The following is a 113,012-nucleotide window of genomic DNA, read 5'->3' as shown; positions in this document are numbered from 1 at the left end:
CGCTACTGTACTTTTGGCTGAGAAGATCGCAGGCAGTGAGCCAGCTTTTGTTGAACTGATGAACAAAAAGGCAGCAGAGCTTGGTATGAAAAATACGTCGTTCGTCACTTCTACTGGTTTGCCAGCAGATGAGTTGGGTCCATACTCAGTTCAGACCGATCAAAAAGAAAACCTGATGTCTGCTCGTGATTCAGCGATCCTTGCCCGTGCACTGATTCACGATTTCCCGGATGCGTTGGAGACCTCTAAAAAACCAATCTTCACCTTCCGTACAGGTACACCAAAAGAGTGGAGCAAGAAAAACTATAACTGGATGCTGCCTAGTCTGATTAGCTATTACCCAGGTGTAGACGGATTAAAAACGGGGCATACAAATGCAGCAGGTTATTGTTTTACAGGTACGGCTGTTCGCGACAACATGCGTTTGATTAGCGTTGTAATGAATGCAAGCACCGAGACAAAGCGTTTTGCTGAGACGAGAAAACTGTTTGACTACGGTTTTGGCAATTTCAAACTCACAAAACAAATGGACAAGAATGTACCAGTCAAAGGATTTGAAACAGCTCCTGTGAAAAACGGTGTAGAAGTAACTGTACCAGTTGTTACAGGCAGTGAAGTAAATATGATCACCAAAACCGGTACGGAAGCAAAATACACGCCAACGGTTACCTTCCAGGAGCTAACCGCACCGATTCAGCAAGGACAAGTTGTCGGTAAGATCGTTTTGAAAGAAGAAGGTATGAAGGAATCGGATTACTTGCAGCCTGAAGACGCAGCAAAAGCAGGCGTGGATATCGTAGCAGGACAGGCAGTAGAAGAAGCGAGCTGGATTCGTCTGTTCTTCCGCAGCATCATAGAGTTTTTCAGCAATTTGTTTAGCAGTGGAACCGGAAATTAAATAACTATTGTTTTCCCCTACATCTATCGTTTACAATGACGGTAACAGGAACCATAACACCGCATAACAGTTTCGGTTCTGACTCATGATGTAGGGGGTATTTGTAATGGTACAAGTAGGAACGTCCCGCGTTAAAAGAGGTATGGCTGAAATGCAAAAAGGCGGCGTCATTATGGACGTCGTGAATGCTGAACAAGCGAAAATTGCAGAAGCAGCGGGTGCTGTTGCTGTAATGGCTTTGGAGCGTGTACCGTCTGACATTCGTGCAGCTGGTGGAGTTGCGCGTATGGCTGACCTTAGCATTGTAGAGGAAGTACTGAATGCTGTTTCGATCCCTGTTATGGCAAAAGCTCGTATCGGTCATTTTGTTGAAGCGCGTGTTCTTGAGTCTCTAGGTGTAGATTATCTCGATGAGAGTGAAGTGCTCACTCCGGCAGATGACTTGTACCATATCAATAAAAAAGAGTTCACTGTACCGTTTGTATGTGGCGCCCGTGATCTGGGTGAAGCCCTCCGCCGTATTGGGGAAGGTGCATCCATGATCCGCACAAAAGGAGAGCCAGGTACCGGAAACATTGTAGAGGCTGTTCGTCACATGCGCACGATGATGTCCCAAATCCGTAAAGTGCAAGCCATGTCCTACGATGAACTGATGGCGGAAGCCAAGAACCTGGGTGCCCCATACGAACTGCTTGAAGAGGTACACAAAACAGGTAAGCTGCCAGTCGTAAACTTCGCAGCAGGTGGAGTAGCAACACCAGCAGATGCTGCCCTGATGATGCAACTCGGTTCCGATGGCGTGTTTGTTGGCTCTGGTATCTTTAAATCAGAGAATCCGGAGAAGTTTGCTCGCGCGATTGTGGAAGCGACTACTCACTACACGGATTACGAACTGATTGCTCGCGTATCCAAAGGCTTGGGGACGGCAATGCCAGGAATCGAAATCTCCAAAATTCGTGAAGCTGATCGCATGCAAGAGCGCGGCTGGTAAGGTGAGTAGCATGAAAATCGGCGTACTCGCTCTACAAGGAGCTGTAGCAGAACATCTGCGAATGCTAGAAGAGGTTGGTGCCACAGCTATCCCGGTCAAACGAGTAGAAGAACTGGATGACCTAGATGGACTGGTCATTCCTGGCGGAGAAAGCACCACGATTAGCAAGCTGATGCACAAGTACGGATTCATGGAGGCGGTTCAAGAGTTCGGTAAAGCGAACAAGCCGATCTTCGGAACTTGCGCAGGAGCGATTCTTCTGGCGAAACGGATTCAAGGGCAAGACGATCACCATTTAGGCTTGATGGATATAAAAGTGGAACGGAATGCTTTTGGTCGCCAAAAGGAGAGCTTTGAAGTGTTGATGCCTGTTGCCGATGTGGGGGCAGATTACCCGGCAGTGTTCATCCGGGCACCGTATATCATGGAAGTGGGAGAGAACGGTCAAGTCTTGGCTAAGCACGAAGACAAGATTGTTGTCGCCCGAAGCGGTCACTATTTGGCAGCAGCCTTTCACCCGGAATTGACCGAAGATACAAGACTGCACAAATACTTTCTCGACATGGTTAAGGAATACAGAAGCTAGCTGTCATACCGGAAGATCGGCCGTAAAAAGGCGCCGATCTTTTTTTCTGAAAAGATCGAGGTTGGGTACTCTTTACATACGTATAGAACCTGTAGTACAGTTAACAATAATAGTATTCATGAATGAGAATGCGATGATGAGAACAAGTACTTCACAAGAGCCAGGCCTAGAGAGTCGGTGGTAGGTGCGAACCGATCCGGTTATGTGAGGGAATCCATCTCGGAGTGGCAAAGGAACAACAACTTTGCCCGGAACCGTCCCGTTATGACGGAAGAGTGGACATATGCATGAAGGAATGCTGCATGTGTCAACGAGGGTGGCAACGCGGGTATACAACACTCGTCCCTTACCAGGGGACGGGTGTTTTTTGTTTTTTTTCAATACGATTCGGAGGGATTTACACATGTTGGACGTAAAAGTATTACGCCAGGATCTAGAAGAAGTAAAGCGCCGTTTGGCTCACCGTAATGAGGATATTTCTGCGTTGGATCAATTCGTAGAAGTAGATGAAAAGCGTCGTCAAGTCATCCAAGAAGCAGAAGCGCTGAAAAATAAGCGTAACACGGTTTCCGAGCAAGTAGCGGTTATGAAACGCAATAAGGAAAATGCAGACCATCTGATCGCGGAAATGAAAGAAGTAAATGAGCGCATCAAGGCTTTGGATGAAGAGCTGCGTCAACTGGATGAACAGCTGGAGTTCATTTTGCTGAGCCTCCCAAACCTTCCGCATGAAAGCACGCCGATCGGTACAACAGAAGACGATAACGTGATCGCCTGGACATGGGGAGATCCACGTGCGTTTGACTTCGAGATTAAGCCTCACTGGGAGCTGGCTAGCCAAGCAGGCATCCTCGATTTTGAAACCGCGGCAAAAGTAACAGGAAGCCGTTTTGTTTTCTATAAAGGCTTGGGCGCACGTCTGGAGCGCGCACTGATGAACTTCATGATGGATTTGCACTCGAATGAGCATGGCTATGAAGAAGTGATCCCACCGTATATCGTCAACCGTACGAGCATGACGGGAACGGGTCAATTGCCTAAGTTCGAAGAGGATGCATTCAAAATCGAAGGACCAGATTACTTCCTGATTCCAACGGCAGAGGTGCCAGTCACAAATATGCATCGTGATGAGATCATGGATGGAGCGGATCTTCCTCGCTACTACACTGCTTTCAGCGCATGTTTCCGCTCGGAAGCGGGTTCTGCTGGCCGTGATACGCGTGGGTTGATTCGTCAGCATCAATTCAACAAAGTTGAGCTGGTGAAATTCGTGAAACCAGAAGAGTCTTATGACGAACTCGACAAGCTGGTGAAAAACGCTGAGAAGGTGCTTCAACTGCTTGGATTGCCATACCGTGTCCTGAGCATGTGCACAGGCGATCTTGGTTTTACGGCTGCGAAGAAATTCGACATCGAGGTTTGGATTCCGAGCGGCGACACATACCGTGAGATTTCTTCTTGCTCGAACTTTGAAGATTTCCAAGCACGCCGTGCGAATATCCGTTTCCGTCGCGATACGAAATCGAAGCCGGAATTTGTGCATACCTTGAATGGTTCTGGTTTGGCGATTGGACGTACAGTAGCAGCGATCTTGGAGAACTACCAAGAGGCAGACGGAGCAATCGTGATTCCAGAAGTTCTTCGTCCATACATGGGCGGAGTAGACAAGATCGCACCGAAGTAATAACCGAGAGAGTTAAAAAGCAGCTCTTGATCCATAACGGGTCAAGGGCTGTTTTATATTGTGTACTAATACAGGTGGAAATTTTTAAAAAACGTGTTGCACTGTACTAATCTCTGTTATATAATAAAAACAAATTTTAAGAATATTGTTTTAATACAGAAATGGAGGAATGGAGAATGGACTGCTATCGGTGTGAAGGAAACGGAGAACAAAATTGCCCAAAATGTGGAGGCGTTGGTCGTGATGCCAACGGAGCGGCTTGCCACAAGTGCTTGGGAGACGGCCATGTATGCTGCAGTCATTGTAGTGGCAGTGGGTATCAGGAGTAGGATATTTTTTTGTCACTACTGTTATATAATAAAAATAATTTTATAAGTCTGTACCATAATAACTTTGAATTGAGGGAGGAGGAGCTGTTTTGACTACCGTACCAACGAATCCATATCCGCTGGAGGTGCAGATTTCCGGTGAGATGCACCCTGGTTATCAAGATATCCTGACACCAGAAGCGATTCAATTCGTGATGAAGCTGGAGCAAAGGTTTGGCGACAGACGACAACAATTGTTGGCTAAACGTGTGGAGCGTCAATTGCAAATCGATGCAGGTCAACTACCGGATTTTCTACAGGAAACAGCGGACATTCGTAAAGGAGATTGGACTGTTGCTCCATTGCCCAAAGATTTGCAGGACAGACGTGTGGAGATTACGGGACCTTCGGGTGACCGGAAAATGGTCATCAATGCACTGAACTCGGGTGCTCGGCTTTTCATGGCTGACTTTGAGGACGCGAATTCACCGACCTGGGAGAACACCATCCAAGGCCAAATCAACATGAAGGATGCAGTACGCCGCAATATCTCTTACATCAGTCCACAAGGCAAATCATACACCCTCAATGAAAAGACAGCGGTTTTGATCGTGCGTCCTCGTGGCTGGCATCTTGAAGAAAAGCACGTCCTCCTTGATCAAAAACCGATCTCCGGCAGCCTGCTTGACTTCGGACTTTACTTTTACCACAACGTAGATGCTCTTATCGCGAATCAGACAGCACCGTATTTCTACTTACCGAAACTGGAAAGCCACTTGGAGGCTCGCCTCTGGAACGACGTCTTCCTTTTCGCGCAGGATGAATTAAATATTCCTCGCGGCACGATTCGCGCGACAGTACTGATCGAAACCATTCTCGCAGCTTTTGAGATGGATGAGATTCTGTATGAGCTGCGCGAGCATAGTGCAGGACTGAATTGCGGACGTTGGGATTACATTTTCAGCTATATCAAAAAGCTGCGGAATCAGCCTGATGTGATTACACCGGATCGTGCCCAAGTAACCATGACCGTTCCGTTCATGAAAGCATACACAACGCTGGCCGTGAAGACTTGCCATAAACGGATGGCACCCTGCATCGGCGGAATGGCTGCACAAATTCCGGTGAAAAATGACCCGGTACAAAACGCAGAAGCCATTGCCAAAGTGCGCGCTGACAAAGAGCGGGAAGCGTACGATGGACATGATGGGACTTGGGTTGCTCACCCGGGGCTAGTGCCGGTAGCCATGGAAGTGTTCGATCGCCTGATGAGAGAGCCGAACCAAATTTGGTACAAACGTGAAGACGTAGACGTATCTGCTAGTCACCTGCTGGCAGTCCCAGAGGGCACGATTACAGAAGCGGGCGTCCGTACGAACATAAGCGTAGGTTTGCAGTACATCGAGGCTTGGTTGCGAGGCTCTGGGGCTGTGCCGATCAACAATCTGATGGAGGATGCGGCTACAGCAGAAATTTCCCGGGCACAGGTCTGGCAATGGATGCGCCATCGTCACGGAGTCTTGCAGGATGGGAGAAAGGTGACGGAAGGCTTGGTGAAGCAGTGGCTGAGTGAGGAGCTGCAAGCGATCAAGCAAGCAATTGGCCAAGAGAGGTACGACAACAGCAAGTATCCGATTGCTGGAGATCTGTTCTTGCAATTGGTAACGACAGAAGATTTTGAAGACTTCCTAACAGTACCGGGTTATCGCTATTTGTAAAAATAATAAGAGTGGGGGAAATGAAAATGAAAAAAGTAAACAATCAGGAAGCGATTCAACAGGTGGAGCAAAGCTGGCAGGGTGAGCGATTTAAAGGAATTACACGTCCGTATACGGCAGAAGATGTCGTTCGTCTGCGCGGTTCCGTACAAATTGAGCATACACTGGCTCGTCTGGGAGCAGAGCGTCTATGGGAGCTGTTGCATACCGAGCATCATATTAAAGCGTTGGGGGCTTTGACCGGGAATCAAGCGATTCAGCAGGTAAAGGCAGGATTAAAAGCGATTTATTTGAGTGGCTGGCAGGTAGCGGCCGATGCCAATCTGTCTGGTCAGATGTATCCTGATCAAAGCCTCTACCCGGCAAACAGTGTGCCACAAGTCGTAAAAAGAATTAATCAGGCATTGCAACGGGCTGATCAAATCGATCAATCAGAAGGTGGTACCGATACGAATTGGTTTGCTCCGATCGTGGCAGACGCAGAAGCGGGCTTTGGTGGGCCACTGAACGTCTTTGAATTGATGAAGGGCATGATTGAAGCGGGCGCAGCAGGTGTGCATTTTGAAGACCAGCTGGCTTCCGAGAAAAAATGCGGCCATATGGGCGGAAAGGTACTGATTCCGACGCAGGCGGCTGTACGTAATCTGATTTCCGCCCGCTTTGCGGCAGATGTGATGGGAGTTCCAACAATTATCGTAGCGCGTACAGACGCCAATGGCGCTTTCCTGATCACTAGCGACATCGACGAGCAGGATAAACCATTCCTGACGGGTGAACGAACGGCAGAAGGATTCTTCCGTCTACGCGGCGGATTGGATGCAGCAATTGCGCGTGGCCTTGCGTACGCTCCCTATGCAGATTTGATCTGGTGCGAGACTTCTGAGCCGAATCTGGAGGAAGCACGCCGTTTTGCAGAGGCGATTCATGCCAAATATCCGGGAAAACTGTTAGCGTACAATTGCTCTCCTTCTTTCAACTGGAAAAAGAAGCTGGATGAACAGACCATTGCTCGCTTCCAGGAAGAGATTGGCGAGATGGGCTACAAGTTCCAATTTGTCACGCTCGCTGGCTTCCACTCCCTGAATTACAGCATGTTTGAATTGGCGCGCGGCTATCGTGACCGCGGAATGGCTGCCTACTCTGAATTGCAGCAGTCTGAGTTCGATAGCGAAGTCCATGGCTATACGGCCACTCGTCATCAGCGTGAAGTGGGTACCGGGTATTTCGATGAGGTTGCGCAGGTCATCTCTGGCGGCAATTCCTCTACGACTGCCCTCAGCGGGTCAACGGAAGAGGAGCAATTTGCTCATAATTAAAGAGGAAAAACGAAGGCCTAGGTGGTTCTCTGGTATTCAGAGGGCCACTTTTTGCGTTCACTTCTATTTTTCATAGAGTCTTAATAGCTTTTTAACAACGCATTTATATCAGTTTCATTTTGATTGTTTACGATTGGGTTAGAAAAAGCCAAAAGACCAAACACAAATAAAAACGAAAAGGGGCCTTAAAGATGAGAGGGAACCAGTTAAGCTGGAAACGAACCATTGTTGTCATGACATCCGTTTTTCTGCTTGCGGGATGTGCCACCGAGACGAAATCAGGCACTTCTCTGGATACGTCGCAATTGACCCTGGATCAAATTGTAGAAAAAGCGAAGCAGGAGGGAGAAGTTAACTCCGTGGGAATGCCGGACACGTGGGCAAACTGGGGGGAAACCTGGAGCAATCTTGGAAAAGAATACGGCTTGAAGCATACCGACACAGACATGTCGAGCGCAGAAGAATTGGCTAAGTTTGAAGCAGAAAAAGAAGACGCTACTGCAGATATCGGTGATGTAGGTATTGCTTTTGGACCGTTAGCCAAACAAAAAGGGCTGACGCTGCCTTACAAAACCTCTTACTGGAACGACATTCCCGATTGGGCAAAAGATGATGAAGGACATTGGTTGCTAGGCTATACCGGAACGTTGGCCTTTATCACTGACAAGACAAAGGTGCAAAATCCCCCGAAATCCTGGGCAGATTTGAAAAACGGTAGCTACAAGGTCGCGATCGGCGATGTCATGAAAGCGAACCAGGCGCAATTTGCCGTTCTGGCCGCCGCTTATGCTAATGGGGGAGATGAGAAAAATATTCAGCCCGGCATTGACTTTTTCGCTGAGTTGGCCAAAAACAAGCGGCTCAGTACGAGCGATCCAAGCCTTGCCAATCTAGAAAAGGGTGAGGTAGAGGTCGCAATCTTGTGGGACTTCAATGCGCTTGGGTATCGGGACAAAATCGATAAGAACCGCTTTGATGTCCTCATCCCGGAGGAAGCATCAGTCAGCAGCGGGTACGCTACAGTAATCAACAAGTACGCCAAGCACCCACACGCTGCCATGCTGGCTCGTGAATACATTCTCTCCGACGCTGGACAGTCCAATTTGGCTCGCGGCTATGCACGACCGATTCGCGCCAACGCCAAGCTGGATGAATCCGCTAAAGCCATGCTGCTCCCCGATGATATGTATAAAAACGCACGTCCGGTGGGCGATTTGACTGCTTGGGAAGAGACGGCTAAAAAGTTGCCGCAGTTATGGCAAGAGAAGGTGTTAATCCATGTGCGCTAGCAAGCTCGCCATGATTGTGCTCGACGGATTGAGATTTGACACAGCCGTCTCGCACATGGGGTATCTGCATCACTTGGTCGAATACGGCATTGCGGCCCGTTTTCAGGTGAGATCGGAATTACCCAGTCTATCTCGTCCTTTGTACGAGGTTCTTTTAACAGGAACTCCTGTGTGGAAGAATGGTATTTCTAGCAATCAGACGGTTCGGCTTTCGCATCAGGAGAGTCTCTTTCACCTGACGCAAAAAAACGGGATGTCCAACGCTGCTGCCGCTTATGGCTGGGTAAGCGAGCTATATAACAAGGCTCCATTCAACCCGTTTTACGACCGAATCCAATTGAACTCCGACAAACCGATACAAAACGGGATGTTCTACTGGGAAGATCACTATCCGGATACACACTTGTTTGCTGACGCCAACTTTTTGTTGAATGGATACAATCCAGATTTTCTTTACGTCCACTCCATGAATATCGACGATGATGGCCATAAGTATACGGCTGATTCCGCGCAATATCGAAATCGCGTTCTGGCGGCAGATTCGATACTGGCAAATGTGCTTCCTGCGTGGATCGATGCGGGTTATCAAATCATCGTGACAGCCGATCACGGGATGACAGCCGATGGAAATCATGGTGGCACTTCTAGCGCTGACCGGGACGTTCCCTTGTTTGTCATCAGCAACCTGATATCTCCGGGGATTCGCGAGGAGGCAATTCCGCAATTGCAGGTGGCTCCGCTTGCCTGCCATTTGCTTGGCATCTCCCCCTCGAAGGAGATGCAGCCATTGAACGTATGAGGGCTGAGCAAGACGTCTCCCTAAGGGGGCGTCTTTTCCTCTAAGAAAGGAGCTTTTGCGATGAAACGATTTGTCAGTATGTTTTGGGTCACGACGATTCCGTTCTTTGCAATGATCGCTCTGTTTCTTCTCGTCCCGTTGCTTTCCATGATTGGAGGGAGCTTTCAGGCCGAGGGGGGCGGCGGTTTTACCATAAGTAACTATCGTGAGATTTTTTCAAATCCGTATTACCTGCAGGCTTTTGAGAACAGTGTGCTGATCTCGTTCCTGTCTGCTCTCATTGGAATCGTCGTTGCTGTTTTTGCCACTTATGCGATTACCCGTTTCCCACAGGCTCTGCAACAGCGAGTGCTTGTCATTACCAATCTAACCTCAAATTTTGCGGGGATTCCACTCGCTTTTGCCTTCATTGTCCTGTTGGGAAACAGTGGATTGTTTGTTTTGCTTGCGAGGCAACTGGGGATTGATTTTAGTCAGTCCTTTACTCTGTATTCGTGGAGCGGCTTGACGCTTGTTTATATTTATTTTCAACTGCCCCTGGCAGTAATGCTTTTGTATCCCCTGTACAACGCCATTCAGAAGCAATGGATGGAAGCAGCCGAGCTGCTTGGGGCAAGTCCATGGGAGTTTTGGCTGAGAATCGGGTTTCCGGTACTCCTTCCGGGTATCGTCGGCACATTCAGCATTCTGTTTGCCAATGCAATGGGTGCTTATGCTTCTGCCTACGCGCTCACCGGGAGCAACTACAATCTAGTGCCCATTCGGATTGGTGCGCTAGTATCTGGCGACATTTTTGCAAGACCCGAGCTAGGTAGCGCACTCGGAGTACTGCTTGGCCTGACGCTTGCCGCCGCCCTGCTCGTGAACGAGTGGCTGACGCGGAAGATTCGGAGGGATTTATCTTGAAGCGGATCAGTTTGCCATCCTTGTCGTTTGCGTTGGTCATGTTGTATTTGTTTTTGCCAGTAGTTGCTACCATTCTTTACTCACTGGCAACCGAGTGGAATAGCACGGTTTTGCCGGAAGGACTCACAGGAAAATGGTTTGCGGAGCTGTATGCCGATCCGCGATTCTTACAGGCATTCGGGCGTTCTTTTCTGCTCAGCTTTCTGACGACAGTCGTTGCCGTCGTCATTATTGTTCCTGCTGTATTCTCCATTATCGTCTACGCTCCCCGGATGGAGAGGCTGGTTCAGATTTTGGTGATGCTCACCTATGCCGTTCCCGGTGTTATTATGGCAGTCGGTTTGATCCGTACTTATTCAGGAAACGGAATTCCCATGGTGATCATCACAGCGGGGGCGTATTTGGTCGGTTTGCTTCCGTATCTTTATCAGGGAACGCGCAACAGCCTGCTTGCCATGCAGGCACGTTCGTTGATGGAGGCAGCCGAGCTATTAGGTGCGAGCCACTGGCAGGCGTTCGTACGAATTATCGTTCCGAATATCATGTCTGGAATTTTCGTGTCCTCACTCTTGTCGTTCTCCATTTTGTTTGGTGAATTCGTTCTGATTAACATTCTGGTGGGAGGAAGGTTTGAAACCCTGCAGATGTATCTGTACGCCAAGCTATCGTCAAGTGGACATGTCGCCAGCGCGATTACAGTCACTTATTTTGTCCTGATGGCTATTATCACTGGTCTGGTTGTAAAATTCACGCGCCGAAGCTTCGCACGCAAGGAGGTCCCCTGATGAGTTACGTCCAAATCAAAAACTTGTCCAAAACCTTTCACGGTCAACACGTGCTGCAGCAACTTGATCTTGCGATTGAAAAAGGCGAGCTGGTTACCTTGCTTGGCCCTAGCGGTTGTGGCAAAAGTACGCTGTTACGCATCCTCAGTGGGTTGACGGCTCCTGATACAGGCATGATCTACATTGACGGCAAAGATGTGACGGACGTGTCGCCCAAAAACAGGCAGATCGGCATGGTGTTCCAATCGTATGCGCTCTTTCCCAATCTTACGGTCAGTCAAAACATTGCCTTTGGCCTGGAAATGAACAAAATCTCGAAAACGGAGATTCGTCTGCGTGTCCAGGAAATGATTGAGCTGGTGGGATTGGTGGGAAAGGAGCAGGCTTACCCACGTGAATTGTCTGGTGGTCAGCAGCAGCGTGTCGCACTCGCCCGTTCTCTGGTCACCCGGCCAAAAGTACTTTTGCTCGATGAGCCGCTTAGTGCGCTTGATGCCCAGATTCGTAAAAATTTGCAAAAGCAGCTACGTACCATTCAACGTGAGTTAAACATGACGACTGTGCTGGTTACTCACGATCAGGAAGAAGCCATGGCTGTCAGTGACCGCATCTACATCATGAATGGCGGACGAATCGTTCAGCACGGCAGTCCTCAAGAGATTTACACGCAACCTCGTTCTGAATTTGTCGCTCGCTTCATTGGCAATTACAACGTGCTGACTGCCGAACAGCTTACCCGAATAACACCTAATTTGCCTCATCCGGCAGTTGAACGTTTTGCAATCCGTCCTGAGACGTTTCATGAGCAGCCTTTGAATGGGGAGGACATCTGTTTGACCGGGAATATCGCTCAGGTAACCATGCTCGGCAACATTACCCGTTACGAGCTGAACATTGGTGATGTTCCTATACTGGTGGACACTCTTCACCTGTCCTTTGAGCAGGAGCAGATCGGCACAACAAAAACATTGTATGTAAGTCCCAAGGATGTGATTCCGCTTTATGACACTATTGCCTGAAGAACGACAGCAAGTGATTCTCGACGAATTGAACCGTCACGGTAAAATTCAGGTGATGAGTCTGGCAAAAACCCTGGCAGTAACACCGGAGACCATACGACGTGATCTGGACCAGTTGGAGCAGCAGCGTTTGTTAAAGCGAGTGTACGGAGGAGCGATTCCTTATCATTTGGCGAAACGCGAGCCGCATTTTGAAAAGAAACAGGCGATCCAACAGACGGCAAAAACGAAAATCGGGCAAATCGCGGCAGAACTTTTGTCTGACGGGGATACCATCGCGCTCGATGTCGGGACGACAACACTGGAATTGGCACGTGCTATCAAGGGCCTCAATCAATTAACGATTGTCACGAATTCACTCCCCGCCGCTTCTTTACTAAATGAGCTGTTGGAAGCCAATCAATTCAACGGTCAGGTCATTATGCTGGGGGGGCTGACCCATCCGGCCCAAAAATCGGTTGCCGGGGCGTTTACCTGCGAGCTGCTCTCTCGTTTTCATTTTGATAAAGCGTTCATTTCTTGTGGAGGGATCACGGCTGATGGCTTCACCGATTATGACATGGAAGAAACGCTGTGCTCGACCATGATGGTACAGCGATCGGAGCAAGTCTATGTATTGGGAGACACATCGAAGATCGGCCAAACGCAATTTTTTCGTATTTGCGGCTGGCAGGATGTCAGCGCGGTTGTTTGTGACCAGCCGATGCCGGATGAATGGCTATCGTCTGGCATGCAAACGACCTGGATAAGCGAACATCCGGGAAGGAGAGATTTCACATGTTGATCGACTATCATCTTCATCTAGAAGAAGGGCCTTTTTCATTGCGTTGGCTCGAACGTACCAATATGGCCCTCGACCATTTTTATCCGTTATCTGAACCTCGACATACCCGTGCCTGGCTGCTGGACAGTCTTGCGCGATTAAATAACCGCATGTCTTTGGGGGCATACGACCCATCCTGGATCGATCTGTATTTACGTGAAGCGTTAAACAAAGGCTTGAAGGAAGTAGGGATCGTCGATCATTTATACCGCTTTCGTGAAGCCCGTCCTTACTTTGAACGGTATATGGAGCTGGGGGACACCGAGTTGGGTCGCTTGCAGCGCACGTGGCTTGATCAAGTATGCACCGAGAGCCTCAGTGACTTTTGTGTCGCCATTGAGGAAGCAAAGCAGCGTTGGTCGGCAAGCGGTGTGGAGTTGCGGTTGGGGCTCGAAGCGGATTACTTTATCGGCGGGGAGGCAGAATTGGAAAGCTTGCTCGCAGGTGCTTCGTGGGATTATGTGATCGGTTCGGTTCATTTTTTGCAAGGATGGGGCTTTGACAATCCCGATACTCGCCATCTGTTTGAGCAGCATGACCTGAAAACGTTATACGCGGACTTTTTCCACACAGTTGAGTCCATGATCAGGAGCAATTTGTTTGATTTTGTTGCCCATCTGGATAATCTGAAAGTGTTCTCCTATCGTCCAGAGGAATCGGAGCTTCTTCCTTATTACCACCGAATTGCAACTGCTTTGAAGGAAACGGATACAGCGACCGAAATCAATGCAGGCTTGTACTACCGCTATCCGGTTCAGGAAATGTGCCCCAGTCCCGCCTTCCTCGACGTTTTGGTGGCGCATGAAGTTCCGCTGACACTCTCGTCCGACGCGCACTTTCCCGATGATATTGGGAGATACGTGGCGGTGAATCTGGAGATCCTCCATTCAATGGGGGTAACGGAGATTGCCACTTTTTCCGGTCGTCAACGGATCATGAAGCCGATCCAATATGCTTGACTGTGAAAAGCAGCGTGTTTTGAACAAAATAGGATTGAGATGCAAAAAACCTTGGGATGCCAAGGTTTTTTTGTTGTCTTTAGATCCGACTTGTATTTGCCGAAAAATGGATAAACACATATAATAAGAATGTAGGTAATCATACTTGTCCCCGTAGCTCAGCAGGATAGAGCAACGGTTTCCTAAACTGTAGGTCGGAGGTTCGAATCCTCTCGGGGACGCCATTGTAGGGAAAACCTTGGTGTATCAAGGTTTTTTCTTTTTTATGCATCCCCCTCATCGTTTATTTGGAAAATACTGAGACGTAGATCTTGTCTCACACGTATACCTTGTAGCAAAAAACGATGGAGATAAGGGGTGTTTCCTTTGAAAAAAGTGATCGTAAGCATGGTCTTGGCTATTTTCTTTAGCGGTTGTAGCTCAGATGCGGTCGTACAAAAACAGACTGCCGCGCCACCTGCAAAAGAGGCAGCGAACGCTGGCGCAGAACAGAAACAATCGGTGGACAGCACTACAAGCTATGACAAAATTGCGGGCTATTTGCAAGAAGAGAGCAACAAAGCTTTCTCCCCTTACTATGAGCTGCTCGAGTTTACCCTAACGGATTATGAAGAGAAGACAGTGGATGGAAAAGTAGAAGCGACATTCGGATATCAAGTGAAATACAAAAATTTTGAAAAAGACCCCGACACCGTGGACTACATCAAGGCTGCAAAAGAAAAAAACGATCCCAACTACCAACAGCTATATGATGAGTATTTGCAGCCCAAGGACATGAATTTTCATTTGAAAGCGGTAATGGAAGATGCGGACTCCATAACGCTTTACACCAATGTGAGTCCAAAAGGAATCGAATGGGAAAAGGCAGTCATGTCTGATTTCATCCTGAAGAAATAAAATAGCGACTTGATTGTAGGCCGCGTAGTCACGCGGTCTTATCCATTTTTCTCGCACCAGTACTCGTACTCATTGTCGATCCAATCTTTAATATGGTCGTAATTCTCCCAAGTATCTTCCACGTGATACACACTTGGCTCGCAATCAAAAGCTTCTAGATAATGATAGCGATACTCCCCAGTTTCGAAATCGAAGTAAAACATCGCGAACTGGTTTCCTTCTTCATTTAGCATGTCTTTTGCCAATACTCCACCCGTCTTCTCATAGACCTCAGGACCAGTCATCTTCCTTTGTTTAAAATCAGCGATTAGGTTTTCGTAACTCTTTTGGAAATCCTCGCTAACCATATCATTTTCAATCAACCAGCCAATGAAAAAGCCTGTATGTACATATGCCTGTTTTCGAGGAAGATCCTCCTCAAAGTTTTCGTAATGATATTTCGCTTTATCGTATACCGTTGTCATTAGCAAATCCTCTCTTTCTATTTGCCCGTTTTTCAAAAATTATACAGCATAGATGTAATCCTAAAAAGTCAAAAGAGGATGATGGAGGAAGGGTGGGTTCCAACAGGATACATATATCAGATGACAGTGAACAATGCCCCGCGACATTTTATCTATTATGGAAGCCGTTCGGTTGGGTTTGTAAAGAACCTGTCGTCTGTTGAAGGAGGATATAAGGTTCGCGATTTTGAACAGGTTGTCCAAAAGATGCGGAAAGAAAAACACGAAGAAGAGAAAAGGCAATCGATCTGGAAGCTGTATTTGATTACAGCCGGAAGAAGCAACCTCCTAACAATGTCATTAAGAAAAATACAACCATACGAGAAAGAAAAAGAATGTAAAGCCTGAAAGAACACCGATTCAACAGCCCCTACCCAAAAAGAAAGAAATAAGAGTAGAAGAAAAAAGTATGATGGCGGACTGTTTGATCAATTTAAAAACAACCATTGATAAGCAAAAACCCGTCCCTAGCCCTAGCTGGAGACGGGTTTTTCATTCTATTCTATAACGTATACTCACTTAAAATAAACTGCGGAGCTAACAAGTACTCAACGGGATATAAATCATTTCTTCTTGTTAGTAACGCCTTCACTAACCCAATTTGATACTCTCCCATAACTTCAATGATCACGAACGCATCCTTCTTCTCATTCAGAGGATAAATCACATTGCTCGAATCAAAGACTTTGTGATCTATATCCAATGTTACCAGGTGAGAGGGTAGACCTTTCCACTCAGTACGATAAACCACAAACGCTTTATTTTCTAACAAGTGAACCAGCTTGTCTTTGGATAAATTAAGTTCAATCCCTGTCATGTAGCCTTGCTCATCGAGATCGTTCTTGTATTCCATATCGATCTCATCGTCAACCGCCTTCTTGTACGTTTTCGTGGATAAACGCATGTCATCCAACAGCTTTCCCCTGTTGAAATCAACGACTAAGGGGATGTGCAACAAGGAAGGTTGGACATAACGGCTAATCTTGTTATCCTTCTCCTTTTGATAATCTATCATTTTCTTATCGGGTTGCTGCAAATAAATATAGCCCATGTTGCAGTAAGCATCACATGTAATAATCATGAGGCTTTCCTCTCTTTCTTTAAAGAACTCGAGCAATGGTCAGAATTTTCCGTGTATGGTAGAATAGTTTACCAACAAATGTGAATCGGAGGAGCATGTCGGATGCAAAATGATAAGCAAATCAAATTCATTAACCCTGAAACAATGCCACCTACATTCGGCTACACCCATGCGGTGGAGGTTCGCAACGCACGGACGATTTATGTATCGGGTCAGGTCGCTCTCAACAAGGAGGGCCAAGTGGTCGGTACAGGTGATTTAGCTGCACAGACAAAACAAGTTTTCGAAAATATCCGATTCGCGTTAGAAGCGGCAGGTGTCAGCTTTGATCATGTAGTGAAATTAACCTTTTTCGTGACTGATATCTCCAAGATGCACATTGTCCGTGAGATTCGAGATCAGTACGTGAATACAGAAACCCCGCCAGCGAGCTCTGCTGTTGAAGTGAGCAAGCTTATTAGGGAAGAGCTATTGATCGAGATTGAGGCCATTGCCGTGGCAGATGTGTAGTTGTCTCGTCCCCCCTTCTGTTCGATTATTCATCGTTCAGAAGGGTTTTTTTATGCTCTTTTGGGAAGATTATGGAGCGAGATATGCGGATCGGAGTTGGTTCCATGAATTATATCATCGCAGGAATAGGTTTGATTACAGTATTTTTGCTTGCTTGGCTGGCAAGTAGTGATAAAAAGCACATTCGGTATCGCCCTCTCCTCATCATGATTCTGATTCAGATCGTACTTGGCTTGCTGCTGTTGCGAACCAGTATTGGACTCATTTTCATATCAGGCATTGCCAGTAGTTTTTCCACACTCCTGAAGTATGCGTACGAAGGGATTAATTTTGTCTTCGGTGGTATTGCGAATCCGGGTGCGACACCGTTTTTCTTGCAAGTTTTGCTGCCCATTGTGTTCATATCGGCACTGATCGGCATTTTGCAGTACACGAGGATCCTCCCTTTATTCATTCAGTACGTAGGGCTCGTATTGAGTAAAGTGAATGGCATGGGAAAATTGGAGTCTTATAATGCGATTGCTTCGGCGATTGTTGGGCAGTCCGAAGTGTTTATTACCGTGAAAAAACAGCTCGGTGCCATTCCCGAAAACAGGTTGTATACGCTGTGCGCCTCTGCGATGTCCACCGTATCTATGTCGATTGTGGGTTCTTTCATGACCATGGTCAAACCGGAGTATGTGGTAGCTGCATTGGTACTCAACTTATTTGGTGGTTTTATTATTGCTTCCATTATTACGCCGTATGAAGTGGAGCCGGAAGATGACTTATTGGATCAAGAGAAGGGAGAGAAACAGGCCTTCTTTGAAATGCTCGGGGAGTACATTCTGGATGGATTTAAAGTAGCCGTGGTCGTTGCCGCGATGTTGCTCGGGTTTATTGCACTGATTGCGATGGTGAACGGGTTATTCAGTGCAGTATTCGGTATCTCGTTCCAAGCTTTGTTAGGGTACGTCTTTGCTCCGCTTGCCTTTCTTATGGGGGTTCCCTGGCACGAAGCTGTACAAGCGGGTAGTATCATGGCCACCAAAATAGTGGCGAACGAGTTTGTCGCCATCCTCGAATTTACGAAGATTCAAGGTCAGTTAAGCGAAAGAACGATCGCCATCGTGTCCGTGTTTTTGATCTCGTTTGCGAACTTTGGCTCCATCGGGACAATTGTTGGCGCGGTAAAAGGCTTGAATGAAAGACAAGGAAATGTCGTTGCCCGGTTTGGATTGAGGCTGTTATACGGGGCAACACTCGTCAGCATTTTATCAGGAATGATCATCAGCATTGTGCTGTGAAGGGGACCCTTTCCGGGGTCTTTTTTTGTTAGGGACAGTTTCGTAACCAAATGATGGGGAGTAGCGTCTATCAATTGAGATATTCGTCTTTATTTCTCGGATTGTATCCTTCATCAAAGGAATGGGAATCACGGTTGTTACGTTCTATGAGGACTCTCTGCTTCCGGCGCTTGGCAATCCAATCGATGATAGCTCCAATCAGCAAGAGACCTCCGAAAATAAGTACGACGAGTAACCAGAGTGGCATTCAACCAACACCTCACTTTTTACTAAAAGATACGTTATACCAGTGAGGAAGTTGTGATGAGACCATTCAAAAAGGAAGAAAAGGAGCGAAGTCGGGTGAGAAAATGGGTGTGTTTGACTGTAGTGGCAGGTTTGATTGTGGGGGGCTGTTCATCTGAAACGAGCGTGCCAACAGATTCTAAACAACAGCCTGTAACCGAGCAGAAGCAAGAGACGGGAAATAGCGAGGGCGACCAAAAGCAAGAAAATCAATCCGCTACTGTGCGCCAAATCACTCTGGATGATCAATTTTTAAAGCTGCTCGCCAAAAACCAAATCAGTGGCTTCGATATCCACATCGGGATGAAGCGGGAGGAGGTTTCTGCGCTATACGGCAAGGTAACCAAACAGGATTATTGGGATGGCGGGCGTTATGAAGTCTTTGAGAAGCTAAAGAGTGCGCTCATTTATTTTGATGGACAAGATCGCGTGTATGGAATTGATTTGGCCGGGCTTCATCTCAATGAAACGAATCTGGACACGATCCGTAAAAATCTGGGGACGCCTGTCAGTGAAGAGAAGAGCATGTCCGATCAGGATTATGTCATGTTTTTTGAAGCGGGAGACAACTCCGTATTTATTAGTGCAAAGGACGAGCAATCACCAGCAGACAAAATAAGAGTCATCAATAAAAAAATGATCGAGGAATCACCGCAAAAGGAATAAAAAAAGCCAAGTCAGAGGGCTCTCAAATGTGCCCTTCGACTTGGCTTTTCTATGTTTCAAAATGGTATTACTCAACCGATCTTTTTCCAAACAGAATAGCGTCGAGTGCGAACTTGGTGCTGCCGCTGATACCAAGAGCAACCAATATCGCAAGCAAAGCCAGATCCAATTCATAACCAGCTCCACCTTCACCGCCCATGAAGCCGGCAGCGAGCTTGGCTTTAAAGATCGCACCAAGCATGACAACAGACAACGCACCTGCGAACACGCGAGTACCCAGTCCCAGAATCAATGCAATACCACCTACTACCTCCAGGAAGGCTACGAGATACGCAATGAATGCAGGGAGTCCCATGGTCCCGAAGAAACCAGCAACATTCTCCAGCCCCATTTGGAATTTAGCCACTCCGTGAATGGCAAAAGTCAGACCAGCAATCACACGTAGAATAAGTGTGCTCCATTCAAAACGATTAGACATGTATGAATCCCTCCGAAAATTTAAATGAGTAATAAAGTTACTTTTCGTTAGTAAGTATACAATAATAATTTCCTAAGTCAAGTGATTCAACAAAATCCCAGTAGTTGGCAAGTGTGATTTTCAAGGTTGATTCACATCATTGCTTTTGATGGATGGAACAAAGAGCGGTATACTGAAAGGAGAATGAGGTGATACCTATGAAACAGTCTACCCTCTGTCCAAAGTTCGAAAAAGGTATGCAGTTGTTGGGGAAGCGATGGACAGGTCTAATTCTATTCCAGTTGTTGTCGGGACCACAGCGATTTTGTGCATTGGAAGGGGCCCTGCCAGTAAGCGGAAGGCTACTTTCTGAGCGTTTGAAGGATTTGGAGAAGGAAGGACTCGTACATCGACAGGTGTTCACTGATTCTGCTCCTGTCCGCGTAGAGTATTCCTTAACGGAAATGGGGAAAGCTTTGACTCCAGTGCTCAAAGGGATTGAGTCTTGGTCGCAGAGCTGGATCGAGTTGAATGCAGACGAAATGGCGAACGACAGCGAAGAATAACACAGCCTATATAAAAAAGCATCAGGAGGGTATGCCTGACGCTTGCCACGATGAAAACCCCTGGAGACAGGGGTTTTTCCGTTATCCGTTAGTTAATCTTCAAGAAGGGTCTTCGTTCTTTTCCTGCAAAGCCTTCCACTTTAAAAATTCAATATGGCGCTTGACCTCAATTAGATCCTTCTCTGTCAGGCCATCGACATCCAAAAAGGTCGCCGGTGTTTCCCGGACAGAACCGCGTTGCCAAGATGGTTCCTCCGTTCGACCGTGGAGAAAATCGGTGGATACTTCAAATAAATCTGCGACTTTGGAAATCAGATGAACATCGACGCCCTTCTTTTCACCTGACTCGATCCGCGAAAGTACCGTATTATGTATGCCAAGCTTTTCAGCTAATTGAAGTTGTGACCATTGTTTTTGTTCGCGCAGCCATTTTATGCGTTGACCAACTATGGACATCGTGAGACCACCTTTATCGTTTTGGCAATTCCATTCTAACAATTTTCCAAAACGGAAAAAACAAGATTGCTAATATGACAAAATCTGTATTGACTTTGCTAAAATTGAAAGGCTATGATGTAACTATAAATATTTGCCATTTTTGCAAATTAGGAGGGGATAACTGGTGGAACGGCTCAACCTCCCGTTTATCGCGCAACGACGTAATGAGTGCAAGCTAACCTTGCAAGAAATGGCGGAAGCACTCGGGTTTCGAAATGCTTCGACATACTTGAAGTACGAGAAGGGAGAATATGACTTCAAGGCTAATCATTTGCCAGTGTTGGCGAAAAAGCTACGATGCAGCATGCTTGATCTTTTTATCAGAATGGTTTGCTGATTTAGCAAAAGGGGTGGGATGGATTGAACGCTTGGGAGGCAAATAAAAGGCAGCTGGAAATATGGAGAAAGACCGTCGCTTACGAAATTGAAATGATGGCGCCACAGAGTATGCCGGCTTGCGAGGGATTTCTCGAGCGCTTAGTCATGTTTGAAAAGGAGTTGGAAAACAACGCGCGATGCCCATATAGTACGACACATGGTGGGAATGATGCCGGGTCGCGTCCGTTACCCATTCAGGAAACAGAAAAAAGCCCGGTACGGATTTCACCGTGACCGGGCATTCTTTATCTTTTACAGCTTGCTGATCTCTTCTTTTAGCAGCTCGGAATGGGTTCCGAAGACGACTTGCACGCTTCCTTGACCCAGTCGCATAACACCTGCTGCACCGAGGTCCTTCAAAGCTTTGTCATTGACCTTCTTGTCGTCCTTTAAGATGAGACGCAAACGAGTGATGCAAGCGTCTACGCTAACGACGTTTTCTTTTCCACCAATGTGGGTGAGCACTTGGATCGCTTTATCCTGCATCGAATTGTTCCTTCCCGTAGCTGTAGTTGTCATTTCTTCGTCGTCCTCACGTCCCGGGGTCTTGAGGTTCAGCTTCACGATTAGGAAACGGAACAGGGCGTAGTAGACCACGGCGAATGCCAGACCAATCGGGATGATCATCCAAGCATTCGTAGAGAGGTGGTAGTTGATACCGTAGTCGATCAGACCCGCTGAGAATCCAAAGCCGTGCTTGATGCCCAAAGAGGTCACGATATACCCGGACACACCCGTCAATATTGCGTGAACAAAATACAAGAGTGGAGCAGCAAACATAAACGCAAACTCAACTACCTCGGTAATACCAGTCAGGAACGAAGCGAGAGCTGCACCAATAAACATAGAAGCAACTACTTTGCGTTTTTCAGGACGGGCTGAGTGAATAATAGCGAAAGCCGCTCCAGGAAGTGCGAACATCATGATCGGATAGAAGCCAGTCATAAACATTCCTGCTGATGGGTCTCCCGCAAAGAAACGATGCAAGTCGCCGTGTACCACTTTTCCGGTCGCATCGGTAAAGTCACCGATTTGGAACCAGGCAATCGCATTGAGTACGTGGTGCAGACCAAATGGAACGAGCAATCGGTTGAAGAATCCGAAGAAGAAGGAACCTGTTGCGCCGAGACCTACGATCCAAGAACCCAATGAGTCAAGGGCAATCTGGATCGGCCCCCAAATGATTCCGAAAATCAAGCCGACGACAACCATGGAAAGGGAAGTGACGATCGGGACGAAGCGTTTTCCACCAAAGAAGCCTAGCCATTCAGGCAGCTTGATCGAATGGTAGCGGTTGTAGAAAAACGCTGCAATCGCACCGGCCAAAATACCGCCAATGACACCCATGTTCAGTTTTACATCATCCGCAATGAAAGGCATGGCAGCAGGAACAGCTGCAAGTACTTTCGTCAATACGACGTAGGCAATGACGGCGGCCAAAGCAGCAACAGCATCTCCAGCCAAGCCAATCGCAACACCGATAGCAAAGATTAATGCCAGGTTGTCAAAAATGGCTGAACCGCCAGCAGCCAAAAGCGGAGCGATGTACGTGTCCATAAATGCACCAAAGGCACCGAGATTGAGATCCTTCTCGAATTTGAGAAGACCAAAGCTTTGCAAAATCGCTGCGGCTGGCAACGTTGCGACCGGGAGCATGAGGGCTCTCCCAATCTTTTGCAGAAAAGCGAGCATAGGATAAAACCTCCTTGGAATGGGATGAATTTATCAGGGAAGCCGCTCTCCGGATGAATGGCAAAATGATGAGGGCACAAGGAATAAGCCGGAGAGAGACCATTCTGATCGATATGTTGGAAGCGCTTTCACTACTCGGGCGACAAAACCTTTTATAAGGCTTTGTCTTTCAGATACTGAACGACCTCGTCTACAGTAGAGAGTGTAAGGACGTGTTCAGCCAATCTTTTCGCTTCCTCTAAGCTGGTGGAGCGGATACGTTCTTTGACTTTTGGCATGACTGAAGCGGCACCGCTGAACTCATCGAGCCCCAATCCGAGCAAGAGCTTGGTTGCCAACGGATCTCCCGCCATTTCCCCACACAGCCCGGTCCAAATACCTGCCCGATGGGAAGCCTCAATGACTTGGGAAATCAGTCGTAATACGGCTGGATGGTAGTAGCTGTACAGCTCAGCGATATTGGCATTCATCCGGTCTACTGCCAGCGTATATTGAACGAGATCATTCGTGCCGATGCTAAAAAAATCTACCTCTTTCGCAAACGCATCTGCTTGCAGGCAGGCACCCGGAATCTCCATCATCATGCCTATTGCGATTTTCTCGTCAAAAGCGACCCCTTCTGCCCGTAGCTCAGCTTTTGCCTGCTCTAGCAATCGCTTGGCTTCACGCAGCTGCTCCATATGGGAAATCATCGGGAACATGATCAGCAGGCGACCGAATGCACTGGCACGCAAGAGCGCGCGTAATTGCACTAGGAACAATTCCGGTCTCGCTAACGAGATGCGCATGGCGCGGAAGCCAAGGAACGGGTTTTCCTCCTGTGGTAGCGCGAGTGCTGGCAAATGCTTGTCGCCGCCAACATCCAAGGTGCGAATGATGACTGGCTTGTCGCCAAAAGCAGCGGCTACATGCTTGTATGCAGCAAATTGTTCGGCCTCATCGGGAAGGGTGCTTCGATCCATGAACAAAAACTCGGAGCGGAACAAACCGATTCCTTCTACACCCGATGCGATCAATGCATCAGATTCTTCTGGCACAGCCATGTTTGCCATCAGGTGAACACGGTGGCCATCGGTGGTTTCGGCAGGCAGTTCCTTAATGGCTTCGTACAATTGGCGTTCTTTTTCTTCTTGTGCGGCTTTTTCCTGATAGGCAGCCAGTGTATCCGCATCAGGCGAAACAATCAGTTTTCCAGAGGTTCCATCGATGATCAGCAAGCTTCCGGAGTCTACTTTTTCCATCAAGGCATCGCCTGCACCCATGACAGCGGGAATCCCGAGAGAGCGTGCCAAGATGGCTGCATGAGAGGTAGCGCCGCCTTTTGCCGTGACAATTCCTCGTACATGCTGGAGTGGAAGCTGAAGCGTCTCGGATGGGGTGACGTCCCAAGCAACCAGAATAAAAGGCTCTTCCGGGTAGGAGATGACGGTGTCACCGCCCGAAATATTTCGAATTAGACGGCGGCTCACATCACGAATATCATCCGCGCGCTCTTTCATGTAGGCATCGTCCATACTCTCAAAGAGAGCGATGAACTGATCGGCTACTTGTGAAACGGCGGTAGATGCCGCGAGTTGTTGATTTTCAATGAGCGCACTCATCTCCCCGACAAATGCCGGGTCATCCAGAAAGGCGATATGAGCAGAGAGGATGGCTGCTTTTTCCGAGCCTAATTGTTCCTCTGTCTGTTCTTTTAGCTTTTCTAGTTGTTCGCGTGCTTGCTCTACGCTCTTGCTAAATAGTCCTAGCTCCTGAGTCGTATCTACCGGAGTGATGGACTCTGCCTGCGTGATGGCTGTTTCGTGTGTGAGGCGTAAAACAGGGGCAATCGAAATGCCAGCGGAAACCGGGATTCCTTTTAACATACATCCTTCACCTTCCTGTCCGTCGTTTACACTATATGTTTGACGAGGATTGCTCCAATAGCTGCTGAATCGCAGTTGCTACGTTTTGTTCATCCGCTCCATCGATCTGAACGGTCAAGGTGTCACCTTGGGAGACACCCAACGTCATGATGCCGAGAATGCTTTTGCCATCTGCGTGTTTTGTCCCTTTGCTCAGCGTAATCTTTGACTGAGATTGCGACGAACAATTCACGAGTAGAGCAGCTGGTCTCGCGTGGAGCCCACCCTCTACATTGACGGTTACTTCAAATTGAACCATGTTGTACCTCCCCCAAACATGCACTTCGCTTATTTTAAGACAACAGTCATGAGTGGCTCTTGACCTGCTTGCACAGTTGCTTTTGCCACTATATTTTTTTCAGCAACACGATCACCGTTTGTAATGACGATGGGTGTCACAATCGGACAGCCCGCATCCTCCAGTACGCTCTTGTCGAATTGAATGAGCTTGTCGCCAGCTTTTACTTGATCGCCAACGGAGACAAATGGGGTAAAGCCCTTCCCGTTTAATTTCACGGTATCAATTCCAATATGCATCAATATCTCAAGACCACTTTCAGTCGACAGCCCGATCGCATGGTGAGTAGGGAAAAGATGCGTTACCTTTCCATCGACAGGGGAGACGAGAGTGTCTGCACTTGGCAGAATCGCTACACCATCACCGACGACTTTACCTGCGAATACAGGATCAGGAACTTCGGACAGAGGGAGTACGGTACCTGTTAATGGTGCTAGAAAGGTTACCTCTTGTTGTTGTTTTTTCCGGGAAAATAGACTGCGTAGCATAATATCCTCCTTTTGCGTCTGAACCAAAAAAGGCATGAGACGGTTGAATTCATACGACGACATACTTACTATGTCCGTATGATCTCACCGCTCATGCCTAGTCGAGCTAGTAACACGCAGGATTATGATTTAATTTTGTTGTAATAAGCGATAAAGGTGCAGAGCCATGTAACCAACCTCGTCTTCCGGTACAGCGATCTCGAGACGGGTGGAGATGTATTGAGCCAGCTCTGTTGCCAATTGATAGGCTTCTGGCATGGTGGTTTTGACTCGGTCCAGAAGCGGGTTCTTGATGAATTTTTGTTGACGGATGCGCTCAACGGCAAAGCGCAAATGGGTAATGAGGCGAACGTAGTCAATCGTACTGCGTTCAATCGTAATGGCTGTTCGCTCTTCAATCAGGCTTACCAACTCCGTGATGATGTTGGTGAATTGGACAGCCTTTTTTACTGGGACGTAGCTGATCGCGGAATGAATGTGCAAGGCCAGAAATCCGATTTCACTGTCGGGAATGTCCAGGTCGAATGCGTTTTTGATCATATCCGCTGCCCGGTTCGCCAGTGCGTACTCCTTCGTGTACAGCGTCTGGATTTCGAACAAGAAGGGATTCACGATCTCCATGCCGTTATTGAGCCGATAGATCGCAAACTGGATATGGTCAGGCAAGGCAACGTGGACGTGTTCGTTCAATTCTGGCGTGATCTCACTCGCAATAAGAGCGATGATTTCTTCCGCAATTCCTACGACAGCAGGATCTACTTGGCTCAGAATGTTCTGATACTGCTTCTGATGATTTTCATTTTCGAGCCTGAAGCGCTTTTCCACTCGCAAGTCATGGGAGGGGATGGTATTCCCGGGTTTTGCGCCAAATCCGATTCCTTTTCCGAACAGAACAATTTCTTGTCCGGAACCGGGTTCTTCCACGAGTACGACATTATGGTTCAACACACGCGTAATTGCGTATGTTTTTTCCTTTTCACGGGACAATCCATTCCACCACCTTTAGATAGACAAAAACGGTCCATGACCGTATTTGCTTACCGCAAGCGGTCACATCCAATTTAATGAAAAACGCCGATGAACCCATGACGTTAATCAGAAAAAAGAGCCGAAAAAACCTTTTTAACAAGAAAAAGATCTTCTCGGCTCATGCCTGCATTACCAGTAACACGCCTTGTGAAAACGCTTCAATTAAAGCTTATAATAGCTCACGTCTCGTACATTGTCAATTACTCCGTTGGCGGGAAAAACGCAGTGGGCAGGAGATGCAGCAGCCTGTCCCGAATTGTTTGAACCAACAGGATAAGGGCAAAACAAAGCCAGGCGGAAGCCCCATTAGCAATCCGCCTGTTTTGTTACTTGGTGTACTTGTCGGCAATCGTAGATGCACAGAAGGAGTTCGGTTTGATCTCGGCACGAAAGTGATTGGTTTCTGCTAAGCTCAACAAAGACTGGATAAACTTACGGGTAGGACCATTCATGCCGATATCAAAATGCAGGCGGATGGGAGTATCTAAGTGGCGGTCCCGCAAATATTGGCGTACTTCTGTGGCAAGTCCGACTGCGTACATCGCTTCCTGGAATATACGCTGCTGCAAGGATGAGTACCGGCGTTCCTGAAATTTGTGATAAAAGAAGGTACCCCCATGGCCGGGACGGATCACTGTGATAACAAGGGCAAAAAAAGTCCCGCGGCTTTTTAATTGAGAGTCGGCTCCCACAATAATTTCAAATGGACCACCTATTGATGAGATGGTATGTTCGATGTGGGAAAACACTTCTTCTTTTGCCAGTAGACCTCTAGTCGGACTGTGAAAGCGATCAAATAACGTATTTGCAGAGGTTAAGCCCACTCACATCCCTCCAGAAAGAGGCTAACAATGATTTGCATACTTCTCCTTACATCATTAATGTATGTAATCTCGCAGATAGTATGTGAACGGGTAGGGACAAAAACTTCTTGAATCAACTTTTTTGTGTAAAAAGGTCCGTTTGTTCGGGACGAAAGAATGTTTTTTGAAGGAGCTTTAGGGAAACGTGATACAAGCAAATGAACATGATTATTATATGAAACAAGCCATGGAAGAGGCCCGGAAAGCCGCTGCGATTGGTGAGGTTCCAATCGGTGCGGTCATCGTGCGCGACGGGGAAATCGTAGGTCGCGGCTACAACTTGCGGGAAACACAAAAAGACCCTACCTTGCACGCGGAATTGATCGCGATACGGGAGGCGAGTGAACGCTTGGGTGGATGGCGCTTGATCGGGTGTACGCTGTACGTGACGTTGGAGCCGTGTCCGATGTGTGCGGGCGCAATCGTTCAAAGCCGCATCGAACAAGTCGTGTATGGCGCTCGCGATCCGAAGGCAGGATGTGCCGGGACATTAATGAACCTGCTCGCGGAGCCGCGCTTCAATCATCAGGTGCCAGTCATCGAGGGTGTGCTTGCAGAGGAATGCGGGCAGATGCTCAAGGACTTCTTTCGTGGATTGCGCAAAAAAAGACAGCCGGTACAGGAATGACCGGGCTGTCTGGAAAAACCGTCTGTCCTAAAATGCAGGCGGTTTTTATTTGTTTACGTTTTGCAGCATGTGAAGCTCTTCTTCAGTCAGTTCGCGATACTCACCAGGGGCAAGGGACGGGTCAAGGTGAAGCGGGCCCATACGAATCCGTTGCAGATAGGCAACATGCAGGTCGAAGGCAGCAAACATCCGCTTTACCTGATGAAACTTTCCTTCCATGATGGTGACACGAATCTCTGACGTTTCTCCCGAAGAGATAATCTCCAGCTTGGCTGGCAGTGTAGTGAAGTCCTCTAATTCCACGCCTTTGGCAAACTCCTGAACATGATGCTCAGTGACCCGGCCCTCGATACGTGCAAAGTACTCCTTGTCCACTTTCTTTTTCGGGGACAAGAGGCTATGGGAGAGATGACCGTCATTGGTCAAGAGCAGGAGACCCTCTGTATCAATATCGAGTCGGCCTACTGGGTGCACTTTGATTGCCCACTCGTACGGGAGAAGGTCCACTACGGTTTCATGGACATTGTCCTCTGTAGCTGAAACCACCCCGGGTGGTTTGTTCAGCAAAACGTATACCCAGCGCTTAAAGTTAAGCGGTTCTCCATCCACAAGGATTTCTTGCTCCTCGGCAATGACATGCATTCCTGGGTCTGTTGCGACAACGCCGTCTACGACGATCAGTCGCTGTTTTACTAATGCTTTCACTTCCTTGCGCGTGCCGATTGCCATATTGGCCAGCACCTTGTCCAAACGTTCACGTTTCATATATGTTCCTCGCTTTTCTTCTGATCGGATACCAATCGTGTGTGCTGTTATTAGTTTGGCCTAATGAGCCGCGCAAATCAAGGGGCATACAGAGGAATGAGTCTTGACATTTTTGACTGTATTTTGCTATAGTAAGTAATGTTTCTGACAAACTAAATATGGAGAGATACCCAAGTGGTCATAAGGGGACGCACTCGAAATGCGTTAGGCGTCGTGAGGCGTGCGTGGGTTCGAATCCCACTCTCTCCGCTTAGAGTTACGTAAATGGAAGCATATTTTTGCCGCTTTGGCAAAGATGTGCTTCCATTTTTTTATTAGCTGTGCCGCCACTAGTAAATGCCGCTGCATCCGCTATTGCGATGGGACTTTCAATTCTGGAAAATCCATTCCCCTCACTCTACATTTCATAACGTTATATGTCGATATATTTAGTGGTTTTATATATTTGCATCTGAGGAGTGGAGAGCATGAGTGGCAAGTTGGGAAAGACAATGGGGAGAACAGGGCTTTCGCTTCGCACCAAATTACTTACGGGGTTTCTTACAGTAGTTGTGTTGCTGGCATTTGTCAGCGTTTTTGCATTAAGCCAGATCAAAGGAGTGACCACGATATCCGGGGACATCAATAAGTCATGGATGCCAGCCGTTACCCTGCTTGGCACGATGAATGGAGACATTTCCGACGTGGAGCGTCTTGCGCTCGATATTATCGTTGAACAGAACGAGGAGGAGCTCACGAAGCAGAAGAAGGTTCTGGATCAACTGCTCGTCAAAATCGAGGATGAACGGAAGCAACTTAAGACGCTTGTGTATGCCAGCAATAAGGAAGGCAGTGAGGCTGCCAATCTTTTTGAAGAGTTTAACAGCAAATACGATGCATACTTGGAAAAAATGCCAGAGTTCGTGAAGTTGGGCAGAGAAAACAAATATGATGAGGCAAGCAAGTTACATAGCGTGGCCTACCCATTGTGGTACGAGGCCAATGATAATATCAAGAACTTGATCGATATATATAATGAGGGGGCCGGACAAGTTAGTCAAAGCGCTTCGGAGCTTTCTGAGCAAGCGTTTGTTATCATTATGGTGTCTATGTTCGCTGCGGCGGCCATTGCGCTGCTCATCGCCTTCTTCATGTCACACATCATCTCAAAACCTGTCCAGAAAATGAATCAAGCCGCTATCCTAATCGCGAGTGGCGATCTAACGGGCGAGACGATTGTACTGCGTAACAAGGACGAGTTGGGCACGCTGGCGGCTTCCTTCAACACGATGACAGCGAATCTGCGCGCCATGATTGAATCGGTGGCTACGACTTCTGAGCAAGTAGCAGCTTCGTCGGAGGAACTGCTAGCGAGCGCCGAGCAAAATGCGCAGGCATCGGAGCAAATTTCCCAAACGGTCGAGGAACTGGCCGTAGGTACCTCTGAACAGGTCAATATTGTCAAGAACTCCTCGCAGGCCATGGGCGAAATGGCTTTGAGTTCGGAACAGATCGCACAGCTGGCACAGAGCGTATCGGTATCGGCCGTTGACGCGGCCAAACAATCTGAGGAAGGTAATATGATTATCAAGTCAGCGGTCGAACAGATGAGTGCTGTCCGGAATTCCATCACGTCCCTTTCCGAGCTGGTTATGGGTCTGGGAGAACGTTCGGCAGAGATTGGAACGATCACCGAGGTCATTAACAATTTGGCGAGTCAGACGAACCTGCTGGCGCTGAATGCGGCGATTGAGGCCGCCAGAGCCGGGGAGCATGGTCGCGGATTCGCTGTCGTTGCCGAAGAGGTTCGGAAGCTGGCCGAAGAATCCTCGTTGTCTGCGCAGCGAATTACTGACCTCGTGCAGCTGATCCAGAATGATACAAGGCAAGCGGTTGAAGCGGTTAAAATGAACAGCGACGAGACGCGAAGCGGCATGGAGATTGTCACAGCAGCCGGACAGGCATTCGAGAATATCTCGAATGCGGTCAACAAGGTGGCAAGTGAGATTCAGGAAGTATCCGCAGGCGCGGAACAGATGGCGGCAAGCGCGGACGAGGTCGTCAATTACGTAGAACAGATTTCGGCGATTGCAGAGGAAGCATCTAGTGGAGTGCATAACGTATCTGCCGCTACGGAGCAGCAGCAGGCTTCCACAGAGGAGATCGCTTCGTCAGCGGATTCCCTCTCCAAGATGGCGGAGGAGCTTCAGGAGCAGATCAACAAGTTCAAAGTATAATTCAAAACCAGACTGCTTCTTCTGTTTGCTTGGGCGGCAGAAGAAGCGTTTTTTTCGGAAAAGCCTCCACTGAATAACGTATTATCGTCAAAAGGTGCTGTCCTCCTAGATAAAAGCTTAGGTGGGACAGCATTTTCTTTTTTCTATCAAAAAAACTGTAAGCAAATCTCATTTTTGCGTCTAATAAGGTACAAACCCATAAAAAGGAGCGTACGAATGGATTCCGATGACCGAATAGAGCGATGGTTCCAGCAATACGGCCATGATATTTACAATTACCTCGCGTATTTTACCGGACGTAGAGATGTCGAGGATTTAGTCCAGGAAGTTTTTACGAAGGCGCTTAGAGCCTTATCAAGCTACGAAGGAAGGGCACAGCCCAAGACATGGCTTCTGACCATCGCACGCCATACAGCGATTGATAATAGGCGAAAGCAAAAAATGATGGACTGGTTCCCCGAAAACGTCCTCCGACTCCTCACTTCCAAAGAGCGTACACCTGAGAAGGCATTGGTGTTAAAGGAACAATTGCAAGAAGTATATGAAGCGATGAATCACTTGAAAAGCACGTATCGAGAAGTTCTCCTCCTGCGGTTGATCGAGGGAGTATCTACAGCAGAGACAGCAGAAATCTTGGGCTGGAGTGAAGCTAAAGTCAGCACGACGCTCCATCGAGCGATCAAGGAATTGCAAAAACAAATGGGCAATAGCGGCAGGGAGGTCAATTTACATGACGCCATCTTTTGAAGAAAAAGAGATAAGCACAGTGCTGCAAGCATTTCCGTCGCTTCAGATGGACGAGGGCAAACGACGTGAAATCGCGAGTCATATCCGGCGAGAAAGGCAGCTGCTCGTACAAATGAAAAAGCGCAAAAAATATGCCAAGGTAATCGGAGGCGCAGTTGCTTCCTTTGCTTTATTGTTTATCGCTTATCAGTGGATGCCTTCGGAGGCTGTGCCGAGCGCACAACAGATGAATACAGATGGGAGTCAAAAGGCACAAGCCGCAGGAACGACATCCCAAACAGATAAGGTTCTGACCCTCGATTCACAAATTCAGGAGTATATAGAAGAAGCGATACATAAGACCAACAAAGCCTATCAGCCTGAAAATATGACGGTAATTGTTACCAATCCAAATAACGGAGAAATTCTTGGGATGGGGAATCTGAAAAGACCAACTGACCGAGTTCCACACATAGTCAGGGCGATGCCAGATCCTGTGGCTGCATTTCCGATCGTGACGTTGGCGGCTGCTATTGAAGAGGGGAAGTATACGGACAACGAAACTTACGATTCCGGAACCTACGAGATTACCACAGGCAAGTTTATAAAAGACAACAATAATGGTGCAGGTTGGGGGAAGATTTCGTATTTAGAAGGTATCCAACGTTCTTCAAATGTCGCTTTTGCCAAGCTCAGTGAACAGATACCCAATGACTCATTACAGCAATATTTTGAGCGGTTCGGTTTTGGAGCGAAAACTGGTACCGAACAAATAAATGAACAGCCTGGAAAGATACCAAACATGGATACTCCCTATGATAAGGCAATGGGAGCTTATGGACTTGGGGGTTCTGCCTCTCCCATTCAACAAGTAGCTGCTGTCGGGGCCATCGCCAACGGGGGGGAATTGATGAAGCCCCATGTCACGAGGGAGGAAACGAATCACATTGATAAAGGAAGTCGAGTCATATCAGAAGAAACAGCCAAACAGGTTCGAGAAATTTTAGAGACGTTAGTAAACAACAAACCTGGCACAGATACAGCCTTTTCCATAAAAGAACATACAGTCGCTGGGCGTACAGGAATAGTGCAGAAACGCGACCAGCAAGGAAATTTCATCGATGGAAAATATACGTATTCTTTTATCGGATTTGCACCAAGCGATGATCCAAAGCTATTGGTTTACATAGCTGTTGATAACCCGAATACAGACCTCTGGGTAAGATTATGGGGTCAAGAAATTGTTGCTCCCCCTTTCAAAGAAATCATGGAAAACAGTTTGCAGTATCTCCAAAAAAGATAATCAACCCATCCATCAAGAAAGGAAGCATACCGGCATACCCCTAAAGGTATCCGAATGCTTCCTCTTTTTGTTTTCCCCACTCTACTTCCTACAAAAATAAGGCCCACACCACTTGGTTTCATGGGTCTTCACATAGGTCCACGTAAAGTCCTTATCCACGACGTACACATCGTATTCCTGTTCCAAGTCCGCGACAGAAAACCTCGCAGCATTTTCCAAGATCAACACTTCGTTGGAAAGCTGGTAAAACACATAGTACGACTCATGGGCCACCTGCTGAAAGGCTTCATCCGCTTCCTCGCGTTCAAGACAATCCCTCAGTTTATAGCTGAATAAATGCCACAGATACCCATGGTAGCTGTCTTTATTTTTGAGAAAAATCCTCTCTTTATCCTCTTCGGTCAGATGGCTCGCAAAATGCTTTTCCCATTCTTCCCGTAAGTATGGTCCCCAAATAGACAGCTCTGTTGTCTTCGTGTTCTTTTCCTTCATCCGGTCAGCTAGTTTCATTGGGCGCCTCCATGTTGACACAAGTTCATTTCTAAGAAAATACGTATGAAAGAGTAGGTCGGTCACGTTTCGACTATTGACAAAGAAAAACGAGGCGCATATCATAATACCTATAGGGGTATATGTATAAAGTTGATTGATCACATTTTCATTCAAAAAGTAGGAGGTAGACAACATGTCCGTACAATCGAATTTTTCTGCTGATAAAACATTAGATTGCAAAGGCTTGGCATGTCCAATGCCTGTCGTACGCACAAAAAAAGCAATGGAAGAGATATTACCGGGTCAAGTGATGGAGGTACAGGCGACGGATAAAGGGTCATTGGCTGACCTGAAGAGCTGGGCAAACAATACGGGGCATGAATATTTGGGCTCGATTCAGGAGGGGGAAGTCTTGAAGCATTTCCTGCGAAAAGCGAGTATCCATGAGGTGAAGGAGGAGACGAATTTCTTGCGGACTATTTCTAATGAAGAACTGCAAAAAAAGCTGGAAGCCAACGAGAAGCTAACGCTCATTGATGTGCGAGAAGCGGCGGAATACGCTTTTCACCGCATTCCTGTAGCCATTTCGATACCCCTGGGAGTATTGGAACAGCGTTTGGATGAGCTACAGCCCGATGACGACATCTATATCATCTGTCGATCCGGCAAACGCAGCGATATGGCATGTCAGTTGCTGGCCAATAAAGGTTTTACCAAAATCACCAATGTGCTACCGGGTATGTCCGGCTGGACTGGCCCGGCAGAAAAACAATAAGGGGGAGAGAAAGATGATGGAACAACAAACAAGTGTGAAGGCGTTGGCAGCAAACGAGCTAACGCAGCTTCTTTTTGCGCAGGAGGAACTGTTTATTCTCGACGTTCGCAATACGAGCGATTACGAGAATTGGCGAATCGAAGGGCATCGAGTCGTGAGCATGAACATCCCTTACTTTGATTTGCTGGATGGGGTGGAGGCTGTTCTGGAGAAAATCCCTGTGAATCAAAAGGTGTTGGTCGTCTGTGCAAAAGAGGGCTCGTCCATTTTTGTCGCAGAGATGCTGGCAGAAGCGGGCATTGCGGATGTTTCTTACCTGCAAGGTGGCATGAAGGCGTGGAGTGAGCATCTGGAGCCAGTGAAGGTAGGAGACCTCGGTGATGGCGGTGCGATTTATCAGTTTGTCCGCATTGGGAAAGGCTGCTTGTCTTACATGATCGTATCAGGAGGGGAAGCGGCTGTCGTCGATACATTGCGGATGACGGATGTGTACGAAGCATTTGCAGCCAAGCATCAATGGACGATTAAGCACACCATCGATACCCATCTGCATGCCGACCATATTTCTGGTGGAAAGAAGCTGGCTGATCGGCTCGATGCATCGTATTGGCTTCCAGAAAAAGATGCGGAAGAAGTTACGTATTCCTATCGTAAGCTAGAGGAAGGGCAGGAAATCCAAGTGGGGGCAACCAAAATCGCGATCCTGCCGATCTACTCTCCCGGACATACCATCGGGAGTACGTCACTGCTTGTCGATGATACGTATTTTCTCACGGGAGACAGTCTGTTTGTAGCTTCGATCGGACGTCCGGATTTGGCTGGGAAAGCAGAAGATTGGGTGGGAGACCTGCGTAACACCTTGTATAATCGATACAAAGAGCTTCCCGAGCATTTAGTTGTGTTGCCTGCACATTTTGGCAGCTACACGGAGCTTGGTCCAATGGGTGTCGTATCTGCCCGGCTAGGAGACTTGTATCGCAACAATCCAGGGCTAACGATTGCGGATGAAGGTGAATTCCGGCATATCGTTACGCATCATTTGCCGCCGCAGCCGAATGCGTACCAAGAGATTCGTCAAGTGAACATGGGGAAATTAAAACCGAGCGAAGAGGAACAACAAGAGATGGAAGTAGGGCCAAATCGCTGCGCCATTCACGATAAATGACGGAAAGGCTGTTCAAAAAATCGTCTTTTGATCACGCATTAATATAACAGGGGGAATAAATGATGGCGGATATTGTTGTAGATACAAAAGGCCTGGCTTGCCCGATGCCAATCGTCAAAGCAAAAAAAGCAATGGACGGAATGCAATCCGGTCAAACCATGGAGGTACTCTCGACGGACAAAGGCTCTCTGAACGACTTCACCGCTTGGGTCAAGCAAACCGGGAATGAGCTGGTTTCCCATGAGGTTGAGAACGGTGTATACAAATTTTTAGTGAAAAAGCTGTAGGGAGACAGAAGCGAGCACTTTTGGATGAAGCCGCTAACGGTTCGTGTCGTGCTCGCTTACTCCTGATTTTCATAAACGATACGTACGCCAAGGTGCGTATAGATTTCTTCTTTGTAATGGCCATTTGGGCATTGCTTTTCACTGAACAAGGCATTATTGTGTGAGCGCAAAGGTTCTTGGCAGGTGGGGCACCGATGCTGAAAAATGGATTTGAAAAAGGGAATCATCGAAATCACCTTATTCACAGTTATTTACTTGGAATTAATTTTACTTGAAGATGGTTCATTTGAAAAGAGTGTTGAGCATTCCGATGTGTTAGGTAGGAATGCAAGGAGGATATATGGACGTTTTGCTGCTTCTGCTCATGGTCTCTATCGGTTTTGTCGGCTCCTTTTTTTCCGGGTTGCTTGGGATTGGCGGAGCGATCATCAGCTATCCGATGCTCCTGTTTATACCACCGGCACTAGGGGTAGCGCAGTTTTCCGCCCAGGAAGTTTCGGTGATATCGATGTTTCAAGTATTTTTCGCGTCGCTGTCTGGCGTACTGGCTTTCCGCAAAAGAAACGGGAAAAACTCGCCCTTGATTCATAAAGGACTCGTTAGAGATATGGGGGTAAGCATCCTGGCGGGAAGCCTGATTGGTGCAGCCCTCTCCCGATACTTGTCGAATGAAAGCATTAATTTGGTGTACGGGATACTGGCAATCATCGCTGTGATTTTGATGCTCGTGAAAAATAGAGGGACAGAAGCGGCAGCAGGGGAGGTCGCATATAATCGCATCATTGCTGCTGGTGCTGCATTTGTTGTGGGAATCGTATCCGGGATTGTCGGTGCAGGGGGAGCGTTCATCCTCATTCCGATTATGCTGACCGTGCTGAAAATACCTACGCGGGTGACGATTGCCTCATCTTTGGCTATTGTATTCATCTCCGCAATAGGTGGTGTGATCGGGAAGCTGTCGGGTGGGCAAATTCCGCTCTTGCCCGTTTTGTATACGGTCATCGGAAGTGTTTTGGGGGCGCCGGTGGGCAGTATGGTCAGCGCCAAGAGCGATGTGAAATATTTGCGTTATGGCCTGATTGTGCTGATCTGTGGAACGGCGATCAAGATTTGGAGTGACATTCTATAAGGAAAGATGCTTTTCGTTGCAAAAGCTTCTTTCGCTTATTTTTATACCTATACAAGTATGAGTATTATGAAGGGGTGTTCTTACATGGAAAAACAAAAAGAAAAAACGACGATCGTGTTGTTTAGCGGTGACTTGGATAAAGCAATTGCAGCCTTTATTATTGCGAACGGAGCTGCTGCCTATGATCATGATGTCACGATTTTCTTCACCTTCTGGGGACTCAATACGATGCGCAAGGACGAGATCGTGAAGGTAGAAAAGGGATGGCTTGAAAAAGCGTTCGGTTGGATGATGCCAAGGGGCGCCAAGAAGCTCGGACTGTCTAAAATGAACATGATGGGCATGGGTCCAGAAATGATCAAGCATGTCATGAAAAAGCACAATGCCCTGACGCTTCCACAACTCATCGAGCTGGCACAAGAGCAGGGAGTGAAGCTGGTCGCTTGTACGATGACGATGGACTTGCTTGGCCTCAAACAGGAGGAATTGCTCGATGGAATGGAGTATGCAGGTGTAGCTGCTTATTTGGGGGATGCGACACAGGCAAAAGTAAACCTGTTTATTTAAAACAGCTCGCGTAGGCGCTTGGCTTGACATTGCCTGTATTTCGCATAAGATACCTGTATACGTATGCCTTGTCGTGAAACAGGAGGAATTCATATGGATTACAATTACAGTGACGATATCAAAAGACGTTTAAAACGAATCCAGGGACAGGTTGGCGGTGTGCTGAAAATGATGGACGAGCAGAAAAACTGCAAAGACGTAGTAGCGCAGCTCTCTGCCGTTCGCAACGCTTCAGACAAGGCGATTGCCCAGATTGTAGCGGAAAACCTGCAACGCTGTTTGCTAGAGGAGCAGGCTGCTGGAGGAGACACGAGCAAGCTGGTGAAAGAAGCCGTAGAGCTTTTGGTCAAGAGCCGTTAAACCGATTTTGGAGAGGAGCTTTCTATGAGTTTCACTACGATTCTTTTGCTGTTCGCCTATGCGGTCATTATTTGGTATATCATCTCTCGCTTCCTTCCTGTAAAGGGATTGGAAAATCTCAAGTCAGATCAGTTCAAGGAACGGGTTAACCAAAAAAGCAGGGTGCTGCTCATCGATGTACGCGAACCGCACGAATATAAAGCGGGTCACATTCCATCAGCAGTGAATATCCCTTTGTCTGCGCTCGACCAACGTGCAAAAGAAATTTCCGGCAAAAACGATATATTGCTATACTGTCGGAGCGGGATGCGTAGCAAGCAGGCAGCAAAAATTTTAAAGAAACACGGCGTTTCGCAGATGGCTCACCTGCAAGGCGGGTTCATCACCTGGAATGGTCCGAAAAAAAAGAAGTAACAGCTAGCACCTGGTGTATGTGTGAATACCCCGGTGCTTTTTTATGTGTGAAAAAAACAGGGTTGACATTTTGTTTTGTTGTAACTAAAATGATTACAACAGGGCGATGCGGTAAAAGCCTATTCTTTTTAAAAGTGTTGTAACTAATACGGTTACATCTACAACATACAAAACGGAGGGAATATCATCATGAAGATTGCAATTGTAGCAGCAAGCGGCAAAGCAGGTAAGGTAATTATGAAAGAGGCGTTGGATCGTGGTCATCAAGTGACAGCGATTGTGCGTGATGCATCCAAAATCGAGCAAAAAGATGTAGCTGTGATTCAGAAAGATGTGTTTGACCTGACAGCGGCAGATTTGAATGGATTTGACGTAGTCGTAAACGCTTTTGGCGCACCAGCAGGTCAAGAACATCTGCATGTCGAGTCTGGGAAGGCTCTGATTGAAGCATTGAAGGGTGCACCTTCTACTCGTCTGCTCGTTGTAGGTGGTGCAGGCAGCTTGTTTGTAGACGAAGCCAAAACACTGCGCCTAGTAGAAACTCCTGATTTCCCTAAGGCTTACTTGGCAACTGCACAAAAGCATGGAGAGTACTTGCGTGTATTGGAAGAGTCAAACGGCATTCAATGGACGTATATCAGTCCATCTGCCTTTTTTGACTCAGCAGGAGAGAGAACAGGCGCGTACCGACTCGGAAAAGACCAACTGTTAGTGAACGCGAACGGACAGAGCTATGTGAGCTATGCTGACTATGCAGTGGCGATGCTCGATGAAATCGAAAATCCGAAGCATCAAAATGAGCGCTTCACAGTAGGCTCCTAATCTCGATTGAAATTAGGCTCTACCTGAACAAAAAGACCAGCTTCCTACCAAAGGATAGCTGGTCTTTGTTGTGTATCGAGATTATCGGCCAATCCCACCAACGAATGGGTAGGAAAACGGGCGTCCATTTAAGGAGTAAAGGATACCTTTAATCGGGTAGTAAATCGCCATCAGTCCAAACACAATCAGGAACGGAATCCCGATCAACAAGAAGGTGAAGAACCAGGAAATCGCGATGAGCACCGTCATAATGATGTGGAAGAACAAAGCTTGCAGCGCCATATTTTTGGCGTCACGATTTTGTACGAGAAGCCAGACCAGAATGGGCACAAGGATCGGTGCAAAAAATGTGCTAGCGTGCGTTATGACTTTTACACCTCTATAATCCATAAATAAGTCCTCCTTGATTCGATGTAAAACTTGATCTAGTGACATTGTAACGTATAGAAATCACTCAAAAAACCATCATAAGCGTGATTATTTACTCCGACTATAGACGGAGGAATTTTTATTTACATTCGTTTACTGTTATAGTAGTAAGAAAATCTTTCGTTTTTGGTAGATAATTCGTAATGTTTTTTGGATATGATATAGGGATAAGCAAGAACTGAGAAGGGAGTATATAAACATGATGATCGATTGTCATCATCCATCCAGCTTGAAGGATCGGATGATGTTCTTCTATAATTTTTTGCGGTCACCTGGCCAAGTAGGCAGTATTACTCCTAGCTCCCGTGCGCTTTGTAAACAAATGGTTGCGCCCATCGACTGGGAGCAAGCACATACAATTGTGGAATTAGGAGCAGGAACGGGGATTTTTACGAAGTGGATCGAGCAAAAGAAAAAACCGGAAGCCGTACTGGTATCCTTTGAAAAGGAGACCAAGATGCGCATGAGGTTGGAACCACAATTTCCCGATGTACGATTCCACGAAGATGCGGTGGATTTGAATCGGGTTCTTACGGAAGCAGGGTTGGGGAAAGCCGACTGTATTTTGTCAGGATTGCCATTTGCCAACTTCCCACAGGAGCTGCGTGATCAAATTATGGATCAGGTATATCATGCTCTAAAACCAGGCGGAGTATTTGTCGCCTTCCAATATTCGCTGCAAATGAAAAAGCAGCTTTCCTCTGTATTTGAACAAGTATCGGTGAAAATGGTTCCATTGAATCTGCCACCTGCCTTTGTCTACATCTGCCGAAAGGATGATGGTGAGGGTGTCGGCTAGGAGGATTTCAAAATGATTGTCGATATGCTGTCCGAGTCTGTGGGTCAGTTTGGCTATTTTGCGCTTTTCTTTATGTTATGGCTAGGGATTGTTGGTATGCCGATTCCTGACGAGGTGATCGTGCTGTCTGCGGGAGTGCTGACCTCGATGGGACTTCTGCATGTCTTTCCTGCATTTATTGCGACCTATTTGGGTGTTGTGTCTGGGCTGTCATTGGGATATGTGCTCGGGAGATGGCTAGGTGCACCTGCACTGAACTGGATTAGTCGCAAAAAAGGAATGAACAAGTACGTAGAGCAAGCGCAGTCGCTGCTCGATCGTTACGGAAGCTACGCTCTGTGTATTAGCTATTTCTTTCCAGTCGTCAGGCATGTGGTTCCTTACTTGGTCGGGATCGGGAAAATGACGTTTCCACGGTACGCTCTGTTTTCGTACACAACCGGTTTTGTATGGACACTGATCTTGTTTTTGCTTGGTCATTTTATGGGCAATAAGGTCGAGCTGCTTACTTCTTATGTGGCCTTGTTAAATAATCGAACTGTGATTTTTTCTGTATTAGGTGTACTGGTTCTCATTGCTGCTGCTTATTATGGATTTACCGTTTGGAGAAAACAAAAAAGCATGGCAGCTGCGCCACAGCCACTGATGATCGATCCTGATCGAAAAGAGTAACCCGAATGGAATAATGACGAAGTCAACAACCCCTCTGCGTGGAGCAGAGGTTTTTTTATTTTTATCATAAAAAAACCCGTCCGTATGTGCGGTAGTGGCACAATGGAGGGGCTTTGGACAACGGTTTATGAGGTAACCTTGTTTCTTCGAATGTTTCGCTGGCGCAGCCATTCCGGCAAGATAATTCCGAGTAAAATGATTACGACACCGCTCACTTGGAGGATAGAGACAGATTCATTCAGTATGACATAGGAGGAGAGTACAGCCATAGGTAGCTCAGCTGCTCCCAATATGGCTCCCATCCCCGGTCCGATGTGGGGCATCCCATAATTGAAAAAAACCGTCGGGATCAAAATCCCGAAAAAGGCGAGTAAAAATACGTATGGAAACAACCCGTCCAACAATGCTCCGTTGAATAGAAAAGCAGGTGGGTAAATCAGGCTGGCCAACAGAAAAGAGCCCGTTGCCATGCTGGAACTACGAAGCCACGGATTAACAGAAATGGCGGTTTTCCCGCTGAACAAAATAAACAAAGTAAAAGAAACGGCTGAGAGAAGGCCGAATATGACACCCAGGATATGAAATTGGGCCAATCCACCGCTCTCAAAAATTCCTCCTGCAAGAAGGGTCCCTGTCAGCAACAAGAGGAGGGAAAAAATCGTCTCCTTTCCAGGCATCTTTCGAGTCATCACTGCTTCAATCAGTACGCCCATCCACGTGAATTGAAACAAAAGGACGATAGCGATCGAGGCTGGGATATATTGCAGGGCATTGTAGTACATCATTCCCGTCGAACCGACAGTCAGACCTACAGCGACCAATAATAGCAACTGGCGAAGGGGAGGCTTGGTACGTAGGAAAAAAAGGGCGGGTATCCAGGTCAGCACAAAGCCCAAAAACATTTGCCCACCAATTACCTCTGCGGGCGAATAGCCTTGCTTGTAGGCAAGCTTTACGATGGTTGATAGTATGCCATAACTACATGCTCCGAGAAAAACCAGGAGGATGTATCTCATCTGATGCATCTCCTCACATACGATAATAATTCTTAGCTAGAATATTACGACAGCGTCCGTTTGTCTATGGATGAAAAAGATTCCATTTTTGGTTCGAACAAAGGTTTGAGTTTGATCCCAGCGGGAAATAGTGAAGTGACACTATATAATCGTACCCACTACAAATGGTGTAGCTATAGGATTAGTGAACAGCTCAGAAAAAAGGGGGAGGCTTGTGTACCTGAAGTGGAGGGATCGATTATTTTCCACATTTTTATTATTGATTCTAGGTCCTACTATTTTTATTTGCTTCCTTTTTTATGATCAAGCCAAAGAGGCAGTATTTGAGCTATACAAGACGAACATGAATGCGAATATAGGACTCGTCGATGAACGTCTCTTGTCTCTTTTTCAGTCTATCCAAAAGGATACCGATGAATTGGCGATTAGGCTGACTGTGCGTATGACAGATGGACCATCTTTTGTCGAGGGAAATAAAAAGGGCATCCGGCGTGAATGGCCATCGCAGGAACAAGCTGTCCAAAATCTATTCGAGCGTTTCTCCCACAAACAAAACGTGGTAGGCAATATTGTTTTTCTCGGTGAAGATGGGAGAGTGTTCTCTTTACGCGAAGATAAGAGCTGGAGTGCGGATAATCAATTTATGGAACGAGAGCATTGGGGAACCGGAGAAAGCAGAGTAGATTTTCTAACCAAAAGGGAGAAAGAGGAGTATCCAAGATCATTTTTTCTCGAGAAGCGCCTGGAGGGTTCGAATCCAAAAGCTACGGGACTTTTATTGGTAGAAATCGATCTGGACAAACTGACTGACTGGGTCCGTACCTACGTCGTTCCAAAAGAGTATGGCATGATGGTTCTTTCCCCCTCCCGAACCATTATGATTCACACCGACAAAGCGATGATTGGAAGCCATGTTTCGGGGCTTCCTCATTATGAAATCGTGCGCAATCAGTGGGAACAATCCAATGAAAAAGGACTCTTTTCATTGCTCATCCAAGGCAAGGACATTTACGTATACCGTCAAGTATCTGAAAAAAGCGGTGGTGCTTATTTTGAGTGGTTGCCAAGAGACGGGATTAATGAACGGCTGCAACGGTTGAACCTCATCTTTTTTTTCACCCTTTTTATTGTTATTTTATTTGCCTGTTATGTGGCTCATCGTTTATCAAAATGGATTGGTGAGCCGATCTATAGCTTGGTATCCGCCACTGACTCCTTGTTGAAAGGTGACTTTTCTATACGCGTCCCGATACAGGGAATGAAAGAAATAACGCTCTTGGAGAATAAGTTCAACACCATGGCAGAACAGATGCATTCGTTAATTACCCGAGAGCGGGAGTATTCGCAACAGAGCCTGGATCAAATCGTTCGCAGCTTTTATTTAGCCGTAGAGATGAAGGACCCTTATACAGCAGGACATTCAGAACGAGTTACACACTACGCCCTTATCATCTATGATTATTTACAACAACAGGAGCAGCTTGCCTTTTCACGAGATGATTTACGTTATGCTGGATTAATGCATGATATCGGAAAAGTAGCCATTCCTGATCACGTCCTTTTAAAAACAGGAAAGCTCTCATCTGACGAGTATGAATGCATGAAAACTCATTCCATCATCAGTGGAAAAATTGTGGAGCAGATAGAAAACCTGTCTCATATCAGTCCAGGCGTGCGGCATCACCATGAGCGATGGGATGGAAAAGGTTACCCTGATCAGCTCAAAGGGGAAGAAATCCCGCTGATTGGGCGTATTCTTGCCGTTGCAGATACGTTTGATGCGATGACTTCTACACGTTCCTATCGCAAAGCCATGTCAGCAAATGAGGCATACGAAGAAATTCTGCGATGCCAAGAAACACAGTTTGATCCCTCCATTGTTTCGATTTTTAAGAAGGCTTTTGAGGATGGAGCTATTCAGATTACACAATCGGCGGATTGCAAGGGAAGAGTTAGTAAGGATAGAGAGATTTCCTAACACTGGATAGGTTTACTCCTTGCTATCGGCTAGTAACTTTGGTATTCTAATTCTACCGTGCTAGACGGGGAGGTTGCGGTGCCCTGTAACCTGCAATCCGCAATAGCAGGGTTGAATTCCTATCCTAGGTTTTCTTATGTGAGGCTGCCTTATGGCGGCGGTGTTGAGGAGCGGGTCCTGTGCAACGCGAACCCATGAATCTGGTCAGGTCCGGAAGGAAGCAGCCATAAGTGGATCATCGCGTGTGCCGCAGGGTAGCCTGCTCTGAGCTGCTACCATAAGTAACGCTCGGATAAGAATTATCGAAGATAGGTGCACGGTACTTATCACGCATGTACAGATAGCATGTTTCCAAAGGGAAGCATGCTATTTTTGTTTATGTTTATTTTACGATCCAATTATTTTTTGTTGGAATTTGACGATAACTAGCGAAACATTTCCATGCTTTTCAGGCGGATAGAATGAAGGTTTTACGACTATTTTCACGAATTTTCATAATAGGCGGAAAGGATTTCGGTTTCTTTCCTTTCAAAATACGTCATAGGCCAGGAGGGACAAGCAATGAGTGCACTTTCTTCGTTACATCTCGTTGGCTCGTCCGGTCGATTGCAGCGGTTCATGCATCAACTGCCTACTGCCGTTTTATTGGTGAATCAAGCGGGTAGTATCGTGGAGGTCAACGAACAACTGCTTCGTGTAACCGGATATTCACGCGATCAACTAGTCAATCAGCCTATCAGCTCTCTTCTTCCCCATCGAGGCTCCATAGAGCATCTGTATGAGGAATATTTGCGAAGGGAAGAAGAAGTGGGAACCAAGGGCGAGGTCGAACTAGAATGGCGTGATAAACAAGGGAAATGCAGGAACACATCTGTTATGATCATGGCACAGCAAGCAGAAGAACTTCTGTACATGATTCATTTTCCCCAACTCCTAAAAGAAAGCGATCAGCTCTTATCGCAACGATTGCTGACCAAACTGACCTATGATACAAGCATGGGCTTGTTTATCCTCGACGAGAAATCGATCATTATCGAAGCCAGTCAGACGGCGTGTAAGCTACTGGGTATGGAGAGACTGGATGTCATCAATAAACACGTCGATCAGGTATTTAGCGGCATCCCCGAACCGCATCGGTTCATTAAAAAAGAACTGTTGGAAGGCGTAAAGCTGCAAAATGTCGCGACTTCCTGGACCAATGACAACCAACGCTATGAGCTGATTGTCGACGCAAATACACTCCAAGACGAGTCAGGGAAAATAGTGGGGGCGTTTATTCTTTTTAAAGACATAACAAACCTGCGATCCTTCGCCCAAAAGCTCGAGCGGAATGAACGCTTGGCGATGATCGGGCAAATCGCTGCTGGTACAGCACACGAGATTCGCAATCCCCTTACCTCGATCAAAGGTTTTCTGCAAATGTTCCTCAAGTTATTTAGTGACAGTGGCATGGAGAGGGAGAAAACGTACACCGAAATCATGCTCACCGAAATCAATCGCATCAATTCTTTAGTCAGTGAATTCCTGCTATTGAGCAAGCCGCGCAATATTCAATATTCCATGGTCGACTTAAATACCGTTTTTGAGGAAATTTTGCCGATCGTCGAGTCGCAGGCGAATCTGTACGGAATTGATGTTCAGTTTGCCTCTTGTGGTAAGCTTCCGATGGTCGTCGGGGATAACGAGCTATTGAAGCAGGTGTTCATTAATATCTGCAAAAATGGAATAGAAGCAATGGGAGAGCAGGGGTCGCTTCAGATTTCCCATCATTTCGATCAGGATGGCGACAAAGTGAGTATCGATATTCACGATTCAGGTCCAGGCATCCCGCTTTACATTATTGATAAGATTTTTGATCCGTTTTTTACGACAAAAGAGGAAGGGACAGGGCTAGGATTGTCTGTCTGCCAAAAAATCATTCACGATATTGGTGGTCAAATCCGCGTCTCCTCCAAAGGGTTTGGGACGACCTTCCATATCATGCTGCCATATTAGGTGTAGAATGCGTCCCGCACAATTGTGAACGGGGCGTTTTTTAAGTGAGACATGTCCGTTCACTTTGTACGAACGGTGGCAATCGTGTATACTGAATAGGATATAGAAGAGGACTGTGCAGATGGGGAGTGTCACACGAACATGGCTTATACCGCGCTATACCGCGTATACCGACCGCAGACTTTTCAGGACGTAGTCGGACAAGAGCATGTTACGACAACCTTGCGTAATGCTTTACGCGAAAATAGGCTGTCCCATGCCTATTTATTCAACGGTCCCCGAGGTACGGGAAAAACAAGTGCAGCCAAAATTATGGCGAAAGCAGTGAACTGCGAGCAGCCGATAGATGGCGAGCCATGCAATCAATGCGATACATGTAGAGCCATCTCCAACGGTTCTGTAACGGATGTGCTGGAAATCGACGCGGCATCCAACCGTGGTGTTGAAGAGATCCGCGACATTCGCGACAAAGTGAAATTTGCCCCGAGCGACGTCAGGTATAAAGTGTACATCATCGATGAGGTGCATATGCTGACGACAGAGGCATTTAACGCTTTGTTAAAAACCCTCGAAGAGCCGCCGTCCCACGTCATTTTTATTTTGGCGACGACAGAGCCGCACAAGCTGCCAGCTACGATTATCTCACGTTGCCAGCGCTTTGATTTTCACCGAATTCCACTGAGAGTGATGGTCGATCTTTTGCAAAGGATTTGTCAATCACAAGGGGTGCAGGTGGAGGAGCAGGCCCTGCAGCTCGTAGCGAAGATGGCTGAAGGTGGAGCCCGTGATGCTCTTAGCTTGTTGGACCAAGCGATTAGCTATAGCAAGGACGAGGTTCGTGCTAGTGATATTATGCAGATTACGGGCACAGTTGCCCAATCTTACTTTTCTGTGCTTGCGCGACATATTGCCGAAAATGATATTGCGCAGGTCATGGAGCAATTTGATAAAGTCATGGTGCAAGGGAAGGACCCGGAGCAGTTCCTGCACGATTTCCTCTACTATTACCGCGATATGCTGTTATTGAAGACAGCGCCGCAGCTAGAAGAGATTGTCGAGCGGACCATGATTGATGACCAGTTTGCAGAGGTTGCAAAGCTGTACTCGTTTCCGGTGCTTTACGCAGCGATTGAGACCTGCAATCAGGCTTTGTCGCAATTAAAATGGTCGACCTATGCAAGGGTGCTGGTTGAACTGACCCTTGTCAAAATGTGCCAGCCTAATGCGAATGCGACGGAATCTATGGGAGCCTCACCCGTTAACAGCGAGGAACTGACCGCGATGTCCAATCGTATCCGCGTTTTGGAAGAGCGTTTGGTTCAAGTGATGCAAGGTCAGGTGAGCATTCCCGGCCAGCAAAAGGCCGAAGAAACGCGCAAGAGCGAACCAAGGCGCATAGCTGCGGCTTCTGGTGGTTCACGAACCCCAATGAATAGAGTCAGGGAAGTCGCGAAGGCCATGGATGAGAATTTGACGAGACAAGTGCGTGGGCAGTGGAGTCAAATTTTGACCGAACTGAAAAAGATCAAGATCCAGTACCAGGCTTGGCTAGTCAATGGTCAACCGGTAGCCGCCGGCAATGAAGCGGTTGTCGTAACCTTCAACAGTGCTATCCATTGCGATAAGACGATGGAGGCAGAGCTTCGGAGCGTGATCGAGCGCGTTATGTCTACGGTGTTGGGCAGGCCCTTGCAGCTCTTGTCTGTCATGGAGGAAGAGTGGCAAAGTGTAGACCAGCAGGTTGGTCAAAAAGACGCTTCTGATGAGCCAGAAGAGGACCCGTTTTTGGCGGAAGCCATCAAGCTCGTCGGAGAAGGTCTTGTGGAAGTCAAAGACTAAATCATACACTCATAACCATTTAGGGAGGATACCTCAATGAAAAACATGCAGCAAATGCAACAAATGATGAAGCAAGTGAAAAAAATGCAGGAAGAAATGCAAAAAGCGCAAGAAGGCTTGAAAGAGAGAATCGTGGAAGGCTCTGCTGGTGGCGGTGCTATCACTGTGAAAATCGATGGACATAAGCAAATCAAAGACATCGTGATCAAGCCAGAAGTAGTAGACCCTGAAGATGTAGAAATGCTGCAAGACCTGGTGCTCACTGCTGTGAACGATGCACTGCGCAAAGCAGATGAAATGGTAGGCAAGGAAATGGGCAAATTTACTGGAGGCATGAACATCCCAGGCCTGTTCTAAAAATTGGGCAGGAAAAGAGGAGTAGGCGATGTTTTATCCAGAACCGGTCTCAAAGCTCATTGATGGTTTTATGAAATTGCCCGGCATTGGTCCCAAAACGGCTGGGCGGCTTGCCTTTTTTGTGCTAAATATGAAAGAGGACGACGTGCTTGATCTGGCAAAAGCATTGGTCAATGCCAAGCGTCAGCTTCATTACTGCTCGGTCTGCAACAATATTACCGATCTCGATCCATGTCATATTTGTCGGGACAAACGCCGTGACGGCTCCATCATCTGTGTGGTGCAGGAGCCCCGAGACGTGGTAGCGATGGAGAAGACGCGAGAGTTTGAAGGGTATTATCACGTTTTGCACGGGGCGATTTCTCCTATGGATGGGATCGGTCCGGAGGATATTCGCATTCCTGACCTGTTGAAGCGCCTCGGTGACGAGCAGGTGAAGGAAGTCATTTTGGCGACCAATCCGAATATCGAAGGGGAAGCAACAGCGATGTACATTTCCCGGCTGATTAAACCTTTTGGCATTCGCGTGACGCGTATCGCCCACGGCTTGCCAGTAGGTGGAGATTTGGAGTACGCCGATGAAGTGACGCTGACCAAAGCATTGGAAGGAAGACGCGACTTGTAATGGAAATTTAAAAAGTTCTCCTTCTTCAGGTTCTCGCCACTTTCTCGGTGCTGAAAGGACGACTTTTTAAATATCATCCGAGTGTAGGATATAGATAGAAAAGAAGACGGGGGCTGCCTGTCTTTTTTTCGTTTCAAGAGGAGGATGCAGGATGCCAGTTATTCGTATGGAGTTTTTGATAGATGCTCCGCGACAGGTTTGCTTTGATGCTGCCAGAAGCATTGATTTACATATGGAATCAACCGCCAGCACGAAGGAGAGAGCCATTGGAGGAGTAACGAGCGGACTGATAAACCTAGGGGAAACTGTTACCTGGGAAGCCATTCATTTTGGTATCAAGCAGAATTTGACGGTGAAAATCACAGAGATGGAAGAACCGTGCTATTTCGTGGACGAGATGGTTTCTGGCGCTTTCAAACGGTTTCATCACACGCATGAGTTCATTCCGATTACGGAAAATCAGACGAGGATGATCGACATTTTTGATTACACATCTCCGTTGGGTATTTTGGGAAAGCTCGCGGATTGGTTGTTCCTGGAGGCATATATGACGCGATTTTTACGAACGCGCAATGAATATCTCAAGCAAGTAGCGGAAGCAAAGATCAAAGCTTTGCAATCTTGATAGAAATGCCGGACTTTTTTGAATGGACGAGACATACAGTGAAATAGGAGCGTGAGGAGATGCTGACAGGACCAGGACTGTCGCTTGCGAGTGGGATACGGCGACAAAAGTCCACTCCATGGGCGATCATGCTGTTTATTGGGTATTGGCTCATGTTTGCTGCCGAGTTATCCATGATTCGTTTTCACAAGGGGGTAGACGGAAAGTGGGTCGCTACTACCGTCGGGCAACCGGAGGTGTGGTTAGGATTACTTGCATTTGGGGTGACGGTATTTAGCTTCATTGCGACCGTTGGTTTCATTGTGAGCCTGCTAAGAGAAAGACGGCAGCTGACGTCATGGCTATGGCAATATGACGAGCTTACAGGGAATGATGTTCTGCATATTGTAGCTTGGCTGCATGTGTTTCAAACGGGCGTACTACTGTTGTATGGGTTTTTACTGGAGGGTACCTTCTTTTCCATCGGTACGATCGGAGGAATATTGGAATCAGCTATTTTTCAACTGTTCCTGTTGATTTTGATTCCGCTGTGGTTTCGTGGACGACTGGGGGAAATCGGCGTTCGCCGACCTGTACGACTAGGCCGGATGCTGTTGATGCTCGCTGCCCTGTTTCTTTTGATTGCACTAGTGATGGATGCGGTGGTGACTAACCCAATTGCGGACTGGTTTGGATTATCTCTATCTTCAGAGCGAGAGCAGCAGATCGAAAAAGAGATTGTGCAGGCGAAAGAAACGGATATTTTGGCGGCGCTCACCTCACTTGTGGTCATTGGCATCTTGGTTCCGATTGCGGAGGAGATTTTGTTTCGGGGCGTGATTCAGACTTATCTGGTTCAGAGAATTGGGCCTCTTTTGGGTATTTTCCTGAGCAGTCTCTGGTTTGGGCTCCTGCATATGGATCTTGCCCTATTTGCTCCACTTTTTGTCATTGGACTTTTACTCGGATTCGTTCGACATCGGTACCAATCAATCTGGGGAGCTGTTTTATTGCATGCGTTGAACAACATGACAGGGGTACTTTACTACTTTCACTGAGGGGGAAGCTTGCTGGTGAGTAGGTGGAGAAAAAAAGCGCGGTTTGTGGTGGAATGGAATGAAGCGAGCTTGGATGTGGCAGTCAATCAGGCGCGAATGGACTGGCAGCATGCCCGCCATCTTGTGGAGATCAGTGAACCGGATGGCGGTTTGGATGATGTCATTTACTATTTGCATGTGACCGAAAAGCGGTATATGTATTTGCTCGCGCAAGCAAAGCGCGAAAGGAATCGCCAACAGGCATAGGAGGAAAAAGCCGATGACTACAGGGTGGGTTATAGCACTGATTGTAGTTGGAATTTTGCTGGTGATTGCCGTCAGCAAATCTGTCACGGGCCCGATCAGGTGGATTGGATTTGGGATCATGCAAGTCGTGATTGGGGCACTATTGCTGTTTTTTACCAATCTGGTTGGAGAGCTGGCTAACTTCCATATCCCAATCAACCCGGTGACGGCTCTGCTCGTCGGATTTCTCCGTTTGCCTGGATTGGCGGCGTTGATTGTCATCAAGCTATGGGTTATGTAAAGGTGTATCGATTCGGTTATCCATCGGTAAGCAAAAAAGCAACGCCGCGATCCTCGTATTTCACACGGCTACGACTTGGCTGACGAAAGGAAGTAAGGAGGGCGAGGAGGCGTGGCAGCGAGACGATCAACGTTCCGGTGATCAACGTGAGCCCATATCCTTCTGAAAGCCACACATAAGCCCCTGCTGCAATCGCCATACTCCCCACGTTTACCGTCAGCTCACTTCCCCGATAGACAGAGAGCGGGATGGGAAGTGGATAGCCTGCCCCCCACCATGGAGAGACGAGCATATCGGCAGTTGTCTTTGGCTTATGGCCGCGCAGAAGGGCATACAGTCGAAATAAGACCAAATGACAGATCGGTATCACGGGTAGAATCGCTAAGGTCACAATCAGCGTATAAGCGGGGACTTGTAGCAAGAATGAGTGCCAAATAAGGGACAAGCCTATCAACAGCAGTTGAAAAAGGTAGCCGACGAATCGCCAGCGAAAACGATAGAGCAGCTTGTAGCTATAGATCGTATGAGCGGCGGTTTCTTTCATGAGAAGTCACTTCCTTTGACAGCGGTCTGGATGAATGAAAGTCTGCGTTTCCATTATCGCACAGTCGCAAATCTTGAGAAAGCTCATACAACGAATGAAACAAGCCGTTTGTCTAGCCTGATTAGACTGACGGCTTTTTGTTATGGGTAGGATAAAAGGAATGATAGGGGTAGGGTGTGAGGAGGGAAGAAGAGCGTGAAGCTTTGGGTCATTTCAGAGGAGGTCGTAGCGAGATTTGGAAATGAGCTAGGAGCATGTGGAATCGAGCTGGTTGTTTGCAGCACAGATGCCATTCAAGAAGGCGCCAATGGATTGTTGCTGACAAAAGAGAGTGATGGCAAGCTTTTGCAGGAAAGGATGCAAAAGCTGGGGACGGAGCCATGGCTCGCACTTGTCTACGGAAGCGACGTGCCATACGACTGGGCGAATACATTACATACCCAATACGAGCACACCGGGAAGTATGAGGTCATCCGTATGGCTTTATTTACCCATGAGCGTGCTTTGCTTGGAGGGGGACCCGATGGGAGATGGATGCGATTCCTCTGTAGGCAGCTCGCTCGCTACTCACTGGTGACGATGGTATGCGGGATGCGTGAAGTGGATGAAGCGCTTCGGCAATTGCCGCGGTATCTGGCGTGGAAGGAGCAGTTTTACATCGAACTTGGTGCCAGCTGCGATGAGAAGGGAATTTCTCTGCTCCAGGTCAGTCGCGCGCTCGGAATGGACAAACGAATCGGTCACGGCTGGCTCTACCCGTCCCGCAAGGACTCTTCTCTCATCGTGAGATGGCTTGAAAAAGAATGCAGGCTCGTTCTACAAAAAGCCAATATACAGCGGATCGTACTTTGGGGAGAGGATTCGCTATGGGAGCATATGTCTTCTGACTGGTTGGCTGGAAAGGACGTTGCCATGTACACGGGGGAGGACAAGCCAATTCCGAACAAAAGGATGACGCGTTGGACGCTATACGATTCGTGGCAGGATGCTGTAAAGGATGCGGATTTGCTCGTGATCGGGAATGCTGCGGGAACGACCATTACAGAGCTGCCGTTATCAGAGCTGGTAAACCGAATGAGGCAGTCCTATGCCATTGATGCGGCAGCTTGCTTCCCTGTGCAGGAAGCCCAGTCCTACTTCCAAGCCTACCGAGCTGTCGGCGAAAACACGAACGTTTGGGAATGATGCTGACTATAATGGGGTATAATGGTTGGTATATTGAGGAAAAGGGCAGGCGTTTTCACTATGGAAAAAGTTGCTCAGCGATGTATCGTCTGTGAACAGGAGCAGAATGACGGAATCGCCATTTGTGAGCAGTTTATCTGTCAACGGTGCGAACAGGAAATGGTCAATACCGATGTACAGGATGAAAAGTATCCGTTTTTTATTCATCAGATGAGACGCATTTGGTTGCGAAAAGATGCGTGAAGAAAGAAGGCATCGGTGCATTCCGGTGTCTTTTTTTTGCTGGATTCATGCGTGTCCAAATCATGCTAAAATAGGGGAATAAAAATAAAGGACGTGAGTCGCGCGTGTTGGAGAGAGATGTTGAATTTCGGGAGCGACAAAAGCGTGCGCCCCTTTATGAACAGCTTGAACGGCACGCCAAGCATCGTCCGCATCCGTTTCATGTGCCAGGACATAAAATGGGCCACAGCTTTGACAACCATGCGAAAAATCGTTTTCAAGACATTTTGGAGCTGGACGTAACGGAAATTAGCGGGACAGATGACCTGCATCAGCCACAGGGTGTCATTGCAGAAGCGCAGGATTTGGCGGCGCAAGCCTTCCATGCGGAACAGACCAAGTTTTTGATCGGAGGAAGTACAGTAGGAAATATCGCCCTCATCATGACGGTATGCAGACCGGGCGACAAGATACTCGTACAACGCAATTGCCATAAGTCTGTATTCAACGGCATTATGATGGCGAGAGCAACCCCGATCTTTTTAGTACCTGCCGTCGATCTGGCAACAGGAGTCGCTGCGGGTGTAAGGCGCGAAGATGTAGAGCGTGCGCTGCTTGCACACCCCGATGCCAAGGCAGTTTTTTTGACGAATCCGACCTATTATGGAATGGGTATCGATTTGGCGAAAATGGCGGCTACTGTCCATCGGTTTGACGTACCGCTGTTGATAGACGAAGCTCACGGTGCCCACTATGGGTTCCATCCTGCCTTTCCGCGTTCTGCCATGCAGGAAGGTGCGGATGCTTCAGTCCAATCGACACACAAAATGGGAACAGCGATGACGATGTCCTCGATGCTGCATATTCGGGGGGAGCGGATTGATCGTGAACGGTTGTTCCGCCATCTCGCCATGCTTCAGTCTTCTAGCCCATCCTATGTGCTGATGGCTTCGCTCGATGTAGCCAGACGTCATCTGGTGTTGGAGGCGACCGAGGAGTGGAACAGGTTGTTGCCGCTTTTGGACAAGTTTCGGGAGCGACTTGATCGACTGGACTGGCTGGATTGGCCGCGCCTGTCCACAAACAGCGTATACGCTACGCTTGACCCGTTGAAGCTGTTTTTCCATTTGCGAACAGCCCAATTCAGTGGATTTGACTTACAGAAATGGATGGAAAAGCACGGGATTTTCTCGGAGCTGGCGGATGACTCTCATGTACTCCTCGCAGCCTCGACAGGAACAGCCTCCCGTGATCTGGAAGCTTTGTGGAGATTGCTTGAATCGATGGCGCCACAAGTAGAACCGGGGGAGGAGCGCATTCTTTTGGCGGGAGTCGTGTCTTCCCATTATTTGCGCGAGCAGGCATTGCCGATGCATGAAGCCGTTGATTGCCCGAGGGAGTCGATTCTTTTGGAGCAGGCTCTGGGACGCACTGTGGCAGAGATGGTGATTCCGTATCCGCCAGGGATTCCGGTGCTGGTGCCAGGCGAGCGGATCGATGAAGAAAGTCTGGCGATGCTAAAGGAATTGGCGAGAGGACAAACAAGATTCCACGGCGTACAAGACGACCAGCTACAAACGATACAGGTTTTACGATAATGTAAGCAACTGGCCTGCTACAACAGGGGTGGAAGGAGTATGGAAGTGGCAACAGGAAAAAAAGGCCGATTTATTACGATAGAAGGCGGAGAAGGGGCTGGGAAATCCACCGTCATCGCCAAGCTGTACGAAGAGCTGAAAACGCGGGGAGTCGATGTGCTTTTGACTCGTGAGCCCGGTGGAATTGATATCGCCGAAAAAATTCGGGAAATTATTTTGAATCCAGCCCACACGCAGATGGATGAAAGAACAGAGGCTCTCTTGTATGCGGCAGCACGTGGTCAGCATTTGGCGGAAAAGGTGTTACCTGCTTTGGCAGAGGGCAAGCTGGTACTGTGCGACCGTTTTATCGACAGTAGTCTCGCCTATCAAGGACATGCGCGGGGATTGGGCATTGATGCTGTCTACCAGATTAACCGATTTGCTGTCGGGGACTGTATGCCGGAATTGACTTTGTTCTTTGATGTACAGCCCGAAACCGGATTGGCACGGATTAATGCCTCCCGTGGCCGAGAAGTAAATCGTCTCGATCTGGAAGGGATGCGTTTCCATGAGCTTGTTCGGGAAGGGTATCAGCTGGTCATGGAACGCGACCCAGAGCGCTTTGTCGTCATTGATGCCGAGCAGCCGATGGAACAAGTATATCAATCTGCCCTACAGGCACTACTAGACAGATTGTAAAGGCTGTAAGGTTCCCTGTACCGCAGGATGATGTACATGCTGTATAATATGTTTAAGCGAAATAACGTACCAAGCCTACGTGTTTTTCATACAATGAAGAAGTCAAATTGGGAATGGATCATGGGAGAAAGGGTGATAGCCGATGAAAATGGTAGTTGCGGTCGTCCAAGATAAAGATAGTGGTCGTCTGTCTCAACAACTGGTGAAAAAAGGGTTTCGTGCTACGAAGCTGGCTAGTACGGGTAGCTTTTTACGCGCCGGTAACACAACTTTTTTGATCGGTACGTCTGACGAAAGCGTACCGGAAGTAATCGACATCATTGCGCATAATTGCAAATCCCGCAAACAAATGGTCACTCCCGTCTCTCCACTCAGTAATGCTGTAGACTCGTTCATGCCCTATCCGCTGGAAGTACAGGTGGGTGGTGCGGCAGTATTCGTATTGGATGTCGGAGAGTTCCACTCATTTTAATGTGGTTCTTCTCTCTTTTTTCGCAGCTTTCGTATATACTTGATCTCATGGGGACAAACCTGTATTGGATCGGGCGACGGAGGTGGCGATATGAAAATCAGTGATGGGTTACGGCCTAAACTGGACTTGATTAAAACGACGGATTCACGCAAGAATCCTCAACTGGAAAAGCTGAATTTTGGCACGATGATTCAAGGAGAAGACGAACGTATGTCTCAGGAGAAGCTTACCCGGCTGCTGACAGACATAGACAAGCAGGGACAGATTCTTGCTCGTTCCCGCGCCGTTCGTGACTTCTATGCTTATAAAAATCTCGTCAAGCAGTTTATGGAAGAGGCTGTGAAGTTCGGCATTGCCTTAGATGACAGACGAGGAATGAATCGACGTGGTCGCAGCAGGCTGTACAAGATCGTCAAAGAGGTGGATGCAGAGCTACTCAAGCTGACAGATGAGCTCTTGAGTGAGCAGGCACCAACGATTGACTTGTTAGCCAGGATTGGCGAAATCCGCGGCATGTTGATCAATTTGTATTTTTAGTGGGTGTGAAACCATCATGACATGGACCCGTTTTTCTCAGCAGCCACGAGCACAGGAACTGCTGTCTCATAGTTTGCGCAACGAACGACTGGCACACGCCTACTTGCTGGCGGGTCCCAAAGGTTCAGGTAAAAAGCAGATGGCCCTGCATCTGGCGAAGTCCCTTTTTTGTTCAGAAAGGGAGGCAGACGCCTGCGGGGCCTGTGTTACATGCAGGCGCATAGAGGGTGGTAACCATCCGGATGTGTTGTTTATTACGCCTGATGGGGCTTCGATTAAGATCGACCAGATCCGTTCGCTGCAAAAAGAAATGGCGATGCGCGCCGTTGAGTCGTCACGCAAGGTATATATCATCGAGCACGTCGATAAAATGACGACACAGGCTGCCAACAGTCTGCTCAAGTTTCTGGAGGAACCGCCCGCTGGTGTACTGGCACTACTTTTGACAGAGCACAGCCATGCGATTCTTCCTACGATTTTATCTCGATGCCAAATCGTTCAATTTTCACCACTTTCTGCGGAATCGATTGCGGAAAAGCTGCGTGCAGAGGGCGTTTTGGCGGGAATGGCGCAGGTTGCCTCCCACATTACGACAAATGTGGAAGAAGCTATGACACTCAGCCAATCAGAATCGTTTGCACAGCTAAGAAATCTAGTGATACAATTGGTGCAGGAGTGCAAACAGCGCAATTCATCTGCACTCTTAACGATCCATGATATGTTGCAAAAGAGCGACAAAAGTAAAGAGGAACTACCCCTCTTTTTAGATTTGCTCATCCTTTGGCTGCGCGATATCCTGTATTTGCAAGTAGGCAGGCATGCCCATCTCATTAACAGCGACCAACAGGATGTGCTGCAAGGACAAGCACTGGTATGGACAAAAGCTGAGCTCTTGCGTGGGATAGATTTGGTCATGGAGACGAAAAATCGGATAGAGCGAAATGCCAACGCACAGTTGGCTCTTGAGCGGTTGGTTCTTCAATTCCAGGAGGGATAACCCTTGTACGAGGTTGTTGGGGTCCGCTTTAAGAAAGCGGGCAAAATATATTACTTCGACCCTGACCGACTGCCGATTGAGCAAGACTGCACCGTCATCGTTGAAACGGCGCGAGGGGTCGAATTTGGCAAGGTCGTTATTGGCAAAAAAGAAGTGGCTGAGTCTGATGTCGTATTGCCGCTGAAAAAGGTCATTCGGATGGCAGACGAGCGAGATGCAAAACAGGTGGATGAAAACAAGCAAGCCGCCAAGAATGCTTTTGCTGTATGTCAGACGAAGATCAAAGAGCACAAGCTCGATATGAAGCTGGTCGATGTGGAGTACACGTTCGACCGCAACAAGATTATCTTTTATTTTACTGCTGACGGCAGGGTTGATTTCCGTGAGCTGGTAAAAGACCTCGCCTCCGTATTCCGCACCCGGATTGAGCTTCGCCAGATCGGTGTGCGTGACGAAGCCAAAATGCTCGGCGGGATCGGTCCTTGTGGCAGGTTGCTTTGCTGTTCAACGTTCCTCGGCGATTTCGAGCCTGTCTCGATCAAAATGGCCAAGGACCAAAATCTTTCGTTGAATCCAGCCAAAATCTCCGGTCTATGCGGCCGGTTGATGTGCTGTTTAAAATACGAGAACGACAACTATGAAAGCTCGAAGGATGAGATGCCGGACGTCGGCAAATTGGTCACCACCCCGATGGGGAATGGACGAGTCGTTTCCGTAAACGTGCTTGACCAATCTGTTCAAGTAGAGCTTTCAATTGACAAACGTGTCACCGAATTCGGATTGGATGAGATTGCGATAGGTCTCCCCACCTTTGAATAAAGTGTGGGGGTAGGGGAGAGGTGAGCTAGTGGACAAACGGGAAATCTTCGTCAAGATGGCGAGCATTGAAGAACGTATTGGCGACCTTTATAAGGAAATTGGTGAACTGAAAGACGTCATCGTTGTTTTGATGGAGGAAAACGCCCAATTACTCGTTGAAAACCAGCACCTTCGCAACCGACTAGACAGGAAAAAGACCGGCTCCCAAGCAAAACAAAAGGGAACAAGCCCTGTCGCGAAGGAAAAAGCCAAAAAGGCAGTGGTCGGCGAAGGATATGACAACCTAGCCCGTTTGTACGCGGAAGGATTTCATATCTGTAATGTGCATTTCGGCAGCCTGCGAAAAGAAGGGGATTGCCTGTTCTGTCTCTCATTCCTGAGCGGCGGCCCTCAAAAATAAGCGGTGAGTAACCAGCACCACATGAAAAAGCGACCTGGGCCACGTGTCAGGTCGCTTTTTTCCGGATAGGAATAATAAGACAAGAACAAAAGGGAGTACGAGTTGCAGATGGAACCTGTCACCAACGTGCCGCTTTACGAAACAGAGCGCATCGATGATTTATTGACACATGAAATGAAAATAATCCAGAGCCACGAGGTGTTTTGCTTCTCGATGGACGCGGTTCTTTTGGCGCGATTCGCATCGGTGCCAAAGCGCGGAAAAGTATTGGATATGTGCACGGGCAATGGAGCTATACCGCTCATTATGACGACGCGTACGCCAGAAGCCAGTTTTGATGGAATCGAAATTCAAGAGCGTTTGTTCAGCATGGCGAGCCGCAATGTGACATTGAATGGTTTGAACGAGCGAATTACGATGCATCATGGCGATGTGAAGGATGCGGTGTCGCTGTTTGGGCACGGGAATTTCGATTTGATCACCTGCAATCCGCCATATATGCCTGCGACCAGTGGGGAGAAAAACATCAGCGAGCACTTTGCGATCGCTCGTCATGAGATTATGCTGTCCTTGGAGGATGTCATTCGCGTGGGGAGTCAGTTGCTGAAAAATGGCGGGAAGCTGGCGCTTGTGCATCGATCCACACGTTTGATCGACATTGTATCGCTTATGCGCCAATACGGCATTGAGCCGAAACGAATGCGTCTGGTTTATCCGCGCAAGGAAGCAGAGCCGAATATGGTTCTGATCGAGGGAATAAGGGGTGGAAAGCCGGAGCTGAGAATTCAGCCGCCGCTGATTGTGTATGAGAATGGAGAGCAATACTGTGAAGAACTACAGGAAATCTATTATGGCAGACGAGATTCCCTCGAGTAAGAGTCACTATGTCTACATCCTCTCTTGTGCGGATGGGACACTCTACACCGGATATACAACAGAGCTGATCCGTCGCTTGGCTGCTCATAATGAAGGAAAGGGTGCCAAGTATACGAGAGGCCGCGGGCCAGTGGAGCTGCTCTATTGGGAAGAAGGAGCAGACCGTTCCTGGGGTCTCAAGCGTGAAGAGAGCATCAAACGATTAACGCGCAAGAAAAAAGAAGAATTGATTGGAGGGGCCTCCGAATGAATGTGCAACGCAGTTTTGCGTCAGAAGAAGCAGGAGTCCTTTATTTGGTGGCTACACCCATCGGTAATCTCGACGATATCACGGTGCGGTGTCTAAATACGTTGCGTGAAGTCGATGTCATCGCGTGTGAAGATACGCGCCAGACGAGAAAGCTGCTGAATCATTTTCAAATCGAAAAACGTACGGTCAGCTATCACGAGCATAATAAAGAAGCAAGTGGAAATGGGTTGTTGCAGTGGCTTGCCGAGGGCAAAAAGATTGCCTTGGTAAGCGACGCTGGCTTGCCGGCTATTTCCGACCCGGGCGCGGAGCTGGTACGAGATGCGACCGCAGCGGGATTTTCTGTCATCCCCGTTCCAGGTGCCAATGCGGCGTTGACAGCTTTGATTGCTTCCGGCCTTCCTACTGATCGCTTTGTATTTTGCGGATTTATGGGACGCGAAAACAAAGAAAGACGCGAAGAGCTGGAACGACTGAAGCGATATCCAGAAACGCTGATTTTTTATGAAGCTCCTCATCGGGTGGAAAAGACGCTTGCGGCCATGCGGGAAGCGTGGGGGAATCGGCGAGCTGTCCTGGCAAGAGAGCTGACAAAGCGCTACGAGGAATTTGCGCGCGGGACGTTGGACGAGCTGTTGGAATGGCTCAGAAGCGGCGAGGTGCGCGGTGAGTTTTGTGTCATTGTCGAGGGCAACACCGGTCCGCTGGAAGCGGAAGTTGATGATGCATGGTGGCAATCGCTGAGTATCGTGGAGCACGTGGATCATTACTGCGCACAAGGCATGGGGAAAAAGGAAGCCATCAAGCAAGCAGCTGATGATCGAAACGTATCCAAACGAGATGTTTACAACGAATATCATCGTGAATAAAAGGGAATGAGTGAGTAAAGCTGGCCGATACGGTCGGCTTTTTTCTTTTCGTCATCTCGACAGGGTTGGATTACAGTTTTCTGGCGATGTATCCTTTGAAATGCCGACAGATGTGGTCTATTCTGATTTGTATGCGCCCAGGCAGTTCTTCTTCCGCGTGCTTTTGAAGAAAAAATAGCAAACAAAAAGCCTTTGTGAGGCTCGTCCCACAAAGGCATGTTTATGTAATCAAATAATATTAGCGTTTAACAGGCATTTCTGTCAGGCAATCTTGGCACACAATTTTACCTTTAAAGTGAGATACTTTGTCAGCGTTTCCACAGAAGATACAAGCAGGCTCATACTTTTTCAGGATGATGCGCTCTCCGTCAACGTAGATTTCCAAAGCATCTTTCTCAGCGATACCCAGAGTGCGGCGCAATTCGATTGGAATAACAACACGACCCAATTCATCTACTTTACGAACGATACCGGTTGATTTCATCATAGTTAAAATCTCCTCCCAAAATACTGTATATGTCGATGCTATTGTTATACACTCATCATTTATCGTCAATATTCGACATTTTCTGTTGGGATAATCATACCAGCCATTCCCAAAGGTGTCAACATGATTTTGACAATTCCTTGAAAAGCAAAATGTTTTTTCAAAACCGAAATGCTGTTAAATAGGTGTTTATCAAAGTGTTGGAAGAGATATGGAAATTTATATGGATAAAATTTACTGGGATTATTGGGTGTCGAATGAGTCGACGAATGTCGAAACCCAACATGATGATTCGACAAAAAACCCAAGTTTTCCCCTTTCTACTTGTAATTTGTAAAGTTGGCATGAGGCGAGCGATAAAATCGCTAAGGAAGATGGCTTTGTCGAGGATGTTTACAAAACAGGTTGGTCGTGTACAATAGAGGATAAATACAGCAAATGATACCAAACGACCATGATGGGAAGAGTAAGCCGATCTCCTTATTTCAGAGAGCCGGGGTAGCTGAAAACCGGTATAAGCGAGCAAGCCGAACATGGACCCTGAGTCTTGCAAATGAACAGTGACGGCATTGACCGTACCAAGTAGTTTGTGACGTATGCCCACGTTACGGGTAGAGTCATGTTTTGACTCACCAAGTCCGTTTTCCGTGAGGGGACGGAGTATTTGGGTGGTACCGCGAGATAGAGCTCGCCCCAATTTTTTTGGGGTGGGCTTTTCCTTATTTTCATTAACGTAAACAGGAGGGGAATAGTTGCAATGAAACCTACTTATTACATTACAACACCGATCTACTATCCAAGTAACAAACTCCACATCGGTAACGCCTACACCACAATCGCGTGTGATGCTTTGGCACGTTATAAGCGTTTGCGCGGCTATGATGTGTATTACCTGACAGGGACAGATGAGCATGGTCAAAAGCTCCAAGAGCGTGCAGCTGAAGAGGGCAAACAACCGCTCGAATTCATCGACCCGATTGTCGATTGGGTAAAGGACCTGTGGGAAAAGCTAGACATCTCTTATGACGATTTCATCCGTACCACAGAGCCTCGTCATAAAGAAGTCGTACAAAAAGTGTTCCAGCGCCTGCTCGACCAAGGTGATATTTACTTGGGCGAATACGAGGGCTTCTACTGTGTACCTGACGAGGCATTTTGGACAGAGACTCAATGTAAAACGGATAATGGATATATTTGCCCAGACTGTGGACGCGAAGTGAAAAAAGTGAAGGAGAAAAATTACTTCTTCCGCATGTCCAAGTATCAGGACAGACTACTTGCACACATTGAAGCAAACCCTGAATTTATTCAACCGGAGAGCCGCCGCAACGAAATGATCAATAACTTCCTGAAACCAGGCCTCCAGGATTTGTCCGTTTCCCGCAGTACATTTGACTGGGGAATCAAGGTGCCAACCGATCCAGAGCATGTTATTTACGTATGGATTGATGCATTGACGAACTATATTTCTGCTCTCGGGTATTTGTCCGAAGACGACAGCAAATATCGTAACTTCTGGCCAGCCAATGTTCATATGGTTGGAAAAGACATTTTGCGCTTCCATACGATCTACTGGCCAATCCTGTTGATGGCACTGGACATCCCGTTGCCAAAACAAATTTTTGGTCATGGCTGGCTTCTGATGCCGGATGGAAAAATGTCGAAATCCAAGGGCAATGTCATTGACCCGAAGGTTTTGATCGACCGTTACGGTTCTGACGGCGTTCGCTACTTCCTGCTTCGTGAAATCAACTTCGGTCAGGATGGCATCTTCACGCCAGAATCGTTCGTACAGCGCCTGAACTACGACTTGGCTAATGACATCGGAAACCTGCTCAGCCGTACCGCTACGATGATTGAGAAATATTTCGATGGTATTGTTCCAGCTCCACAGGATGCAGGAGAGCCGGATGACAGCTTGATCGGCCTTGCGATGAAAACGAAGGCGCTGGTGGAAGAGCACATGGAAGAAATGCGCTTCTCCAATGCACTGGCTCACATCTGGGAGCTGGTGGGACGTACAAACAAATACATCGACGAGACCATGCCTTGGAATTTGGCGAAATCCGAAGAAACCAAAGGTCGTTTGGCAACCGTTATGTACAATTTGGTGGAAAGCATCCGCATTAGCTCCGTGCTGATCCAACCGTTCATGACAAAAGCACCAGCGAAAATTTGGGATCAACTGGGTATTTTGGGCAATGAAGAAGCAACCAACTGGGAATCTGCAAGTGCATGGGGTGGATTGCCTGCTGGAAGCACCGTTAGCCGCAAGGAACTGCTCTTCCCTCGTCTGGATGTGCAAGCGGAACTCGCTTTCATCGACGATTCGACAGCAGAGGCACGCCGCCAAGCGGAAGAAAACAAGAAAAAGCAAGCAGCTTTGAAAGGGGAAGCACCTGTGAGCGAAACAAACACCAACCAAACAGAAGCAGCAACTGACAAGCCAGCTGATGCAAAAGAAGAGATCAGCATCGACGATTTTGGAAAAGTAGAGCTACGCGTGGCACAGGTAGTGGAATGTGCCAAGCATCCAAATGCAGACAAATTGTTGGTTCTGCAATTGGATCTCGGCTACGAAAAGCGCCAAGTAGTTTCCGGTATCGCGAAATACTACTCCCCAGAAGATATGGTCGGCAAAAAAGTGATCCTCGTAGCTAACCTGAAGCCAGTGAAGCTTCGCGGTGAGCTGTCCCAAGGAATGATCTTGGCAGCATCGGCAGGAGATCAGTTGACACTTGCGACTGTTGACCCAAGTATGCCAAACGGAGCAATCGTGAAGTAACGAGGGCAAGGAAAGGAAGGACCCATCTTGTTATTTGAAACCCATGCTCATCTAAATGCGAATGAATTCGATGAAGATCGTGCAGAAGTCATTTCTCGTGCGCAAGAAAATGGCGTCAGTACGATTGTGAACATCGGATTCAACGCTGAAACCATTCCAAGCTGCATGGATTTGGCTCATGCGTATGACTTTATTTACGCCGTCATCGGTTGGCATCCACAGGACGCCAAGGATATGACGGACGAACATCTGGAATGGATTGAGGAACTCAGTCGTGATCCGAAAGTAGTGGGATTGGGTGAAATGGGCTTGGATTACTACTGGGATACGTCGCCACGTGATGTGCAGGCAGAGGTATTCCGGAAGCAGATCCGTCTGGCTCGCAAGCTCGACATGCCGATCATCATCCACAACCGCGATGCGCACCAAGATGTTCTGACGATCCTGAAGGAAGAGAAGGCAGCAGATGTTGGCGGCATCATGCACTGCTTCTCTGGCAGCTGGGAAACAGCGAAGCAGGCACTCGATATGAATTTTTATATTTCGTTCGGTGGTCCGCTTACATTCAAAAATGCCAAGCAGCCAAAAGAAGTAGCAGCGAAGGTACCGCTAGACAAGTTGTTGATAGAGACAGATTGCCCATATCTCACTCCGCATCCTTTCCGAGGAAAGCGAAATGAGAGTGGATATGTGCGTTACGTCTGTGAGGAAATGGCGAACATTCATGGTTTGTCTTATGAGGAAATGGCGCAAATTACCGCAGACAACGCCAGACGTCTTTTTCGCATGAACGGTTAATAAAAACGGGAAATCACGATTGATCACGTGATTTCCCGTTTTTTTTGTGTGAAGTAACCAGGTTCTACTCGTTTTTGTCGACGCATACGATGAACAATGTGTCGAACGATTATTGTCCATCCGACATGGCTTCTCGACAGGTTTCTGCTACCATTCGCCAAGCCTATTTTGCTAGTCTGATACCATTATCGTTTCAGCCAAAAGGGAGGGTAAATTTGACAAAGGAGAGAAAGTGAAATACAATCAAAGCCGACCTTGTGAAGTACCGGCCACTTCCAGAATATTAGTGCAATTACATCGACCCTTACCTGGCTAGACAAGAAGAGCCTTGTGCTTTTCTAGGAAAAGGAGTGTGGGAAATGGAGTTACGCGCGATATGGGAAAGGTATAAGAATCGCGGGCTCGTCATGTTTGGCTGCCTTGCTCTTGTGCTCGTTCCCATGATTGGCTATTTCTCTGCCCAGGCTACTCAGCCAAAACAGGTCACTTTTTCGTTGGACGGAGAAAGCAAGACGGTCGCAACAAAAGCCACGACCGTTGAACAGTTCTTAACCGAGCGAAACATTACGGTAACGGAAAAGGATTCCCTTCAACCGACACCTGAGACGAAGCTAAAAGACGGAGCACTCATTACTTTATATACAACCTGGTCCATACCAATCCAGGTTGACGGGCAGAAAAAAACGATAGAGACACTTAGTCGTGATGTTGCTGGTGCGTTGAAGGACGGCGGCATCGTGCTGGGTGAGAAGGACCGGGTAGAACCGGCATTGACCGCTACACTTACCAAGGACTCCTCGATCAGCGTAAAGCGAATTGTTGAGAAAATGGTAAAAGTCGATGAGCGAGTCACCTTTCAAGAAATACGCAAAAATGATCCAGCGCTGGAAAAAGGTAAGACCCGCGTATTACAGAGCGGGCAAGAAGGTAAGGCAATTGCACACTACAAGCTAGTCATGGAAGATGGGAAAGAAGTCTCCCGTGATCTGGTCAAAAGAGATGTACTTGTACCGAAGAAAGATAATGTTGTAGCCGTGGGTACCGCAATCCCAATGTTGCAGAAGAAGGGTCAACCAGATCGGGTCCTGGTTGCTTCTGCGGCGGGTCCGGTCTCGCGTGGTGGAAAAGTATTTAGGCCGAAAAAAGTACTGAACGGGGTTACCCTGACCGCTTATACTCCTTCGGGAGGTGGCAAACACCCAAGCTCTCCGGGATATGGACGCACATCAACAGGGGCAAAAGCCAAGGTAGGTCACACAATCGCTGTAGATCCTAACGTCATTCCGTATGGATGGTGGGTGTACATTGAAGGTGTTGGGTATCGTCGAGCTGAAGATACGGGTGGTGCCATGAAAGGTGGCAAAATCGACGTATTCGTAGGCACGGAGTCCGAGGCGAGGAATTTCGGTCGCAAGCGCAACAAAACTGTATATATAATTGGACCACAGAAGCCTTAGGACAGGAGCGATTGCTCCTGTTCTTCTGTTTCCTGGATGGTTATTGTGATAAGCTGTTTGTTAGTTAGACGATTCTATTTACCAAATGTTTCATGTATTTTTTGCTTGAGGTACGGTTTTTTTGGAACAATAGTATCGTACCGATTTTGTACGAAAGTGGGAGCACATGATGAAGATCAAGGAAGTCATCGTGGTCGAAGGACGAGACGATACCGCAACGATCAAGCGCGCGGTTAATGCCGATACGATTGAAACTGGCGGTTCTGCCATTCATAAAAGAACGATTGAAAAAATCAGGCTGGCGCAACAAAAACGCGGTGTTATTATTTTCACAGACCCTGATTATCAAGGGGAGCGCATCCGAAAAATTATTAGCAAGTCAGTTCCAGGCTGTAAACACGCTTTTATTACCCAGGAGGATGGGACCAAAAAGGGCGACATCGGTGTCGAAAACGCGACACCTGACGTGATAATTCGTGCGCTCTCAGAGGTGCGTACCGAAATGGCGGAAACGGCTGGGGAGATTACCTCTGACGACTTGTTGGCAAATGGCCTGACGTCCGGTGTAGATGCCAAAGAACGCAGAATCAAGCTGGGAGAAGCATTGGGGATCGGATATGCCAACGCGAAGCAAATGCTGCAGCGGCTCAATGCCTTCCAAATCAGTCGAGCAGAATTCGAAGCGGCTATTGCAGCCATCAACAAAGAGAGGGAGTAAGCCATGACCCAAATAGCGGGCAAGGATATTGCCACACCGACGCGTACAAAAGAGATATTGGAGAAGTACGGCTTTGCTTTTAAGAAGAGTCTGGGCCAGAACTTCCTGATAGACACCAACATTTTACACAACATTGTTTCAGAGGCAGACCTCACCAAGGAAAAGGGAGCGATTGAGATTGGGCCCGGTATCGGTGCGCTGACGGAGCAATTGGGACGAGCAGCCAAAAAAGTGATGGCGATCGAAATCGACCAGCGTCTTTTGCCTATTTTGCAGGACACGCTGTCACCCTATGAAAATATTGAAGTCGTTCATGGGGACGTACTGGGGCTGGATCTGAAGAAATTAATAGAAGAAAAGATGACAGGAGTGGAAAAGCTGAGCGTAGTGGCGAATTTGCCTTACTATGTGACGACACCGATCCTGATGAAGCTGCTGGAAGAGAGATTGCCCCTCGAGAACATCGTAGTTATGATTCAAAAGGAAGTGGCAGAGAGAATTGCAGCCAAACCAGGAACGAAAGACTATGGCTCTCTGTCAGTCGCAGCTCAATTCTATGCAGATACAGAAGTAGCGATGATTGTGCCTGCAAGTGTGTTTATCCCGCGTCCGAATGTCGACTCGGCAGTGATTCGTTTAAAGGTAAGAGATCGTCCGCCAGTGGAGGTAGATGATCAGGACGTGTTTTTCCGGGTGGTACGCAGCTCGTTTGCACAGCGCCGCAAGACATTGTTGAACAACCTAATGAATGGACTGTTTCCTAAAACCCAAAAGGATGAAGTAATACAGATGCTCACTGACATCGGGATCGACCCGACCCGACGTGGTGAAACACTCAGTTTGGACGAATTTGCCCGCCTAGCGAACGAAGGTATGCGCCGCGGACTGATTACGTAAATCGTGTAGACAACCCCCTTATTTTTGGGCGCGATCCCCCAGAAAGGGGGTTTTTGCGTATTTATGCCCTTTATGCATATCTTTTGACAAATATCTACGTTTTTTATGAAAAAAACCCCGTTGACAAAATATCTGCAGGGTTGCTATAATTTTTTATTTCTTTGACAAAATATAAGTGAGCTGTTATAATAGATGTAAGCGAGGTGGATGGAACAATGGCAAGAAACGCGTTACTTGACATTAAACGTAGTTTGGACGGACACATTGGTGAGCGCATCCTGCTGAAGGCTAATGGCGGTCGCCGCAAAACCGTTGAACGTAGTGGCATCCTCGAAGAAACTTACCCATCTGTGTTTGTGGTAAAGCTGGATGACGACCAACTCTTTGAGCGGGTATCTTACAGCTATGCTGACATCTTGACGGAAACAGTAGAATTGACGGTGTGCCGCGAAAACGAGCACATCCGCATCACATTTGTACAACAGTAGAGCCCTTTTGGGTTCTACTGTTTTGTTTTTTATATCGAAAAGCTCTGAACATTTGGTTCAGGCAATAAAAAGAGCGGTATGGAGCACACTAAGCCTGTCAACGAGAAGGAGGGTGCTATGGGTCGCAGACGAGGACTGATGTCAGAGCAGTTTAAGATGGAACTGGCCAAAGAGCTTGGGTTTTACGATACGGTAAAATCCGAGGGTTGGGGAGGCATCACGACACGGGACGCGGGTAACATGGTCAAGCGCGCTGTTCAGCTTGCTGAGGAAGCATTAGCCGCTAAGCGATTGTAACGTTTGGGTTTGAACGTACGGACGTTTCTCACCATAAAGACTCGTTGACAAGGCCGGGGCATCCCGGCTTTTTTTTCTAGAAAGAGGGCTGAATTTTCGAAATACCCATAATGCTCTCGATCCTATTCTTTTTAATTGATCAAGTGGCATGGGAGAGTTTGCCTATGCTACAATAAGAAACTAGGAAATTTAGAAAGTAGGCAGAGGTGAATTACGTGCGTATCTCGGTCAAAGCTCCGGCCAAAATTAATTTGACTCTCGATGTGCTTGCCAAACGGCCGGACGGTTATCACGAAGTAGAAATGGTGATGACAACCGTAGACTTGGCAGATCGTGTGGACATGACTCTACGCGAAGATGGTGAGATTACGCTGGACTGTTCTGCCAGCTTCGTACCAGATGATATCCGTAACCATGCATATAAAGCGGCAACGCTCATGAAAGAAAAATTTCAAGTACGCCAGGGCGTACACTTGTATATCGACAAGCAAATACCTGTTGCAGCTGGATTGGCAGGTGGCAGCAGTGATGCAGCGGCAACACTGCGCGGCTTGAACCAATTATGGAATCTCGGGTTGACCAGAGATGAGCTGGCTAAAATCGGAGCGGAGATTGGCTCTGATGTGCCATTTTGCGTTTATGGTGGAACAGCGCTGGCGACGGGGCGTGGCGAACAGATTGCGCATCTGGGAGCTCCTGCACCGTGCTGGGTCATTCTAGCCAAGCCGCCTATCGGAGTATCTACCCCAGATGTATACGGCAACCTGCGGGTGGCCCAGATCGATAATCATCCTGATACCAAACAGATGCTGCAAGCCATCGCGACGCAAGACTTTTCACTCATGTGCCAATCTCTTGGGAATGTGCTGGAGAACGTTACACTCTCGCTCCATCCACAAGTAAGACAGATCAAGGATCTCATGATCGCGTCAGGAGCAGATGGTGTCCTGATGTCTGGCAGCGGCCCTACTGTGTTTGCTCTTGTGCAAAAGGAAGCGAAAGTACATCGGATCTACAATGCGTTGCGAGGTTTTGTCAAAGATGTGTTTGTTGTCCGAATGTTAGGCGCTCAAGAAGGGGAAATACTTGCATAAACCCGTATGGAAATGATACATTATCAGCATAATATTCGGTTTTGGAGGAAGAGCCATGAAGAAATTGCGCAGAAGTGCACGTCTGGTTGACATGACGCAGCACTTGCTCGCCCATCCCCATACGCTGACTCCTCTCACTCTGTTCGCGGAACAATACGGCGCAGCGAAATCATCCATCAGTGAAGACTTGTCTATCATCAAAGAGGCTTTTGAAGTCCAAGGGGTAGGCTTGTTGAAAACGGTGGCGGGAGCGGCAGGCGGAGTGAAGTATATTCCACAGGTCAAAACGGAAGAGGCCCTTCACTTCATGCGCGAACTGATCGGTCAACTCGCTAATCCAGAGAGACTTTTGCCAGGTGGATACTTGTACATGTCCGACATTCTTGGAAATCCACAAACGATGGCGAAGATCGGAAAGCTTTTTGCAACCGCTTATGCGGATAAAAATGTGGATGTCGTCATGACGGTGGAAACAAAGGGGATTCCACTTGCGTATGCGACGGCTATGTTTTTGAATGTACCTGTTGTGATTGTGCGCCGTGACAACAAGGTGACGGAAGGTTCAGTAGTGAGCATTAACTATGTATCGGGTTCCAGTAAACGAATCCAAACCATGTCACTCGCTCGCCGCGGTTTGGCCGAGCAGTCCCGTGTCCTCATTGTGGACGACTTTATGAAAGCTGGCGGGACGCTGCGGGGCATGATTGATTTGCTGCAGGAATTCCGAGCAACCGTAGTGGGATGCGGCGTACTGGTAGAAACGACAGCGGATGTTTCTGAGCGTTTGGTAGATGAATACGTATCGCTTGCAAAACTGCAGGATGTAGACTTCAAGGGCAAGCAAATTGAAATAGAGCTAGGCAGTTTTTTTGAAAAAAGAGGGGAGTAGATAGGTATGGCAATCTCTTTTGTTTCAACTGACAAGGCTCCTGCCGCTATTGGTCCTTACAGCCAAGCTGCAAAGGTAGGTCCATTTCTTTTTGCATCAGGTCAAATTCCGCTGCGTGCAGACGGCACGTTGGTAGAGGGTGACGTCGTGGAGCAAACCCATCAGGTTTTTTCCAACATTCAAGCGGTACTGGCAGAGGCCGGTGGCAGCCTGACGAACGTAGTGAAGGCGACTGTTTTCATCAAGGACATGAATGATTTTGGTCAACTGAACGAAGTGTACGGTCAATATTTCGGTGATCACAAGCCAGCTCGCTCTACTGTAGAAGTAGCACGACTGCCGCGTGACGTAAAAGTTGAAATCGAAATTGTAGCTTTTATTGAATAGGAAATAATGGAAAACGGCCTGATGCCACGTGCATTGGGCTTTTTTTGTACTTACAGAAAATGTTTCCAAAAAATGACATATAAACATATTTATATATTTTTTCAAATATTGCATAATGGTAAGCAGGAATATTTACCCAGCGGGTGGAAATAATCCTAAACGCGTTACATAGATAAAGGGAGTGAACTAGATGGAAGTAACAGACGTAAGACTTCGCCGAGTGAATACGGATGGTAGGATGAAAGCGATTGCATCCATTACAATTGACCATGAATTTGTGGTTCATGATATCCGTGTCATTGACGGAAACAATGGTATGTTTGTAGCTATGCCGAGCAAGCGTACACCAGATGGAGAATTCCGTGATATTGCACATCCGATTTCTTCGACTACCCGTGAAAAAATCCAGGCAGCAGTACTAACAGAATACGACCGCGTAGGTCAAGAGGAAGAGAGCACTATCGAAGCTGGTGCTTAAAAAGTCCTGAACACAAAGCACCCTGTCATTTCCGGCAGGGTGCTTCGGCGTCCGTTAACCATAACATTTTATTAGATCGTTCAAAATAATTTCTTGGTCCATTCCTTCCCCGATGAAGACAGCTACCATTTTCGGTCCGAAATTTTCAAAAGGGAACAGGAGCACCTGATTATCGGTATGTTGAAACGAGATCAGCTCGGGCTTTCCGTGGAACTGGACGTAGCCTTTTGCCCGATAGACGTTTTTGGGAAGATCGTACAGAAAGTCCTCGAATTTTTTCGCGTCTACCGGCCCGGTGAACACATAGGAAAACGTTTCGATACTATTGTAGAGAGAGGGTTGGCTTGTTTTTAGGCCAAGGGATTGCTTGAGCCTGTCCATCGTGGACATTCGGCCGATGCTTTTCTGTACGGCAATGGGGCGGCTTGTCTCGTTGTCTGGCGATCGCTCATGAACGGTGCGTTTGACTGACAAAAGCCGGGAGACTTCTATTTCTGCCTGAACAGTAGCGTGTATGGGTGCAGTCGGATTGATTTCACTGAGCTTTTGACGGACTCGCTCTATGACATCAGGACTAGTCAAATCGGTTTTGTTCAAAAGAAGCAGGTCTGCGTAACGCACTTGATTTCGAATCGTTTTGACCAGAGTGGCAGTCGAGGAGAATCGCGAGTTGAGGTCGAGAAAACGAGAGGCGTCGACAACACTAATGGTCCCTTTTAACTCCAGTCGATCATACAGCTCTGGATGGGTAATCGTATCGATGACATCGAGTGGATCGGCTACGCCAGTAGTCTCGATGAGGATTCGGTCTGGCGCAATGGCGTTCATAATATCTTTCAAGCCTTCCGTTAGCTCGCCTTTGATCGAGCAGCATATGCAGCCATCGAGCATTTTTTTGACAGGAAAGCCGAAGCCTTGCAATTGTTCCCCGTCAATATCTTCTTCCCCCATTTCATTCATCAAGACGACTACTTTCTGGTCTGTGATGCGCAAATGAGTCAGCCATTTTTGCAAAAGGGTGGTTTTTCCGCTTCCTAAGTACCCAGTCAGCAAGTATACCTCTGCGCTCATCTCATCCTACCTCCTTCAAATAACCCCTTTCGCCCAACAATATATCACATTTCTGTCAGAAAATTAAATGTTGTCTGGCTTGTGTCTAACTACTGGCAATGCAAGGAATCAGGGAGAATCCTGTATCGATTGTCTTGAAATTCACATATGAATTAGGATATAGTCATTGTGGAACTTCTACGATGGAGGGTTGACATGTCTAAGATCCATGCCGTGGTTCTGGCTGCTGGTCAGGGTACACGGATGAAATCGAAGCTGTACAAAGTCCTGCACCCTGTGTGCGGAAAGCCAATGGTTCAGCATGTAGTCGATACGATGGCGTCCATGCAGGTTCAGGATATCGTTGTCGTCGTAGGTCATGGTGCTGACGCTGTCCGTGCCAAGCTAGGCGAGGACGTCACTTATGCACTGCAAGAAGAACAGTTGGGAACGGCCCATGCCGTTTCGCAGGCAGCGCCGTTTTTACAAGATAAAGAAGGCACTACGTTTCTTTTATATGGAGACGTTCCCCTCTTGTCAGCGACTACGTTGTCGGCCTTGCTGACCTATCACGAGGAGCAGCAAGCGGCTGCAACTGTATTAACCGCCGTGTTACCTGACGCAACAGGTTATGGGCGTATCGTGCGCAATGAGGCGGGCGAAGTATTGCGAATCGTGGAACATAAAGACGCTTCGGAAGCGGAACGGGCGATCAGAGAAATTAATACGGGCATATACTGCTATGACAACCGAAAATTGTGGAAAGCCTTGGCGGAAGTGAAAAATGACAACGCACAAGGCGAATACTATGTAACAGACGTTGTCGGTATTTTGCGTGATGCAGGTGAAAAGGTAGTAGGGTACGAAGCAATTGACCCAGAGGAAACAATGGGTGTGAACGATCGTGTGCAGCTATCGGAAGCAGAAGCCTACATGAAAAAACGTATTATGACTGGTCACATGCGTAATGGTGTGACAATCATCGACCCAACTTCTACGTACATCGAAACGGATGTGAAGATTGAGGCAGATACCGTGATTCACCCAGGTTCTTTCCTGCGTGGACAAACAACCGTTGGAGCTGATTGTGTAATCGGACCCCAAGCGGATCTGACGAATGTGGAAGTAGCGAGTGGCGTGACCATTTCTTACTCGGTGATGGTTGATTCGCGTGTAGAAAGCGATTCTTCTGTCGGGCCATTTGCTTATGTTCGACCAGGATCACAGATTGGAAGCAACGCCAAAATCGGTGATTTCGTGGAATTGAAAAATGCGAAAATTGGTGACGGTACGAAGGTTCCACATCTCAGCTATGTAGGAGATGCGGAAATCGGAGACGGAGTCAATATTGGTTGTGGAACGATTACCGTCAACTACGATGGGGCAGTGAAGCATAAAACAACAGTAAAAGATGGGGCATTCATCGGATGCAACAGCAATCTGGTTGCGCCAGTTACAGTTGGACAAAATGCTTATGTAGCTGCAGGATCGACCATTAATCAAGATGTGCCAGATAATGCGCTTGCGATCGCACGTGAGCGTCAAGTTAATAAAATCGATTACGCGAACAAAATGCCTCGCAAGGGCAAAAAGCAATCATAAACGGGAGGTTCTTGAGAAGATCATGGCTAACTACCGCGACCCAAAACTGAAGGTATTTACGTGCAACGCAAACCCGGAACTGGCAAAAGAAATCGCTGAACACATCGGCGTACCACTCGGAAACGCACAAGTAGTGCGCTTTAGTGATGGCGAATGCCAACTCAAACTCAATGAAAGCGTTCGCGGTTGTGACGTATTTGTCATTCAGCCAACATCTGCTCCCGTTAATGAGCATCTGATGGAGCTTTTGGTGATGGTCGATGCATTGAAGCGCGCTTCAGCTAAGAGTATCAACGTGGTCATTCCTTACTACGGTTATGCTCGTCAAGATCGTAAAGCACGTGCACGCGATCCAATCACAGCTAAGCTGGTTGCTAACCTGATCGAGACTGCAGGTGCACAACGTGTGATTACGATGGATCTGCACGCAACACAAATCCAAGGCTTCTTCGATATTCCAGTAGATCATCTGCTGGGTGTGCCTATCCTGGGTAAGCACTTCTCTGAAAAAGGTCTGAAAGATATCGTTGTCGTATCTCCAGATCACGGTGGAGTGACCCGTGCTCGTAAATTGGCAGAACGTCTGGAAGCGCCTATTGCCATTATTGACAAACGTCGCCCAGAACCAAACGTAGCCGAAGTAATGAACATCGTAGGAAACATCGAAGGCAAAACAGCGATCATCATCGACGATATTATCGATACCGCTGGAACGATCACACTGGCTGCAAGTGCACTTGTAGAAGCAGGCGCACGTGAAGTATATGCATGCTGCACGCACCCAGTTCTGTCTGGTCCTGCTATTGAGCGTATTGCTAACTCGAAGATCAAGGAACTGATTGTGACCAACTCGATTCCGCTGACAGAAGAACAAATTATCGATAAGATTACCGTTCTTTCCGTAGCGCCAATCATTGGTGAAGCAATCATTCGTGTTCACGAAGAGCTTTCCGTAAGCAAGTTGTTCGATTAATATACAATCCCCTCTTTGGGGGTTGAACTAAACCTCCGATGGACAAGCTAGTGAGGAAACTTTTACTAGCGGTCCGAAGGAGGTTTTTTTGTGGAACAATTACAGGCACAGTCTCGCGAAAAAAAGACAGGCAATGCTGTAAAGGTGCTGCGTAACGAAGGCTGGGTTCCCGGTATTATGTACGGCAGCGAAGTGGGCAATAAGCCGATTCAGGTCAAAGGAAGAGAGCTGGATGCGGCCCTGCGTCACCAGGCGACGAACAAGCCATTCCGGTTAAGTGTAGACGGGGACATGCATGATGTCATGGTTTATGAGCTGCAACGGCATCCTTTGCAGGGGAACATTTTGCATGCAGATTTTAAGAAGATCAATATGAATGAAAAAATACACACGTCTGTCCCTGTCCTCATGACAGGAGATCCAGAATTGGGTGTAGCTACCCTTGTCCGCCACAGTGTGGAAGTGACTTGCTTGCCAGGTAATATACCAGAATCGTTCCTAGTCGATGTCGACGGGTTCAACATCGGGGATGTCGTGTTGGTAGGGGATTTGACAGTCCCGCCAGGAGTGGAGCTGGGGCTTGATTCCACGGAAGTGTTGATCAGTGTCCTGCCAGTTAAGGCCAAGTCCGAAGAATCGATTGATGCGGAGCAAGAAGCAGAAGCAGTGGCTGAAAAAGCAGGAGCTGCGAACGAATAAAATAGAGCATGAAAAAGCAGGGCGAGGTGATTTCATCTCTGCCCTTTTCCTTTTGTTCACGTGACCATTGGAGTACAATGGGAAGAGAGTAGGAGGGAATAAGTGTGAAAGTCATAATTGGATTGGGTAATCCCGGCAAAAAATATGAAGACACCAGACATAATGCTGGCTTTATGGCCATAGATAAGATTAGCGACAAGTGGGGAATTCCTGTTACACAAAACAAGTTTCGCGCACTCGTGGGCGAAGGCCGAATCGAGGGCGAGAAGGTGTTGCTGGTGAAGCCACAGACGTACATGAATCTCTCCGGTGAATCGGTTGCGGAAGTCCTGAAGTTTTACAAGCTCATTCCGGACGATCTCGTCGTCATCTACGACGATCTTGATTTGCCGACCGGCCATCTTCGTCTGCGGGAAAAAGGCAGTGCTGGTGGGCACAACGGCATCAAGTCGATGATTCAGCATTTAGGCACACAGGAGTTTAAACGAATCAAGGTCGGAATCAGTCGTCCTGAACCAGGGCGGAGCGTCAGCGACTATGTTTTGAATACGTTTCCAGTGGCGGAAAGAGCCGACATTCAAGAAGCGGTGAGCTTGGCTGCTGATGCATGCGCCATGTGGACAAGAGAGTCGTTTTTAAAGGTCATGAACCATTACAACAGCTTGAAGAAGTAGTATGATTTCCCACCCATTCGTCCATACTAACCGATAGGAACAGTATGGGGGTGGTATGTGCATGAGCATACGCTATACATGTCGTTGCTGCGGCATGAAGATTGCAGAATTTGACGAATCGCAAGTAACAGAAGCGCAACTCGGGTTTGATTCCTTGACCCCGGAGGAACGTGCTCTTATAATATCGAGAGAACAAAGTGGAGATACGGTCGTCAGCATCACGTGCGACTACTGCCGTGAAGCGCTGATTCAGCATCCAGAGCTTTCGCTAGTCGGAAACCCACTTCAATAAGTGGATACGCATTAGGGAGGCTTGCACTGACAAGGCCTTAGCTTGGGGAGCTAAGGCTTCTTTTCGCATGGCTGACCTGCGGTTGTTGTGAGCGTAAGCGAAGCTCTGATTTTAGTTGACAGAAGAATTAGAGAGGGGATTAGTGAATGCAAGTCATCATTAACCCGATGAAACAGGACACGAACGTCGGGACAATCGTGGCTGGTTTGGAGAAGGGGCTACATGAGCAGCTTGTCTCTGGCTTAGCTGGTTCCGCCCGGCAAGTATTGATGGCGTCATTGCAACAAATGGCAGATCGTCCGGTCTGTGTAGTGACGCATAACATGTACCAAGCACAAAAAGTATACGAAGATTTGATCGAGTTGGTTCCCTCTGATCAGGTGTTGCTTTATCCCGGTAATGAGCTGATTGGCTCTGAGCTTGCTATTGCCAGCCCTGAAATGCTGGCGCAGCGAATTCATGTATTCAACCGTCTGGCCCAAGGCTTTACGGGTTTTTTGGTTGCCCCTTTTGCTGGCTTGCGTCGCTTGGTTGTTCCCCCGCAAGTATGGAAGGAAGCACAGATTCAGTTATCCGTCGGTAATGAGCTCGATATCGAGTCCTTTTTGCTCCGATGTATTGAGCTTGGCTATGAGCGAGTGGACATGGTTGAGCGCAAGGGAGAAATGAGTATTCGCGGTGGAATTATCGACTTGTATCCGATCGATTCGGAGTGGCCAGTGCGGATTGAGCTTTTTGATGTAGAGATCGACTCGATCCGTACGTTTGACATGCTCTCCCAACGGTCTTTGGAATCGGTCCAGACATATATTCTTGGTCCAGCAAAAGAAATGATTGCTTCGACTCCGTTATTGCAGGAATCAGCTGTTCGCTTAGAACAAAAGCTGGGAGAAACCCTCGCCAATTTGAAGGATGGGGCTGCTAAGGAAAAAGTCATGGAGCGAATCGGCTCTGATGCAGAGAGAATGAAGCAGGGACAGCGTTTTGCACAGCTGTATTCGTACATCTCTGTCATTTACCCGACGGGTGATACATTATTGTCCTATATGCCTTCCGATACCTTGCTGATCGTTGATGAGCCTTCCCGTGTGTTGGATACGGCAGCGCAACTGCAAAAAGAAGAAGGGGAATGGCTGACGGGACGCATCATCCAGGGCGAATATATGTCCAATCTCAGCCTGTCGCGCACGTACGACGAGATTGTGTCGACGAAAAAGCGCCAGATCGTTTACCTCTCCCTATTTTTGAGACAATCACCAAAGACCCAGCCGCAAAACATTGTAAATCTGACTTGTCGTACCATGCAAAACTTCCATGGACAGATGAACGTGCTGAAAACAGAGCTGGCCCGTTGGAAGAAGTCCCAGGATCAGATCGTCTTTGTCGCAGCTGATTTGGAGCGTGCGAAGCGACTGGAGCGTGTCCTGCATGACTACGAAATGGAAGCGGATGTTTTAACAGAAGCAGTCGAGACAGTACCTCCGGGGCGTCCTACGATCATTTTAGGAAACCTCCAAACAGGCTTTGAGCTTCCGCTAAACAAGCTGATTGTTATTACGGAAGGTGAAGTGTTTACCGCGAAACAGCGCAAGGCGCGCAAAGTTCAGCAGACGATGAACAACGCGGAGCGTATCAAAAACTACCTCGAGCTCAAGCCCGGTGATTTCGTCGTTCACGTGAATCACGGGATTGGAAAATACCTCGGAATTGAAACCAAGGAAATTCTCGGAATTCATAAAGATTACCTTCATATTCAATACGCAGCAGGAGACAGTCTGTTTGTTCCGATTGATCAAATCGACCATGTGCAGAAGTACGTGGCGAGTGAAGAGGCACAGCCGAAGATTTACAGCTTGGGTGGCAGCGAGTGGAAACGCGTCAAAAACAAAGTCCAGTCGTCTGTAAAGGATATCGCCGAAGATTTGATCAAGCTGTACGCAGCCCGCGAATCTGCTGTCGGTCATACATTCTCTCCCGACACGACAGAGCAGCGTGAATTTGAGGCGATGTTCCCGTATCAGGAAACACAAGACCAGCTCCGCGCGATTTCGGAAGTGAAAGCGGACATGGAGCGCAAACGTCCGATGGATCGCCTCGTTTGTGGGGACGTAGGTTACGGGAAGACTGAGGTTGCTATTCGTGCTGCCTTCAAGGCTGTCATGGACGGAAAACAGGTAGCCGTTTTGGTTCCAACGACGATTCTGGCGCAACAGCATTACGAGACGTTCCGTGAGCGCTTTGCGGAATATCCGATCCGCGTGGAGGTATTGAGTCGATTCCGTTCGCGCAAAGAGCAGAATGCCACACTAAAAGGACTGAAGGAAGGTACAGTCGATGTTGTCATCGGTACGCACCGTCTACTTTCCAAAGACCTGACATTCCGCGAGCTCGGTCTGTTAATCGTAGACGAGGAGCAGCGCTTTGGTGTGAGCCACAAGGAAAAGCTGAAGCAGATTAAAACGAATGTGGATGTCATGACTTTGACCGCCACACCGATTCCACGTACCTTGCACATGTCGATGCTCGGTGTGCGTGATTTGTCTGTCATCGAAACGCCGCCAGAAAATCGTTTTCCTGTGCAGACGTATGTGATGGATTACAGCCCTGCTCTCGTTCGCGAAGCAATTGAGCGTGAGATGGCTCGTGATGGGCAAGTGTTCTTCCTCTACAACCAAGTACAGGGAATCGAACAGATGGCGGAGCAGATTTCGATGCTCGTTCCTGACGCACGCATCGCTGTAGCGCATGGACAGATGAACGAAAGCGAGCTGGAAGGCGTCATTCTCGACTTTTTGGAAGGGAATTTTGACGTATTGGTCAGCACGACGATCATTGAGACCGGGGTGGACATCCCGAACGTCAATACGCTGATTATTTACAATGCAGATAAAATGGGCTTGTCTCAGCTGTATCAGCTGCGTGGACGTGTAGGTCGTTCCAATCGAATTGCATACGCATACTTTACGTATCAACGGGACAAGGTGCTTACAGAGGTAGCGGAAAAACGTCTGCAAGCCATCAAGGAATTTACCGAGCTCGGCTCTGGTTTCAAGATCGCGATGCGAGACTTGTCCATCCGTGGAGCGGGTAATTTGCTGGGCGCGGAGCAGCATGGTTTTATTAATACGGTTGGTTTCGACTTGTATAGCCAGATGCTGAAAGAAGCCATTGATGAGCTGAAGGGCGAAGTCAAACAAGAGATTGTCACACCTGTGGAGATCAACCTGCAACTGGATGCCTATATTCCGTCGATGTACATTACGGACAGCCGACAAAAAATCGAGATGTACAAAAAGTTTGTCGCGGTGTCTACCTTGGAAGACGTCGACGATTTGGCAGAGGAGCTACTAGACCGTTTTGGACCAGTTCCGAAGCCGGTTGATAATCTGTTGACAATTTCCCGTTTGCGGGTGTATGCCTTGAAGCACCACATCACCGAAATTAGCCAGAAGAATCCAGACGAGATTAAATTGTTACTGCACCCTAGTCAGAACAACAATATCGATGGTGGAGCGCTGTTTGCGCTTACCAGTAACTGGAGCAAGAGGGTTGGGCTGTCGGGTGGACAACAGATCACGATTGCTGTTAAAGTAAAGGGGTTAAAAGAAGATGAGGGCGTGCAGTTGGTTGAAAAGCTGCTGCGTCAATTTCACCAGGTGCGAAGAGACACCGGTACGGAGAGCCCTGTGTCTTAACGGACAAAATGGGCTTGCCTGAGAAGGGAGAACCTTATTTATGAAACGTTCTGTAGCGATTCTATCTTCGGCTGTTCTGGTCGTGGCACTCATGACTGGTTGCGGTGGAAAAGCAGAAGAAGCGAAACAAGACTCAAAAACTCCAGCGAATCAGACAGATGGCAGTAATCAAGCTGCTAATGATCCTTTGGTACAATTCCCTAAACTCACTCTGCCTTACGCAGCAGACCAGAAAGCGGTCATTGTGGAGTATCAAGGAGGAACTGTAACAGGAAAAGAGTTCGAAGAGTTCCTGCGTGTTATTAACTTCATGAACCCACAACAAGGTACCATGATTGAAATGGCTGATAGCAAATCACTGAAGGCTTTTGCCCGTGAGTTCACAGCTACCAAGGTTTTGGCTAGCCGTTCCGACGACGCTATGAAAAAAGAGTCCAAAGAACTCGCTGAGAAAACTTTCGAGAAAATCAAAACACAGTACATGAGCTTTTTGGGTAAGGATGAAGCTCAGTTCAACAAGCTCATGGATGGCCAAGGCGTAACCAAGGACATGATCATCAATCAGATGGACTTGATCAACCAGTCCATCAATGTGATGAAAAAGAATATCGACGATGCTACGCTGAAGCAAACCTATGATCAAATGGACAAAGCTTCCCGTACCGTTGCTTCTGTTCGCCACATCCTGATCTCTACCGAAAAGCGCACACCAGAAGAGGCGTTGAAAATCTCCAACGACTTGGAAGCGCGCCTGAAAAAGGGTGAAGACTTCGCGAAGCTGGCAACAGAGTTCACGGATGACCCAGGCAGCAAACAGTCTGGGGGCTTGTACGAAAATGCGGATGTAACGCAATGGGTACCAGAATTTAAAGAAGCATCCCTGACACAAAAAGTCGGTGAAGTTGGACCGCCAGTAAAAACTAATTTTGGTTACCATATTATTAAGGTCGAGAATCGCAAAGAAAAGACCTTCGATGAGATGAAAGAACAGCTCCGTGCGAGTTCTTTGGAGAAAGCGTACGATACTTTCGGCAAGACTGAGCTGGACAAGCTCATTACGAAATTCAACATCCCGCAGTCCAAAAATGATGCTCCAGCAAAAAAATAAGAAGTCCGAAGAAAACAGGGAATTCGTTTCCCTGTTTTTTCGTTTTCTCGCATATTCTTCAAACGTGGGCAAATACTATTATCACTCGCTACCACCCGGGGGAGAGTAATTGAAGTAACTGGCAAAAATTGATACCATCACCCATAGTTAAAATTAGAATTTGAGGAAAAAATACAACCAACCAACCACCATCTATTCACTACCCACTTCTCAGGGAAAGCGAGGCAACAAGACATGAAAGCAACTGGTATCGTTCGTCGAATTGACGACCTCGGTCGGGTCGTGATTCCTAAGGAGATTCGTCGTACACTGCGCATTCGTGAGGGCGACCCGCTTGAGATTTTTGTGGATCGTGACGGAGAAGTCATTCTCAAAAAATATTCACCGATTGGAGAATTGGGTGATTTTGCAAAAGAGTATGCCGACTCTTTGTATGAAAGCATGAATCATACCGTACTGATTTCAGACAGGGATACTGTCATTGCAGTGGCAGGGGCCTCCAAAAAGGAATATTTGGAGAAACCAATTGGCAGCATTGTTGAAAAATGCTTGGAGGAAAGAAAGACCAGATTGGAGAAAAACGCAGGCTCTTATGAAATTTGTCGTGATTTGAACGAGACGATGGGCTCGTTCGTCATCGCACCGATTGTTGCAGGAGGCGATCCAATCGGGTCCGTGATCCTCCTCAACAAAAACGAGTCAACGAAGATGAGTGATTTGGAGATCAAAATGTCGGAAACAGCGGCCGGTTTCCTGGCAAAGCAGATGGAGCAGTAAGATCGCTCAGCAAAAACAGCCTCGTACCCCGGGGCTGTTTTTCTTGTGCCTATGGCCTTGTGGTATAATGAACGAAGTTTTAGGTTGGAGAGGAGAAATTTCACTCACATGGGTCAAGAAAAAGCTTCCGTTCAATTTGTGAAAGGCGCGGCGATACTTGGAATTGCCGGTCTTGTCTCCAAGCTTTTAGGCGCTGTATACCGCATCCCATACCAAAACATTGCCGGAGATATCGGCTTGTACGTATATATGCAAGTATACCCGCTGTATACCGCGTTGTTGATTCTAGCGACGGCGGGTTTCCCCATTGCCATTTCCAAGATCGTCTCCGAGCGCGTCGCTGTCGGGGATGCGATCGGGGCACGCAGGGCGTTTCGAGTAGCCAGTATATCGCTGGTCGTTCTCGGGATCTTTTTCTTCTTACTGTTATATGGAGGGGCACCTATTATTGCCAGTATGATGGGTGATGAGCATTTGATTACCCCGCTCCGAGCGGTAGCTTGGTCACTGCCATTGGTACCGATGGCTGCGATCCTGCGCGGCTATTTTCAGGGGCATCAAAACATGATGCCGACTGGCGTCTCTCAGGTTGCTGAGCAGTTCATTCGTGTGATTTTCATTCTGGTTGCTGCATTCTGGGCGATGAACGTGTATCAGGACCCTTACCTGGCAGGTACAGGTGCCGTTTTTGCTGCTTTTCCAGGTGCCATTGCAGCAATTCTCGTCTTGCTTTGGTATTGGAGAGCGGACAAGAAGATGGGGCAGCTGTCCATGGGTCAGGTTCAGCAATCATCCGTGCAACCGTGGACCAATCGTCAAATACTTCGTCATCTCTTGACCTATGCCGTTCCGATTTGTATGGGCGCACTGGTTCTGCCGCTTGTTCCGCTTGTAGACTCGATGACCGTCGTCAATATGCTGCAATGGAGCGGGACCCCGGAGGACTTGGCCAAGCTTTTGAAGGGTGCATTTGACCGTGGTCAACCACTCATTCAGTTTGGTACGTTTTTTGCCACGTCCTTGTCGCTGGCATTAGTGCCTGCGATCAGTGAAGCTGTTGCCCAGCGTCAGCATCAATTGATCTCTCATCGTTCCGAAGTGGCGATTCGACTGACCTTCCTTCTGGGATTACCTGCTTCCTTTGGTCTTGCTCTGTTGGCGGAGCCGATCAACGTCATGCTCTACGGAGATAGCAACGGTACCGAGGCCCTCGCTGTACAGTCCTTCACGATTATTTTCGCCACAGTGAGTATTGCTAGCGCGGGAATTTTGCAAGGCTTGGGGCGTGTAATGCGACCTGCCCGCAACCTGTTTATTGGTGTATTGGTGAAGCTCATTCTCAATCTGGCACTCGTCCCGTTCTGGGGTATCTCTGGTGCAGCAGTGTCCACCGTTTTAGCTTATTTGGTTGCCATGGGACTAAACGTTTTAGCGGTAATTAAATACACGGGAGCAAACATTGGATTCCGTCAAACAGTGAAAAAGCCATTTGTGTCTGTCGTTGTGATGTCGATTGTTGTTTTGATAGTGGAGTGGCTCGCTAATACAATGCTGGCCAGTGCCGGACTTTCCAATCGCTTGTTCTATACGCTGGTAGGCTTGATTGCTGTCGCTTTTGGAGCATTGTTCTATTTGCTGGCGCTTTTGAAAACGGGTGGACTTACGAGAAGCGATATTCAATTTTTGCCTAAAGGAAAGCGAATTGCTTCGCTGTTAACGAAATACAAGCTCCTCCCAGCGGAGAAGGCGAGAATGAACGAAAAGGAGGCGTGACAAGTGGAAATGAAGAATAAGACCATTACCGTAGTCGGTCTTGGTGCCGGAGATTTGGACCAGCTTCCTTATGGCATCTATCGTACGCTTAAAGCTGCCAAACAGCTGTATTTGCGCACGAAAGAGCATCCGGTCGTAGCCGAGTTGATCGCAGAAGGCATCACGATTGAATCCTTTGACGATGTATATGAGCAGCACGATACGTTTTCCGATGTGTACACGGATATTGTAGAACGGCTTTTTTCACGGGTAAACGAAGCCGGCAGCCTTGTCTATGCCGTGCCAGGTCATCCTTTGGTGGCGGAACGTACCGTGCAGTTGTTGCTGGCAGAGGGACCAAACCGTGGCGTAGAAATCAAAATTGGCGGTGGACAGAGCTTTATCGATCCGTTGTTTGCCCGCCTACATATCGATCCGATTGAGGGATTCTCTCTGCTGGATGGGACGGCGCTCGCTGCTCATCAAGTATCACCGGGTCTGCACACGATTATCGCGCAAGTGTACGATGCGTTTGTCGCCTCTGATGTGAAGCTGACCTTAATGGAAGTGCTGCCAGATGATTACGAGGTGACGGTAGCGACAGCCGTAGGGGTAGCGGGACAAGAAATCATTGAGACAGTCCCGTTGTATGAACTGGACAGACTCGATCATTTCGGGAATTTGTCCCTGGTGTATGTACCGCCGACGAAGGACGAGAAGGTGTCGTACCGCCAATTCTCCTACTTGAAGGAGATCGTTGCGATCCTGCGCAGTCCGGATGGATGCCCGTGGGATCGCGAGCAAACACATCAAAGCATCCGCAAAAACTTGATTGAAGAGACGTACGAGGTTTTGGAGACGATCGACGACGATGATCCAGATGCGATGTGTGAGGAGCTGGGTGATTTGTTGATGCAAATCATGCTCCATTCGCAGATGGCAGCCGAAGATGGATATTTTTCGGTAGAGGATGTTGTCGCGACGTTGAATGAAAAGCTAGTTCGCCGCCACCCGCACGTATTCGGGGAAAAGAGCGCGAATGATTCTGAGGAAGCGCTGGCGAATTGGCAGGAGATCAAAGCACAGGAAAAAGCAGCAAAAGGCATCGATGTAACGGCTCAATCACAGTTGGCGGGAATACCGCGCGACTTGCCAGCACTAATGTATGCGTACAAGCTGCAAAAGAAAGCAGCCCAAGTAGGCTTTGACTGGGACGATATTGCAGACGTGTTCAAAAAGGTAGAAGAGGAATACCACGAACTACAAGAAGCATCAGAGGAAGAACGAGCTGGCGAGTTGGGTGATTTACTATTTGCGGTAGTCAATCTGGCGCGTTTCCTCGGGCTCGATCCGGAGGAAGCCCTCGCATTGACCAACAACAAGTTCAAGAAGCGCTTTTCCTATATTGAAGGCAAGCTGCAAGAAGCGGGCCGTACCTTTGAGCAGACGGACCTGCAAGAAATGGACAAATGGTGGGAGGAAGCCAAACATGAGACTTGATAAATACTTAAAAGTGTCTCGACTGATCAAGCGGCGCACGCTCGCAAAAGAAGTGTGCGACAAACAGCGTGTGGAAATTAACGATCGCCCTGCAAAGGCATCCAGTAATGTGAAAATCGGCGACAAGCTGGCAATCCGTTTCGGACAAAAAATCGTTTCGGTAAAAGTAGAGGATATCAAAGAAAACCCACGCAAAGAAGAAGCGGCTTCGCTGTATACCGTCATCGGCGAAGTTCCTGTTCCGCGGGATGAAAAAGAAGAAGATGCTTACCTCAAAGGGTAATGTGCATACGAACAGAGACTGCCGGGATGGCAGTCTTTTTTTAGGCTTTTTTTAAACGAAGGGATATAATGGGAGTACTTGAGGGTATTTCCGAAGGGATGTGTGCTGTATGCAACAAAACGGGGTTCGAACGGGTTACTTTTTGTCCATTTCGCTTCTGTTATCATCAATCCTATACTTTTTTGCTTCGAACTGGCCGCTTATGGTCAGGGAACAAAAGATCGGCGTCAGTGTGGCAATCCTCGTCCTTTTTTATTTATTATCCTATGGACTGCGTTTTATCAAACGACATTCGTTTTTGAGCAATTGGCTTCTGGTGGCTGGAGGCTTGGCTTTTGGCACCAGTGTGGCATTGTTGGGGCAAATATACAATTCACATGCCGACAGCTATATGCTTTTCGTCGTATGGCTCATACCGAATTTGCTGTTCGCGATTTTCACGCGCTATCAGCCATTCTATGTCATCAGCTATGTCCTGGCTCATTTGGCGATTTACTTCTTTCTCCATCCAACCGTCATTCATGTAGCCCATGAAGACGAGTGGTGGTTCATGATTTTTTGGTTGATTGCGTTGGGGAATATGGTCCTGTTCTGGTTAACCTCTACGGGGAAATGGCATTCCAAGCCGATTTACTACCTATCGTTTCTGACGTTTTCCCTCAGTCTTTTCGTTTCATCCTTTACCGAGGTGTATGGTCCGCTCCCTGAGCTTTTATATGTCCTGACGGGCGGGATTCTGTTTGTCACGTTTTTAAAATGGGTGCCGAGTCGCGGGCTTCTGATTGTGACGGCATCGCTGCTCGCGCTGTTTGTGCTCGCTAATTTCATATCCTACATGGTGCAATATTTCTCAGAAAGCTTCTTTGTTTTCATGCTGCTGCTGACTGTACTCATTGTTTGGGGAGCAGTTGCAGGGATTAATTGGCTACGCAAGGAATCAGCCCATCAAAAAAGCAAATGGGTTGTGTTCTTTCAAGAGGCATTCACGGTTCTCGTCACAACCATTGCCGCATCCATTGGAACCTCTTCGATAGCAGGTCTGCTTTTTCTGATCATTCAAGACGAAGTGGTTATTGATTTACTTTTTTTCCTTTCATTAATTGGCTTTATTGGCCCAGTGGTGCTTATGAGCAGGATGAATACAACGGTACGATATACGCTGCTTACAATGGGCTATATATTTGGTATCGGTTCTGTTCTCTTTTTAGAAGGAGCTTATTGGATCGTTTTCCTGTTGGTACTGTTATACGTGTGGAAAGCTGTCTCTGCCATTCCAGCGCGGCTTTTGACACAGTTGACCTTTTTAGTCGTCCTCGCTACGAAGCTGGATGAGTACCTGCCTTCCTTTGAATATGTGCTCGTAATTATCTTTGCTACGCAGATGGCGATGCATTACGTAAAGCAATTGCCAGTCGTTTTGCAAAACAGCTCGTTGGTGTACGCCTTACTCTCGCTTTTGATCCTGACGGAGAAAAGCTTTCAATCAGGCTCCATGAATGTGGTCGTGAATCTGGCTTTTTTCGCAGTCAGCACGTATTTGTTGTACCGGACATTGCATCAGCAAAATAGGGTGAGATTCGGAATCGTGCTCGGTTTCTGGTTTGCCTTTCTCCTCATGAAGTACTACGACATGCTATGGAGCTTGCTGCACAAGTCACTGAGCCTGCTTTTGCTCAGCCTGGTGTTTTTTATTGCTACCTTGTGGTGGGATCGAAGGGCGAAAATCGAGTGGCCAAAAAGCGAACCGTCCCTTTTTATGAGAAAAGCGCTTGTGTTGCTTCCTGTCATTTTGCTGCAATTTGTTTTGATTGGCTATCAAGTATGGAGCAGTGAGACGATCCTGGCCAACGGAAAAACGGTGAAGCTGGAGCTGGTCCCAATCGATCCGCGTTCGTTGCTGCAAGGGGATTACGTCAGACTTGGCTACACCATATCTGCATTGGACCAAGAACAGGTTGACTCAGGGGATAAGATTCGTGTCGTACTCCGTCAAGAAGCAAATGGCTTGCACAGCTACAGTGGCTATTATGAGCTCAATGGTCGGTGGAATCGGGCCTACGAGCCTCAGCCATCCGATGTGATCATGAATGGAAGCACAATCGGTGGCAATCGAGTGGAATACGGCATAGAAAGCTATTTTGTCCCGGAAGGAACCGGACTTGAAGTGGAGCGGAATGCCAAATACGCTATTGTGAAAATTGGCGAGAGAGGCGATGCCATTTTGGAGAGCCTGTCGAACCAGTAGATATTTCAAAAGAAGCAGCTGCCTGTGTCATCGGGCAGCTGCTTTTGCGTGAGGAAAATCATTCGTTACCAGTCTGTAACCCTTTCCTGCCGAACATTTCCTATCATAGTAGGGAACTTTAGAGAAGGAGGCGTTACCGTTGAACAAAAGCGTAAACAAAGGGATCTCAGTGCTGCTAGCCACTGCGGTACTGGCAAGTCCAGTGATGCTCGAGCCAAAAGCGGCTTATGCTCTCTCTATCGAGGATGTTTCTGCAGACAGTACACGTGTGGACGAGGAAACAGAATATACGATTGAGTTCGAAATCAATAAGGACCTATCATCAGGCGACAGTATTTTCGTTAGGTTCCCATCTGACTATTCGGTAGATAAAAAATTGAAAAAATCGGACGTCACGCTAAAAGATGACGATAATGACAAGATTTCGATCGACAGCGTATCCGTAAGCAAAAATGTGGTTGAGGTCGAAGTCGATGAGAAGATCAGAAAAGGCACTGTGCTTACACTAACCATTGATAATATCACCAACCCGGAAGACAAGGGTAGCTACGAAATCGAAGTGAAAACAAGTGCGGAGACCAGCTACAAGGGCGACAAGATTACGATCAGCAAATCTTCGTCTAGCAGCAGTAGCAGTAGTAGCAAGGGTGACTTCGAGGCTTCCCCTAGCAGTAAAAATGCCGAGGATTCCATCTCCTTAACGCTCGGAAAATTTAATCTCAGCTCGAAAAGCAGGCTGAAAGAGGGCAAATACATTTATGTCAATTTCCCCTCCAAGGACATGCTGCCAAAGAGCATCAGCAAATCTGATGTGAAGGTAAACGGCTACAAACCGGATTACGTCTCGATTCTTGACAGCGACTCGATTCGGATTGAGATCCCGAGCGGTGCAGACGGAGATAGCTACATAAAGCTGGAGTTTACCTCTTCCGCGGGAATTGTAAACCCATCGAAACCAGACAAATACTATTCGTATGAAGTCGAATATGACAGCAAAGAATACAAGTCAAAAGATGTAGAGATTACAAACACAAGCAATACGCCATTCACCGTTTCTTTGTCGGATAGTGCAGCAGGAGCGCGTACGAGCTATACATTTGACGTGGATCTTTCCAACAAGCTGGGGTCGAACGCAGAAATCGAAGTCGAATTCCCAAATGGAGTAACCGTTCCACCGGTTCTTACCAGTAACAGCGTCTCTGTCAATGGCGCACAAGTGACGAATGTAAGCGTGTTGGGGAATAAGGTTTATTTCCGCACACCCTACGGATTCAGTAGTACGAATCGCGCGAGCATCAAGTTTGCATTCGAAGGCTACTTGACCACTCCGAGAACAGCGGGAACCTATACCGTGACGGCCAAGATCGACAACAAGACCTATAAGTCGAAGGAATTTCAAGTTTCCGGAGTGACTCCACCAGTCGCGGTGGATAATACATTGGCAACGGTTGGGCTGACAAGAGCGACTGCCTCTACTCCTGCTGGTATTTCAATCGGCATCAAAGCGATGGGTGCTCCGATTGTTCGTAATCAGGGCTTCATTGAAGTCGTACTCCCAGTTGGCTTCCGTGTTCCAGCTTACTTGCCAGCGAACACAGTAACGGTGAACGGTGTGGCCGCTAGCTTTGTTGGTGTACGCGGACAGAATCTGATTATTATTCCTGCCCAGGATATTCCGGCAAAAACAGTAGCTCAGGTCAATATCGCCGAGACAGCTGGCATTGTGAATCCGGCTACTCCAGGTGTGTACAGCATTGGCGTCTACAACTCCGAGGAGAGAGGCCTGCTCTTCTCCCGTCCGGCGACCATCGTGGCTCTGAATGGTGTTAGCTTCAAGCAGAGCGTCGCTTCCTTTACGAAGGCTGGTAAAACAACCGGACTCGCAGTGGCACCGTATACCGTCAATGGCAACACGCTAATGCCAACTACGTTTTTCCGTGATGCCCTCGGGTTCTCGATCAGCTACACCAAAACAACGGCAAAAGTCGTAAGCGGCAATACGGTCATGCAATTCAAGGTCGGTTCAAACGTAGCGACCATCAATGGCAAGAATGTAACGCTGCCTGCAGCGGTTCAGTTGAAAAACAACGTTCCTACCCTACCTCTGAAAACCATCACGGAGCGTACCGGTTACAAAATCATCTACGTGAACGGGAACTACACCGTTTACAAGTAAAGATAGTGAGACGAAACCCCGTATTTATACGGGGTTTTCTTTTGTGTATGGACCGTTTTTGTTCTAACAGGACATCCCTCCCCATACGATAGTACAAGAAGGGTACGTGAGGAGGGAGTAATCATGAACGATCACACGAGACGGCCACGTCATGAAGTCGTGATGATTAATCGTCGCAGCTTAGCGATTTCGGGAGTAAAAAACGTCGAAAGCTTTGACAGCGAAGAATTCCTCTTGGAGACGGACGGCGGCTTTTTAACCATACGAGGCCAAAACCTGCATATGAAAAATCTGAGTCTGGAAACCGGAGAAGTAGCGATCGAGGGGCTCGTTCACGAGATGGCCTATCTGGAGCAAGGGCAGGCCGGCGATCGGTCGAGAGGATTCTTCGGCAAGTTATTCAAGTGAACATCGTTATCCAGTTGCAGACGGTATTGGCCATGTCGACGTGTGGTGCACTGATGGGGATGGGATTTGATACGTACCATGTATTTAAGGGCAGGGCCAGACTGCCACTCTGGTTGGTCTTTTTCTTTGACATCCTTTTTTGGGTGGGCAGTATGGGCGTTGTCTTCTTAGTTTTGGTGAAAGTGAACGACGGGATCATTCGGTTTCCGATATTTTTTGGAATGATATTTGGCGCGTGGCTATATTTCTTATTAGGTAGTAAGAAGTATATCCTTTTCTTGCACCGCGTGATAAAATTCTGTCAGTGGTTTTACCGTACGGTCGTAAAAATTATAGACATCCTGCTAGTACGTCCTGTGCTCTTTCTGTTCCGCGTGATCATCATGGTGCTGACATTTTTGTATTCCGTGTTGCTCGCGATCCTCGGCTTTTTGTGGAAAGTGACGCGTTTTGTCACCTCTCCTTTTGCCAGATGGGGTCAACATTTGGGGAAAAAAATGTACGGAAAAACAACAGGATTTTGGACCAATTGGAAGAATTGGTTTCACTCAAAGAGAAAGCGGGAGTAGATTCGAGGTGGCGTACTGATGAAGGAATCAAGAACCTCTTCCATTAACCGAAAAGGACAAAGAAGGAGAATGCGTCTCTTTTTCTTTGTGATCCTGTGCTTTTTCGTCTGGACTAGCTATACCTTGTTTTTGCAAAGTGGCGAGTTGTCCAAGAAGGAGACAGAGCTGGAAGTCCTGAAGCAAGAATCAGCGGTCTTGCAGCAAAAGCAAGACGATCTGACCTATGAAGCAAGTCGGTTAAACGATCAGGAGTACTTGGCAGAGCTGGTACGTAAGCGAATTTTGTTTACCAAGCAAGGCGAAAGCATCTATATGATTCCGGATTGAGTATACAGCTGATCTTCTACGAGAGGGAGACATTCCACGTCGGAGTGTTTGTTCATCTCTCAGGCGATGTACCGGACTGGTGCAAATTAGTGAAATTGCTGACGTCTATGTCCGGGACAGCCACCCCGCTATCAGCGGGAACAGTCCCTCTTGAAGAAAAGCGTATAGAAAAAGGGCCGCGGTCGCCCTTATTTAATTCGGAAAATTATGACTTTTCTTTCTTTGTGGAAAGTGTATTTTGAATGTAAAAATAGGAAGGTCATTTCAAAGTCTTGACGAATACAGTATCCTAAGCCCGTTTCGCAAAGCGCGAATCACCTGTCAGCCGACGTTATCCGCCATAACGTCGGTTTTTTTTGTCCATTTGCGTTACTGAATTTGTCGCACGATTCCGTGAATATTCATTGGATTTTTGACAAATTTTACAATGCCCCCTCCGTATAATGGAGAAACACATTGACCAAGAACGGGGTGGAGCGAAATGATTGCGAACAAAAACGTAACACAAGCCGGACATGCTTGGACGCGGCAAGTGTCCGATCGAATGGGTACCACTGCCCAGACGTGGGGAGAAAAAGTAGCAGATTTCATAGAGAAGTGGAATGTTCTCCCCATCCTTATGGGCTTCTTATTAGGACGAGCTCTGATTGTGGAGGAGCTAACTCCCTTTGCTATACCGTATTTCATTGTCATGTTTTATATTCGAAGAGATTGTTTGCTTGTCACGGGGATGGCTCTTATTATCGGTGCTTTTACCCAGTCAGTGCCAGTTGGACTGGAAACCTCCTTGAGCGTGATACTTGCTTTCTTTGCCTGCAAACTGATGAATAAAATGCGTAAGAAAGATTTTTCACGGACGCCTTTGCTGGTTGTCGGGACGATTTTCATCAGCCGTCTGTTGTATGCGGTTCTGACCAATCAGGTAACGACTTACGAGCTCGTGATGGTTGCAGTAGAAGCGATCCTTGGCTTTGTGCTGACGCTCATATTCATTCAGTCCTTATCGATCATTCATTTGGCGAAGCCTTATGAGCCTCTCAAAAATGAAGAGATCGTCTCGTTAGTCATTTTACTGGCTTCCCTGATGACGGGTACTGTGGATTGGATGGTCGAAGGCATTTCGATGGAGCATGTACTTTCACGCTATTTGCTGCTTGTGTTTGCTTTTGTCGGTGGTGGCACGATCGGTGCGGCTGTTGGTGTGGTTACAGGTCTCATCCTCAGTCTGGCTAATGTGAGTGCTCTTTTACAAATCAATCTGCTTGCTTTTTCCGGTCTTTTGGCAGGCTTGCTAAAGGAAGGCGGAAAAGTGGGCGTATCTGCAGGCTTATTAATTGGTACGGCTATTCTCGCGATTTACGGTGGAGCAGAAGAGACACTCTACTTCTCCTTAATCGAAACCTCCTTGGCCATTGTGCTCTTCATTCTAACCCCTGCTGCTCTTTGGAAAAAAGTAGCGAGATTTATCCCCGGGACTCCTGAGAATCTACAATCCCATCAAGAATACATGCGCCGAGTCCGCGATGTGACGGCGGGCAAAATCCAGCAATTCTCCGACTTGTTTACGCAACTTTCCCATAGCTTTGCCCAGACAGCCGATCCTGAAGAAATAGAAGAACAAGCAGATGCCTTTCTCAGCCGTGTATCTGAATTCACCTGCCAAAAATGCTGGAAAAAAGAACAATGCTGGGAAAAAGATACACAATCTACCTATGAGGGCATGCGATTTTTAAGGGAAAAAGTGTACGAGCACGGTACATTGGCTGGGGTTACTCCGCCCCGTGATTGGGAGCGCAAGTGTGTCAAAACAGAAAAGGTAATGACTGTGATGGAGCAAGAATACGATCGCCAGCAATCGTTTGACCAACTGAAAAAGCAGATAAAGGAAAGCAGAATGCTCGTAGCTGACCAGCTATCTGGAGTCTCTCGGGTCATGAGTGATTTTGCCCGGGAAATACAGCGAGAGGGAATGGAGCTGAGCTTTCAGGAAAAGCAGGTCTCACAAGCATTGGAGGGCTTGGGTCTGTCGGTACGCCGCGTAGAAATACACAGCTTGGAAGAAGGGAAGGTCGATATCGAAATCAGTCAGCCGACTTGCTATGGCCGCGATGAATGCGCGAAGATCGTGGCTCCCATGCTCACGGAGATATTGGGAGAAAACATTGTGGTTCGCGAGCGGCATTGTGAAGCGCAAAAAGACGGTTCATGCACGATGTGCCTTGCTTCCGCCAAAACGTATGAGATCGATATTGGGATTGCAGGTGCAGCCAAAGACGGAAAGCTACTATCTGGTGACAGCTTCCGCACGATGGATTTGGGGAATGGAAAAATGGCGCTGGCGATCAGCGATGGAATGGGAAATGGCGAGCGGGCATCCATAGAGAGTCAATCCGCTCTCGATATGCTCCAACAGCTTCTGCGTTCTGGCATGGACGAAAAAATTTCGATCAAAACCGTTAATTCCGTGCTCGCCCTGCGCTCCAAGGAGGAAATGTTCGCGACGGTGGACTTGGCTCTGATCGATTTGCAAACCGCTCATACCCGTTTTGTAAAAATCGGCTCCACCCCGAGCTTTGTCAAAAGAAATAAGGATGTCATCACGATTACCGCCAACAACCTGCCAGTTGGAATTTTGGAAGAAATCGAGGTGGATGTCGTATCTCGTATGCTCAAGCCAGGTGATTTGCTCGTCATGATGTCCGACGGCATCTATGAAGCGCCGCGCCATATTGAAAACAGGCAAGCGTGGATGAAACGAATCATCAGCGAACTGGAGACGAATGATCCACAGGAGGTCGCTGATTTGCTATTGGAAAAAGTCATTCGCCAGCATTCCGGACAAATTGTTGATGACATGACCGTGTTGGTGGCGCGCATTGACCGCTTTGTACCACAGTGGGCTGCCATCGCGGTACATGGCATGGAGAAGCTCGAGCGTCCACGGATTGTGAGCTAGGAGTATGTTTTTTCTATTACCCGTCGATACTGTTGCTAAAAATATCCTGCGAAGTGAAGTAGAAGAACGTTCGCTACACGGAGCTGGGACTGACAAAACAGATCGAATGGGGAGATTATTGTGAAAGAAGCGACACTTCGTCAAATACTGGTAGTGACAGACGGCTGCTCCAACTCGGGGATGAGTCCTGTTGCTGCGGCGGCACTGGCAAGAGAGCAAGGAATTACGGTGAATGTGATTGGCGTAATCGACAAGAGTGAGCTGGGTGAGAAAGGGGAGAAGGAGATCAGGGATATTGCGGAAGCAGGAGGTGGACTCTGCGACATCGTGTACCCCCAACAGCTCGCGCAAACGGTACAAATGCTGACGCGAAAAGCAATGACGCGCACCATTCATCAAGTGGTCAATAAAGAATTAAAAGAGATTTTGGGCGATTCCGGAATAGAGGAGCTGGCACCTGATAAAAGAGTGCAGGTTGCTGGAATGGTTGACGAGTTGGGTGAAAAAAGCAGCTTGAACGTCGTGATGCTGGTCGATACCTCAGGAAGTATGAAGCCAAAGCTGTCGGCTGTTCAGCAAGCGATTCACGATTTTAGTATCAGTCTGCATTCACGGAGTGGACATAGTAGAATGGCGGTTGGTTCATTTCCGGGGAAACAAAAGCATCTGGATATCCGCATTCCGTGGACAGAAAAGGTCGAGCAGGCCCATCAAATTACGAGTGATTTGGCGATGAGTGGAATTACTCCTACAGGTCCCGCCATCGTAGAGGCAATTGCCCTGTTTGAGCAGGACAAGCTCCCACGCTCGCTGCAAGATCGTTACATCGATCAAGACGATGAGGACGACTCGAACGGAATGCTGCGTGACCATGTCTTTTAAGGCAGCCACCCCCGATCTGCCCAAGCACTTTACAGGCAAATGGAACAAAAAATCGTACCACGTCTTACGGGAGTTGGGGCGTGGTGCAAACGGGACCGTGTACTTGGTATCCCAAGGTGGCGTACAGCGCGCGGTTAAGGTCGGTGTGGAAGGCATGGATATTTTAATGGAAGTGAATGTGTTGAAAAGCACACAGCAGGGGCGGGATTCCAGAGTGGGACCGCTCCTGTGCGACGTGGACGATCTCGTTGTAAACGGGAAGGCCTGTACGTTTTATGCCATGGAATATCTTCAGGGCTTGCAACTGGATGAATATATTAAGCAAGAGGGTACGGACTGGGTGGCCGTGATGATGGTTCAATTGCTGGCGCGGCTGGATGTTTTGCATCAGAATGGCTATATTTTTGGCGATTTGAAGCCGCAGAATGTGATGGTTACCCAAACGGACAAGCAGGTACGCTTGATTGATTTCGGTGGAGTGACCAAGCTGGGCAATGCGGTTCGGCAGTTTACAGAAGAGTATGATCGAGCTTTTTGGCACGCAGGTGATAGGCGGGCTGAAGTAAGTTATGACCTGTTCTCGACAGCCGTGATGATGGTGCGTCTGACGGTTGGACCGGAAACGTGGAAAAACAGCCATGGTGACCCACGTCACACGATATTACTCTGTGATATAATACGAAAAAGTGACAGCCTGTACCCTTACCGGGAGCCTCTATTGAAGGCTTTTCACGGTAAGTTTGCGACCGCGAAAGAAATGCGAGCAGAGCTGTTGGCAGTCTTGCGAGATAGCATGGGCGCCAAACCGCAAAAGTCGCAAAAGAAAGCGCGGGCGAAAGGGAATGTAGGCGCGGGCATTAGCGGTCTTTTTGTCGCCTCGTTACTCCTGTTGGCTGGTACTTTGTATTACGCATGGTTTATGTGAAGGATGTGACGGTTCGTGTCCTCAGATTTGGTGATGGATACTTGCTTGTTGGCAGGCTCGATTATTTTGAAAAACGGTGGAGAGACTTACCGGACGGAAGAGACAATGGCATTGATTGCGAAGGCTGCGGGAATGGATGACGTCAACAGCTCGGCTACCCCCACCAGTATCATCCTGTCCTTTCGTTGCAGTGGATTCGATCATACAAGAATGGTTCGTACCCCAAAACGTACGACCAACCTCAATAAAATAACGCTCGTGAATGATGTTTCCCGACAGTTTGTCGGTGGGAAAATTAATTTGGAGCAAGCCTATCGGACGCTGCGTGAGATCGATCAGAAAAAGCAGATCTATCCGAAATGGTTGCAGCATCTAGCAGCTGCTACGGCCAGCGGCTCCTTTTCTATGCTTGCAGGGGGAGATTGGGGCAGTCTGGTTCCTTCTGCGATGGCCGGGTTGATTGTGAACCTGAGCCAGGAATATTTAGAACAGTTTGTCCGGATGAAGTTTTTTACGGAGTTCTCTGCCGCTTTACTAGGAGGACTTTTCGCGTTGTTGACCGTGACGGTCTTTCCGCAGTTGCATTTAAGCATCATTATTATTGGTGCGATGCTTCCGTTGTTTCCGGGGATCGCCATCACTAACTCGCTTCGGGATTTGATGGCTGGTGATTTGGTTGCAGGTGTTTCACGCGGGGTAGAAGCGATGCTGACAGCTGTCTCCGTAGCGGTAGCCACAGCCATTATTCTTTCGTTTACGAGGTGAGTACGATGTTGTTAAAAGGATTGGCGCTTAGCTTCGCCTCCTCAGTAGCGTGGTGTGTGCTATTCAATGTGCCGGTTCGAACAATCGTAGCGGCTGGTTTAGCCGGAGTGGTCGGGTTTCTCGTCTACTCCATTCTTCCGATCTACGGTGCAGAGGTCTTGCTGTCGACGTTTGTTTCAGCTGCAGTTGTCTCTTTGCTCAGTCAGCTCTTATCTATTATACTGCGAGTTCCTTCTACGAATTTTAGCGTCGCTGGCATTATTCCACTGGTCCCGGGATCGTTGGCTTACAAAGCCATGCTTGCTTTTGTAAACAACGATTATGTCGGAGGGATTACTCAGGCGACCAAAACATTGATGGTGGCCGGCGCGATTGCTTCTGGACTTATATTTGGAATTTCGGTTCTGACGATCTGGAAAGGAGCCCGCTATGCTGGCAAGCGTGCGCAACGAGATTGAGTCCGAGGGGCTTTTGCTTCCAGGTGAAAGCGTTGTGGTCGGAATATCCGGCGGCAACGATTCTACCGCACTGTTGCATATATTGGCTTCTCTCAATAAACAATACCAGTATCAATGGAAGCTGCATGCTGTCCATCTGAACCACGGCTTTCGTGGAGAAGAGGCAAGGCAGGACGCACTCTATGCAGAAGAGCTGTGTCGTGAACTCGGCGTGGTTTTCCACCTATTTGAATATGACGTCCCCGCTTATATGGAAAAGACGGGACTGGGCGGGCAAGAAGCGAGTCGCGACATTCGCTATCGGCTTTATCGAGAGGTAGGTCTGGCGCAAGGAGCGACCAAGCTGGCATTGGCCCATCATGCTGACGATCAGGTGGAAACGATTCTCTTTCGATTTGTGCGAGGCAGCAGATTGCATGGACTAACAGGGATGCCGAAGCGAAGAATGCTTGCGGATTGCCCGATTGAGCTCGTGCGTCCGCTCTTGCATAAAACGCGTCAAGAACTGGAAGGCTACTGTCGGGAACATCAACTCGTCCCTCGTGAGGATAGTAGCAACCAATCGCGCAAGTATACGCGCAATCTGCTACGTCTGGATGTCATGCCCTTATTAGAAAAAGTGAATGACAAGTATCGGGAGCATATCTTGGCAACTGCAGAGGCAATTCGGCAGGACGAAGCGCTTTTAATGAGGCTGGCGAATGAGCAGTTGAAAAAGGTAATGATTGAGAAAAAACCTGAAGCATTTTTGATGGACAATGACAAGTTTCAAACTTGTGACGTTGCTTTACAAAGGAGAATGATTACTCTAATATTAAGTTATCTCTCAAAACATACCGAATGGTCTTCGCAACATGTGGAGACCGTTTTGCACATGCTAGGGGGAAGTCGCCCTTCTGCGGAATTGCATTTGCCCAATGACCTGGTAGTCGACCGGGTGTACGAGCGAATCACTTTTCGTCGTAGAAAGCGACAGGATCGCATACATACGTATAGTTACGAACTCGCCGTTCCCGGTGTAACCTGGATCGACGAGAGCAAGGCCACGGTACATATTACTTACCTGGAAGGTCCCATGGATTGGGAGCGACTCTCGGCGAATGAAGCGGTCTTTGATGCCGATCAGTTGCCAGGATCGCTGTATTTGCGTAACCGAAAACCTGGAGACCGCATCACCCTGTTTGGCTCAGCAAATGGAAAGAAGCTAAAGGATTTATTGATTGATGCCAAATTTCCACGAGCGTGGCGTGACAAGCTTCCGCTTTTGACGGCGGGAGATGAGGTGATTTTGGTACCAGGTGTGCGCCGTTCCGCCGTAGCGCCTATCAATGGACAGACCAGGCGTTTTCTACACGTGCGGGTAGAGTTTGGAGAAGATTGGCGGGAGGTTTTTTCATGAATCAAGACATCGAGAAGATTTTGCTATCAGAAGAGGATATTGCGGGTAAAGTTCGAGAACTGGGTGAGACGCTGGCTGCAGAATACAAGGATAAAAATCCATTGGTCATCTGCGTGCTGAAAGGCGCAGTCATTTTTATGGCTGATCTGATCCGTCATATGAGCATTCCGTGCGAAATGGACTTTATGGCAGTTTCCAGCTACGGAAGTGGAACAGAGTCCTCTGGCATGGTGAAAATCTTGAAGGATCTCGATACATCTGTAGAAAACAGACACGTACTGGTTGTAGAAGACATCATGGACAGTGGACTGACGCTGAGCCGCTTGGTAGAGCTGTTGCGCCATCGGGAAGCTGCTTCTGTAAAAGTGGTGACTCTCTTGAACAAACCAGAGCGTCGCAAGGTGGATATTTCACCGGATTACAAGGGTTACGATGTTCCAGACGAATTCGTTGTGGGATATGGCTTGGACTATGCCGAGCACTACCGTAATCTGCCGTATATCGGTGTATTGAAGCCTGAGGTCTACACGAAGTAGGTTTGTTGTGGAGACCGTACTTTCTATGATAAAATGTGAAAAGTGTCTGTTCGTGAGAGGAGGTAAGGAATGAATCGCTTTTTTCGTAATACCGGGTTCTACCTACTGATTTTTCTTGTCACGGTCGGGATCGTGAATTTCATCCTCTCCGGTACTGATAAGGTTGGGAAACTTACATATCAGGAATTCCGGGTACAGCTAAAAGCTGACAACGTCACCGATTTGTCTATTCGACCTGAAAATGGTACTTACAGAGTAGAGGGTACGTTGGCTAAAGCTATTCCGGGACAGGAAAGCAACAAATTCTTCACCAATGTTTTTTTGTATGACTCAGATATTATTAAGCTAGTCGAAGAGAAAATTGATGCACAAAAGATGAAGAATGTAGTTGTTAATCCTGCCGAGGGTAACAGCATTTGGCTCACGTTCTTGACCTCTATCATTCCTTTTGTCATCATCTTCATCCTGTTTTTCTTTCTTCTGAATAATGCCCAAGGTGGCGGAAGCCGAGTAATGAACTTCGGTAAAAGCCGCGCGAAGCTTTACAACGAAGAAAAGAAACGCGTTACTTTTGACGACGTAGCAGGAGCGGACGAAGAAAAGGCTGAGCTGGAGGAAGTCGTCGATTTCCTGAAAGACAACCGCAAGTTCAATGCAGTTGGCGCTCGTATTCCAAAAGGGGTACTGCTCGTAGGTCCTCCGGGTACAGGTAAAACCTTGCTCGCGCGTGCTGTTGCAGGCGAAGCTGGTGTGCCATTCTTCAGCATCTCCGGTTCTGACTTCGTGGAAATGTTCGTTGGGGTGGGTGCATCCCGCGTACGTGACCTGTTTGAAAATGCTAAGAAAAATGCTCCTTGCATTATCTTTATTGACGAGATTGACGCCGTGGGTCGTCAACGCGGAGCTGGACTCGGCGGCGGCCACGACGAACGCGAGCAAACTCTCAACCAGTTGCTCGTAGAGATGGACGGTTTTGGTGGAAACGAAGGGATCATCATGATCGCTGCGACCAACCGACCTGACATTCTCGACCCAGCTCTCTTGCGTCCGGGACGTTTTGACCGTCAAATTACAGTTGATCGTCCTGATATCAAAGGCCGTGAAGCGGTACTGAAGGTTCATGCCCGTAACAAGCCGATTGGCGAAGACGTGAAGCTGGAAGTGATTGCTCGTGGTACATCGGGCTTCACAGGTGCAGACTTGGAGAACTTGCTGAATGAAGCGGCTCTCTTGACTGCCCGCAGAAACAAAAAGCAAATCACGATGACGGAAGTAGACGAAGCGATTGACCGTGTGATTGCAGGTCCAGCGAAGAAGTCTCGCGTAGTGAGCGAAGACGAGCGCCGTCTGGTTGCCTTCCACGAAGCTGGTCATACGATCATCGGCTACCACTTGAGAAATGCAGAAATGGTACATAAGGTAACAATCATTCCGCGCGGCCAGGCTGGCGGATACACCGTGATGCTGCCGAAGGAAGACCGTTTCTTTGCTACCAAAACAGACCTGCTCGACAAAATCGTTGGCCTTTTGGGTGGACGTGTTGCGGAAGAATTGGTGCTCGGGGATATTAGTACCGGAGCGCATAATGACTTCCAACGCGCGACTGCTATCGCTCGCAGCATGATTACCGAATACGGAATGAGCAAGCTCGGACCGATGCAATTCGGTAAGAGTCAAGGTCAGGTATTCCTGGGCCGCGACTATGGCAATGAGCGTAACTACTCCGATAAGATTGCCTACGAGATTGATGTAGAAATGCAAAACATTATCAACGAGTGCTACGCAAAGTGTACAGAATTGCTGACCAAGCACCGTGATCAGCTCGATCTGATTGCGAACACGCTGCTCCGTGTTGAGACCCTCGATGCTGAGCAGATCAAGCAATTGATCGAAACAGGTAAAATGGATAACGATCCAGATGCAAATAAAGATGTGGTCGTGAACATTCAACCGAAGCTGGAAGAAGTAAAAGAAGAAGTAAAAGAAGAACCAAAGCAAGAAGATACAAACGAAGAACCGAAACAATAAGGGGCGCCTCAGGTGCCCTTTTTTGCTATAAATCTTATGGGTGTTTAGCTCCTAAGTTTTAAAGGTTTCGATGAACCAATAAAGCTAGTGAGAAGAAAAAGCACAGGGCTGGTAGACCTTGACAGGCCAGCCCAGTCGGAACTTAAAAAAGGGAACCATGCTTGTCGAACACTTCTTCCTTGAGAAACATCCGCCCGTAGGGTGGCTTTGGCTCGACGGTCCCCTTTTTTAAGTGGAGACGCCCAGTGAATCCCCCAGTTGGCGTGTCAGAGTCGAAGAGAACTGTGCTTTTTCTTCTCCTCCACTATGTTGACTCAGTAGCAAACCCAAAACGAATGAGAGGGATTGGATATGTTGCTTACACCAGGCATGGCTGCATTTGACATGGATGGAACCTTACTGACTCACGATTCAAAGCTGACAGAAGGAACGAAAGAAGCACTTCGCCAATTGCAACAGCAAGGCTGCAAACTCGTTTTGTCTACGGGCAGGATGTATGGCTCCGCTCAAATTCCGATCGATTCCTTTCCTTTTGACGGCTATGTCTGTAGCAATGGCGGCACTGTTTTCGAGGGGGATGGCACGCTTGTCCGTCAATGGCTCCTTCCCACTGAGATGGTAATCGGTGCGATCCATGCACTGAGGCAAGAAACGATTTATTATGAGCTTCATGATACGAATAGCAATCGCTGGATGATCAAGGAAGACCGTGAACGTTTGGAAGCGACCATGAGTGAGGACGCATCAGTGGAAGGGTTCTCGATCTTGAATTTTCCATACTACAGGCTCGCACGCGTAGAGCCATTGGCAGACGTACTTGAAAAAGTAGAGTCCGGGGAAGTAGAAATCGTCAAATTCTTCATCTGGCATCAAGACCCAGATCGTCTGGAGTGGGTGAAAGAGCAGCTAAAGCCTTGGAGCGAGCAAGTGACTATCACTTCATCCGGCAAGCAGAATGTCGAAGTAATTCCTCAAGGGGTTTCCAAATGGGAAGGGCTTCAATACTTTTGTGAGAAATGGGGAATCTCCCCGGAGAAAGTGATGGCATTTGGCGATGCCGAAAATGATCGTGAGGCGTTAACAGGTGCAGGATATTCCGTCGCGATGGAAAACGCTTCTGACGAGATCAAGCAGGTAGCCAAATATATCGCCCCACACCATAATGAGGAAGGCGTAGCCCGCTTTATTCGGGAGCGCATCCTCGGAGAAAAAGGCGAGTAAGAGAATGAAAAAGCAGAAGCTGCGTCTGTACAGGCCGGTTTCTGCTTTTTTGTGCAAAATGTACCACGTTGACAAGGGGAGGTTATACGCTTACAATGACCGTAAATTATGACACCACCGTAGGGGGATTTTTTCCATGGACGCTTTAGCGTTAGAAAAAAAAGCCCAGCGCAACGCTGAGTTACGTGAACGACTGCTGCAGCTGAAGAAAGAGCGTAATGCCATCATTCTTGCTCACTTTTATCAACGTCCCGAGATTCAGGAGGTCGCTGACTTCATTGGCGATTCCTTTGGATTGGCACAGAAAGCAAAAGAAACGGATGCCGATGTGATTTTGTTCTGTGGGGTTCATTTTATGGGAGAAAGTGCAAAAATTCTCAATCCCCAGAAGACCGTCATTATTCCCGATGAACGGGCTGGCTGTCCGATGGCGGACATGGTGAACGTAGACGGACTACGCAAGCTCAAAGCACAGCATCCAAATGCAAAGGTAGTGGCTTACATCAATACTTCTGCGGATGTTAAAGCCGAAACCTATATCTGCTGTACGTCGTCCAACGCGAAGCGCGTGATCGAGTCGATCGACAGCGATGAGATCATTTGGGTGCCGGACAAAAACCTCGGCCACTATGTATCCCAATTCACGGACAAGAAAATGATTATTTGGGAAGGGTACTGCAATACGCATGACCAACTGTCTGTAGAAGACATCATGACGTTGAAGCAGCAGCACCCAGAGGCTGTGGTTGTCGTTCATCCGGAGTGCCGCCCAGAAGTGGTATCCCTGGCTGACTACGTTGGTTCCACGACCGGAATTTTGAAATACTGCCGTGAGTCTTCGCACAAAGAGTTTATTATCGGAACGGAAGACGGCACACGCTACATGCTGGAAAAGGACAGCCCGGACAAAACGTTCATTTTCGCTTCCAAGTACCTCGTTTGCCCGAATATGAAGGTGAACAACCTGAAGAAGTGCGTCGAGGCGCTGGAGAATATGAAGCCGGAGATTTTTGTGCCAGAGGATGTTGCTGATGCGGCACGTGCTTCCTTGGAGCGTATGCTTGCGGTAGCGCCTGCTTAACAGGAAGTCTGATCAAATGCAAAAAGGGAGTAGAGCGCTGGGGCTTTACTCCCTTTTTCTATTAGGAGAGAGGCACCGAAGCCTTGGCCCCATAAGGTAGCATATCCATAATATTCCACAAAAAAAGAAAAAGAAAGACCTCCTCGTCGGAAGTCTTATTATCTGTGTTTAGGAAGGCATCGGGGTAGGAGTTGGTTTTCCGTAGCCTTGCCCGTAGGTTTGGTCTATGTAGGTACGAATTTCTTTTGTAGATTTGCCTTCTGCTTTTAGCTTGCCGGAAATAACGGCGATTTCCATGCATACACCGCAGCGAGTACCGTGGTCATCCCAGACAATGGAGCCATCAGACTTTTCTTCTTTGATGAAGCAGTTGCCATTATGCCCGTGTCCGGCACTTTCACCACATCCACAATAGCATGGAATGGATTTGAGCAGCTCACGATTTGCGGCAGCAACTTTGTAGGAATCAATAATGACAGGGTCTTGGTTGTCTAAAAATTTTGGTAGCTGATCAGCGGAAGCAGTCAATTCCTGCAAATCTCCATTGGGGGCGTGCTGCGTGTGATCGCTATGATTCTGTTCAGCTTGATCAGTAGAGCCACAGCCAGTAAGCAGAGCTGCGGTGATAAAAGTAATGGCTAACCATGATTTACGTTTCATCTTGGACATACCTCCTGCCAGTTATTTTATCATAATGAGATGGAGAAATTGTGGAGCTAGGAGAGAAGATACACACTTATGACCTTTAAATCGGAATAAATCCTATTTACTTTTTGGGCTCCTCTCCGTATAATGAAAAACGACAAGAACCTAAATCGGAATCATTTTGAATTGGAGTAGGAGGAAATATAGATGAAAAGAGCGATGTTGGCAGCCCTCAGTTTCATTACGGCAGTGGGGTTGGTTGGATGTGGAGCAGCAAACGAAACGGCTGGGACTCCGCAAGCTGGCAATGAAGCGTCAGGGAAGCCAAAAGTATACACGACGATTTATCCATTGGAATATGTAGCGAAGAGAATCGGCGGTGAACACGTGGAGGTAACGAATCTGGTTCCCGCTGGCGTAGAGCCCCACGACTACGAACCAACCGCAAAAGACATGGTCGCTCTTTCTGGAGCAGATATCTTCGCTTATAACGGCAGTGGTTTGGAGCTGTGGGTAGAGAAGGCTGTAACTAACCTCGACAAAAACAAGACAACGATCGTAAATGCGACGGAAGGTCTCGAGATGATTCATGCAGCTGAGCATGAGCATGAAGGAGAAGGCCACGCAGAAGAGGCAGGTCATGACCACGGGGATCTGGACCCTCATGTATGGCTCGATCCGATGCAACTGAAGGCACAGGCGGAGAAGGTCAAAAATACACTCGTGCAAAAGGATCAGGCGCACGCTGCTGATTACGAAAAGAACTACACACAATTAGCAACAGACCTGGAACAGCTGGATAAAGATTTTAAAGATATGGTTACGCAAGCGCCGAAGAAAGAATTCATGGTTTCTCATAGCGCATTCAGCTATCTGGCAAAACGATACGGGCTGGAGCAAGTAGCGATCTCTGGGGTCAATCCTTCTGATGAGCCATCCACAACAGAGTTGAAAAGCTTGGTGGAGCATGTAAAGGAGCACAACATTTCTTATGTGCTGTTCGAGACATTGGTTTCTCCGAAGGTAGCGGAAGTGATTGCGAAGGAAGCAGGCGTGAAGACGGCTACGCTTAATCCGTTGGAAGGTTTGACGGAAGACGATGTAAAGGCGGGTCGTGATTACTTGTCTATCATGCGCGACAATATGAATACATTAAAGATTGCACTCCAATAGGCTTACCCTCGAAAAGATGTCGCTTGCCAGGCGGCATTTTTTCATTCATTAGTAGGATGCTTGTGGTTCGGGCAAAATCGTAGTACGATGAAGGGAAGCAAATAAGAACAAATCCGATTTAAGGGATGGATATTTCATGGAACCACATAAACAAGAGGTGCCTGTCATTAAGCTCACAGGCGTCTCCTTTCAATATGAAGACAAACAGGTTCTCGATGAGGTTGAATTCACATTGGAACGCGGAGACTTTGTGGGCATCGTCGGGCCGAACGGATCAGGGAAATCTACGCTGATGAAACTGATTTTGGGTCTGCTGACGCCAAACAAAGGGACAGTGGAGCTCTTCGGGCAACCGTTATCCAAGTTTCGTGAATGGAATCGAATTGGATACGTCGCTCAACAGGTCGCGCATGGAGCTGGTGGGTTTCCGGCGACAGTCCGAGAAGTCGTGTCTTCTGGATTGGTCGGCAAAGTGGGTCTTTTTCGCAGACTGACGAAACAGCATCATGAGAATGTTCGGGCTGCGGTCGAACGTGTCGGCTTGCTGGAAAAGCTAGATCAACGAATCGGCAACTTGTCCGGTGGGCAATTGCAGCGCGTATTCATAGCGCGAGCTCTCGTGGCTGAACCGGAGCTGTTGATCCTCGATGAACCAACAGTCGGGGTCGATCAGGAATCGATCGATCAATTTTACAGCTTGCTTCGTTCGCTGAAGGAAGAGAACGGATTGACGATGATGATCGTCAGCCACGATGTGGGAGTCATGTCACAATGGGTGACCAAAGTGGCTTGTGTGCAGAAGAAAATTCACTTCCACGGAACAGCACACGATTTTGAGCACAACCAAGACAAAATCTTGCAAAGTATGTACGGTGATTCGGTCAGACTGCTGTCTCATCATCATTAAGCTTTGTAAATAGGTAAGAAAGAAGGAATATACACATGCTTGCTGATTGGTGGCAGTATGACTTTTTGCGGTACACCCTGTTTTCAGGGATTTTAATTGGTCTGATTTGCCCTATTTTGGGCACATTTCTCATTGTTCGTCGGTTGTCGATGATGGCAGATGGCTTGTCACACGTCACGCTGTCTGGTGTAGCTGCCGGGATGCTCATTTCCAAAAAGGTCGCCTTTTTCTCCCTCGTCAATCCGCTTTTTTTCGGGATGTTGTTTGCGGTGATCGGTTCGTTGTTCATCGAGCGGTTGCGTAAGGTGTACAAAGCGTATCAGGATTTGGCGATTCCGATTATTTTATCTGCGGGGCTCGGGCTGTTTACGGTATTGATTAGTATCGCAGACGGTTTTAATGCAGATTTGTATTCGTACTTGTTCGGAAAAATCGTGACGGTGTCCATCGAAGACCTGTATGCGCTGATTGGTGTGGCAGTTGTCGTGTTAGGGACAGTTGTGTTGATTTACAAGGAGCTTTTCGCGGTCTCTTTTGACGAGGAATTCGCTCGCGTCTCCGGCGTGGCAAGGCGTTCGATCAACCTGTTGTTTATGGTGCTCGTCGCTCTGACGATTGCGGCTTCCATGCGGATTGTCGGTGTCCTGTTAATCTCGGCGCTGATTACGCTTCCGGTAGCGGCTAGTCTGCAAATCGCAAAAAGCTTTCGTCAAACGATTTTCTTGTCGATTTTGTTCGCGGAATTTTCCGTGCTGAGCGGTTTGTATTTTGCCTATCTCCTTGATTGGGCATCTGGTGGTACAATTGTACTGATGGCAGTACTGGTTATGCTGGTTGTATTGGGTGTAAAAAAGCTGCGGGTCGCTTTCCGATAAGAGTTTTCCAGTTATGACAAAAGGAAGGAGTGTTTGTCGATGAAAGTAGAAGAAGCGCTGCAAATATTGAAAGAACATGGTTTCAAGTATACCGGCAAGCGGGAGGAGATGATTCGAATCTGCGCAGCCGAGAAGCGATACCTGTCTGCCAAAGATATTATGGAACGAATCAAGGAGCAGTATCCAACACTCAGCTTCGATACCGTCTATCGCAACATTTCCACTTTTGTAGAGCTGGGGATTCTGGAGGAAACGGAGCTTGATGGGGAAGGCAGATTCCGTTTAGCCTGTTCGACAGATGGACACCATCATCACCATGTGATTTGTACGGAATGTGGTAAGACTTCTTCTTTGCCAGGATGTCCGATGAATATCATTTCCGCGGTACCGGAAGAGTTTCAGGTGACGGGGCACAAGTTCGAGGTATATGGCACGTGTAAGGAATGTGTAACGCATTCGAATTAATCAGATAGAGGGGAGTGCTCGCTTTTGCGGGTGCTCTTTTTTTGCATCTCCTTCAAGCGTGTATTTGCTATAATGGGTGGAAAATCATCAGTTACAAGAGAGAAGGGACACAGCCATGATTCCCCGTTATATTGTGGACTTTGATTTGCACACCTTACCTCGGATGAGGGCAGATGTAGCTGTTATTGGCGCAGGGATTGCTGGGTTGTATACGGCGTTGCAAACGAGTGAGTATGCGGATGTGGTGTTGATCAGCAAGAAGGGACTCGATGATAGTAACACACGCTGGGCTCAAGGAGGAATCGCTGCTGTAACAGCCCAATCTGATTCTCCTGCCCTTCATCGACAGGATACGTTAATCGCTGGAGCAGGTCTTTGCTCGTATAACGCTGTGGAAGTCCTGGTGCATGAAGGTCCTGATCGCTTGCATGAACTGATTGCGTATGGAACGGAATTTGACCGCGATGAACAAGGGGAGTACGAGCTGACACAGGAAGGCGCGCATAGCAAACGACGAATTTTGCATGCGAACGGAGATGCCACTGGGGCAGAGATCGTCCGCGCTTTGTCCAAGCGTGTGATGGAGCAGCCAAACATTCAGGTTTTGAAATATCATTTTGCAGTGGATGTCATTACGCAGGATGGCGAATGCGTAGGAGTCCTCGTGTGGAAGCCGGATGGCGAACTGTTTTTCCTGGAAGCCAAAGCAACGGTGCTGGCTACAGGAGGTGCTGGTCAGCTTTACCGTTACACAACGAATCCGCAAATCGCTACAGCAGATGGGATCGGCATCGCGTATCGGGCGGGCGCTCGCATAAAAGATGTGGAATTTATCCAGTTTCATCCGACTGCGCTTTACTATCCGGGTGCCCCGCGCTTTTTGATTTCGGAAGCGGTTCGTGGGGAGGGGGCCATTTTGCGTAACAGCAATGGTGATCGCTTCATGGACAAGTACCATCCGCAAAAAGAGCTGGCACCGCGTGACATTGTCGCCAGGGCGATTGTTTCAGAGATGGAACAGACGAAGTCTACGTTCGTGTATCTCGACATTACCCACGAATCGGAGGAGCTTATTAAGCGGCGTTTTCCGACGATTTATAATTTTTGCTTACAATACGGGCTCAATATGGTGACAGATTGGATTCCAGTAGCTCCTGCCTGCCATTATATTATGGGTGGGGTCCAGACTGACTTAAACGGGGAGACATCGACGAGGCGGCTTTTTGCATGCGGGGAAGCTTCCTGCACAGGGGTACATGGAGCGAATCGACTGGCCAGCAACTCGTTATCGGAAGCGGTTGTATTCGGTCACCGGATCGCGGAGCGGATCAAGCAGCTGGCTGATTTGCCAAGCATTCATCCCTTCGAGGCTGTTTCCAAGCAAAAACTGCCCCAAACGTTCAATACACGTGAACAACGATTGAAAATGCAAAAGCTCATGCTGCGGCATGTTAGTGTGAAACGTGACGATAAGGGATTAACGAAAGCACTAGCAGAGCTTGCGCGAATGGAGCAATACTACCAGTACGAGCCTGAGAGTCTGGAAACGTTTGAATTCTTCAATCTGTTGAATGCTGCCGTCCTGACAACGAGAGCGGCACTTTTGCGGGAAGAAAGCAGAGGTGGGCATTATCGTACTGATTTTCCGAATAAAGACGACTTGGTGTGGCGCAAGCATTTGATTCAGTCTGTAGAAGATGGTGTCCAAGAGGAGTGTGAGAAGCATGATGTGGAATAAACGGGAGCTTCAGCGAAAAATAGAGGAATGGCTACAGGAAGACGTGGGATTTGGTGATGTGACGACCATGAGCACGATTCCTGAATCGGAACAGGGTGTCGGCATTTTATATGCGAAGGAAGCGGGAATCGTGGCAGGCTTGCCGATTGCGGAGCAAGTATTTGCCACGGTTGACTCTACCCTCGTTTTTGAGGCAAAAGTAGAAGAAGGAGCTCAAGTGGAGGTTGGTCAGCAGATTGCGGAAGTCAGCGGCTCAGTTCGTTCGATTTTGAGCGGAGAACGACTTGCCCTTAATTTAATGCAACGTTTGTCTGGAATTGCCACGAAAACGAGTGAATACGCAACGGCCGTCGCAGGGACGAAGGCACGAGTTGTCGATACGAGAAAGACTACTCCAGGGCTCAGGGCTTTGGAAAAGTACGCAGTTCGGGTCGGGGGAGGCTACAATCACCGTTTTGCCTTGTATGATGCCGTGATGATCAAGGACAATCATATCAAAGGAGCGGGTGGTATCGCACAGGCTGTTGCAGCGGCACGCGCAGTTATTCCTCATACGATGACAGTAGAGGTAGAGGCCGAATCATTCGAACAGGTTCAGGAAGCATTGGCAGCAGGTGCCGATACGATCATGCTCGACAATATGTCCCTCGATCAAATGGTGGAAGCCGTGCAGTTTATCAATGGACGGGCCGTTGTCGAGGCATCTGGCGGTGTGAGTCTAGAGACGATTGGTGACATTGCAAAAACAGGCGTAGATATCATTTCGGTAGGGGCGCTGACTCATTCTGTCAAAGCGTTTGATATCAGTCTCGATTTGAATACACGCAAGCGGTAAGGAGCGACCACGATGTTATTGGTGATCGATATAGGCAACTCCAATATTGTGTTGGGTTTGTATGAAGGCGACGAGCTCCAACACCATTGGAGAGTGTCCACGGATCGTAACAAAACGGAAGACGAGTACGGCATGCTCGTCAAAAGCTTGTTTGGAAGCGTGGGGCTTGGCTTTGAACAGGTGAGAGGTGTCATTATCTCGTCTGTCGTGCCACCTTTAAACCTCACGATTGAACGTATGTGCGGGAAGTACATGCAACAAAAAGCGCTGATTATCGGACCGGGTATCAAGACGGGACTGAACATCAAGTATGAGTATCCGCGAGAGGTAGGTTCCGATCGAATCGTGAACGCTGTTGCGGCGATTCATCATTATGGCGCACCATTGATTGTTGTTGATTTTGGTACGGCGACGACCTTTTGCTATGTGGATGAGCGGGGGCAGTATTGGGGCGGGGCGATTGCTCCTGGTATTGGGATATCGACTGAAGCACTCTTTACCCGTGCTGCCAAGCTGCCGCGAATCGAAATTACCAAGCCTGCAAGTGTAGTCGGGCGCAATACGATTGCGGCGATGCAGGCTGGCATTTTCTATGGGTTCGTTGGACAGGTCGAAGGCATTGTACGCAGAATTATGGATGAATACGGTACGCAACCTACCGTAGTTGCTACGGGAGGGCTGGCCTCTCTTTTTGCGAATGAGACCTCTTGTATCCATGTCGTGGATCAGAATCTTACGCTAAAAGGACTACGTCTGATCTATGAGCGGAATCAATCATAGTGGCTGGCGCACGTACTTGCAGAAAAACATCTCAGGATCATCTGGATCTAGGTGAGTCAGGGTTCCGCAATGAACGTATCCGAGCTTTAGGCAGAGGCGTTGCATTCTTTCGTTGGAAAGGTTAGTGGAAGTGAACAATTTCTCCGTAGGGGAGATCGTTTCCAGATAGCGCATCATCTCCTCGCCAACGCCTCGGTTTTGATAGTGAGGGTGAACAATGAGTAGATGAATAAAGCTGTTCTTAAAAAACGATTGATTGATGATGGCAAAACCGACAATATTCATATCGATTAACGCCAAGTAGCAATGCCCTTCTTCGATGGCTTCTTGAAGCTCAGATGAACGACTGGTTGAACCGAGAACGATTGCATCAATCGTACAGACAGCAGGAATGTCTTGAGGAGTAGCTAGACGGATCGAGGTCATTCATTTCAAATCCTTTCTACTTGTAAATAGTTGCCTGTGTTGTATGGAGTGATAAAAGGGTGTTAAACTACTGGTAGAGATATTGATGAACCGACATATAAATAAAGGAGCCAATACCGTTGCAGCGGCAAGGCTCCTAAGACAAGTAGCTGTGGCACACCCACGGCGCGCATGATTACAAAAACAGCGAACCCACCGTCAGGCGGTCAACCTTAGGCGGTGGGTTTTCGCTTGTTACGCCACTTTCTTATCCAGCGGTAGAGCTTCCTGCTGCTAAACCAGAGGCTTAGCAAGGTTGCCAGTACTTTTAGGAAAAGGTAAAGCGTGCCGAGCGAGACCATCAGCATCACCTCCTTTACAGGAAGCTGTGCCGTGGTCTTCCACCGCCAGTCTTGTCTTGAGTTAAATTATACCATTTCGGCTTTCTCTATGGTGAGTTCTGTTATTAGTGTAGATACGAGCCGACTCGACAAATAGAGTGGTATTCGGCGAGTAACATTACTGCTGACAGGTAATGATATGTACGTAATTCGAATCTGTGGGTGAAGACAAAGAAAAAAGTTGAGATTTTCATTACTTTTCGTTGACAGTACATCCTCCACGCGCTACAATGGCTATTGTGCCTAGCAGAAAAGTTATGTCACATTGAACTTTTTAAGTTTCTTTAAAAAAGTTCTTGCGTTTCGGATGAAAGCATGCTAACATATGAATTCTGAAAGGCAAACAAGCGGATCGCTTTGATCCACTTCAAATATACGGATGGATGTCCGAGCGGCCGAAGGAGCACGATTGGAAATCGTGTAGGCGGTGTCGAACCGTCTCGTGGGTTCAAATCCCACTCCATCCGCCATCACTTTCTTAGAAATGGCCCGTTGGTGAAGCGGTTTAACACAGCAGCCTTTCACGCTGTCATTCAGGGGTTCGAATCCCCTACGGGTCACCTAGCAAAACGCCCTGCAATCGCAGGGGTCCTGGAGGCTTAGCTCAGCTGGGAGAGCATCTGCCTTACAAGCAGAGGGTCGGCGGTTCGATCCCGTCAGCCTCCACCACTTATATTAATGGACAAGGAAGGTCAGCTAAAAGCGCCACGTCCTGTGGCAACACTGACACTCAGTCGTCCTGACTATCGCGGGATGGAGCAGCTCGGTAGCTCGTCGGGCTCATAACCCGAAGGTCGCAGGTTCAAATCCTGCTCCCGCAACCAAATATGGAGCTGTGGTGAAGTTGGAGTTCACGCCGGTCTGTCACACCGGAGGTCGCGGGTTCGAGTCCCGTCAGCTCCGCCATTTCAACCTTGATGGTTTGAAATAGCGATAAATATAGTGAGAGCCATTAGCTCAGTTGGTAGAGCATCTGACTTTTAATCAGAGGGTCGAAGGTTCGAGTCCTTCATGGCTCACCAGTTTTTAAAACAAGAGATAGAACTTCATATGCGGTCGTGGCGGAATGGCAGACGCGCTGGCTTCAGGTGCCAGTGGTGGCAACACCGTGGAGGTTCAAGTCCTCTCGACCGCACCAAGAAATTCTCTCATA

Annotated in this window: 120 protein-coding genes, 9 tRNA genes, 1 other RNA gene and 2 other annotated features (1 of these 132 running past the window's edge); of the genes, 110 read left to right on the top strand and 20 right to left on the bottom strand. The window is 47.9% G+C overall.

Going from position 1 to position 113,012, the window contains the following annotated elements; genetic code table 11:
- From HPY31_RS26880 to HPY31_RS26810, 15 genes are all read left to right on the top strand, one after another.
- Positions 1-898: the 3' portion of a D-alanyl-D-alanine carboxypeptidase family protein gene (locus HPY31_RS26880; RefSeq protein WP_172143095.1), read on the top strand. It extends 419 nt beyond the left edge of the window; 898 of the gene's 1,317 nt are visible here — the last part of the coding sequence; the start codon falls outside the window, past its left edge; it ends in the stop codon at positions 896-898.
- Positions 899-1,004: 106 nt separating this feature from the next.
- Positions 1,005-1,889, top strand: coding sequence for a pyridoxal 5'-phosphate synthase lyase subunit PdxS (pdxS, locus tag HPY31_RS26875; RefSeq protein ID WP_012683798.1), 885 nt, complete (start codon positions 1,005-1,007; stop codon positions 1,887-1,889).
- 10 nt (positions 1,890-1,899) lie between these two features.
- A complete protein-coding gene (pdxT, locus tag HPY31_RS26870) occupies positions 1,900-2,475 on the top strand; it encodes a pyridoxal 5'-phosphate synthase glutaminase subunit PdxT (protein ID WP_172143094.1) in 576 nt (191 codons plus the stop codon).
- Between the two features lie 124 nt (positions 2,476-2,599).
- Positions 2,600-2,825 (top strand) — a binding site (T-box leader).
- Between the two features lie 53 nt (positions 2,826-2,878).
- The gene (gene serS, locus HPY31_RS26865; RefSeq protein WP_172143093.1) at positions 2,879-4,159 is read left to right on the top strand and encodes a serine--tRNA ligase; all 1,281 of its coding nucleotides are present in this window, start codon (positions 2,879-2,881) and stop codon (positions 4,157-4,159) included.
- Between the two features lie 418 nt (positions 4,160-4,577).
- Complete coding sequence (gene aceB / locus HPY31_RS26860; RefSeq protein ID WP_172143092.1) at positions 4,578-6,185, top strand: malate synthase A; 1,608 nt, start codon at positions 4,578-4,580, stop codon at positions 6,183-6,185.
- A 26-nt stretch (positions 6,186-6,211) separates the two neighbouring features.
- Entirely contained in the window at positions 6,212-7,501 is a 1,290-nt protein-coding gene (gene aceA / locus HPY31_RS26855; RefSeq protein WP_172143091.1) for an isocitrate lyase, read from the top strand.
- A 191-nt stretch (positions 7,502-7,692) separates the two neighbouring features.
- On the top strand, positions 7,693-8,790 hold the full coding sequence (locus HPY31_RS26850) for an ABC transporter substrate-binding protein (protein WP_172143090.1): 1,098 nt from the start codon (positions 7,693-7,695) through the stop codon (positions 8,788-8,790).
- Entirely contained in the window at positions 8,780-9,589 is an 810-nt protein-coding gene (locus tag HPY31_RS26845) for an alkaline phosphatase family protein (RefSeq protein WP_172143089.1), read from the top strand. Before HPY31_RS26850 ends, HPY31_RS26845 begins: the two co-directional genes overlap by 11 nt.
- A 60-nt stretch (positions 9,590-9,649) precedes the next feature.
- Entirely contained in the window at positions 9,650-10,495 is an 846-nt protein-coding gene (locus tag HPY31_RS26840; RefSeq protein ID WP_172143088.1) for an ABC transporter permease, read from the top strand.
- A complete protein-coding gene (locus HPY31_RS26835) occupies positions 10,492-11,280 on the top strand; it encodes an ABC transporter permease (protein ID WP_172143087.1) in 789 nt (262 codons plus the stop codon). The genes HPY31_RS26840 and HPY31_RS26835 overlap by 4 nt, the downstream gene beginning before the upstream one ends.
- Entirely contained in the window at positions 11,280-12,299 is a 1,020-nt protein-coding gene (locus tag HPY31_RS26830; protein ID WP_172143086.1) for an ABC transporter ATP-binding protein, read from the top strand. The genes HPY31_RS26835 and HPY31_RS26830 overlap by 1 nt, the downstream gene beginning before the upstream one ends.
- Positions 12,283-13,083 (top strand): DeoR/GlpR family DNA-binding transcription regulator, encoded by an 801-nt coding sequence (locus HPY31_RS26825; protein ID WP_016740859.1) that lies wholly within the window; start codon positions 12,283-12,285, stop codon positions 13,081-13,083. The genes HPY31_RS26830 and HPY31_RS26825 overlap by 17 nt, the downstream gene beginning before the upstream one ends.
- Positions 13,077-14,081, top strand: a complete 1,005-nt coding sequence (locus tag HPY31_RS26820) for a histidinol phosphate phosphatase domain-containing protein (RefSeq protein ID WP_172143085.1) — start codon at positions 13,077-13,079, stop codon at positions 14,079-14,081. Before HPY31_RS26825 ends, HPY31_RS26820 begins: the two co-directional genes overlap by 7 nt.
- 147 nt (positions 14,082-14,228) lie before the next feature.
- Positions 14,229-14,305, top strand: a tRNA-Arg gene (locus HPY31_RS26815).
- A gap of 133 nt (positions 14,306-14,438) precedes the next feature.
- A complete protein-coding gene (locus HPY31_RS26810) occupies positions 14,439-14,978 on the top strand; it encodes a hypothetical protein (RefSeq protein ID WP_371811801.1) in 540 nt (179 codons plus the stop codon).
- 38 nt (positions 14,979-15,016) lie between these two features.
- On the opposite strand, the gene HPY31_RS26805 is transcribed toward HPY31_RS26810, so the two are convergent.
- Entirely contained in the window at positions 15,017-15,442 is a 426-nt protein-coding gene (locus tag HPY31_RS26805) for a DUF7832 domain-containing protein (RefSeq protein WP_172143084.1), read from the bottom strand.
- Between the two features lie 541 nt (positions 15,443-15,983).
- Positions 15,984-16,562, bottom strand: a complete 579-nt coding sequence (locus HPY31_RS26800; protein WP_172143083.1) for a hypothetical protein — start codon at positions 16,560-16,562, stop codon at positions 15,984-15,986.
- A 102-nt stretch (positions 16,563-16,664) separates the two neighbouring features.
- Here HPY31_RS26800 and HPY31_RS26795 point away from each other — a divergent pair, with 102 nt between their 5' ends.
- Both HPY31_RS26795 and HPY31_RS26790 read left to right on the top strand, forming a co-directional pair.
- Positions 16,665-17,072, top strand: coding sequence for a RidA family protein (locus HPY31_RS26795; protein ID WP_172143082.1), 408 nt, complete (start codon positions 16,665-16,667; stop codon positions 17,070-17,072).
- A 104-nt stretch (positions 17,073-17,176) separates the two neighbouring features.
- Entirely contained in the window at positions 17,177-18,358 is a 1,182-nt protein-coding gene (locus tag HPY31_RS26790; protein ID WP_172143081.1) for a NupC/NupG family nucleoside CNT transporter, read from the top strand.
- 70 nt (positions 18,359-18,428) lie between these two features.
- Here the strand turns inward: HPY31_RS26790 and HPY31_RS26785 are convergent, their stop codons facing one another.
- Positions 18,429-18,605 carry a hypothetical protein gene (locus tag HPY31_RS26785; protein WP_016740869.1) on the bottom strand — a complete coding sequence of 59 codons (177 nt, stop codon included), beginning with the start codon at positions 18,603-18,605 and terminating at the stop codon, positions 18,429-18,431.
- Positions 18,606-18,700: 95 nt separating this feature from the next.
- Between HPY31_RS26785 and HPY31_RS26780 the strand changes: the two genes are divergently transcribed.
- Positions 18,701-19,309, top strand: a complete 609-nt coding sequence (locus tag HPY31_RS26780; RefSeq protein ID WP_371811799.1) for a hypothetical protein — start codon at positions 18,701-18,703, stop codon at positions 19,307-19,309.
- A gap of 67 nt (positions 19,310-19,376) precedes the next feature.
- Here the strand turns inward: HPY31_RS26780 and HPY31_RS26775 are convergent, their stop codons facing one another.
- On the bottom strand, positions 19,377-19,787 hold the full coding sequence (locus tag HPY31_RS26775; protein WP_016740871.1) for a DoxX family protein: 411 nt from the start codon (positions 19,785-19,787) through the stop codon (positions 19,377-19,379).
- Positions 19,788-19,984: 197 nt separating this feature from the next.
- Here HPY31_RS26775 and HPY31_RS26770 point away from each other — a divergent pair, with 197 nt between their 5' ends.
- Entirely contained in the window at positions 19,985-20,332 is a 348-nt protein-coding gene (locus HPY31_RS26770; RefSeq protein WP_012683816.1) for a winged helix-turn-helix transcriptional regulator, read from the top strand.
- A gap of 99 nt (positions 20,333-20,431) precedes the next feature.
- Here HPY31_RS26770 and HPY31_RS26765 read toward each other — a convergent pair whose 3' ends face one another.
- On the bottom strand, positions 20,432-20,788 hold the full coding sequence (locus tag HPY31_RS26765) for a helix-turn-helix domain-containing protein (protein ID WP_026134077.1): 357 nt from the start codon (positions 20,786-20,788) through the stop codon (positions 20,432-20,434).
- A 166-nt stretch (positions 20,789-20,954) separates the two neighbouring features.
- On the opposite strand from HPY31_RS26765, the gene HPY31_RS26760 reads away from it, so the two are divergent.
- Positions 20,955-21,167, top strand: coding sequence for a helix-turn-helix domain-containing protein (locus HPY31_RS26760; RefSeq protein WP_012683818.1), 213 nt, complete (start codon positions 20,955-20,957; stop codon positions 21,165-21,167).
- A 23-nt stretch (positions 21,168-21,190) separates the two neighbouring features.
- Complete coding sequence (locus tag HPY31_RS26755; RefSeq protein ID WP_064202271.1) at positions 21,191-21,442, top strand: hypothetical protein; 252 nt, start codon at positions 21,191-21,193, stop codon at positions 21,440-21,442.
- Between the two features lie 18 nt (positions 21,443-21,460).
- Here the strand turns inward: HPY31_RS26755 and nagE are convergent, their stop codons facing one another.
- From nagE to HPY31_RS26725, 6 genes are all read right to left on the bottom strand, one after another.
- On the bottom strand, positions 21,461-22,900 hold the full coding sequence (gene nagE, locus HPY31_RS26750) for an N-acetylglucosamine-specific PTS transporter subunit IIBC (protein WP_016740874.1): 1,440 nt from the start codon (positions 22,898-22,900) through the stop codon (positions 21,461-21,463).
- A 152-nt stretch (positions 22,901-23,052) separates the two neighbouring features.
- Positions 23,053-24,765, bottom strand: a complete 1,713-nt coding sequence (ptsP, locus tag HPY31_RS26745; RefSeq protein ID WP_172143079.1) for a phosphoenolpyruvate--protein phosphotransferase — start codon at positions 24,763-24,765, stop codon at positions 23,053-23,055.
- A gap of 31 nt (positions 24,766-24,796) precedes the next feature.
- The gene (locus HPY31_RS26740; protein WP_012683821.1) at positions 24,797-25,063 is read right to left on the bottom strand and encodes an HPr family phosphocarrier protein; all 267 of its coding nucleotides are present in this window, start codon (positions 25,061-25,063) and stop codon (positions 24,797-24,799) included.
- A 29-nt stretch (positions 25,064-25,092) separates the two neighbouring features.
- Positions 25,093-25,590, bottom strand: a complete 498-nt coding sequence (locus tag HPY31_RS26735; protein WP_172143078.1) for a PTS sugar transporter subunit IIA — start codon at positions 25,588-25,590, stop codon at positions 25,093-25,095.
- 129 nt (positions 25,591-25,719) lie between these two features.
- Positions 25,720-26,577 carry a glucose PTS transporter transcription antiterminator GlcT gene (gene glcT, locus HPY31_RS26730; protein WP_172143077.1) on the bottom strand — a complete coding sequence of 286 codons (858 nt, stop codon included), beginning with the start codon at positions 26,575-26,577 and terminating at the stop codon, positions 25,720-25,722.
- 368 nt (positions 26,578-26,945) lie between these two features.
- Positions 26,946-27,443: a ribonuclease H-like YkuK family protein gene (locus HPY31_RS26725; RefSeq protein WP_172143076.1), complete on the bottom strand. Its 498-nt coding sequence runs from the start codon at positions 27,441-27,443 to the stop codon at positions 26,946-26,948.
- A 184-nt stretch (positions 27,444-27,627) separates the two neighbouring features.
- Between HPY31_RS26725 and tadA the strand changes: the two genes are divergently transcribed.
- The gene (tadA, locus tag HPY31_RS26720; protein ID WP_016740879.1) at positions 27,628-28,110 is read left to right on the top strand and encodes a tRNA adenosine(34) deaminase TadA; all 483 of its coding nucleotides are present in this window, start codon (positions 27,628-27,630) and stop codon (positions 28,108-28,110) included.
- Between the two features lie 45 nt (positions 28,111-28,155).
- Here tadA and HPY31_RS26715 read toward each other — a convergent pair whose 3' ends face one another.
- Positions 28,156-28,875 (bottom strand): pseudouridine synthase, encoded by a 720-nt coding sequence (locus HPY31_RS26715; RefSeq protein WP_064202264.1) that lies wholly within the window; start codon positions 28,873-28,875, stop codon positions 28,156-28,158.
- Positions 28,876-29,035: 160 nt separating this feature from the next.
- On the opposite strand from HPY31_RS26715, the gene HPY31_RS26710 reads away from it, so the two are divergent.
- The 4 genes from HPY31_RS26710 to HPY31_RS26695 all read left to right on the top strand — a co-directional run bounded on the left by HPY31_RS26710 (position 29,036) and on the right by HPY31_RS26695 (position 33,120).
- A tRNA-Ser gene (locus HPY31_RS26710) sits at positions 29,036-29,124 on the top strand.
- Positions 29,125-29,342: 218 nt separating this feature from the next.
- Positions 29,343-31,091: a methyl-accepting chemotaxis protein gene (locus tag HPY31_RS26705; protein WP_172143075.1), complete on the top strand. Its 1,749-nt coding sequence runs from the start codon at positions 29,343-29,345 to the stop codon at positions 31,089-31,091.
- 216 nt (positions 31,092-31,307) lie between these two features.
- Positions 31,308-31,838 carry an RNA polymerase sigma factor gene (locus HPY31_RS26700; RefSeq protein WP_172143074.1) on the top strand — a complete coding sequence of 177 codons (531 nt, stop codon included), beginning with the start codon at positions 31,308-31,310 and terminating at the stop codon, positions 31,836-31,838.
- On the top strand, positions 31,822-33,120 hold the full coding sequence (locus HPY31_RS26695; protein ID WP_172143073.1) for a peptidoglycan D,D-transpeptidase FtsI family protein: 1,299 nt from the start codon (positions 31,822-31,824) through the stop codon (positions 33,118-33,120). The genes HPY31_RS26700 and HPY31_RS26695 overlap by 17 nt, the downstream gene beginning before the upstream one ends.
- A gap of 81 nt (positions 33,121-33,201) precedes the next feature.
- On the opposite strand, the gene HPY31_RS26690 is transcribed toward HPY31_RS26695, so the two are convergent.
- Complete coding sequence (locus HPY31_RS26690) at positions 33,202-33,630, bottom strand: DUF4275 family protein (RefSeq protein WP_172143072.1); 429 nt, start codon at positions 33,628-33,630, stop codon at positions 33,202-33,204.
- A 175-nt stretch (positions 33,631-33,805) separates the two neighbouring features.
- Here HPY31_RS26690 and HPY31_RS26685 point away from each other — a divergent pair, with 175 nt between their 5' ends.
- The 8 genes from HPY31_RS26685 to HPY31_RS26650 all read left to right on the top strand — a co-directional run bounded on the left by HPY31_RS26685 (position 33,806) and on the right by HPY31_RS26650 (position 39,131).
- Positions 33,806-34,387, top strand: a complete 582-nt coding sequence (locus HPY31_RS26685) for a sulfurtransferase TusA family protein (RefSeq protein WP_172143071.1) — start codon at positions 33,806-33,808, stop codon at positions 34,385-34,387.
- A 13-nt stretch (positions 34,388-34,400) separates the two neighbouring features.
- Positions 34,401-35,552 carry an MBL fold metallo-hydrolase gene (locus HPY31_RS26680; RefSeq protein ID WP_172143070.1) on the top strand — a complete coding sequence of 384 codons (1,152 nt, stop codon included), beginning with the start codon at positions 34,401-34,403 and terminating at the stop codon, positions 35,550-35,552.
- A gap of 62 nt (positions 35,553-35,614) precedes the next feature.
- Positions 35,615-35,839, top strand: a complete 225-nt coding sequence (locus HPY31_RS26675; RefSeq protein WP_007719853.1) for a sulfurtransferase TusA family protein — start codon at positions 35,615-35,617, stop codon at positions 35,837-35,839.
- Between the two features lie 340 nt (positions 35,840-36,179).
- On the top strand, positions 36,180-36,968 hold the full coding sequence (locus HPY31_RS26670; protein WP_016740889.1) for a sulfite exporter TauE/SafE family protein: 789 nt from the start codon (positions 36,180-36,182) through the stop codon (positions 36,966-36,968).
- Between the two features lie 84 nt (positions 36,969-37,052).
- Positions 37,053-37,535, top strand: a complete 483-nt coding sequence (locus HPY31_RS26665; RefSeq protein WP_007719857.1) for a DsrE/DsrF/DrsH-like family protein — start codon at positions 37,053-37,055, stop codon at positions 37,533-37,535.
- A gap of 93 nt (positions 37,536-37,628) precedes the next feature.
- The gene (locus HPY31_RS26660; protein WP_016740890.1) at positions 37,629-37,895 is read left to right on the top strand and encodes a metal-sensitive transcriptional regulator; all 267 of its coding nucleotides are present in this window, start codon (positions 37,629-37,631) and stop codon (positions 37,893-37,895) included.
- 24 nt (positions 37,896-37,919) lie between these two features.
- Complete coding sequence (locus tag HPY31_RS26655; protein ID WP_172143069.1) at positions 37,920-38,309, top strand: rhodanese-like domain-containing protein; 390 nt, start codon at positions 37,920-37,922, stop codon at positions 38,307-38,309.
- A 189-nt stretch (positions 38,310-38,498) separates the two neighbouring features.
- A complete protein-coding gene (locus HPY31_RS26650) occupies positions 38,499-39,131 on the top strand; it encodes an NAD(P)-dependent oxidoreductase (RefSeq protein ID WP_172143068.1) in 633 nt (210 codons plus the stop codon).
- Positions 39,132-39,212: 81 nt separating this feature from the next.
- On the opposite strand, the gene HPY31_RS26645 is transcribed toward HPY31_RS26650, so the two are convergent.
- Positions 39,213-39,521, bottom strand: a complete 309-nt coding sequence (locus HPY31_RS26645) for a DUF4870 domain-containing protein (RefSeq protein ID WP_012683838.1) — start codon at positions 39,519-39,521, stop codon at positions 39,213-39,215.
- Between the two features lie 238 nt (positions 39,522-39,759).
- Between HPY31_RS26645 and HPY31_RS26640 the strand changes: the two genes are divergently transcribed.
- Together HPY31_RS26640 and HPY31_RS26635 are read left to right on the top strand one after the other, a co-directional pair.
- On the top strand, positions 39,760-40,359 hold the full coding sequence (locus HPY31_RS26640; protein ID WP_016740893.1) for a class I SAM-dependent methyltransferase: 600 nt from the start codon (positions 39,760-39,762) through the stop codon (positions 40,357-40,359).
- A gap of 12 nt (positions 40,360-40,371) precedes the next feature.
- Positions 40,372-41,031: a DedA family protein gene (locus HPY31_RS26635; RefSeq protein ID WP_064202253.1), complete on the top strand. Its 660-nt coding sequence runs from the start codon at positions 40,372-40,374 to the stop codon at positions 41,029-41,031.
- A gap of 125 nt (positions 41,032-41,156) precedes the next feature.
- Here HPY31_RS26635 and HPY31_RS26630 read toward each other — a convergent pair whose 3' ends face one another.
- Positions 41,157-42,047: an EamA family transporter gene (locus HPY31_RS26630; protein ID WP_016740895.1), complete on the bottom strand. Its 891-nt coding sequence runs from the start codon at positions 42,045-42,047 to the stop codon at positions 41,157-41,159.
- A gap of 214 nt (positions 42,048-42,261) precedes the next feature.
- Between HPY31_RS26630 and HPY31_RS26625 the strand changes: the two genes are divergently transcribed.
- The 10 genes from HPY31_RS26625 (at position 42,262) to HPY31_RS26580 (ending at position 51,029) form a co-directional block, all read left to right on the top strand.
- On the top strand, positions 42,262-44,025 hold the full coding sequence (locus tag HPY31_RS26625) for an HD-GYP domain-containing protein (RefSeq protein WP_172143067.1): 1,764 nt from the start codon (positions 42,262-42,264) through the stop codon (positions 44,023-44,025).
- 55 nt (positions 44,026-44,080) lie between these two features.
- An RNA gene (ffs, locus tag HPY31_RS26620) (signal recognition particle sRNA large type) lies at positions 44,081-44,345 on the top strand.
- Positions 44,346-44,586: 241 nt separating this feature from the next.
- Positions 44,587-46,020 (top strand): PAS domain-containing sensor histidine kinase, encoded by a 1,434-nt coding sequence (locus HPY31_RS26615; protein ID WP_064202250.1) that lies wholly within the window; start codon positions 44,587-44,589, stop codon positions 46,018-46,020.
- A gap of 141 nt (positions 46,021-46,161) precedes the next feature.
- A complete protein-coding gene (gene dnaX / locus HPY31_RS26610) occupies positions 46,162-47,859 on the top strand; it encodes a DNA polymerase III subunit gamma/tau (protein WP_016740898.1) in 1,698 nt (565 codons plus the stop codon).
- A 45-nt stretch (positions 47,860-47,904) separates the two neighbouring features.
- Positions 47,905-48,216, top strand: a complete 312-nt coding sequence (locus HPY31_RS26605; RefSeq protein WP_026134079.1) for a YbaB/EbfC family nucleoid-associated protein — start codon at positions 47,905-47,907, stop codon at positions 48,214-48,216.
- 28 nt (positions 48,217-48,244) lie between these two features.
- The gene (recR, locus tag HPY31_RS26600) at positions 48,245-48,841 is read left to right on the top strand and encodes a recombination mediator RecR (protein ID WP_012683846.1); all 597 of its coding nucleotides are present in this window, start codon (positions 48,245-48,247) and stop codon (positions 48,839-48,841) included.
- Positions 48,842-48,992: 151 nt separating this feature from the next.
- Complete coding sequence (locus HPY31_RS26595; protein WP_172143066.1) at positions 48,993-49,466, top strand: SRPBCC family protein; 474 nt, start codon at positions 48,993-48,995, stop codon at positions 49,464-49,466.
- Positions 49,467-49,525: 59 nt separating this feature from the next.
- On the top strand, positions 49,526-50,503 hold the full coding sequence (locus tag HPY31_RS26590; protein WP_172143065.1) for a CPBP family intramembrane glutamic endopeptidase: 978 nt from the start codon (positions 49,526-49,528) through the stop codon (positions 50,501-50,503).
- A 15-nt stretch (positions 50,504-50,518) separates the two neighbouring features.
- Entirely contained in the window at positions 50,519-50,749 is a 231-nt protein-coding gene (locus HPY31_RS26585; protein WP_012683849.1) for a DUF2508 family protein, read from the top strand.
- A gap of 13 nt (positions 50,750-50,762) precedes the next feature.
- Positions 50,763-51,029 carry a pro-sigmaK processing inhibitor BofA family protein gene (locus HPY31_RS26580; protein ID WP_016740902.1) on the top strand — a complete coding sequence of 89 codons (267 nt, stop codon included), beginning with the start codon at positions 50,763-50,765 and terminating at the stop codon, positions 51,027-51,029.
- Positions 51,030-51,045: 16 nt separating this feature from the next.
- Here HPY31_RS26580 and HPY31_RS26575 read toward each other — a convergent pair whose 3' ends face one another.
- Entirely contained in the window at positions 51,046-51,573 is a 528-nt protein-coding gene (locus tag HPY31_RS26575) for a hypothetical protein (RefSeq protein WP_172143064.1), read from the bottom strand.
- A 195-nt stretch (positions 51,574-51,768) separates the two neighbouring features.
- Between HPY31_RS26575 and HPY31_RS26570 the strand changes: the two genes are divergently transcribed.
- The 13 genes from HPY31_RS26570 to HPY31_RS26510 all read left to right on the top strand — a co-directional run bounded on the left by HPY31_RS26570 (position 51,769) and on the right by HPY31_RS26510 (position 60,657).
- Positions 51,769-52,758, top strand: a complete 990-nt coding sequence (locus tag HPY31_RS26570) for a hypothetical protein (protein ID WP_172143063.1) — start codon at positions 51,769-51,771, stop codon at positions 52,756-52,758.
- A gap of 60 nt (positions 52,759-52,818) precedes the next feature.
- A complete protein-coding gene (locus HPY31_RS26565) occupies positions 52,819-53,001 on the top strand; it encodes a sigma factor G inhibitor Gin (protein ID WP_007719893.1) in 183 nt (60 codons plus the stop codon).
- A gap of 104 nt (positions 53,002-53,105) precedes the next feature.
- Positions 53,106-54,578, top strand: coding sequence for an aminotransferase class I/II-fold pyridoxal phosphate-dependent enzyme (locus HPY31_RS26560; RefSeq protein ID WP_172143062.1), 1,473 nt, complete (start codon positions 53,106-53,108; stop codon positions 54,576-54,578).
- Positions 54,579-54,617: 39 nt separating this feature from the next.
- Complete coding sequence (gene tmk / locus HPY31_RS26555; RefSeq protein WP_012683854.1) at positions 54,618-55,259, top strand: dTMP kinase; 642 nt, start codon at positions 54,618-54,620, stop codon at positions 55,257-55,259.
- 142 nt (positions 55,260-55,401) lie between these two features.
- Positions 55,402-55,731 carry a cyclic-di-AMP receptor gene (locus tag HPY31_RS26550; RefSeq protein WP_007719896.1) on the top strand — a complete coding sequence of 110 codons (330 nt, stop codon included), beginning with the start codon at positions 55,402-55,404 and terminating at the stop codon, positions 55,729-55,731.
- Positions 55,732-55,821: 90 nt separating this feature from the next.
- Complete coding sequence (locus HPY31_RS26545) at positions 55,822-56,268, top strand: YaaR family protein (RefSeq protein ID WP_012683855.1); 447 nt, start codon at positions 55,822-55,824, stop codon at positions 56,266-56,268.
- A 16-nt stretch (positions 56,269-56,284) separates the two neighbouring features.
- A complete protein-coding gene (holB, locus tag HPY31_RS26540) occupies positions 56,285-57,265 on the top strand; it encodes a DNA polymerase III subunit delta' (protein WP_016740906.1) in 981 nt (326 codons plus the stop codon).
- A gap of 3 nt (positions 57,266-57,268) precedes the next feature.
- Positions 57,269-58,084, top strand: coding sequence for a PSP1 domain-containing protein (locus HPY31_RS26535; protein ID WP_012683857.1), 816 nt, complete (start codon positions 57,269-57,271; stop codon positions 58,082-58,084).
- A 28-nt stretch (positions 58,085-58,112) separates the two neighbouring features.
- Entirely contained in the window at positions 58,113-58,484 is a 372-nt protein-coding gene (gene yabA, locus HPY31_RS26530; protein WP_012683858.1) for a DNA replication initiation control protein YabA, read from the top strand.
- A gap of 108 nt (positions 58,485-58,592) precedes the next feature.
- Positions 58,593-59,360 carry a tRNA1(Val) (adenine(37)-N6)-methyltransferase gene (locus HPY31_RS26525; protein ID WP_172143061.1) on the top strand — a complete coding sequence of 256 codons (768 nt, stop codon included), beginning with the start codon at positions 58,593-58,595 and terminating at the stop codon, positions 59,358-59,360.
- Positions 59,335-59,610, top strand: coding sequence for a GIY-YIG nuclease family protein (locus HPY31_RS26520; protein WP_007719905.1), 276 nt, complete (start codon positions 59,335-59,337; stop codon positions 59,608-59,610). The genes HPY31_RS26525 and HPY31_RS26520 overlap by 26 nt, the downstream gene beginning before the upstream one ends.
- Positions 59,607-60,479, top strand: a complete 873-nt coding sequence (gene rsmI, locus HPY31_RS26515; protein WP_012683859.1) for a 16S rRNA (cytidine(1402)-2'-O)-methyltransferase — start codon at positions 59,607-59,609, stop codon at positions 60,477-60,479. The genes HPY31_RS26520 and rsmI overlap by 4 nt, the downstream gene beginning before the upstream one ends.
- Before the next feature lie 10 nt (positions 60,480-60,489).
- The gene (locus tag HPY31_RS26510; RefSeq protein WP_253901960.1) at positions 60,490-60,657 is read left to right on the top strand and encodes a hypothetical protein; all 168 of its coding nucleotides are present in this window, start codon (positions 60,490-60,492) and stop codon (positions 60,655-60,657) included.
- A gap of 60 nt (positions 60,658-60,717) precedes the next feature.
- On the opposite strand, the gene HPY31_RS26505 is transcribed toward HPY31_RS26510, so the two are convergent.
- Positions 60,718-60,966, bottom strand: coding sequence for an AbrB/MazE/SpoVT family DNA-binding domain-containing protein (locus HPY31_RS26505; protein ID WP_007719913.1), 249 nt, complete (start codon positions 60,964-60,966; stop codon positions 60,718-60,720).
- A 445-nt stretch (positions 60,967-61,411) separates the two neighbouring features.
- Positions 61,412-61,665 (top strand) — a binding site (T-box leader).
- Between the two features lie 58 nt (positions 61,666-61,723).
- On the opposite strand from HPY31_RS26505, the gene metG reads away from it, so the two are divergent.
- The 11 genes from metG (at position 61,724) to spoVG (ending at position 71,254) form a co-directional block, all read left to right on the top strand.
- The gene (gene metG / locus HPY31_RS26500; RefSeq protein WP_172143060.1) at positions 61,724-63,751 is read left to right on the top strand and encodes a methionine--tRNA ligase; all 2,028 of its coding nucleotides are present in this window, start codon (positions 61,724-61,726) and stop codon (positions 63,749-63,751) included.
- 27 nt (positions 63,752-63,778) lie between these two features.
- Positions 63,779-64,549 (top strand): TatD family hydrolase, encoded by a 771-nt coding sequence (locus HPY31_RS26495; RefSeq protein ID WP_172143059.1) that lies wholly within the window; start codon positions 63,779-63,781, stop codon positions 64,547-64,549.
- 359 nt (positions 64,550-64,908) lie between these two features.
- Entirely contained in the window at positions 64,909-66,006 is a 1,098-nt protein-coding gene (locus HPY31_RS26490; protein WP_087351495.1) for a resuscitation-promoting factor, read from the top strand.
- 169 nt (positions 66,007-66,175) lie between these two features.
- Positions 66,176-66,724 (top strand): ribonuclease M5, encoded by a 549-nt coding sequence (gene rnmV, locus HPY31_RS26485; protein ID WP_012683864.1) that lies wholly within the window; start codon positions 66,176-66,178, stop codon positions 66,722-66,724.
- 3 nt (positions 66,725-66,727) lie between these two features.
- Positions 66,728-67,621 (top strand): 16S rRNA (adenine(1518)-N(6)/adenine(1519)-N(6))-dimethyltransferase RsmA, encoded by an 894-nt coding sequence (rsmA, locus tag HPY31_RS26480; protein ID WP_016740913.1) that lies wholly within the window; start codon positions 66,728-66,730, stop codon positions 67,619-67,621.
- Between the two features lie 215 nt (positions 67,622-67,836).
- Positions 67,837-68,109, top strand: coding sequence for a biofilm formation stimulator Veg (gene veg, locus HPY31_RS26475; protein ID WP_005830485.1), 273 nt, complete (start codon positions 67,837-67,839; stop codon positions 68,107-68,109).
- A 117-nt stretch (positions 68,110-68,226) separates the two neighbouring features.
- The gene (locus tag HPY31_RS26470; RefSeq protein ID WP_012683866.1) at positions 68,227-68,406 is read left to right on the top strand and encodes a small, acid-soluble spore protein, alpha/beta type; all 180 of its coding nucleotides are present in this window, start codon (positions 68,227-68,229) and stop codon (positions 68,404-68,406) included.
- 215 nt (positions 68,407-68,621) lie between these two features.
- A complete protein-coding gene (gene ispE / locus HPY31_RS26465; RefSeq protein WP_016740914.1) occupies positions 68,622-69,500 on the top strand; it encodes a 4-(cytidine 5'-diphospho)-2-C-methyl-D-erythritol kinase in 879 nt (292 codons plus the stop codon).
- Positions 69,501-69,555: 55 nt separating this feature from the next.
- Positions 69,556-70,389: a pur operon repressor gene (gene purR, locus HPY31_RS26460; RefSeq protein ID WP_012683868.1), complete on the top strand. Its 834-nt coding sequence runs from the start codon at positions 69,556-69,558 to the stop codon at positions 70,387-70,389.
- A gap of 6 nt (positions 70,390-70,395) precedes the next feature.
- Entirely contained in the window at positions 70,396-70,776 is a 381-nt protein-coding gene (locus HPY31_RS26455; RefSeq protein WP_016740915.1) for a RidA family protein, read from the top strand.
- A 190-nt stretch (positions 70,777-70,966) separates the two neighbouring features.
- Entirely contained in the window at positions 70,967-71,254 is a 288-nt protein-coding gene (gene spoVG, locus HPY31_RS26450) for a septation regulator SpoVG (RefSeq protein ID WP_007719936.1), read from the top strand.
- Between the two features lie 54 nt (positions 71,255-71,308).
- Here spoVG and HPY31_RS26445 read toward each other — a convergent pair whose 3' ends face one another.
- The gene (locus HPY31_RS26445) at positions 71,309-72,325 is read right to left on the bottom strand and encodes a CobW family GTP-binding protein (RefSeq protein ID WP_172143058.1); all 1,017 of its coding nucleotides are present in this window, start codon (positions 72,323-72,325) and stop codon (positions 71,309-71,311) included.
- A 195-nt stretch (positions 72,326-72,520) separates the two neighbouring features.
- Between HPY31_RS26445 and glmU the strand changes: the two genes are divergently transcribed.
- The 26 genes from glmU to nadA all read left to right on the top strand — a co-directional run bounded on the left by glmU (position 72,521) and on the right by nadA (position 103,635).
- Positions 72,521-73,906 carry a bifunctional UDP-N-acetylglucosamine diphosphorylase/glucosamine-1-phosphate N-acetyltransferase GlmU gene (gene glmU, locus HPY31_RS26440; RefSeq protein WP_087350655.1) on the top strand — a complete coding sequence of 462 codons (1,386 nt, stop codon included), beginning with the start codon at positions 72,521-72,523 and terminating at the stop codon, positions 73,904-73,906.
- A 22-nt stretch (positions 73,907-73,928) separates the two neighbouring features.
- Positions 73,929-74,879 (top strand): ribose-phosphate diphosphokinase, encoded by a 951-nt coding sequence (locus HPY31_RS26435; RefSeq protein ID WP_007726399.1) that lies wholly within the window; start codon positions 73,929-73,931, stop codon positions 74,877-74,879.
- Positions 74,880-74,969: 90 nt separating this feature from the next.
- On the top strand, positions 74,970-75,578 hold the full coding sequence (locus HPY31_RS26430; RefSeq protein WP_172143057.1) for a 50S ribosomal protein L25: 609 nt from the start codon (positions 74,970-74,972) through the stop codon (positions 75,576-75,578).
- Between the two features lie 104 nt (positions 75,579-75,682).
- The gene (gene pth / locus HPY31_RS26425; RefSeq protein ID WP_064202230.1) at positions 75,683-76,252 is read left to right on the top strand and encodes an aminoacyl-tRNA hydrolase; all 570 of its coding nucleotides are present in this window, start codon (positions 75,683-75,685) and stop codon (positions 76,250-76,252) included.
- Between the two features lie 61 nt (positions 76,253-76,313).
- The gene (locus HPY31_RS26420; protein WP_007726431.1) at positions 76,314-76,544 is read left to right on the top strand and encodes an anti-sigma-F factor Fin; all 231 of its coding nucleotides are present in this window, start codon (positions 76,314-76,316) and stop codon (positions 76,542-76,544) included.
- 146 nt (positions 76,545-76,690) lie between these two features.
- Positions 76,691-80,239, top strand: coding sequence for a transcription-repair coupling factor (gene mfd, locus HPY31_RS26415; RefSeq protein ID WP_172143056.1), 3,549 nt, complete (start codon positions 76,691-76,693; stop codon positions 80,237-80,239).
- Positions 80,240-80,279: 40 nt separating this feature from the next.
- The gene (locus tag HPY31_RS26410) at positions 80,280-81,347 is read left to right on the top strand and encodes a peptidylprolyl isomerase (RefSeq protein WP_172143055.1); all 1,068 of its coding nucleotides are present in this window, start codon (positions 80,280-80,282) and stop codon (positions 81,345-81,347) included.
- Between the two features lie 234 nt (positions 81,348-81,581).
- Positions 81,582-82,124 carry a stage V sporulation protein T gene (gene spoVT / locus HPY31_RS26405; RefSeq protein WP_012683876.1) on the top strand — a complete coding sequence of 181 codons (543 nt, stop codon included), beginning with the start codon at positions 81,582-81,584 and terminating at the stop codon, positions 82,122-82,124.
- Positions 82,125-82,232: 108 nt separating this feature from the next.
- Positions 82,233-83,897 carry a putative polysaccharide biosynthesis protein gene (locus tag HPY31_RS26400; RefSeq protein ID WP_172143054.1) on the top strand — a complete coding sequence of 555 codons (1,665 nt, stop codon included), beginning with the start codon at positions 82,233-82,235 and terminating at the stop codon, positions 83,895-83,897.
- 9 nt (positions 83,898-83,906) lie between these two features.
- The gene (gene yabN / locus HPY31_RS26395; RefSeq protein ID WP_172143098.1) at positions 83,907-85,376 is read left to right on the top strand and encodes a bifunctional methyltransferase/pyrophosphohydrolase YabN; all 1,470 of its coding nucleotides are present in this window, start codon (positions 83,907-83,909) and stop codon (positions 85,374-85,376) included.
- Positions 85,366-85,659, top strand: coding sequence for an RNA-binding S4 domain-containing protein (locus HPY31_RS26390; protein WP_012683879.1), 294 nt, complete (start codon positions 85,366-85,368; stop codon positions 85,657-85,659). Before yabN ends, HPY31_RS26390 begins: the two co-directional genes overlap by 11 nt.
- Positions 85,660-85,768: 109 nt before the next feature.
- The gene (locus tag HPY31_RS26385; protein WP_172143053.1) at positions 85,769-87,904 is read left to right on the top strand and encodes a GDYXXLXY domain-containing protein; all 2,136 of its coding nucleotides are present in this window, start codon (positions 85,769-85,771) and stop codon (positions 87,902-87,904) included.
- Positions 87,905-88,043: 139 nt separating this feature from the next.
- The gene (locus tag HPY31_RS26380) at positions 88,044-90,080 is read left to right on the top strand and encodes a copper amine oxidase N-terminal domain-containing protein (RefSeq protein WP_172143052.1); all 2,037 of its coding nucleotides are present in this window, start codon (positions 88,044-88,046) and stop codon (positions 90,078-90,080) included.
- Between the two features lie 123 nt (positions 90,081-90,203).
- A complete protein-coding gene (yabP, locus tag HPY31_RS26375; protein WP_007726414.1) occupies positions 90,204-90,488 on the top strand; it encodes a sporulation protein YabP in 285 nt (94 codons plus the stop codon).
- Entirely contained in the window at positions 90,485-91,057 is a 573-nt protein-coding gene (yabQ, locus tag HPY31_RS26370; RefSeq protein ID WP_172143051.1) for a spore cortex biosynthesis protein YabQ, read from the top strand. The genes yabP and yabQ overlap by 4 nt, the downstream gene beginning before the upstream one ends.
- Before the next feature lie 18 nt (positions 91,058-91,075).
- Positions 91,076-91,384 carry an FtsB family cell division protein gene (locus tag HPY31_RS26365; protein WP_064202221.1) on the top strand — a complete coding sequence of 103 codons (309 nt, stop codon included), beginning with the start codon at positions 91,076-91,078 and terminating at the stop codon, positions 91,382-91,384.
- A 481-nt stretch (positions 91,385-91,865) separates the two neighbouring features.
- Positions 91,866-94,340 carry a stage II sporulation protein E gene (gene spoIIE / locus HPY31_RS26360; RefSeq protein ID WP_016740927.1) on the top strand — a complete coding sequence of 825 codons (2,475 nt, stop codon included), beginning with the start codon at positions 91,866-91,868 and terminating at the stop codon, positions 94,338-94,340.
- Positions 94,341-94,460: 120 nt separating this feature from the next.
- Positions 94,461-95,222, top strand: coding sequence for a vWA domain-containing protein (locus tag HPY31_RS26355; RefSeq protein WP_012683887.1), 762 nt, complete (start codon positions 94,461-94,463; stop codon positions 95,220-95,222).
- The gene (locus tag HPY31_RS26350) at positions 95,179-96,147 is read left to right on the top strand and encodes a serine/threonine protein kinase (protein WP_172143050.1); all 969 of its coding nucleotides are present in this window, start codon (positions 95,179-95,181) and stop codon (positions 96,145-96,147) included. The genes HPY31_RS26355 and HPY31_RS26350 overlap by 44 nt, the downstream gene beginning before the upstream one ends.
- A 15-nt stretch (positions 96,148-96,162) precedes the next feature.
- The gene (locus HPY31_RS26345; protein ID WP_172143049.1) at positions 96,163-96,912 is read left to right on the top strand and encodes a threonine/serine exporter family protein; all 750 of its coding nucleotides are present in this window, start codon (positions 96,163-96,165) and stop codon (positions 96,910-96,912) included.
- A gap of 5 nt (positions 96,913-96,917) precedes the next feature.
- Positions 96,918-97,370 carry a threonine/serine exporter family protein gene (locus HPY31_RS26340; protein ID WP_012683890.1) on the top strand — a complete coding sequence of 151 codons (453 nt, stop codon included), beginning with the start codon at positions 96,918-96,920 and terminating at the stop codon, positions 97,368-97,370.
- Positions 97,342-98,769, top strand: coding sequence for a tRNA lysidine(34) synthetase TilS (gene tilS / locus HPY31_RS26335; protein WP_016740931.1), 1,428 nt, complete (start codon positions 97,342-97,344; stop codon positions 98,767-98,769). The genes HPY31_RS26340 and tilS overlap by 29 nt, the downstream gene beginning before the upstream one ends.
- Positions 98,766-99,305: a hypoxanthine phosphoribosyltransferase gene (gene hpt / locus HPY31_RS26330; protein ID WP_012683892.1), complete on the top strand. Its 540-nt coding sequence runs from the start codon at positions 98,766-98,768 to the stop codon at positions 99,303-99,305. Before tilS ends, hpt begins: the two co-directional genes overlap by 4 nt.
- A gap of 69 nt (positions 99,306-99,374) precedes the next feature.
- On the top strand, positions 99,375-101,333 hold the full coding sequence (ftsH, locus tag HPY31_RS26325) for an ATP-dependent zinc metalloprotease FtsH (protein ID WP_172143048.1): 1,959 nt from the start codon (positions 99,375-99,377) through the stop codon (positions 101,331-101,333).
- 351 nt (positions 101,334-101,684) lie between these two features.
- Positions 101,685-102,554 (top strand): HAD family hydrolase, encoded by an 870-nt coding sequence (locus HPY31_RS26320; RefSeq protein WP_172143047.1) that lies wholly within the window; start codon positions 101,685-101,687, stop codon positions 102,552-102,554.
- A 136-nt stretch (positions 102,555-102,690) separates the two neighbouring features.
- Positions 102,691-103,635, top strand: coding sequence for a quinolinate synthase NadA (nadA, locus tag HPY31_RS26315; protein ID WP_012683896.1), 945 nt, complete (start codon positions 102,691-102,693; stop codon positions 103,633-103,635).
- A gap of 168 nt (positions 103,636-103,803) precedes the next feature.
- Here the strand turns inward: nadA and HPY31_RS26310 are convergent, their stop codons facing one another.
- A complete protein-coding gene (locus HPY31_RS26310) occupies positions 103,804-104,295 on the bottom strand; it encodes a PCYCGC domain-containing protein (RefSeq protein WP_016740934.1) in 492 nt (163 codons plus the stop codon).
- 192 nt (positions 104,296-104,487) lie between these two features.
- Here HPY31_RS26310 and HPY31_RS26305 point away from each other — a divergent pair, with 192 nt between their 5' ends.
- The 7 genes from HPY31_RS26305 to HPY31_RS26275 all read left to right on the top strand — a co-directional run bounded on the left by HPY31_RS26305 (position 104,488) and on the right by HPY31_RS26275 (position 111,053).
- Positions 104,488-105,453, top strand: coding sequence for a metal ABC transporter substrate-binding protein (locus HPY31_RS26305; protein WP_172143046.1), 966 nt, complete (start codon positions 104,488-104,490; stop codon positions 105,451-105,453).
- Positions 105,454-105,589: 136 nt separating this feature from the next.
- The gene (locus HPY31_RS26300; RefSeq protein WP_012683899.1) at positions 105,590-106,360 is read left to right on the top strand and encodes a metal ABC transporter ATP-binding protein; all 771 of its coding nucleotides are present in this window, start codon (positions 105,590-105,592) and stop codon (positions 106,358-106,360) included.
- Positions 106,361-106,395: 35 nt separating this feature from the next.
- Complete coding sequence (locus tag HPY31_RS26295; protein WP_016740937.1) at positions 106,396-107,235, top strand: metal ABC transporter permease; 840 nt, start codon at positions 106,396-106,398, stop codon at positions 107,233-107,235.
- A 39-nt stretch (positions 107,236-107,274) separates the two neighbouring features.
- Positions 107,275-107,700, top strand: coding sequence for a Fur family transcriptional regulator (locus HPY31_RS26290; RefSeq protein ID WP_016740938.1), 426 nt, complete (start codon positions 107,275-107,277; stop codon positions 107,698-107,700).
- Positions 107,701-107,815: 115 nt separating this feature from the next.
- Positions 107,816-109,438, top strand: coding sequence for an L-aspartate oxidase (gene nadB, locus HPY31_RS26285; RefSeq protein ID WP_172143045.1), 1,623 nt, complete (start codon positions 107,816-107,818; stop codon positions 109,436-109,438).
- A complete protein-coding gene (nadC, locus tag HPY31_RS26280; RefSeq protein ID WP_172143044.1) occupies positions 109,425-110,273 on the top strand; it encodes a carboxylating nicotinate-nucleotide diphosphorylase in 849 nt (282 codons plus the stop codon). The genes nadB and nadC overlap by 14 nt, the downstream gene beginning before the upstream one ends.
- Positions 110,274-110,285: 12 nt before the next feature.
- A complete protein-coding gene (locus tag HPY31_RS26275) occupies positions 110,286-111,053 on the top strand; it encodes a type III pantothenate kinase (protein ID WP_172143043.1) in 768 nt (255 codons plus the stop codon).
- On the opposite strand, the gene HPY31_RS26270 is transcribed toward HPY31_RS26275, so the two are convergent.
- Positions 111,048-111,479, bottom strand: coding sequence for a GNAT family N-acetyltransferase (locus HPY31_RS26270; protein ID WP_172143042.1), 432 nt, complete (start codon positions 111,477-111,479; stop codon positions 111,048-111,050). The two genes, HPY31_RS26275 and HPY31_RS26270, sit on opposite strands and share 6 nt — an antisense overlap.
- Before the next feature lie 757 nt (positions 111,480-112,236).
- Here HPY31_RS26270 and HPY31_RS26265 point away from each other — a divergent pair.
- The 7 genes from HPY31_RS26265 to HPY31_RS26235 all read left to right on the top strand — a co-directional run bounded on the left by HPY31_RS26265 (position 112,237) and on the right by HPY31_RS26235 (position 112,997).
- Positions 112,237-112,329: transfer RNA gene (locus tag HPY31_RS26265), tRNA-Ser, on the top strand.
- 16 nt (positions 112,330-112,345) lie between these two features.
- Positions 112,346-112,419: transfer RNA gene (locus HPY31_RS26260), tRNA-Glu, on the top strand.
- Positions 112,420-112,452: 33 nt separating this feature from the next.
- Positions 112,453-112,528, top strand: a tRNA-Val gene (locus HPY31_RS26255).
- Positions 112,529-112,606: 78 nt separating this feature from the next.
- Positions 112,607-112,683: transfer RNA gene (locus HPY31_RS26250), tRNA-Met, on the top strand.
- A 5-nt stretch (positions 112,684-112,688) separates the two neighbouring features.
- Positions 112,689-112,765 (top strand) — tRNA-Asp (locus tag HPY31_RS26245).
- A gap of 40 nt (positions 112,766-112,805) precedes the next feature.
- Positions 112,806-112,881 (top strand) — tRNA-Lys (locus HPY31_RS26240).
- A 30-nt stretch (positions 112,882-112,911) separates the two neighbouring features.
- Positions 112,912-112,997, top strand: a tRNA-Leu gene (locus HPY31_RS26235).
- The last annotated feature ends 15 nt before the right edge of the window (positions 112,998-113,012 follow it).

Origin of the sequence: Brevibacillus sp. HB1.3, from assembly GCF_013186635.1 — a bacterium.
Lineage (GTDB): Bacteria > Bacillota > Bacilli > Brevibacillales > Brevibacillaceae > Brevibacillus > Brevibacillus brevis_D.
The sequence above is the reverse complement of the archived record's forward strand: the minus strand, read 5'-3'. Positions and strand labels throughout refer to the sequence as shown.

What these genes read in the sequence shown, in the direction of transcription:
- HPY31_RS26785 (WP_016740869.1), bottom strand. Translation starts at nt 18,605, where the DNA reads ATGCCACTCTGGTTACTCGTCGTACTTATTTTCGGAGGTCTCTTGCTG.
- HPY31_RS26695 (WP_172143073.1), top strand. Translation starts at nt 31,822, where the DNA reads ATGACGCCATCTTTTGAAGAAAAAGAGATAAGCACAGTGCTGCAAGCA.
- HPY31_RS26340 (WP_012683890.1), top strand. Translation starts at nt 96,918, where the DNA reads ATGTTGTTAAAAGGATTGGCGCTTAGCTTCGCCTCCTCAGTAGCGTGG.
- rsmA (WP_016740913.1), top strand. Translation starts at nt 66,728, where the DNA reads ATGACCCAAATAGCGGGCAAGGATATTGCCACACCGACGCGTACAAAA.
- HPY31_RS26275 (WP_172143043.1), top strand. Translation starts at nt 110,286, where the DNA reads ATGTTATTGGTGATCGATATAGGCAACTCCAATATTGTGTTGGGTTTG.
- HPY31_RS26580 (WP_016740902.1), top strand. Translation starts at nt 50,763, where the DNA reads ATGACTACAGGGTGGGTTATAGCACTGATTGTAGTTGGAATTTTGCTG.
- HPY31_RS26575 (WP_172143064.1), bottom strand. Translation starts at nt 51,573, where the DNA reads ATGAAAGAAACCGCCGCTCATACGATCTATAGCTACAAGCTGCTCTAT.
- nadA (WP_012683896.1), top strand. Translation starts at nt 102,691, where the DNA reads ATGGACGCTTTAGCGTTAGAAAAAAAAGCCCAGCGCAACGCTGAGTTA.
- HPY31_RS26645 (WP_012683838.1), bottom strand. Translation starts at nt 39,521, where the DNA reads ATGGATTATAGAGGTGTAAAAGTCATAACGCACGCTAGCACATTTTTT.
- nadB (WP_172143045.1), top strand. Translation starts at nt 107,816, where the DNA reads ATGATTCCCCGTTATATTGTGGACTTTGATTTGCACACCTTACCTCGG.
- veg (WP_005830485.1), top strand. Translation starts at nt 67,837, where the DNA reads ATGGCAAGAAACGCGTTACTTGACATTAAACGTAGTTTGGACGGACAC.
- HPY31_RS26320 (WP_172143047.1), top strand. Translation starts at nt 101,685, where the DNA reads ATGTTGCTTACACCAGGCATGGCTGCATTTGACATGGATGGAACCTTA.
- spoIIE (WP_016740927.1), top strand. Translation starts at nt 91,866, where the DNA reads ATGATTGCGAACAAAAACGTAACACAAGCCGGACATGCTTGGACGCGG.
- HPY31_RS26850 (WP_172143090.1), top strand. Translation starts at nt 7,693, where the DNA reads ATGAGAGGGAACCAGTTAAGCTGGAAACGAACCATTGTTGTCATGACA.
- HPY31_RS26840 (WP_172143088.1), top strand. Translation starts at nt 9,650, where the DNA reads ATGAAACGATTTGTCAGTATGTTTTGGGTCACGACGATTCCGTTCTTT.
- yabN (WP_172143098.1), top strand. Translation starts at nt 83,907, where the DNA reads ATGAAGAATAAGACCATTACCGTAGTCGGTCTTGGTGCCGGAGATTTG.
- HPY31_RS26690 (WP_172143072.1), bottom strand. Translation starts at nt 33,630, where the DNA reads ATGAAACTAGCTGACCGGATGAAGGAAAAGAACACGAAGACAACAGAG.
- HPY31_RS26665 (WP_007719857.1), top strand. Translation starts at nt 37,053, where the DNA reads ATGGAAAAACAAAAAGAAAAAACGACGATCGTGTTGTTTAGCGGTGAC.
- HPY31_RS26390 (WP_012683879.1), top strand. Translation starts at nt 85,366, where the DNA reads ATGAGACTTGATAAATACTTAAAAGTGTCTCGACTGATCAAGCGGCGC.
- HPY31_RS26550 (WP_007719896.1), top strand. Translation starts at nt 55,402, where the DNA reads ATGAAAATGGTAGTTGCGGTCGTCCAAGATAAAGATAGTGGTCGTCTG.
- HPY31_RS26435 (WP_007726399.1), top strand. Translation starts at nt 73,929, where the DNA reads ATGGCTAACTACCGCGACCCAAAACTGAAGGTATTTACGTGCAACGCA.
- dnaX (WP_016740898.1), top strand. Translation starts at nt 46,162, where the DNA reads ATGGCTTATACCGCGCTATACCGCGTATACCGACCGCAGACTTTTCAG.
- HPY31_RS26385 (WP_172143053.1), top strand. Translation starts at nt 85,769, where the DNA reads ATGCAACAAAACGGGGTTCGAACGGGTTACTTTTTGTCCATTTCGCTT.
- HPY31_RS26675 (WP_007719853.1), top strand. Translation starts at nt 35,615, where the DNA reads ATGGCGGATATTGTTGTAGATACAAAAGGCCTGGCTTGCCCGATGCCA.
- HPY31_RS26410 (WP_172143055.1), top strand. Translation starts at nt 80,280, where the DNA reads ATGAAACGTTCTGTAGCGATTCTATCTTCGGCTGTTCTGGTCGTGGCA.
- purR (WP_012683868.1), top strand. Translation starts at nt 69,556, where the DNA reads ATGAAGAAATTGCGCAGAAGTGCACGTCTGGTTGACATGACGCAGCAC.
- spoVG (WP_007719936.1), top strand. Translation starts at nt 70,967, where the DNA reads ATGGAAGTAACAGACGTAAGACTTCGCCGAGTGAATACGGATGGTAGG.
- tilS (WP_016740931.1), top strand. Translation starts at nt 97,342, where the DNA reads ATGCTGGCAAGCGTGCGCAACGAGATTGAGTCCGAGGGGCTTTTGCTT.
- HPY31_RS26525 (WP_172143061.1), top strand. Translation starts at nt 58,593, where the DNA reads ATGGAACCTGTCACCAACGTGCCGCTTTACGAAACAGAGCGCATCGAT.
- HPY31_RS26565 (WP_007719893.1), top strand. Translation starts at nt 52,819, where the DNA reads ATGGAAAAAGTTGCTCAGCGATGTATCGTCTGTGAACAGGAGCAGAAT.
- HPY31_RS26630 (WP_016740895.1), bottom strand. Translation starts at nt 42,047, where the DNA reads ATGAGATACATCCTCCTGGTTTTTCTCGGAGCATGTAGTTATGGCATA.
- HPY31_RS26820 (WP_172143085.1), top strand. Translation starts at nt 13,077, where the DNA reads ATGTTGATCGACTATCATCTTCATCTAGAAGAAGGGCCTTTTTCATTG.
- HPY31_RS26635 (WP_064202253.1), top strand. Translation starts at nt 40,372, where the DNA reads ATGATTGTCGATATGCTGTCCGAGTCTGTGGGTCAGTTTGGCTATTTT.
- HPY31_RS26310 (WP_016740934.1), bottom strand. Translation starts at nt 104,295, where the DNA reads ATGAAACGTAAATCATGGTTAGCCATTACTTTTATCACCGCAGCTCTG.
- mfd (WP_172143056.1), top strand. Translation starts at nt 76,691, where the DNA reads ATGCAAGTCATCATTAACCCGATGAAACAGGACACGAACGTCGGGACA.
- metG (WP_172143060.1), top strand. Translation starts at nt 61,724, where the DNA reads ATGAAACCTACTTATTACATTACAACACCGATCTACTATCCAAGTAAC.
- HPY31_RS26715 (WP_064202264.1), bottom strand. Translation starts at nt 28,875, where the DNA reads ATGAAACGTGAACGTTTGGACAAGGTGCTGGCCAATATGGCAATCGGC.
- HPY31_RS26350 (WP_172143050.1), top strand. Translation starts at nt 95,179, where the DNA reads ATGAGGACGACTCGAACGGAATGCTGCGTGACCATGTCTTTTAAGGCA.
- HPY31_RS26685 (WP_172143071.1), top strand. Translation starts at nt 33,806, where the DNA reads ATGTCCGTACAATCGAATTTTTCTGCTGATAAAACATTAGATTGCAAA.
- glmU (WP_087350655.1), top strand. Translation starts at nt 72,521, where the DNA reads ATGTCTAAGATCCATGCCGTGGTTCTGGCTGCTGGTCAGGGTACACGG.
- yabP (WP_007726414.1), top strand. Translation starts at nt 90,204, where the DNA reads ATGAACGATCACACGAGACGGCCACGTCATGAAGTCGTGATGATTAAT.
- hpt (WP_012683892.1), top strand. Translation starts at nt 98,766, where the DNA reads ATGAATCAAGACATCGAGAAGATTTTGCTATCAGAAGAGGATATTGCG.
- recR (WP_012683846.1), top strand. Translation starts at nt 48,245, where the DNA reads ATGTTTTATCCAGAACCGGTCTCAAAGCTCATTGATGGTTTTATGAAA.
- HPY31_RS26605 (WP_026134079.1), top strand. Translation starts at nt 47,905, where the DNA reads ATGCAGCAAATGCAACAAATGATGAAGCAAGTGAAAAAAATGCAGGAA.
- HPY31_RS26765 (WP_026134077.1), bottom strand. Translation starts at nt 20,788, where the DNA reads ATGTCCATAGTTGGTCAACGCATAAAATGGCTGCGCGAACAAAAACAA.
- HPY31_RS26735 (WP_172143078.1), bottom strand. Translation starts at nt 25,590, where the DNA reads ATGCTACGCAGTCTATTTTCCCGGAAAAAACAACAACAAGAGGTAACC.
- HPY31_RS26805 (WP_172143084.1), bottom strand. Translation starts at nt 15,442, where the DNA reads ATGACAACGGTATACGATAAAGCGAAATATCATTACGAAAACTTTGAG.
- HPY31_RS26660 (WP_016740890.1), top strand. Translation starts at nt 37,629, where the DNA reads ATGGATTACAATTACAGTGACGATATCAAAAGACGTTTAAAACGAATC.
- holB (WP_016740906.1), top strand. Translation starts at nt 56,285, where the DNA reads ATGACATGGACCCGTTTTTCTCAGCAGCCACGAGCACAGGAACTGCTG.
- HPY31_RS26290 (WP_016740938.1), top strand. Translation starts at nt 107,275, where the DNA reads ATGAAAGTAGAAGAAGCGCTGCAAATATTGAAAGAACATGGTTTCAAG.
- HPY31_RS26595 (WP_172143066.1), top strand. Translation starts at nt 48,993, where the DNA reads ATGCCAGTTATTCGTATGGAGTTTTTGATAGATGCTCCGCGACAGGTT.
- HPY31_RS26520 (WP_007719905.1), top strand. Translation starts at nt 59,335, where the DNA reads ATGGCAGACGAGATTCCCTCGAGTAAGAGTCACTATGTCTACATCCTC.
- HPY31_RS26400 (WP_172143054.1), top strand. Translation starts at nt 82,233, where the DNA reads ATGGGTCAAGAAAAAGCTTCCGTTCAATTTGTGAAAGGCGCGGCGATA.
- HPY31_RS26670 (WP_016740889.1), top strand. Translation starts at nt 36,180, where the DNA reads ATGGACGTTTTGCTGCTTCTGCTCATGGTCTCTATCGGTTTTGTCGGC.
- HPY31_RS26445 (WP_172143058.1), bottom strand. Translation starts at nt 72,325, where the DNA reads ATGAGCGCAGAGGTATACTTGCTGACTGGGTACTTAGGAAGCGGAAAA.
- serS (WP_172143093.1), top strand. Translation starts at nt 2,879, where the DNA reads ATGTTGGACGTAAAAGTATTACGCCAGGATCTAGAAGAAGTAAAGCGC.
- nadC (WP_172143044.1), top strand. Translation starts at nt 109,425, where the DNA reads ATGATGTGGAATAAACGGGAGCTTCAGCGAAAAATAGAGGAATGGCTA.
- HPY31_RS26700 (WP_172143074.1), top strand. Translation starts at nt 31,308, where the DNA reads ATGGATTCCGATGACCGAATAGAGCGATGGTTCCAGCAATACGGCCAT.
- rsmI (WP_012683859.1), top strand. Translation starts at nt 59,607, where the DNA reads ATGAATGTGCAACGCAGTTTTGCGTCAGAAGAAGCAGGAGTCCTTTAT.
- nagE (WP_016740874.1), bottom strand. Translation starts at nt 22,900, where the DNA reads ATGCTCGCTTTTCTGCAAAAGATTGGGAGAGCCCTCATGCTCCCGGTC.
- HPY31_RS26295 (WP_016740937.1), top strand. Translation starts at nt 106,396, where the DNA reads ATGCTTGCTGATTGGTGGCAGTATGACTTTTTGCGGTACACCCTGTTT.
- ptsP (WP_172143079.1), bottom strand. Translation starts at nt 24,765, where the DNA reads ATGTTAAAAGGAATCCCGGTTTCCGCTGGCATTTCGATTGCCCCTGTT.
- HPY31_RS26365 (WP_064202221.1), top strand. Translation starts at nt 91,076, where the DNA reads ATGAAGGAATCAAGAACCTCTTCCATTAACCGAAAAGGACAAAGAAGG.
- HPY31_RS26845 (WP_172143089.1), top strand. Translation starts at nt 8,780, where the DNA reads ATGTGCGCTAGCAAGCTCGCCATGATTGTGCTCGACGGATTGAGATTT.
- HPY31_RS26770 (WP_012683816.1), top strand. Translation starts at nt 19,985, where the DNA reads ATGAAACAGTCTACCCTCTGTCCAAAGTTCGAAAAAGGTATGCAGTTG.
- HPY31_RS26545 (WP_012683855.1), top strand. Translation starts at nt 55,822, where the DNA reads ATGAAAATCAGTGATGGGTTACGGCCTAAACTGGACTTGATTAAAACG.
- HPY31_RS26455 (WP_016740915.1), top strand. Translation starts at nt 70,396, where the DNA reads ATGGCAATCTCTTTTGTTTCAACTGACAAGGCTCCTGCCGCTATTGGT.
- rnmV (WP_012683864.1), top strand. Translation starts at nt 66,176, where the DNA reads ATGAAGATCAAGGAAGTCATCGTGGTCGAAGGACGAGACGATACCGCA.
- tmk (WP_012683854.1), top strand. Translation starts at nt 54,618, where the DNA reads ATGGAAGTGGCAACAGGAAAAAAAGGCCGATTTATTACGATAGAAGGC.
- pdxT (WP_172143094.1), top strand. Translation starts at nt 1,900, where the DNA reads ATGAAAATCGGCGTACTCGCTCTACAAGGAGCTGTAGCAGAACATCTG.
- HPY31_RS26800 (WP_172143083.1), bottom strand. Translation starts at nt 16,562, where the DNA reads ATGATTATTACATGTGATGCTTACTGCAACATGGGCTATATTTATTTG.
- HPY31_RS26825 (WP_016740859.1), top strand. Translation starts at nt 12,283, where the DNA reads ATGACACTATTGCCTGAAGAACGACAGCAAGTGATTCTCGACGAATTG.
- HPY31_RS26775 (WP_016740871.1), bottom strand. Translation starts at nt 19,787, where the DNA reads ATGTCTAATCGTTTTGAATGGAGCACACTTATTCTACGTGTGATTGCT.
- HPY31_RS26470 (WP_012683866.1), top strand. Translation starts at nt 68,227, where the DNA reads ATGGGTCGCAGACGAGGACTGATGTCAGAGCAGTTTAAGATGGAACTG.
- HPY31_RS26680 (WP_172143070.1), top strand. Translation starts at nt 34,401, where the DNA reads ATGATGGAACAACAAACAAGTGTGAAGGCGTTGGCAGCAAACGAGCTA.
- HPY31_RS26650 (WP_172143068.1), top strand. Translation starts at nt 38,499, where the DNA reads ATGAAGATTGCAATTGTAGCAGCAAGCGGCAAAGCAGGTAAGGTAATT.
- HPY31_RS26740 (WP_012683821.1), bottom strand. Translation starts at nt 25,063, where the DNA reads ATGGTTCAATTTGAAGTAACCGTCAATGTAGAGGGTGGGCTCCACGCG.
- HPY31_RS26490 (WP_087351495.1), top strand. Translation starts at nt 64,909, where the DNA reads ATGGAGTTACGCGCGATATGGGAAAGGTATAAGAATCGCGGGCTCGTC.
- HPY31_RS26305 (WP_172143046.1), top strand. Translation starts at nt 104,488, where the DNA reads ATGAAAAGAGCGATGTTGGCAGCCCTCAGTTTCATTACGGCAGTGGGG.
- ftsH (WP_172143048.1), top strand. Translation starts at nt 99,375, where the DNA reads ATGAATCGCTTTTTTCGTAATACCGGGTTCTACCTACTGATTTTTCTT.
- HPY31_RS26505 (WP_007719913.1), bottom strand. Translation starts at nt 60,966, where the DNA reads ATGATGAAATCAACCGGTATCGTTCGTAAAGTAGATGAATTGGGTCGT.
- HPY31_RS26420 (WP_007726431.1), top strand. Translation starts at nt 76,314, where the DNA reads ATGAGCATACGCTATACATGTCGTTGCTGCGGCATGAAGATTGCAGAA.
- spoVT (WP_012683876.1), top strand. Translation starts at nt 81,582, where the DNA reads ATGAAAGCAACTGGTATCGTTCGTCGAATTGACGACCTCGGTCGGGTC.
- HPY31_RS26790 (WP_172143081.1), top strand. Translation starts at nt 17,177, where the DNA reads ATGAATTATATCATCGCAGGAATAGGTTTGATTACAGTATTTTTGCTT.
- HPY31_RS26300 (WP_012683899.1), top strand. Translation starts at nt 105,590, where the DNA reads ATGGAACCACATAAACAAGAGGTGCCTGTCATTAAGCTCACAGGCGTC.
- aceA (WP_172143091.1), top strand. Translation starts at nt 6,212, where the DNA reads ATGAAAAAAGTAAACAATCAGGAAGCGATTCAACAGGTGGAGCAAAGC.
- HPY31_RS26830 (WP_172143086.1), top strand. Translation starts at nt 11,280, where the DNA reads ATGAGTTACGTCCAAATCAAAAACTTGTCCAAAACCTTTCACGGTCAA.
- HPY31_RS26795 (WP_172143082.1), top strand. Translation starts at nt 16,665, where the DNA reads ATGCAAAATGATAAGCAAATCAAATTCATTAACCCTGAAACAATGCCA.
- pdxS (WP_012683798.1), top strand. Translation starts at nt 1,005, where the DNA reads ATGGTACAAGTAGGAACGTCCCGCGTTAAAAGAGGTATGGCTGAAATG.
- HPY31_RS26590 (WP_172143065.1), top strand. Translation starts at nt 49,526, where the DNA reads ATGCTGACAGGACCAGGACTGTCGCTTGCGAGTGGGATACGGCGACAA.
- HPY31_RS26270 (WP_172143042.1), bottom strand. Translation starts at nt 111,479, where the DNA reads ATGACCTCGATCCGTCTAGCTACTCCTCAAGACATTCCTGCTGTCTGT.
- HPY31_RS26655 (WP_172143069.1), top strand. Translation starts at nt 37,920, where the DNA reads ATGAGTTTCACTACGATTCTTTTGCTGTTCGCCTATGCGGTCATTATT.
- HPY31_RS26640 (WP_016740893.1), top strand. Translation starts at nt 39,760, where the DNA reads ATGATGATCGATTGTCATCATCCATCCAGCTTGAAGGATCGGATGATG.
- HPY31_RS26705 (WP_172143075.1), top strand. Translation starts at nt 29,343, where the DNA reads ATGAGTGGCAAGTTGGGAAAGACAATGGGGAGAACAGGGCTTTCGCTT.
- HPY31_RS26615 (WP_064202250.1), top strand. Translation starts at nt 44,587, where the DNA reads ATGAGTGCACTTTCTTCGTTACATCTCGTTGGCTCGTCCGGTCGATTG.